At 49.3% G+C, this 115,343-nt stretch carries 68 protein-coding genes and 7 pseudogenes (1 of these 75 cut by a window edge); 41 read left to right on the top strand and 34 right to left on the bottom strand.

What is annotated here, in order from left to right; genetic code table 11:
- The first annotated feature begins 66 nt into the window (after window positions 1-66).
- Together ACFOLF_RS37150 and ACFOLF_RS37145 are read left to right on the top strand one after the other, a co-directional pair.
- Entirely contained in the window at window positions 67-399 is a 333-nt protein-coding gene (locus ACFOLF_RS37150; RefSeq protein WP_379113689.1) for a DUF899 family protein, read from the top strand.
- 227 nt (window positions 400-626) lie between these two features.
- Window positions 627-1,070, top strand: coding sequence for a M24 family metallopeptidase (locus ACFOLF_RS37145; RefSeq protein ID WP_379113693.1), 444 nt, complete (start codon window positions 627-629; stop codon window positions 1,068-1,070).
- A gap of 119 nt (window positions 1,071-1,189) precedes the next feature.
- On the opposite strand, the gene ACFOLF_RS37140 is transcribed toward ACFOLF_RS37145, so the two are convergent.
- Window positions 1,190-2,272, bottom strand: a complete 1,083-nt coding sequence (locus ACFOLF_RS37140; RefSeq protein ID WP_210046708.1) for an oxidoreductase — start codon at window positions 2,270-2,272, stop codon at window positions 1,190-1,192.
- A 179-nt stretch (window positions 2,273-2,451) separates the two neighbouring features.
- On the opposite strand from ACFOLF_RS37140, the gene ACFOLF_RS37135 reads away from it, so the two are divergent.
- The 4 genes from ACFOLF_RS37135 to ACFOLF_RS37120 all read left to right on the top strand — a co-directional run bounded on the left by ACFOLF_RS37135 (window position 2,452) and on the right by ACFOLF_RS37120 (window position 21,009).
- Window positions 2,452-3,039 carry an extracellular solute-binding protein gene (locus ACFOLF_RS37135; RefSeq protein WP_210046709.1) on the top strand — a complete coding sequence of 196 codons (588 nt, stop codon included), beginning with the start codon at window positions 2,452-2,454 and terminating at the stop codon, window positions 3,037-3,039.
- Between the two features lie 617 nt (window positions 3,040-3,656).
- Window positions 3,657-12,965, top strand: coding sequence for an Ig-like domain-containing protein (locus tag ACFOLF_RS37130; RefSeq protein WP_210046710.1), 9,309 nt, complete (start codon window positions 3,657-3,659; stop codon window positions 12,963-12,965).
- Between the two features lie 474 nt (window positions 12,966-13,439).
- Window positions 13,440-13,616, top strand: coding sequence for a hypothetical protein (locus ACFOLF_RS37125; protein WP_210046711.1), 177 nt, complete (start codon window positions 13,440-13,442; stop codon window positions 13,614-13,616).
- A 202-nt stretch (window positions 13,617-13,818) separates the two neighbouring features.
- On the top strand, window positions 13,819-21,009 hold the full coding sequence (locus ACFOLF_RS37120) for an S-layer homology domain-containing protein (protein ID WP_210046712.1): 7,191 nt from the start codon (window positions 13,819-13,821) through the stop codon (window positions 21,007-21,009).
- 440 nt (window positions 21,010-21,449) lie between these two features.
- Here the strand turns inward: ACFOLF_RS37120 and ACFOLF_RS37115 are convergent, their stop codons facing one another.
- A complete protein-coding gene (locus tag ACFOLF_RS37115; RefSeq protein WP_210046713.1) occupies window positions 21,450-22,526 on the bottom strand; it encodes a hypothetical protein in 1,077 nt (358 codons plus the stop codon).
- A 1,398-nt stretch (window positions 22,527-23,924) separates the two neighbouring features.
- Between ACFOLF_RS37115 and ACFOLF_RS37110 the strand changes: the two genes are divergently transcribed.
- Window positions 23,925-24,389 carry a glycerophosphodiester phosphodiesterase gene (locus tag ACFOLF_RS37110; RefSeq protein ID WP_379113686.1) on the top strand — a complete coding sequence of 155 codons (465 nt, stop codon included), beginning with the start codon at window positions 23,925-23,927 and terminating at the stop codon, window positions 24,387-24,389.
- 662 nt (window positions 24,390-25,051) lie between these two features.
- Complete coding sequence (locus tag ACFOLF_RS37105) at window positions 25,052-25,942, top strand: aldo/keto reductase (protein WP_210046737.1); 891 nt, start codon at window positions 25,052-25,054, stop codon at window positions 25,940-25,942.
- A 561-nt stretch (window positions 25,943-26,503) separates the two neighbouring features.
- On the opposite strand, the gene ACFOLF_RS37100 is transcribed toward ACFOLF_RS37105, so the two are convergent.
- The 3 genes from ACFOLF_RS37100 to ACFOLF_RS37090 all read right to left on the bottom strand — a co-directional run bounded on the left by ACFOLF_RS37100 (window position 26,504) and on the right by ACFOLF_RS37090 (window position 29,116).
- Window positions 26,504-26,752 carry a hypothetical protein gene (locus tag ACFOLF_RS37100; protein WP_210046714.1) on the bottom strand — a complete coding sequence of 83 codons (249 nt, stop codon included), beginning with the start codon at window positions 26,750-26,752 and terminating at the stop codon, window positions 26,504-26,506.
- A 1,346-nt stretch (window positions 26,753-28,098) separates the two neighbouring features.
- Window positions 28,099-28,911: a sugar phosphate nucleotidyltransferase gene (locus ACFOLF_RS37095; RefSeq protein ID WP_210046715.1), complete on the bottom strand. Its 813-nt coding sequence runs from the start codon at window positions 28,909-28,911 to the stop codon at window positions 28,099-28,101.
- 1 nt (window position 28,912) lies between these two features.
- Window positions 28,913-29,116: an NTP transferase domain-containing protein gene (locus tag ACFOLF_RS37090; RefSeq protein WP_210046716.1), complete on the bottom strand. Its 204-nt coding sequence runs from the start codon at window positions 29,114-29,116 to the stop codon at window positions 28,913-28,915.
- Between the two features lie 495 nt (window positions 29,117-29,611).
- Between ACFOLF_RS37090 and ACFOLF_RS37085 the strand changes: the two genes are divergently transcribed.
- Entirely contained in the window at window positions 29,612-30,058 is a 447-nt protein-coding gene (locus ACFOLF_RS37085; RefSeq protein ID WP_210046717.1) for a hypothetical protein, read from the top strand.
- Between the two features lie 590 nt (window positions 30,059-30,648).
- On the opposite strand, the gene ACFOLF_RS37080 is transcribed toward ACFOLF_RS37085, so the two are convergent.
- On the bottom strand, window positions 30,649-31,779 hold the full coding sequence (locus ACFOLF_RS37080) for an asparaginase (protein ID WP_210046718.1): 1,131 nt from the start codon (window positions 31,777-31,779) through the stop codon (window positions 30,649-30,651).
- Window positions 31,780-32,651: 872 nt separating this feature from the next.
- Here ACFOLF_RS37080 and ACFOLF_RS37075 point away from each other — a divergent pair.
- From ACFOLF_RS37075 to ACFOLF_RS37055, 5 genes are all read left to right on the top strand, one after another.
- A complete protein-coding gene (locus tag ACFOLF_RS37075; RefSeq protein ID WP_210046738.1) occupies window positions 32,652-33,860 on the top strand; it encodes a branched-chain amino acid ABC transporter substrate-binding protein in 1,209 nt (402 codons plus the stop codon).
- Between the two features lie 90 nt (window positions 33,861-33,950).
- Window positions 33,951-34,937 carry a branched-chain amino acid ABC transporter permease gene (locus ACFOLF_RS37070; protein WP_210046719.1) on the top strand — a complete coding sequence of 329 codons (987 nt, stop codon included), beginning with the start codon at window positions 33,951-33,953 and terminating at the stop codon, window positions 34,935-34,937.
- Window positions 34,938-34,984: 47 nt separating this feature from the next.
- Window positions 34,985-36,259 (top strand): branched-chain amino acid ABC transporter permease, encoded by a 1,275-nt coding sequence (locus ACFOLF_RS37065; RefSeq protein WP_379113691.1) that lies wholly within the window; start codon window positions 34,985-34,987, stop codon window positions 36,257-36,259.
- Window positions 36,256-37,041 carry an ABC transporter ATP-binding protein gene (locus ACFOLF_RS37060; protein ID WP_210046721.1) on the top strand — a complete coding sequence of 262 codons (786 nt, stop codon included), beginning with the start codon at window positions 36,256-36,258 and terminating at the stop codon, window positions 37,039-37,041. Before ACFOLF_RS37065 ends, ACFOLF_RS37060 begins: the two co-directional genes overlap by 4 nt.
- A complete protein-coding gene (locus ACFOLF_RS37055; protein WP_210046722.1) occupies window positions 37,038-37,742 on the top strand; it encodes an ABC transporter ATP-binding protein in 705 nt (234 codons plus the stop codon). Before ACFOLF_RS37060 ends, ACFOLF_RS37055 begins: the two co-directional genes overlap by 4 nt.
- Window positions 37,743-37,914: 172 nt before the next feature.
- On the opposite strand, the pseudogene ACFOLF_RS38010 reads toward ACFOLF_RS37055, so the two are convergent.
- The 6 genes and pseudogenes from ACFOLF_RS38010 to ACFOLF_RS37030 all read right to left on the bottom strand — a co-directional run.
- Window positions 37,915-38,055, bottom strand: a pseudogene (locus ACFOLF_RS38010) (IS30 family transposase); the annotation flags it as partial.
- Between the two features lie 773 nt (window positions 38,056-38,828).
- Entirely contained in the window at window positions 38,829-39,104 is a 276-nt protein-coding gene (locus ACFOLF_RS37050) for an IS3 family transposase (protein ID WP_379113684.1), read from the bottom strand.
- 47 nt (window positions 39,105-39,151) lie between these two features.
- Entirely contained in the window at window positions 39,152-39,439 is a 288-nt protein-coding gene (locus ACFOLF_RS37045) for a transposase (protein WP_379113682.1), read from the bottom strand.
- Between the two features lie 413 nt (window positions 39,440-39,852).
- On the bottom strand, window positions 39,853-40,683 hold the full coding sequence (locus tag ACFOLF_RS37040; RefSeq protein WP_210046723.1) for an RnfABCDGE type electron transport complex subunit D: 831 nt from the start codon (window positions 40,681-40,683) through the stop codon (window positions 39,853-39,855).
- Entirely contained in the window at window positions 40,684-41,583 is a 900-nt protein-coding gene (locus tag ACFOLF_RS37035; RefSeq protein WP_379113679.1) for an FAD:protein FMN transferase, read from the bottom strand. It lies immediately after the preceding gene.
- Window positions 41,576-42,016, bottom strand: coding sequence for an FMN-binding protein (locus ACFOLF_RS37030; protein WP_210046724.1), 441 nt, complete (start codon window positions 42,014-42,016; stop codon window positions 41,576-41,578). The genes ACFOLF_RS37035 and ACFOLF_RS37030 overlap by 8 nt, the downstream gene beginning before the upstream one ends.
- 137 nt (window positions 42,017-42,153) lie before the next feature.
- Here ACFOLF_RS37030 and ACFOLF_RS37025 point away from each other — a divergent pair, with 137 nt between their 5' ends.
- The 3 genes and pseudogenes from ACFOLF_RS37025 to ACFOLF_RS37015 all read left to right on the top strand — a co-directional run.
- The gene (locus ACFOLF_RS37025; RefSeq protein ID WP_210046725.1) at window positions 42,154-42,840 is read left to right on the top strand and encodes a response regulator transcription factor; all 687 of its coding nucleotides are present in this window, start codon (window positions 42,154-42,156) and stop codon (window positions 42,838-42,840) included.
- Window positions 42,830-44,113 (top strand): sensor histidine kinase, encoded by a 1,284-nt coding sequence (locus tag ACFOLF_RS37020; protein ID WP_210046726.1) that lies wholly within the window; start codon window positions 42,830-42,832, stop codon window positions 44,111-44,113. The genes ACFOLF_RS37025 and ACFOLF_RS37020 overlap by 11 nt, the downstream gene beginning before the upstream one ends.
- A 13-nt stretch (window positions 44,114-44,126) precedes the next feature.
- Window positions 44,127-44,236, top strand: a pseudogene (locus ACFOLF_RS37015) (ABC transporter ATP-binding protein); the annotation flags it as partial.
- A gap of 223 nt (window positions 44,237-44,459) precedes the next feature.
- On the opposite strand, the gene mprF reads toward ACFOLF_RS37015, so the two are convergent.
- Window positions 44,460-47,117: a bifunctional lysylphosphatidylglycerol flippase/synthetase MprF gene (mprF, locus tag ACFOLF_RS37010; protein WP_210046727.1), complete on the bottom strand. Its 2,658-nt coding sequence runs from the start codon at window positions 47,115-47,117 to the stop codon at window positions 44,460-44,462.
- Between the two features lie 235 nt (window positions 47,118-47,352).
- Here mprF and ACFOLF_RS37005 point away from each other — a divergent pair, with 235 nt between their 5' ends.
- The 7 genes and pseudogenes from ACFOLF_RS37005 to ACFOLF_RS36975 all read left to right on the top strand — a co-directional run.
- Window positions 47,353-50,463, top strand: coding sequence for an efflux RND transporter permease subunit (locus ACFOLF_RS37005; protein ID WP_210046728.1), 3,111 nt, complete (start codon window positions 47,353-47,355; stop codon window positions 50,461-50,463).
- Window positions 50,464-50,512: 49 nt separating this feature from the next.
- Complete coding sequence (locus ACFOLF_RS37000) at window positions 50,513-51,808, top strand: bifunctional DedA family/phosphatase PAP2 family protein (RefSeq protein WP_210046729.1); 1,296 nt, start codon at window positions 50,513-50,515, stop codon at window positions 51,806-51,808.
- 18 nt (window positions 51,809-51,826) lie between these two features.
- A complete protein-coding gene (locus ACFOLF_RS36995; RefSeq protein ID WP_379113677.1) occupies window positions 51,827-52,267 on the top strand; it encodes a divergent PAP2 family protein in 441 nt (146 codons plus the stop codon).
- 63 nt (window positions 52,268-52,330) lie between these two features.
- On the top strand, window positions 52,331-52,858 hold the full coding sequence (locus ACFOLF_RS36990) for an RNA polymerase sigma factor (RefSeq protein ID WP_379113675.1): 528 nt from the start codon (window positions 52,331-52,333) through the stop codon (window positions 52,856-52,858).
- Window positions 52,859-52,861: 3 nt separating this feature from the next.
- Window positions 52,862-53,347, top strand: a complete 486-nt coding sequence (locus ACFOLF_RS36985) for an anti-sigma factor family protein (RefSeq protein ID WP_210046731.1) — start codon at window positions 52,862-52,864, stop codon at window positions 53,345-53,347.
- A 53-nt stretch (window positions 53,348-53,400) separates the two neighbouring features.
- Window positions 53,401-54,204, top strand: a complete 804-nt coding sequence (locus ACFOLF_RS36980) for a hypothetical protein (RefSeq protein WP_210046732.1) — start codon at window positions 53,401-53,403, stop codon at window positions 54,202-54,204.
- A gap of 1 nt (window position 54,205) precedes the next feature.
- Window positions 54,206-54,310: pseudogene (locus tag ACFOLF_RS36975) on the top strand (four-helix bundle copper-binding protein); the annotation flags it as partial.
- A gap of 372 nt (window positions 54,311-54,682) precedes the next feature.
- On the opposite strand, the gene ACFOLF_RS36970 reads toward ACFOLF_RS36975, so the two are convergent.
- The gene (locus tag ACFOLF_RS36970; protein ID WP_210046733.1) at window positions 54,683-55,183 is read right to left on the bottom strand and encodes a hypothetical protein; all 501 of its coding nucleotides are present in this window, start codon (window positions 55,181-55,183) and stop codon (window positions 54,683-54,685) included.
- A 763-nt stretch (window positions 55,184-55,946) separates the two neighbouring features.
- Between ACFOLF_RS36970 and ACFOLF_RS36965 the strand changes: the two genes are divergently transcribed.
- The 10 genes and pseudogenes from ACFOLF_RS36965 to ACFOLF_RS36920 all read left to right on the top strand — a co-directional run bounded on the left by ACFOLF_RS36965 (window position 55,947) and on the right by ACFOLF_RS36920 (window position 66,888).
- Window positions 55,947-56,114, top strand: coding sequence for a hypothetical protein (locus tag ACFOLF_RS36965; RefSeq protein ID WP_210046734.1), 168 nt, complete (start codon window positions 55,947-55,949; stop codon window positions 56,112-56,114).
- Window positions 56,115-56,616: 502 nt separating this feature from the next.
- A complete protein-coding gene (locus ACFOLF_RS36960; RefSeq protein WP_210046735.1) occupies window positions 56,617-56,769 on the top strand; it encodes a hypothetical protein in 153 nt (50 codons plus the stop codon).
- Between the two features lie 350 nt (window positions 56,770-57,119).
- Window positions 57,120-58,240 (top strand): IS3 family transposase gene (locus ACFOLF_RS36955; protein WP_210047218.1). Its coding sequence is split into 2 segments (ribosomal slippage): window positions 57,120-57,369 and window positions 57,369-58,240, totalling 1,122 coding nucleotides; the frame shifts between segments, so codons are not numbered across the junction.
- Between the two features lie 49 nt (window positions 58,241-58,289).
- Window positions 58,290-59,171 (top strand): reverse transcriptase domain-containing protein, encoded by an 882-nt coding sequence (locus tag ACFOLF_RS36950; protein WP_379219781.1) that lies wholly within the window; start codon window positions 58,290-58,292, stop codon window positions 59,169-59,171.
- A 400-nt stretch (window positions 59,172-59,571) separates the two neighbouring features.
- Window positions 59,572-60,722, top strand: a protein-coding gene (locus ACFOLF_RS36945) for an IS3 family transposase (protein ID WP_379114518.1) whose coding sequence is annotated in 2 segments (ribosomal slippage) — window positions 59,572-59,824 and window positions 59,824-60,722 — 1,152 coding nt in all. Because the reading frame shifts where the segments join, the coding sequence is not laid out codon by codon here.
- Window positions 60,723-60,788: 66 nt separating this feature from the next.
- A complete protein-coding gene (locus ACFOLF_RS36940) occupies window positions 60,789-62,447 on the top strand; it encodes a multicopper oxidase family protein (protein WP_210040030.1) in 1,659 nt (552 codons plus the stop codon).
- 140 nt (window positions 62,448-62,587) lie between these two features.
- A pseudogene (locus ACFOLF_RS36935) lies at window positions 62,588-63,070 on the top strand (GNAT family N-acetyltransferase).
- A 193-nt stretch (window positions 63,071-63,263) separates the two neighbouring features.
- Entirely contained in the window at window positions 63,264-65,585 is a 2,322-nt protein-coding gene (locus ACFOLF_RS36930; protein WP_379113155.1) for a xanthine dehydrogenase family protein molybdopterin-binding subunit, read from the top strand.
- Window positions 65,582-66,421 (top strand): FAD binding domain-containing protein, encoded by an 840-nt coding sequence (locus tag ACFOLF_RS36925; RefSeq protein WP_210040031.1) that lies wholly within the window; start codon window positions 65,582-65,584, stop codon window positions 66,419-66,421. Before ACFOLF_RS36930 ends, ACFOLF_RS36925 begins: the two co-directional genes overlap by 4 nt.
- Window positions 66,418-66,888, top strand: coding sequence for a (2Fe-2S)-binding protein (locus ACFOLF_RS36920; RefSeq protein WP_379113157.1), 471 nt, complete (start codon window positions 66,418-66,420; stop codon window positions 66,886-66,888). The genes ACFOLF_RS36925 and ACFOLF_RS36920 overlap by 4 nt, the downstream gene beginning before the upstream one ends.
- 279 nt (window positions 66,889-67,167) lie before the next feature.
- On the opposite strand, the gene ACFOLF_RS36915 is transcribed toward ACFOLF_RS36920, so the two are convergent.
- Window positions 67,168-67,311 (bottom strand): hypothetical protein, encoded by a 144-nt coding sequence (locus tag ACFOLF_RS36915; RefSeq protein ID WP_210040032.1) that lies wholly within the window; start codon window positions 67,309-67,311, stop codon window positions 67,168-67,170.
- 354 nt (window positions 67,312-67,665) lie between these two features.
- Here ACFOLF_RS36915 and ACFOLF_RS36910 point away from each other — a divergent pair, with 354 nt between their 5' ends.
- The 3 genes and pseudogenes from ACFOLF_RS36910 to ACFOLF_RS36900 all read left to right on the top strand — a co-directional run.
- Complete coding sequence (locus ACFOLF_RS36910) at window positions 67,666-67,863, top strand: hypothetical protein (protein WP_210040033.1); 198 nt, start codon at window positions 67,666-67,668, stop codon at window positions 67,861-67,863.
- A 15-nt stretch (window positions 67,864-67,878) separates the two neighbouring features.
- Window positions 67,879-68,400 (top strand): annotated as a pseudogene (locus tag ACFOLF_RS36905) (VOC family protein); the annotation flags it as partial.
- Window positions 68,399-68,494: pseudogene (locus tag ACFOLF_RS36900) on the top strand (sugar ABC transporter permease); the annotation flags it as partial. The pseudogenes ACFOLF_RS36905 and ACFOLF_RS36900, both read left to right, overlap by 2 nt.
- A gap of 424 nt (window positions 68,495-68,918) precedes the next feature.
- On the opposite strand, the gene ACFOLF_RS36895 reads toward ACFOLF_RS36900, so the two are convergent.
- On the bottom strand, window positions 68,919-70,457 hold the full coding sequence (locus ACFOLF_RS36895; RefSeq protein WP_379113257.1) for a malate:quinone oxidoreductase: 1,539 nt from the start codon (window positions 70,455-70,457) through the stop codon (window positions 68,919-68,921).
- A gap of 391 nt (window positions 70,458-70,848) precedes the next feature.
- Window positions 70,849-71,328 (bottom strand): SRPBCC family protein, encoded by a 480-nt coding sequence (locus ACFOLF_RS36890; RefSeq protein ID WP_210040035.1) that lies wholly within the window; start codon window positions 71,326-71,328, stop codon window positions 70,849-70,851.
- 217 nt (window positions 71,329-71,545) lie between these two features.
- Here ACFOLF_RS36890 and ACFOLF_RS36885 point away from each other — a divergent pair.
- Window positions 71,546-71,858: pseudogene (locus ACFOLF_RS36885) on the top strand (winged helix-turn-helix transcriptional regulator).
- Between the two features lie 82 nt (window positions 71,859-71,940).
- Here ACFOLF_RS36885 and ACFOLF_RS36880 read toward each other — a convergent pair.
- The 4 genes from ACFOLF_RS36880 to ACFOLF_RS36865 all read right to left on the bottom strand — a co-directional run bounded on the left by ACFOLF_RS36880 (window position 71,941) and on the right by ACFOLF_RS36865 (window position 76,587).
- Window positions 71,941-72,525, bottom strand: a complete 585-nt coding sequence (locus ACFOLF_RS36880; protein ID WP_210040036.1) for an NAD(P)H-dependent oxidoreductase — start codon at window positions 72,523-72,525, stop codon at window positions 71,941-71,943.
- 147 nt (window positions 72,526-72,672) lie between these two features.
- Window positions 72,673-74,499, bottom strand: coding sequence for an APC family permease (locus tag ACFOLF_RS36875; protein ID WP_210040037.1), 1,827 nt, complete (start codon window positions 74,497-74,499; stop codon window positions 72,673-72,675).
- Between the two features lie 53 nt (window positions 74,500-74,552).
- On the bottom strand, window positions 74,553-76,040 hold the full coding sequence (locus tag ACFOLF_RS36870) for a phospholipase D-like domain-containing protein (protein ID WP_210040038.1): 1,488 nt from the start codon (window positions 76,038-76,040) through the stop codon (window positions 74,553-74,555).
- Between the two features lie 199 nt (window positions 76,041-76,239).
- Window positions 76,240-76,587, bottom strand: a complete 348-nt coding sequence (locus tag ACFOLF_RS36865) for a winged helix-turn-helix transcriptional regulator (protein WP_210040039.1) — start codon at window positions 76,585-76,587, stop codon at window positions 76,240-76,242.
- A gap of 253 nt (window positions 76,588-76,840) precedes the next feature.
- Here ACFOLF_RS36865 and ACFOLF_RS36860 point away from each other — a divergent pair, with 253 nt between their 5' ends.
- The gene (locus ACFOLF_RS36860) at window positions 76,841-78,259 is read left to right on the top strand and encodes an MFS transporter (protein WP_379113159.1); all 1,419 of its coding nucleotides are present in this window, start codon (window positions 76,841-76,843) and stop codon (window positions 78,257-78,259) included.
- Window positions 78,260-78,319: 60 nt separating this feature from the next.
- Here the strand turns inward: ACFOLF_RS36860 and ACFOLF_RS36855 are convergent, their stop codons facing one another.
- The 9 genes from ACFOLF_RS36855 to ACFOLF_RS36815 all read right to left on the bottom strand — a co-directional run bounded on the left by ACFOLF_RS36855 (window position 78,320) and on the right by ACFOLF_RS36815 (window position 111,091).
- Window positions 78,320-79,138 (bottom strand): NAD(P)-dependent oxidoreductase, encoded by an 819-nt coding sequence (locus ACFOLF_RS36855; protein WP_210040040.1) that lies wholly within the window; start codon window positions 79,136-79,138, stop codon window positions 78,320-78,322.
- 69 nt (window positions 79,139-79,207) lie between these two features.
- A complete protein-coding gene (locus ACFOLF_RS36850; protein WP_210040041.1) occupies window positions 79,208-79,597 on the bottom strand; it encodes a MerR family transcriptional regulator in 390 nt (129 codons plus the stop codon).
- Between the two features lie 89 nt (window positions 79,598-79,686).
- Window positions 79,687-80,166 carry a GNAT family N-acetyltransferase gene (locus ACFOLF_RS36845; RefSeq protein ID WP_210040042.1) on the bottom strand — a complete coding sequence of 160 codons (480 nt, stop codon included), beginning with the start codon at window positions 80,164-80,166 and terminating at the stop codon, window positions 79,687-79,689.
- A gap of 89 nt (window positions 80,167-80,255) precedes the next feature.
- Complete coding sequence (locus tag ACFOLF_RS36840) at window positions 80,256-92,540, bottom strand: amino acid adenylation domain-containing protein (protein WP_210040043.1); 12,285 nt, start codon at window positions 92,538-92,540, stop codon at window positions 80,256-80,258.
- 14 nt (window positions 92,541-92,554) lie between these two features.
- Window positions 92,555-95,713 carry a cyclic peptide export ABC transporter gene (locus tag ACFOLF_RS36835; RefSeq protein WP_379113161.1) on the bottom strand — a complete coding sequence of 1,053 codons (3,159 nt, stop codon included), beginning with the start codon at window positions 95,711-95,713 and terminating at the stop codon, window positions 92,555-92,557.
- 36 nt (window positions 95,714-95,749) lie between these two features.
- Entirely contained in the window at window positions 95,750-100,285 is a 4,536-nt protein-coding gene (locus ACFOLF_RS36830; RefSeq protein ID WP_379113163.1) for an amino acid adenylation domain-containing protein, read from the bottom strand.
- Between the two features lie 9 nt (window positions 100,286-100,294).
- Window positions 100,295-104,545, bottom strand: coding sequence for a type I polyketide synthase (locus ACFOLF_RS36825; protein WP_210040045.1), 4,251 nt, complete (start codon window positions 104,543-104,545; stop codon window positions 100,295-100,297).
- On the bottom strand, window positions 104,542-110,340 hold the full coding sequence (locus ACFOLF_RS36820; RefSeq protein WP_210040046.1) for a non-ribosomal peptide synthetase: 5,799 nt from the start codon (window positions 110,338-110,340) through the stop codon (window positions 104,542-104,544). Before ACFOLF_RS36820 ends, ACFOLF_RS36825 begins: the two co-directional genes overlap by 4 nt.
- A gap of 49 nt (window positions 110,341-110,389) precedes the next feature.
- A complete protein-coding gene (locus tag ACFOLF_RS36815; RefSeq protein ID WP_210040047.1) occupies window positions 110,390-111,091 on the bottom strand; it encodes a thioesterase II family protein in 702 nt (233 codons plus the stop codon).
- Window positions 111,092-111,580: 489 nt separating this feature from the next.
- Here ACFOLF_RS36815 and ACFOLF_RS36810 point away from each other — a divergent pair, with 489 nt between their 5' ends.
- Together ACFOLF_RS36810 and ACFOLF_RS36805 are read left to right on the top strand one after the other, a co-directional pair.
- Window positions 111,581-112,591 (top strand): fatty acid desaturase family protein, encoded by a 1,011-nt coding sequence (locus tag ACFOLF_RS36810; protein WP_210040048.1) that lies wholly within the window; start codon window positions 111,581-111,583, stop codon window positions 112,589-112,591.
- On the top strand, window positions 112,591-113,586 hold the full coding sequence (locus tag ACFOLF_RS36805; RefSeq protein WP_379219768.1) for a DUF6597 domain-containing transcriptional factor: 996 nt from the start codon (window positions 112,591-112,593) through the stop codon (window positions 113,584-113,586). The genes ACFOLF_RS36810 and ACFOLF_RS36805 overlap by 1 nt, the downstream gene beginning before the upstream one ends.
- 21 nt (window positions 113,587-113,607) lie before the next feature.
- Here the strand turns inward: ACFOLF_RS36805 and ACFOLF_RS36800 are convergent, their stop codons facing one another.
- The 4 genes from ACFOLF_RS36800 to ACFOLF_RS36785 form a co-directional block, all read right to left on the bottom strand.
- Window positions 113,608-113,997, bottom strand: a complete 390-nt coding sequence (locus ACFOLF_RS36800; RefSeq protein WP_210040050.1) for a VOC family protein — start codon at window positions 113,995-113,997, stop codon at window positions 113,608-113,610.
- Window positions 113,998-114,238: 241 nt separating this feature from the next.
- Window positions 114,239-114,826, bottom strand: coding sequence for an NAD(P)H-dependent oxidoreductase (locus ACFOLF_RS36795; protein WP_210040051.1), 588 nt, complete (start codon window positions 114,824-114,826; stop codon window positions 114,239-114,241).
- A gap of 15 nt (window positions 114,827-114,841) precedes the next feature.
- Window positions 114,842-114,970, bottom strand: coding sequence for a hypothetical protein (locus tag ACFOLF_RS36790; RefSeq protein ID WP_379113165.1), 129 nt, complete (start codon window positions 114,968-114,970; stop codon window positions 114,842-114,844).
- Between the two features lie 143 nt (window positions 114,971-115,113).
- On the bottom strand, window positions 115,114-115,343 hold the 3' portion of the coding sequence (locus ACFOLF_RS36785) for an acyltransferase family protein (protein ID WP_210040052.1). 895 nt of this gene lie beyond the right edge of the window; 230 of the gene's 1,125 nt are visible here — the last part of the coding sequence; its start codon lies off the right edge, out of view — the gene reads right to left on this strand; the stop codon is at window positions 115,114-115,116.

Below are 115,343 nucleotides of genomic sequence, written 5' to 3'. Positions count from 1 at the left end.
ATGTAAGGATAATGCTCGTTAAGTGGTCTTGACTCAAAAATTTGGGTGTTTAAGCGTCGCGACTTCATGGGCTGGACGGTTCCCTGGTACTCAGTGCCCCATGACGCTGTGGACCGGTTGATCGCAGACCGGCACTTCGGCATCTTGGTCAGTTATCTCCGGGACGGTGACAGGGTCTACGAGACCTACTGGACCACCGGCCGCGGCAACGAACTGATGGCACCGTCGTACGGACTGCTGGATCTGACTGTCTACGGCCGGCAGGAATTCTGGGAGGAATCGCCCGAGGGCTGGCCGCAGCGTTGGGACTCCAAAGGTGGGCAGTTTCGGCTGGACGGCCGCCCGACCGCCCAATGGTCCCGCCTGGCAGCCGGACGCTCCGACGATCTCGGCACCTAGGCCACCTGTAACCCTATATTTGTGAAACGAAGGGTTATCCGTCAGATCGTACAATTTAAAATGCTTGGGTCGATTATAAAAAATCACCCAAGCATTTTTTTGAATTAGTCCATGACTATCATTATAAAATTGGACATTTGAAATTATTGAACTAGACTGACACAAAGAGTCCAATTGTACGTTGAATCCAAATACGGTGATCCCATCAAACAGGATCACAAAACGATATTGATGGTCTGAAGGAAATTGGCAAAATCGTTGCATTGACGATTAGTGAAATGAAACGTCACGCACGTGTAGGAATTACGACAAAGGAACTGGATGATATCGGAGGGCAGTTTTTGAAAAGGCATGGGGCTGTGCCGGCACCTAAGACAACTTACAATTTCCTTGGCAACACATGTATTAGTATTAACCACGAAGTTGCCCACGGAATACCGGGAAATCAAATCATTCAACCGGGCGATTTAATAAACATCGATGTTTCTGCAGAATTGGGGGGCTATTATGCGGATTCGGGACATTCTTTTCCGATAGCTCCATATGAGCCATCATTAATGCGTCTTTGTCAGTACATATACAATACAAAAACACCGGCAGTCTGGACATTAAATTTCAGTCCACACGGCTGCCGGTGTTTTTCCCGATCAAGAAAAAGATGTAATGTATAAAAATATACATTTACATGAATTAGCCTAAACTCCAGATTTTTCGTTATCGAGCTTCCGGGCGTGCGCGCGGCGAGGCGGACCGTTTAGCGAACGGTGGCGCCGACGGCCCAACTCCGATTTTATACGACTTCATCATCCCGCAGCGTCGCGATAGGGTGAAGGAATCGATGATCGAAACGGTTCAACCCGGTTCCCTCCTTCACTTTATTCACCCAATCCGAATTCACCAATGCGCTTGTGCCGATCGCGACAAAGTCAGACTGATTCGCCGCCAATAGCTGTTCCGCTGTTACAGGCTCACCTAGCTTGCCGTTCGCGATGACGGGCAAGCCGCCGTACTTTTTGGCGAGTTCTGTAAGTGTGGGGCTGTCGTCTGTGAATGCAGGCGCAAATGCTTTGTATTCAGTTGTATGAGTATAGGTTGGAGAAGCATTGCTCAGTCTCTGGAAAATGATTTTGGCATCTTCGATACCGTTCGCCCACTTATGGTGGATATCATTCACTTTGCCTTGCGAGATACGAACGCCAACCGTGTATTCGGGGCCAACAACGTCGCGGATTGCTCCCAATACTTCCAAGACAATTCGGATTCGTTTCTCTGTAGTACCACCGTAATCATCGGTTCTGAGATTCGTGTAATCGGTAATGAATTGATCGAGTAAATAGCCGTTGGCAGCATGCACTTCAACCCCATCGAATCCTGCCTGCTTGGCGCGCAGAGCGGCTTGGGCGAAATTATCGATCACATTCCGGATCTCCGTAATCGTCATCGCTCTCGGGATTGTAAATTCCCCGCTGCCTCCGTGATCTTCTAACATCGTGCCGATCGGCTTAATAGCTGAAGGTGCTATCGGTGTAAATCCATCGTGCTGAACAAGCGCCCCCGCATGCATAAGCTGCGCGATTATTCGTTTCCCTTCGCGATGTACCGCCTGTATGACCGGCCTCCATGACTCGGCCTGCTCTTTATTTGCAATACCTGGTTGGTTCATATAACTTTGACTGTTCAATAAGTCCGGATAAATGCCTTCCGTAATGATAAGACCGAACCCACCCTTCGCGAATCTTGCATAATAACGCGCCATCCGGTCGTTCGCCAGACCATTTGACTCTGCGCTCGTACGTGTCATCGGCGAAAGGACAACCCGATTGGGCAGTGATAGGGATCCTAACTGAAAAGCGGAAAACAGATTGGTGTTCATTTCAATATCCTCCTCAAATGTACGAGGGCAGCAAAGTAATTGCTGCCGGAAAGTATTGTTTTCATGAATGATTGTAATCTGGCTTTTTCATGCTGTAAAATGATTGCTATTGATATATGTATCAAAAAAAATGATGCCGAACCTAAGGAGTTTTCTGGAAAGAGCTGAATGCCGCCGCGATGAACGGAAGCGCGAACTGGCATTACGATGAAGTGACGAAGGCGGTCCAGTCCGGGCAGGCGCCGATCGGTCTGACGATCTCCGGGCAGGCCGGCCCGTTGGAGGATACGGCGAATTCGTCCGTAGCCGGCAAAATCGGTTATGCGCCGCTGCCTTACAGAAAGCAGTCGTACGGCACGCTGTCGGTCTGGAACGGGTGCGTGGCAGCGGACAGTAAGCATCCGAAGGAAGCCTACAAGTTGGCCGCCTGGCTGACCAGCAGAGAGACGGAAAAGGCGATGAGCTTGAAGGACGGGCAAATGCCCGGCCGGCAGTCGCTGTTCAGCGATCCAGAACTGACAGCGAAATATCCGTTTTTCCCCGCCGTTGGGGAGGCGATGAAGCAGGCGGACACACAGCCGTTTAGCGCGGACGCGACAAAACTGATGGACCAACTCGCCACCGTGCTATCGGAGGTCGCCCTGGGCAATACGGATCCGAAAGCTGCGCTCGAGGAAAATTTTCGATATTTTCGAGTACATCTAAATTATATATACTTTTTAGAAAGATCTTTATTTTCAGCAAATACTCGTAATACTTTAGCATGAGTATTTCTTACTTTCCCTCATCAAGAGTATAATGGGAAGCTGAAATCTGTAACAAATCGTGAAATTTATTTAAAAATTTATAGCTTCCTTTTGATTTTATATGTTCGAGAACAATATCTCACCAAAGGCCGCGAAAATCGCGGCTTTTTTGCGTTATGGGATAAAGTTCTTGTAAAATTTGAATGACAAGAGCTTTATCCCATTCCCGATTTTGACAAGAACTTGAACTCAATTTTAAAGGATTGGCGTCCTCGTTGCGCTAAGCTGAGAGCCCCGCATCAAAAAAAGATGAGCATGAAAGTCAGCTCGGCTTCTAAACAATCTGAGCCACGGAAGCGCGGCTTTTTCTTTTCGCCGACCCCTCAATGACAACTGCTGCAAGCAGCAATAGCAGGAAAAAAGGTCTGCGCTGTTCGACCTAAAATTGTTCAAAAATCGGATGGTAAGTCCGATAACTTAATAGTAGAGACTCGTATGAATCCATTGCAAGAAGGAACTGCATAAGCTCGGAAGCAAAGCGATGAATAGTACTGTCCAGTGTTGAACGGTAAGAATCAGTTTCGCTTCAGGTCAATGCCAAAGCGCATTCACCACCCAACCAAGAAAGGAAGATTGAATTGAAAGAAAGACCAAAGCATTCAATTGTACGAAGGTTTTGGAAAATCGGGCATTATGGAGCGATCTGCTTTGCGCTTTTATTCGGACTGACGTTCGCATCCGGCGTCCGGCAGGCGCATGCGGCCGAAGTTACAGTAACCGACATGATTTCCCTTTTCGACCAAATGAACAACAATGAAGACGGCAGTACGATCGTACTGGGAGCCGATATCGACAATGGACTGGACGGTTGGCCGATTTCTGTATTTCCAGAGGAAAGTGTAACGATTGACCTCGCTGGACATAAGCTTACACTCCAAACGACAGCTGAATCCATGGCTCCCGCATTAGCGATTTCTGCAGGAGCATCACTCACGGTGATAGACTCCAGTCCGGACAAGACTGGCGAATTGATCGCGGATTCTTCAGCGGTTCCCGGTGCAGCGGGGATCGGATGGTGCCGGGACTGTTATTGGGAAGGTGCAGGCACCATAACGATCGCGGGTGGGACCGTCAAGGCTACCGGTGGAGTCTACGGGGCTGGGATAGGCGGCGGCACAAACGTTATCATCAACGGCGGGACCGTCATTGCCACGGGCGGCCTTTTCGCCGCAGGCATCGGCGGAAATATGGATAATTCAGGCGGAATCGTGACAATCAATGGCGGAAATGTCACAGCAATTGGCGGTGAAGGCGGCCAAGATCCCCTGCACCCCGACGATTTTTTCTATTACGGAGGCGGTGCAGGTATCGGAGGCGGCGCAGATACTCAACTTTTTGATGTGAATAACGGAGGTACGTTGACCATCAACGGCGGCATAATTACCGCAACAGGCGGATCCGGCGCCGCGGGTATCGGGGGTGGTGAATTCGGAAACGGCGGAATGATCCTCATCACCGACGGGGACGTGACCGCCAAGGGTGGATACGGCGGCGCAGGCATTGGAGGAGGAACCGGGTTTGGGGATAACTCCGCATTCGGCTCGGGCGGAAATGTAACCATCAAAGGTGGTACAGTGAAAGCTACGGGCGGCGTCAGCGCCGCGGGCATCGGCGGCGGAGGCGGCAGAGGCGGCTTGGGCGGAACGGTAACCATCGACGGCGGAACTATAACCGCCAATGGCGGCGAAGGTGAATACAGCGCAGGAGGCGCGGGCATTGGTGGCGGAGCAGAAAATGACGGTGGTAACATCACAATCAACAACGGAACGGTCGCCGCGACGGGGGGAGCAGGATATTCCGGCCAGTATCCGCCTCCATACGGAGGAGGAGCGGGAATCGGCGGCGGCGGCGGCGAAGGGGATCCCCAAACCCAATGGTTTCCCGGAGGCGGTGGGGGAACGGTCACGATCAACGAGGGCAACGTGACCGCCACCGGCGGCGATGATGGTATTTCCGGCAACGGCAACGACGGAGGAGCCGGCATCGGCGGAGGCAGCTATAACGGCTCGGGCGCTCAGGTCACGATCAATGGCGGAACTGTCACTCCGAAAGGCGGCGACGGGGGCTGGGCGTTCGGCGCCGGCGGCAATACAGGTTCAGACGCCTTCGGCAGCTTGACCAACGGCGGCACAATCGTGCTTCCGGACGGAAGCGTGCTATTGATTCCGCCGGGCGTAACCGTTACAAATGACGGCACGATTACGAGCGAAGGCACAATCCAGAACAATGGCGCGATCGCGGGCCAGGGCTCTATCCAGAACAATGGAGTGATCGCCGGCACAGGCATCATTGAAAACGGCGACGGAGTCTCGGGTCTCGTATCCGTACTGAGCTTTGATCTGAACGGCGGCGGTGGCGCTGCGCCGGATGATATTCGTGTATTCGCTTCATCGCTGGCGGAAGCCGGCATCACATTGCCGACTCCCGTCCGCCCGGGCTATACGTTTAGCGGATGGTATACGGACGCTTCCAGCGGGACCCGGATTTCGGGAACGGATACGATTGATGCGGATAGGATATTGTACGCCCATTGGAATGAAAAGCCGAGTGTGATTATCGGGATGTCCGATACGGCGCTTAAAAGCGGCGAAACCGCGACGCTGACCTTTACCTTTTCCGAAAGACCAACAGGTTTTGCGGCGAATGATATAACGGCGCCTACAGGCAGCCTCGGTCCCTTGTCCTCGATCATCGACAACGGCGACGGCACATTCGGCTATACGATCCTATATACGCCGAACGCCGGGATTGAGGACGATACCAATGTCGTCACTGTCGGGACCGGCTGGACGGACGAAGAAGGGGCTGGCCCCGAAACGCAAGCCGTTTCCGGGAACTATGCGATCGATACGAAGACGCCTGCGGCGCCTGGGTTGATGCTTGCGGCCGATACGGGCGTTTCCAGCAGCGACGGCATTACGGGCACCGGCACGGTGAACGTCACCGGTATGGAGACCGGCGCTGGCTGGGAATACAGCACGAACGGTGGGGGGAGCTGGCATTCGGGTACCGGGACAAGCTTTGTCCTCACTGAGGGCAATTATGCGTACGGCGATGTTAAGGTGCGTCAGGCCGACGCGGCGGGGAATATCGGCGCTGCCGGATCGCTGTCGGGCACGGTAAAGGTGGATGCCACGGCGCCGACTGCGCCCTGGCTTGCGCTTGCCGCAGATACCGGTTCTTCGGACAGCGACGGCGTCACGAGCACTGGTGAAATAAACGTGACCGGGTTAGAAACAGGCGCTGCATGGGAGTACAGCACGGACGCCGGTCAGAACTGGCATTCCGGCACCGGGACAAACGTTGTCCTAGCTGAGGGCGATTATGCGTCCCGCGCTGTACAGGTGCGCCAGACCGATGCGGCGGGGAATGTCAGCACGGTCGGAACATTGTCAGGCGCGGTTAAGGTCGACGTTTTTGCGCCTGTGGCGCCGGGGCTTGCGCTCGCCGCGGATACCGGTTCATCGACCAGCGACGGCGTGACGAACAACGGTGCGGTGAATGTGACCGGCTTGGAAACCGGAGCTGCATGGGAATATAGCACAGATAGCGGTCAAAACTGGTACGCCGGCGCTGCGACAAGCTTTGTCCTTGCGGAAGGCAATTATGCGCCTAGGGACGTGAGCGTTCGGCAAACGGATACGGCGGGGAATAGCGGAGCGGTTGGAACATTGTCGAGTACGGTGAAGATCGATGCTTCTGCACCGACAGCGCCTGGGTTGGCCCTTGACGCGGATACTGGCAACTCGGCCAGCGATGGCGTCACGAACAACGGCACGGTGAACGTGACCGGTTTGGAAAACGACGCTGCATGGGAATACAGTACGAACGCCGGGCAAAACTGGCATTCCGGCACCGGGGCAAGCTTCGTCCTGGCGGAGGGTGACTATGCGTCCGGCGATGTGCGTGCACGCCAGACCGACGCGGCGGGAAATGTCGGCGCCGCTGGATCGTTGTCGGGCACGGTTAAGGCCGATGACTCGGCACCTTCGTCGCCGGACTTGGCGCTGGCGGTGGATACCGGCTCGTCGGCCAGCGACGGCGTCACAAGCAACGGTGCGGTAAGCGTGACTGGCCTAGAAACCGGCGCCGCCTGGGAGTACAGCACGGACAACGGTCAAAACTGGCACACCGGCACAGGAACAAGCTTGATTCTGGCGGAAGGAAATTACGCCGCTGGCGATATCCGGGTTCGACAAACGGATGCGGCAGGCAATACCGGACCGGACGGAACAGCGCCTGACGATATAACAATTGACCGGACAACGCCCGAAGTGACGATCACGCTGTCGGTCGCGGCAATCAAGGCCGGCGGGAACGCGGTTGTCACCTTCACCTTCTCGGAAAACCCGATCGGCTTTGCTGCTGATGATATAACGGCGCTCAACGGCGAGCTAAGCGCGCTGCCCTCGTTGACCGACAACGGAAATGGCACGTTCAGCTATACCACGACCTTTACGCCCGACAACGATGTGGAAGACGACACCAACCGGCTGATGGTCGGGACCGGCTGGGGCGATACGGCCGGCAATGCGCCGTCAAACATCGCCGAATCTGAAATCTATGCTATCGACACCTTGGCACCGGCGGCGCCAAGGTTATCGCTTGCCGCCGATACTGGCGTTTTGGGAAGCGATGGCATCACGAATAACGGAACAGTGACCGTCACCGGCGTAGAGGTCGGCGCCGCCTGGGAATACAGCTCGGATGGCGGCCACGACTGGGAAAGCGGCACCGGAGCCGGATTCATTCTACCGGAGGACGTTTATACCGCCGGCGGCGTCCGCGTCCGTCAAACCGATGCGGCGGGCAATACCGGACCGGAAGGACAACTGACTGCGGTTACGGTGGATCAAACGACCCCGATCATGACAATTTCGTTATCCGATCCTGCGCTCAACATTGGTGAAACCGCGATTGTCACGTTCGCCTTCACCGAGAAGCCGAGCGGCTTTGCAGAGGACGATGCGACGGTGGAGAACGGTGTGCTGGGCGCACTGTCCGATGTTATCGATAACGGAGCCGGCACGTTCATTATGACAACCGTATTTACGCCGGACAGCGGGACTGAAGCCGTCTCCAACGTCATTTCCGTCGGGACCGGCTGGAGCGACGCAGCGGGCAACGCGCCGGCTTCCGATTCCGATTCCGGTAGCTTCGTCATCGATACGATGGCGCCAGCCATGCCCGTTCTGACGCTTGTGGCCGACAGCGGCGCCTCCGGCGACGGTATTACGAACGACGGGACGATTAGCATCGCCGGCTTGGAAGCCGGGGCTAGCTGGACGTACAGCATCGATGGTGGCGAAAATTGGAGCACTGGAAGCGGAACGTCTTTCCTGCTTCCGGAGGAAAGCTACGAGGCCGGGCGTATTCGCGCGCGGCAAACAGATGCGCCTGGCAACGACAGCCCGGACGGCTCGCTCCCGGACGCAATAACCGTAGACGTCAGTGTTCCGGCGGCCCCCGAGCTAGCGCTCGCAACCGATAGCGGTGCCAACGGAGATGGCATCACGAATGACGGGACGATCGAGGTTGCCGGATTGGAGCCCGATGCCGGCTGGGCGTACAGCTCGGACAGCGGCCAGAGCTGGAACACCGGGAGCGGAACATCGTTCCAGCTTCCGGAGGGCAACTACATGGCGGACGTTATTCAGCTCCTACAAACCGACCGAGCGGGCAGTACCGGTCCTGCCGGGAGTTTGACAATTGAGGTGATGGTGGACCAAACGGCGCCTTCGGCAACCATTGCGCTATCCGACTCGGCTTTCAAAAGAGGCGAGAGCGCAACCGTAACGTTCACCTTTTCCGAAATGCCTATCGGCTTTGCAGCGGACGACGTGACCTCACCGAACGCTACGCTGGGTGCGCTATCCTCCATGATCGGCAATGGAGACGGCACGTTCAGCTACACCGCGACGGTTACGCCGGACGACAGCGTCAACGCTGAAGTGAATGCGATTGCCGCCGGCACCGGCTGGAGCGACACGGCGGGCAATGCGCCGGCAGCTGTGAGCAGTTCTGGGAATTACACGGTAGATACTTTGAAGCCGTCGGTGCTTGGCTTGGCGCTCGCGATCGATAGCGGCGCGGCGGGGGATGGTATCACGAGCGACGGGACAGTCATCGTGACCGGTCTGGAAACGGACTCCATCTGGACGTACAGCACGGATGGCGGCGAAACCTGGAATGCCGGAGCCGGCGACAGCTTCGAGCTTCCCGAAGGCAGCTACGAAGCCGGCGATGTGCAAGCCCGACAGACCGATGCGGCAGGCAACACAGGTCCGGAAGGCGTTTTGCCTGGTTATGCAGAGGTGGATGCCACCGCGCCTGTAGCGCCCGTCTTGGCGATAGCGAATGACAGCGGCGAGCAGGGGGACGGCATCACGAACGATGGGACAGTCGTCGTCACAGGCATGGAAGCGGGAGAAGGCTGGGCACACAGCACGGACGGCGGACTGAGCTGGAATATCGGAACCGGAGCAAGCTTTGCGCTCCCGGAGGGCAGCTATGGCGACGATGATGTCCGCGTCCGGCAAACGGACACGGCGGGGAATACCGGCCCGATCGGCTACCTGCGCGACTCATGGACGGTCGATGTCACGCCGCCGACAGTGACCGTCGAGCTGTCAGATCCGACGTTGAATGCCTACGAGACCGCAACCGTCACGTTCACCTTTTCCGAGAATCCGATTGATTTTGCGGCGGATGACGTGACTGCGCCAAACGGCGCGCTCGGAACGTTGTCCTCCGTCGTCAACAATGGGGACGGGACTTACAGCGTAAGTGTCATTTTTACGCCGGATGACGGCATCGAAGCCTCGGGTGGCGTCCTTTCCGTCGGGACCGGTTGGAGCGACGTGGCGGGGAACGCGCCGGAAGCTGGAGCTTACTCGGAAAGCTACGCCGTTGATACGGCTGTGCCGGAAACGCCCGGCTTGGCGCTCGCAGCCGATACCGGCGTCCCCGGCGACGGATTAACCAAGGATGGCACGATGGACATTTCGAACGTGGAAAGCGGAGCCGGCTGGGCGTACAGCCTCGACGGCGGCCAAACCTGGACACCCGGATCGGGGAGCGGCTTCGTGCTTCCGGAAGGCAGTTACGAGCCCGGACAGGTTCGGGTCCGCCAGACGGATGCAACAGGAAATATCGGCTCGGCTGAAGCTTGGTCGGAAGCCGTCACAGTGGATAGGACGCCACCGGCATCTCCCGGCCTGGCGCTTGCCATAGACAGCGGAGGCAAGGTCGGCGACGGCGTCACCAACGACGGAACGGTGAACGTTTCCGGCCTCGAATCGGCCAACGAATGGATCTACAGCACGAACGGTGGCCAGACCTGGCAGGAGGGAACGGATTCCCGTTTCATTCTCGTGGAGGGCAGCTACGCGAATGGCGCTGTCCAGGCTAGTCAAACCGATCTTGCCGGGAATACAGGCCCTGTCCGATTGCTCGGCGCAACGATCGTGGACCGGACCGCACCAGACATTGTATTCAGTCCAGACCGCGGCTCGATGTCAGTCCAGAGTGCGGAAACGGCAGTAACGGTCACAAACGGCACCGGCGATCTGGATGCCCTGCAATTTTTGTGGACACCGACAGCCGACGATCCGGATGGAGCGGCGGCAGGGTGGTCCGATTTCGGGAGCGGAGATACGCTTACGCACGGCGGGGACGGGAACTGGTATTTGCATGTGCATGCCGTAGACCTGGCTGGCAATGCGACAGACCTTGCATCGGGCTGTTTCGTTTTGGACAACACGATACCGGTTATTACGCTGAACGGCGACAATCCGTTCTATGTCCCGGTCGGCCAGCTTTACGCAGAGCCCGGCGCCGCTGCGGCTGATAATCTCGATGGTCAGCTTTTGCCTTCGACGATCGCCGTCACCGGAATTGTCGATACCAATACGATGGGCCCCTATGAGCTACAGTACGCCGCAAGCGACACGGCGGGCAATACGGCCACGGTAACGCGAAGTGTATACGTTTATGACGGCGAATCACCGATCATCCGTTTGAACGGGCCGAATCCACTCGTTATCGCGGCAGGCGGCTCGTTCACAGATCCCGGTGCAACGGCCTTCGATGCGCAGGAGGGCGATCTGACGTCTGCGATTACCGTGACGGGCAGTGTTTATGCGAACGAGGTCGGGATGTATCCGCTGATATACGAGGTGACGGACAGCGCGCAAAACGCGGCTCCGACCGTCACACGGGCGGTATACGTCAACGCTCCGCCGGCCATTGGGCTGCTCGGCCCTTCGGCGATCACGATTACGGTGGGCGACACCTTCACCGACCCTGGAGCGACGGCGGCGGACAGCTATTATGGCGATTTGACCGGTCATATCACCGTCGCCGGCAGAGTGCTTGCCGACCTGCCGGGCAGCTACACGCTTCGCTACAACGTGCAAAATCCGATCGGCCAAGTGGCAACGGAGGTGATCCGTACCATAACGGTCGTAAGCGCGGAGAATCCCGACTCGTCGGATGATCCCGGCGGATCAGGCAATCCGGGTGGACCAGATGATCCGGGCGGACCCGGCGATCCGGACGGCCCCGACAATCCGGGCGGACCTAGCTATCCGAGTGATCCGGGCGGGCCAAGCGGCCCGGGGGTTCCAGGAGGCCCATCTGGCCCGGGCAGACCGGCCGTATCGGACGATCCGAACACTGACGTTTCGGCGACGGCGAGCATCCGACTCGGTGGTGTACTCACCGAGGTGCGCATGACGACGGAAACGGACGCCGACGGAAAACCTGTCACGCGGCTTTATCTGACGCCGGAACAGATCGCCCTGTTATTCGACGACGGACAAACGGAAGCGGACATTGCGGTCGAGGGGCTCGGCCCGGTGGTTAAGGTCAGCATGCCGGCGGAACCGTTGCTGAGCGAGCTGCGCGACCATTCAGACGCGCGGCTGCGTGTTGTCGTAAACGGGAACGGCCTTCTCGTTCCGTTAAGCGCCGTCGGAAAGCTGCACGTAGAGGCGACGCTGACCGCGACGATCGTGCAAGCTGCCGATGCGGCGAGCGACGCCTTGAACAAAACGATAGCCAGTCAGGGAGCGACACCGCTGTTGCGGCATCCGGTCTCCTTCGCGCTGGATGCCGACGGAAAAGCCGTCGACGGCTGGGATGGCGCTTACCGCGAACGGACGATTTCGTTATCCGCGGTGGCCGATCCCAACCACACGACGGCCGTCTGGATCGACGCGCAAGGCGGCTTGCATTTTGTCCCTGCCATGTTCGGACAGGATAGTTCGGTCGCTACAATCGAAGCGCGGCAGGACGGGCTTTATACGATCGTAGAGTCAGACGAAAGCTTCGCGGACGTACAGACGCATTGGGCAAAGAACGACGTCGAGCTGCTGGCGAACAAGCGGATCGTGCAGGGAGAGCCGGATGGCGAGTTCGTTCCGGACGCCCTGATCTCCAGGGCGGAGTTCGCCGCGCTGCTCGTGCGCGCGTTGGGGCTGCCGGAGCCGGACGAAGCGGGAACGGCGTTCACCGACGTGCAGGCGGCGGATTGGCATGCCGGCGTCGTCGGCGCGGCACGGGAGGCGGGCTTGATCAGCGGTTTTGAGGACGGCTCGTTCCGTCCGGACGCCGAAATTACTCGAGAGCAGATGGCCGCGATGATCGCTAGGGCACTTGCCTTCGCCGGAAAGACGCCGCCGGCCGATGCAGCTTCACTGGAGTCATTTTCGGATGGCGCGGATGTGGCGGACTTGGCCGCGGACGCGACGTCGCAGCTGATCAGAACGGGTATCGTGCAAGGGATGACCGCTACGACGTTCGTGCCGCAAGCCGACGCCACGCGGGCTCAGGGCGTTGTTATGCTGAAACGGATGCTGCAATTTCTGCAGTTTATCGACGCTTAGTACGTTACCATCCCATGGAGCATGCGAGGGCGGACGCTGGCAATTTGCCGGCGTCCGCTTTGCTTTTGCCCGCAAGCGAGATAGATATTATTATATTAATTAAGTGAGCAAATTTACATAAATAGCGCAGTCTGTACATCACGGCTTCGGTGAGTGCCATCGCAGAATTGCGCACCCCTTCGTTGGAAAACTAATCTGGAAGACCCGCAACTCTTCGGTTAGAGTCGCTCCTGGCAGACGCCTGATGCCCCCAAGCATTAGGCGTCATTTCTGTTTTTCCTTCCCCTTTGTATACATTCAATCCCCTGCGGATTTATTGAATTTTGTAGAGAAACAAAAAAAGCTGAATAGGATTAAAAATCGTCAGCGGGAAATGGGTATGATTTATTGATAACGATTAATCAGCTTGCACCAGTACCTAACACGCTTTAACCGATCAATTAAAGAAAGCCAATAAACTTAGGAGGAATAAAAATGAATAAAGCTATTAAAGAAAATATTAAGAAGTTTAACGAAGCAAAAGAAGAACTCGCAAAGCAGGGTATTGAAATTATTGACAATGATTTGAGAACTAAAAAGAATCGATTAGTAAAAGATGGAGGATTCGTAGATTATTTAGATTTAAAGAATAACACATTAGAACTAAAATGAAACATAAGCCCATTAAATGGAGAATGGTTCCAAAGATTTATGATTACAGAGTATTAGAGTTAAAACTAAAAGATGGGCGAATTAAAGACAATTATTTCACACTCTCTTAACTAAAAATTAACGGACGTTTCACGGCTTTTACTATATTGTTTTAATTGTATTTAAGCACCCGGATTAATCTAAATTCTAAGGAGGAACAAACATGCTTCCCATTCTGAAAAAACATTCGTGGGCAATGCGGGGCAAACAGCTTTTCAGCCTGCTCCTTGTCATCGCGCTGCTCCTCGGCGCACTGCCTTTGACCGCGAGGCCCGCAGCTGCGGCGGGTGTAGAAAACGAGTCCTCTCAAAAAGACGGCCAAACTGTATTTACCACATCGAGCAGCAGTAGCAATGGGGTGGCTGAACCGGCCACAAGCCACGGCGTTTATCAAATTTCTTTTATTGATGACTTGCTTTGGGCGGCGGGGAATCCCGACAAGAATTATGTGCTGACAAATGACATTGACCTTTCCGTGCAAACCGACTGGATACCCATCGGCACGGCAGACGCCCCGTTTTCGGGAAGCTTCAACGGCGCGGGCCATACCCTCACCCTCAATATCAACCAGACAAGACCTCAAAACGGTATTTACCTTGTGGGTCTGTTCGGTTATGTGTCGGGTACCGTTGTGAATCTGACGGTCGGTGGTACGATCAACGCCACCATTTACAGCGGTTATGTCGGCAGCGTTGCCGCGAATATTGCAGGGGGCAGAATTATCAACTGCACGAGCAACGTGGACATCACCGTGCAAGGCGCGACAGGAATTGTTCATGCAGGTGGGATCGCGGGTTCTATCCTTAACAAAGGAAACCCTGGCGGTACCATCGCAAACTGCACGAATAACGGAACAATCAACGTAACATCGCCCACGAAAGCTGCCAATCCTGGTGGGGATCTGGGCACCGGCACAAATGGTTCTGTCGGCGGCATATTGGGCTTAGTTACAACCTTTGCAAAAGGCGTTGTCACAACTTCCGTGAATAACGGCGATATAACTGTGACGAACGGCAGTAATAATGTCGGCGGAATCGTGGGCATGACTTCTTCCAGCAACGCTGCAACCAACGCCGATATCACCTATAGCGCCAACAAGGGAAATGTGACCATTTACAACATTGCGGGCGAACGCGCGGCCGGTATCATCGGCTATATTAAAAGCGGACGTATCGATTATAGCTACAATACCGGCAACGTCATTGCTTATGCCGATGGTGGAAGCACCGTGAAGAACGGAGGTAACGGATACTACTTTGGTATTCTTGGCTATGCCAACACAAGCAATCTGGAGATTATATACTCTTACAACGCCTCTCCCAATCCGCTGGCAGCTGAAATCGGCTACGCTAAAAACGCTTCGAACCTGACTTTTCAAAACTTTTATATGGCAGGCAGGTCAGAATATGGTGCCTCGGATCCGGCTGGTACGCCTGGCACCACATTCAACTCTGCTGCCGATCTGTTGACAAAAATCACTGTCACAGAGGACGGTGCCAATGCGTACACCTCCAACCCCGAGGGAGGATATCCTCTTCTGTATTTTGAGAAGGCACGCACTCTTGCAGACCAGGATTACGATGGCATCATAGAAAAAGAATCGATAGGCAATGATCTCAACACGATTTATTACTTCGTTCAAACAGACGGATCGGTCGATACGCAGGGGCTGACTGTGAATGCCGCCCTTACAAAAGATTCCACCACCATTATCGAAAATGCCGCGCTTGCCGCGCTTCCTTCCGGCGACAGCGTGAGAGTCGGCGATATCACTTATGTCGCCGCTGACGGCTCCACGCTTTATAGCGTTGCTATGAACAGCATCCCCGACAATTTATGGACTGAAGCGACCATTACGGCCCAAAAAGACGGTCAGACCGTTTTTACCAAGACGATAACCAACAGCAATGCGCCGACGATGCCCGGAGGCCTGCCCAATTATCCGGATGGTACCCTTAGCAAAACTTATAACAGCGGCCCCGGATTGGCCAACGATCAGTATTCCGTAACAAATGAAGACTCGGAAATGGTTGTAGTCAGTGAGACAAGTGCGGAAACCTTTAATGCATACGTTCAGAGTCTTCTTTCAAACGGCTTTGAACCGATCGCCCATACGGAGATCGACGGCAACATCTATGATTCACTGAAACAAGGAAGCCAATATTTCTATTTATATTACACGGCCAATTCTCATCAGGCCCGCATTATTCAAGACAATTCCACTAATACACTTTTATCCGATTTGGATTCTGCAACAATAGGGAGCGGCAGCACCGAATTCTATCTATACAGCATTGATTATGCCAATGGCATAGGCCCGATCGATCCATCAAAACATTGTGATTGCGGTGCCCTGATGATCGTCAAATTGGCGGACAACAGCCTGTTTGTCATTGACGGCGGACATCAGAATCAGAGCAGCGAAGCTGCGCAGTACGGCCTCATGAAGTTCATGTACAAGATTACAGGACAGCCATACGGTTCAAAAATCAACATCAGAGCCTGGTTCTTCTCCCACGCGCACGGCGATCATGTATATATGGCGCACGCCTTCGTTGACGCCTATCATGACAATCTGAATGTGGAAAGCGTATTGTTCAATACACCGTCTTTCCAGACCATGAGAAGCGGCTATGACGCCGGTACATTTTTGATGAAGCAAAGCTTCAGCACAAACTTTCCCAACGCCAAGTATGTGAAGCTGCACACTGGTCAGCATTTTAGTCTCCAGGGAGTCGGGTTTGATGTGCTGCATACCCACGAGGATGCCGTGAACAGCAGCGGCGTCACCACCATTACTGATTTTAACGATACCAGCACGGTATTTAAGCTCACGATGGACGGCAAAACCTTTTTAATGCTGGGAGATGTCAATACCCTAGTTCAGAACGATATGCTGCAAATGTACAGCGCCGATACCTTGCGCAGCGACATCGTGCAGGTAGCTCATCACGGTTATAATAATCTTGCATCCCTGTACGATGTAGTCGATGCATCTCTGGCAATCGTCCCCAATTCCGAGGTAGGCGCGAAAGATAATAATCCGGTTGTATATAGCGGATACGCTAAACCCGGTGTGGCAGTGTTGTTTGCAGACCCGGATACCTACAAACTGATCGTGAAAGACGGCAATGTCGAATTTACAGCCATCCCTAGCTACCGCGAGGATATGGACCTTTACAGTGTAACGAATGTTACCCTGAACATCGGCTCTGACCAGACGCAGCGGAACGTGGTTTGGTACAGCGACGCCCCGACCGCAGGAAAGGTGCAGCTCGCGCTGAGATCCGAACTGACGGGCGGTGAATTCCCGACAGAGCATCAGGAGTTCGCTGCGGTGGCTTCCGACACCAATGTGACCGGGTTCAAGACCAACAAAACGACCATCACGGGCCTTGCCGCCAACACGGAGTATGTCTACCGCGTCGGCACTGACGACGGCTGGTCGCCGATTTACAGCTTTAAGACGCAGAGCTTTACCGGCGATTTCAGTTTCCTGTTCGCGGGTGATCCCCAGATCGGAAGCAGCGGCAACGTCGCAAACGACACGGCCGGCTGGACCAACACGCTCAACAAATCGGCCGCCGCTTTCCCGCAGTCCAGTTTCTTAATCACCGCGGGCGATCAGGTGGAAACCGCGGATACCGAAACGCAGTATAATGGATTGCTTAGCCCCAATGTACTCAAATCCCTGGCGTTGGCCGTCGACGTCGGTAACCACGATGTAGCCAGCAACGCTTTCTCCCAGCACTTCAACATGCCGAATGTTTCCTCCCTGGGAGGGGTCTCCAGCGCCGGCAGCGGCAGTGGAGACTACTGGTATATCTACAATAACACCCTGTTCATGTCGATTAATTCCAACAATCTCAGTGCGGCAGAACATTCGCAATTCCTGCAGGAGACGTTGGATGCGCACGGCCAGGATGTGAAATGGAAGGTGGTCACGTTCCACCATTCGATTTACAGTGTCGCAAACCATGCGCTGAACGACGATATTTTGCAGCGGCGTGAAGATATGGCCCCTGTTTTCTCGAAATTTGGAATTGATGTCGTATTCATGGGCCACGATCATGTGTATACACGCAGCTACATGATGAACGGCACAACCCCGGTCATCCCGGAAGGCAGCGTACCTTCGAGCGTGACGAATCCGGAAGCCGGACAGGTACTCTACATCACCGCAAACTCTTCGAGCGGCAGCAAGCATTACGCCATTCAGAATGCGAGTTTTCCATATGCCGCGGTGAAGAATCAGGAGAATACGGCTAATATTACGAAGGTCGACATCACCGGCACTTCTTTCACGGTGAGCACCTACCGCGTTTCCGATATGAGCGTAGTGGATACCTTCACAATCAACCGCGATACGCTCCAGTTCCAGGAAGCGCCCACAGGTTTATCGGGCATGGCTCCGACGACGAACGCGAATGCAGACGGCAAGATCACGGGCGTCTCGGTCGGAATGGAGTACAAGCTTTCGTCGGCTGACGTGTATACGCCTGTTACCGGCAGCGAGATCACAGACCTTATCCCCGGCACGTATCAGGTACGCTATGCCGCCAAAGAAGGCTATCATGAGAGTCAGCCGGTCGACGTGACGGTACCCGCTTATCTTGTAGAAATCGGAACGGCCAGCGAATTGACTGCATTCTCGGAAGGGTTCGGCACACCGGATTATCCGATTGACGGAAACTACGAGTTATCGGCCGATATTGATATGCAGGGCGTGACTTTTTCGGCGATCGGCGGAGGCGGCTCACCAACGCCGTTCTTAGGCACATTTAATGGACAAGGCTATGTCATACGCAACCTGGGAATTACGAGCAGCGACGATAACACCGGGTTATTTGCCTACCTGGGCACAGGCGGAAGAATTGTAAATGTGGCTTTGGTGAATGCGGATATTAGCGGCGGCCATAATACCGGCGCCATTGCAGGAACTTCCACCGGTACGGTGGAGAACAGCTATGTGGATGGGAAAGTAAGCGGCGACAGCTATACGGGCGGGATTGTAGGCTTGCTCCATGCGGGCGTCTTGCAAAATTCCTCCGTAACCGCAGATGTGTACGGAACGAGAATCGGCGGCTTGATTGGGGGTACCGGTTGGAACAATTCCGGTTCGCCTCTTACAACGAAGGATGCGACAACGGGCAGCGTCATTCGTAATAACTTTGTGGCGGGTTCGGTCACAGGACCGGACGGAGGCGAGTATTTTGGCGCTGTCGTCGGTGACATGGGCGGTTCGTCAGGCAGCCTGCTCCAAACCTTCCGTGGCAATACGGTCACGAATACGGTATATGGGGACGGCCTTGGCAAATTGGCAGGGTACTGGTCCAGCGACAGTCCGATCATGGACGCGGATCAAATCAACTACTATGACGGCGCCAAGCTAAGCACGAGCGGATTGCCTTCGGAAATCGTCTCTGTGTTTGCGGAAAAGGCAGCAGCCGACTTCACGCAGCAAGAAACGTTTGAGGATCTGGGGTGGGACTTTGAAATTCATTGGGAGTGGGATGCGGCGAACAATGTACCCGTACCCAGAATGATCGATATCGGCGAAGATGGAGATAACCTCGTAACGATTAATGCATCGGCAGGTTCGGGTGGAACCATCTCTCCCAGCGGATATGTTTTGGTCGAGCACGGACAAAGTCAGACATTTACTTTCACGCCTAACGAAAATTTTGAAGTGGACACGGTAGAGATTGACGGCGTGGAGAACGCCGAAGCTGCCGAGGCGGGCGAGTATACGTTTGAAAATGTGGACGGCGAACACACGATCGACGTTACCTTCAAGATTATCGATGGGATTGTCTCCGATCTGACGGTAGACGGAGGCGCCATTACGGTAGACGGAGATGCGGTGGACAGTCCCGCGCAAGTCAAGGAAGACGCGCAAGTTACGGTAACGGCCGACGTTCCGGACGGGCAGCGATTTGTCAAATGGACGGCGGACGGTCTCGCGAATGACAGCTATACCGAGAATCCGTTCACGTTCACAATGCCGGCGAACCCAGTTTCGCTGAGGGCCGAGTATGAAGACATGCCGGTATTTAACGTCGATTTGACCGATCTTACGGTGGACGGCAACACAGTAAGCGGATTTAGCGCCGACAAGACGAGCTACACGGTGAATGTGCCGTACAGCAAAACATCCGTGACAGTTGCGGCAACTGCGGCCGACGAGACCGCCGATGTTGTGATTGAGGGTGGCAACGATCTGGCCGTAAGTGACAATACCGTAACGGTTACTGTGACGGCAGAGGATGGGGAGACGAAGAAGGTGTACTCGATTATCGTCAACCGCGCTGCCGAATCGGACGATGACGATGGCAACGGCAGTGGAAGCGGAGGATGGGGCGGAGGATCGGCAACACCATCTGGAATTACGTTGCCTGCCGACGTCGGCGGCACGGCCCGGTTTGAGAATAACGCCGTTACGATCACGGTTCCCCCCGGAGCATCGGAGAAGCAATTGACGATTACGGTTCAGAGAGTGTTGAATACTTCGCAGCTCGTAACCGATGATGACGTGCTTCTTAGCCCGGTATATGAAATTTTGAAAAACTTCACGGAAAATTTCTCGAACCCGGTCACGATTACCTTAACGTTCGATCCGGATTTGGTCGGCACGAACCAAACCGCCTCTATTTTCTACTACGATGAGGAAGAGATGGAGTGGGTGGAGATCGGAGGAGAGACGAGCGGCGAGCGGATTACGGCGGAAGTCGATCACTTTACGAAGTTCGCGGTATTCGCAGTAGATAAAAAAGGTGATGATATTCCCGATAGCGAGCCTGAGGCAACCGCGGAAGTGACGTTTAGTGACATTGCGGGCCACTGGGCGGAAGCAGGCATTAAGCAGGCGGCTGCGAATGGAATCATCGACGGCTATACCGACGGTACATTCAAGCCGAACGGCGAAGTTACGCGCGCCGAGTTCGCGGTCATGATGGCTCGCATGCTGAATCTGCAAGGGGGCGGAGCCACCTTGGCGTTCACCGATACGGGTACAATCGGCGCATGGGCGAGACAAGGCATCGCACAGGCGGTGCAGGCCGGATTCGTGAAAGGCTACGAGGACGGCAGCTTCCGACCGAACGCGCAAATCAGCCGTACCGAGATGGCGATGATGATTGCGAATGCGCTTGGCATCGCCAATAACACTAACGCGGAAACCCCATTTGCGGATGACGCCGAGATTCCGGCATGGGCCAAAGCGGCAGTCGCGGCGGCTGTGGAGAACGGCCTCATTCAAGGCGTCGGAGACAACAAATTCGCACCGGACAAGACGGCAACAAGAGCCGAGGCGACGGTCATCCTGATTAGAGCGCTCGCGTTCGTCAATAAGTAAAGATTCTTCTGTTCACAATAATAGCCAAGCCCCCGGCTCTAGAGCCGGGGGCTTGGCTATTTGTGGTGCGCCTGGCATGGGCAGCGCCGCAGGAATTATCGCACTCTCCGCCGACAGCAGAGAACATGTGAACGAATTGGCAGACAAGACGTTGGCCGCGGGAGGCAAGCAAGTCCAAGGAAGCGCAGGATCACGGGTTCAAGTAGGTTAGAAGCTTCGAAGACTTGGAATTTCCCTGGGAAAAGGCATCGACGACTTGATCGACCGTGGCCGCCCGAATCGGGCGATCTCTACCAGTTTGCGATGCCGGGCATTTCGGCGAAACAATCCGAGCCGTGAGGGGAAAGCTGGCTGCGGTTAAGGACAATCGCCTTTACCGCGTATTAACCTTTCATGACTGCTCGTTCTTGAAAATTGCAAACTCGGTCATGGCTAAGTCCCTAGAAATTCGAATTCGTGAAATAAATCGTTTGCGGTCCCGCTGCGCCGCCCGTCAGGCTAAAATTCGACGCGATCGTCTTTCCATGCTTGTTCACCCTGAAATCGGCGATATTCCAAGCCTTCGTATAGTTCACGTACGGCGATTGCAGGATGAGACCCGCCCATTCGACGACGTAATGCCCGGAGCCGCCCGAAGGATTGTCATAGACGGAAATTCGTTTCTTCGAGCCGCTCTCGTTATTAATCACGACGGACAGATTGTACGTGACGCCGTAGTTGCCGTTGTTTACGACGTCTTTCCCGTCGACGGCGCTATATCCGGTCTCGTATTCCCCGGGCATGGCGTCGCTGAACGGTCCCGATGCGGCGGAGGATATCCGAATGAGAGAGTTGCCGGCAGACGTATTGTAAGTCAGCATACCGGTCCGATCGAAATGCGGGAATGTCCCGCGGACATGCACGTCTCCCGGAAGGATCGACTCCTCCTCGGGATGGTCCGGCTTATTGACGTAGCCTAGGGTCGTGACGGTGACGGCGGCGTCGTCCTTCCCTCTCTTGGTAACGGCACGCATCTGAACGATGCCGCTTACCGTGTACGTCGGCGGTGCTTCGGCCTCGAGATAATAGGTTTCGCCAGGCTGCAGCGTAGCCGCCGGCTTGCGGTCGGAACGGGAATCCAGAAAGCCTGTCAGAGCGGTCTGCCCGGCAATGTCGGGATAATAGTCGACGCCGATACCTTGTGCTTCCGTATACAATTGAACCGTATCGTCCGTCGGATTGGTAACGGCCACCGCTACGTTCAGAGGCGCTCCCGTCATGTTGGCGTGATGCCAGAATATGCGGAACTGCCCGCTGACCTGATCGCGGTAATACGCCCCCTCCGTCTTCGGGGACTCGGGAGAATCGCTTAATATTAGCGGTCCACCGGTTGGCGTAAGTACGGGCTTCTCCATCGGCGCACCCGGCTTCAATGTTTCGATTGGAACGAGCTCGCCTTGCGCGAAAGCGTTTGCAGACGATAGCAGCAGACTGCTTGTCACCCCTAGTATCAACAGCCATTTCTTCCTCTTGTTCACTAAAATCCCTCCCGGCAATTTTGGATTCCCTCACGGCTCCGATTGCTCAGCCGAACATCGGAAGATCTTGCTTCTGTGTTATGAGTCCCTCCTAACTTATCGAAAGTTTCATAGAGAACGGCTTTGTCTTCGCGCAACTTCGCTGGCAATCGCTCTCTACTCTATTAAATTCATCTTATAACACATCATCATTGGAGTAAACTTCCAAATCAGATCAACAAAGGACTCTTGTTTACAAGGCCATTGCGAGCATTTGGAAGCGCCAGTTCTTTGACAAGGTTATTAACCGGTCCGATATACGGGGGCTTTTTCCCGATACTATTGGATTTTGGCCTAGGTTGCGGGCTATGCGATCATCTCACATCACTCCTATTTGCTCGACTTTTTGAACCCCAGTCTAGAATCGATTTGAAGCGCCTTAGCGAGAAACAACCCATGGAATTTCCATTACTCCTATGTAAGCAAAACCAGCTATCGTAACATCATGATCGTGTTCTTCTTCATTTTTGTGACGGGGATCGCTCTACTGGGGACTTTGTCTTCGGAGACGACCGGCTTTACGATCACGCTCTATATGATCATCGTTGGAGTAGGTATAGGGGCTTCATTCTCGGTGTTGGAAATGGCGGCGATTCATCATTTTGATGCACGACAACGCGGTTCGGCGATATCGATGATGGCTTTTCTACGGCAATTGATCATGACTATCTTATTCAGGCAATACTTTTATTCGAGGTAGGTTGTTATGCTAAAGGGCACGTTAGTTGAAACGTCGCTCTAGTTGCGATTACGATAACCGGATTCCCTTGTAGAAGAAAAGGGTCCTTTTTTTCATGCAACGAATTGTTTAGCGCTCTTTATTCCGTTTCGTAAGGTGACCCTTAGGTAGCTTCTTCTCCGACGATCTCTGGAAATACACTGGTCATCGGAGCTTTTGACGGTAACCCTTACGGTTTCACGGGTATCCGCTCAGAACCGTGACGAGCCTCGTTTTACTAATGAGCAGGGCCTTCGGATTCCGGCCATCATGCCCGGAGACGAACTCATTGCTTTTTTTAGAATGTTCTAGGATCGATGCGTTATGTTTATATGGGCGGATAAATGGTCAAAAGAGAAAGTCATCCTGGTTAGAACGGCAAAGTTGCAGCTGCTCCTTATGAAATTTACGAAGATACTGTTCATTAATTGATCCCGATCATAACGACGATTAAGTACCCTACCTTTACATGATACAAGAAGTAAGTCGAAAGTAACTATGTTAAATTACTGCCATAATAAATTATGGAAATAGAGGAAAAATGTGTTTTACAATAACTTAACCTGGGCTTTATCGTTAATTCACAGACAAGCACTATCGTTGTATGTAGAATGTGATTTTTATACGAAGGAGTTGGGAAAATGAAAAAACATTGGTTGAATAAGTCCATTATTCCATTGGTTCTAGTTGTCAGTGTAGGTTTCAGCGTTACCGCTCGAGCAGAAGCTGTTACCCCCGTCGGCAAGCAAGAACGGCAGACCCCAATCGTGCTGCAACCGGTCAATTCTGGCAGCGTAAACATGGGCGAGCCGGTACGCGATGTGGCGAATCTCTTCCCGTATCCGGACGCGGAACTTACGCTCATCAATCACCGTGGCTTGTCTCCGAACATGCCGGAAAACACCCTGGTAGCCTTTCGTAATTCGGTGGCCATGGGTGTTGACGTCATCGAGATTGATCTGCGCCCCACGAAGGACGGCGAGATTGTGATTCTTCACGATGACACAGTGGACCGCAGCACCAACGGCACCGGTGCAGTCAAGGACCTGACGCTGAAGTTTTCATATTTGATGCGGATCATCTGCCAAGATCTTAATGACACCTAGCGGTGTGCTACTGCGGTGTATGTTTTGAGTGTTTACGCCACTTTAGTATGAAGTACCACGGGAGCATAAACACCAAAACCGGAGCACGAACAACAAGAAACGAACCGGTTTAGCAGCTGGTTCGTTTCTTTGCTGTGCTGAAATGATGTCATAGAAGGCAGGGTAGCTTCCTATTTGAAACCTGAAAATGCGTCTCAGATCAGGCTTTTATCGGAGGCGACGCTACCTAGGGGCGGAATCGTGGAACGCTATTTTAAAGAAACGGAAGTGTCAGCTTGAATTTTTGCTTGAGGGTCTGTGGTAATTCCACTGAGAAACAAGCTTTTCTTTTTTAAGCTTTCGGAGGAATAGGCAGAAAATTTGCATGAATGAACTATTTTTTAAATTCTAAAAATCACATAATCAATTTGTGGAATGGCATTAATATTGGAGGCAATCTTTATGGGCAATCAGATTATTGCTAGCATCAAATAGTCGGACGTACAAAAATTATCGGACGTGCATATCAGTTAAATAAGAGGGGAGGATTTCACATGAAATATAAAGCACTCGGCAATACCGGAATTTTCGGTTCCCAGCTCGCATTGGGAACGATGACCTTTAGCAGTGGGCAGGGAATCTATAAAACCATCGGCGAGGTTGGTTAGTCAGAGGCTGATACTCTGGTAAAGGCCAGCATCGACGCAGGCGTCAATTTCTTCGACACAGCCGATGCTTATGCCGATGACGAAAGTGAAAAAACGCTTGGTCAATTTTTCCGGAACCTAGGTATCGCACGTAAGGATTTTGTGCTGGCTACGAAGGTTTTCAGCCGGGTAGGTGCTGGTCCCAATGACGTAGGTGCTTCGCGAGGACATATCATGGATGCAGTGGATGCCAGCTTGAAGCGGCTTCAGACCGACTATATCGATCTTTATCAAATACATGGCAATGACACGGTAACTCCGTTGGAGGAGACCTTGAGGGCGCTTGATGATCTCGTGACCCAAGGCAAGGTTCGCTACATCGGAGTTTCCAATTGGCAGGCGTGGAAAATCGCAAAAGCGCTGGGTATATCCGAACTTAAGAACGCCGCTCGTATTGAAACGCTGCAAGCTTATTATTCCCTTGCCGGTCGGGACTTGGAACGCGAATTGGGATCTTTAATGGAGGCTGAAAAGATGGGGTTGCTCGTCTGGAGCCCTCTCGCCGGAGGTCTTCTATCGGGCCGTTTCAGCCGTCATAATCAGAAACCGGAAGGTTCACGGCGGTCGGAATTCGATTTTCCTATCGTCGATAAGGAACGGGCGTGGAACATTCTAGATGTCATGGGGCCAATTGCCGATGCGGATAGCTGCAGCCCTGCACGCATTGCTCACGCATGGTGGTTATCAAAGCCGGTGGTGACGTCCATAATCGTCGGCGCCAAGCGCCTCAGTCAACTCGAGGACAATCTGGCGGCTGTAAAATTGGAGCTCACCGACGAAGAAATTCGACGTCTCGATGAGGTCAGTACCTTGCCTCCGGAGTATCCGGGATGGATGCTTGAATACCAAGGTAAATCCCGGCTGTAACCCGCCCGGAGAGAGCAATACATGGACGTGACATAAGGGAGCAAGGCAGTCCTGCAAGTTGCTATATCTCAAATTCGCTAATGCGGCAACTGCTGGCACATTTTCTTTACAACTTAATCCGTAGCGCTGTACGAAGAATGCTCCGCCGGACCGGTGATAACCGCTTATGTATTGATCGTTATATTGTAAGGCTAACTTTATTAAACAAAAAATCCGCAAAAGCAATCCGCGAAAGCGGACTTTTTTGTTTTATTGTAAGAAAGGTAAGGGGGAATAAGGATGATCAGCTTGAAGCCTAGTGCTTTTAACGGGAACCGTCTTTGGCCACAGTTGCTTTAAAAAGGGTTCAATTTCAGACTTCTTGAATCTTTTGCCCGACCATGGCAGCGCTGGTTCACTGGGTACATACCAATGAATATCATCGGCCAAATAGATCAGTGACAGCAAGGTCACGTGCACCGACTTCGGCAAAAAAATGTTCTACGATTTCACGAGTTGTTTTCATATTGATCCTCCTCGTATAATATGGCGTTTTACTAATTGATAAGGTGAGTATGATTATTACATCTCAATTCCTTTTGGTTTTGTCAATTGGCTTCCCCATTCGCCAACTGGCTCTAACCAGCTTAAAGGTCTGTCAAGGATGAATTCAGAAGCGGCTTTAATTAGTTCATCGCGGTACTCTCTAGTTTCAATAACGGTTTCGAAATACTCTCTTGAGCAGTTCCATACTTCATAAAAAATGACATCATCGGGTTCATCAGGATCTTCATGCACAATCGTGCTTACAAAGGTTGGCTCTTGGGACATTCTATCGCATAATGTCCCCACTACTTTGAGAAATTCATTCTTTGTCCCCAGGTTTCAATTTAAATCGAGCGAGTAAAAGCGTTTGTTCTGTATTTGACATGTGATGTAATCTCCTTTTATTTATATTTTAACAGCTGCAGAGTTATCGTCACTGCCATACATCGAATTGTGTAAAGGGAAATAATTACATAATTGGTGCACTTCCAATAGTCTCAACGGACTTCTCCGTTAACATCATGTCAGGTCAGTCTTTGCGATGTCCCACAAGATAAGAATTGTCGCTAGTATGCGCAGTTTTTTCAACTAATCACTTTTTTTCTTAGCGTTCGTTTTCCGCGTTTTGTTGACGGTACCCGAGGTGACCCCTATATGATAATAAAGAGCGGCTGAACGGAAACAGGATAAGGAATGCAATCAGGTTTGCCGAAAATGTAAAAAACACATCCCAAGACTTCATATGTAAAATACCCAATGAAACCAATATTAAAGAATCAAGCCCAGATATCAGGAACGGTCATGTTTACGGTAGATACGAAACTACGACGGAACCATTAGGCATAGAGCCAGTTATTGAATCTCTTCTTTTAAAGTAAATGAATTCGGTTGGTGATTAAACTCCCTCTGTACAATTAAGTTATCTCACAAATGCTCTCTTATTCGAACGTTTAATTTGGCCAATATGTTAGGATGGATTGTCCTTGCGAGTGGATCCTACTTTTTCCGCACATTATCCGTCGACTCAACAATCGGGTTGTTTTTTAGCACTTTGATTTTCCATCATATGTGATAAATGCATAGAGGCTCAACGTACTTAAATTCAACTCATCTTACCACATCTAGCTCTTTAGCTTACTTTAGCCATTAAATTTGTAATATTTGCGGAGAAGTCTTAAAGCAACACAAAGAATATGGTTTGGACTCTTTGTGTTGCTTCTTATTTATGTGTATTACTGACTATGAGAGTGATCGGATCACCGGTCACTGAACAACGGACTTCACAACGGGGGCAATACTCCGCACAGCCGCAGGAAACTCCTTCCCGTAACCGGGCAACTCGCCTGACCAATACCTGTTTTGCATTGTGCATGGAATCCGGCGGCGAAACCGTAATCTAATATCTGTTTCTCATAGCTGTGAATGGCGGGTATGAGAGACTTCAAAGGATTATTCAGTGCCTCCTCGGACTTTAAGCGCCGATTGAAGATGGCGGTGATCCCATCCTGTAGCATCTGGCATCGCTGTACAAGAGCTCGTCTTTCATATGAAATAGAAGACCGGCTGCTGGATTAAGTGTCGGTTTTTCATTTCCTCGCTTTCCTCCTTTAAACAGCTCGAATCATGGGTATTCAGTTTGCTTCCGACAGCCATCTTTTCAACAGCGGTTCCTCGGATTTGGGACAAACGAGCAATCCATTTTCGTTCGACACGATGATGAGATCGTTGACGCCGATAATCACCGCTTGCTTGCTGTCGACGTATATGATGTTTCGGGCCGCTTCCCTTAGCGTCGCGGTGCCTTGTATGATGTTGCCGCGATCGTCCCCCTCAAGATGTCGGCGCAGCGCAGCCCAAGAGCCGATATCGTCCCAACCGCAGTTCACTGGTATGCAATAGATCGTTTTCGCCCGCTCCATCACGGCATAATCAATGGAAAGCCGGGGCATGCCGGCATAAGCGGCGTCAGCGTCGAGCGGGTGTAGCTTAAGACTGTTCCAGATGTCAGGTTCATAAGCTTCAATGCAATGTGCGATCGTTGCCGGACGGCAAACGATGATGCCGCTGTTCCAGTAAACGTCCGGCTCGTTGATCAGCTGCTGCGCGTGCTCCTCGGAGGGCTTCTCCAGAAATCGGGTTACGCGGCGGAATCCTCTTGGAGTGGATTCATCTTCGGCAGTTGGGGACACAAGCAAATACCCAAAGCCCGTCTCGGGTCTGCTCGGCACGATACCGAGAGTCACGATCGTCTCGGGCAGTAAAGCGATCTTTTCAGCAGCAGCGAATGCGGCTAAATAAGCCTTCTTATCTGCTACATATTGATCGGAAGGCACGAAAGCGACCGGTTCATCATCTCCCATCTGAAGGAAACGGAATGCGGCTAGTGCGATGCATGCGGCGGTATCCTTCTGCTGCGGCTCGAAGATCAGCTGAGTTGGCGACAATTCAGGCAACTGCTCTTCCAACAGCGACAAATAACGCCGTGGCGACATACAGCCGGGAAACGGGGACGAATTTCAGGAAGCGGCTAACCGTCTCTTGAATCAAAGTTTGCCCCGTGTGAAAGGGCAGAAATTGTTTGGGTAAATCTTCTGTGCTGCGCGGCCCAAAACGCATTCCTTTGCCACCCGCCATAATGACAATTTTCAATGAACGTACACCTCCGAATAACAAATAACCGACCATATTCTTGCCATTGTATGCGTTCCCCGAACTATTCCGGAACGGCTGATATACATGCTGTCTAACGCAGGCGGTCGGAAGGGATGTTATTTGGTATTAATGCTGAGAACTCGGGCATTGGAAAACTATAAACCAGCTCGAAAAATGATTCTCCAAAAAACATTATCGATTAATGGAACCGGCAGTATTTATTTTGAAAACTTTCGGAGATTGGCGCCTCCCAAGGATTCAATACACTCAAACGTTCACCGTTAATGGCTGAGCTCGCTTGGCCCGCTTTTCGAAAACGTTCTGATCATATAGACTCCAAAGATACATGGGTCTTCAAATTGACAGAGACCGTCCGTTCTTTAAAGCGAAATTTCTTCTTCCCCAACGGATAAGGTAAAATGGAAGTTTACTCCGCCTGTCCGGTTGGCGACGCCGAAACGGCTGCCATGCAGCAGCAAAATGCTGCTCACAATGGCCAGACCTACCGAAGGTGCGATCCAGACCGGTAAAGGGATGGGGAGATTATTTGGGTTTGCTGCTAAGGGGATGGGTAAAACTGGAGCATATAATCCTAATTTCTCAGGAACGATTGGTCAAGGATTAGGAAAACTTGAGGGGATGGAGATAAACGTATCACAAAAAGGGCTTGATAATGTTAAAACCCATATCTCTACATTTAATTCATACATTCCAAATCAAGCAATGATACAACATACAACGATTAGAAAATGCTTTACAGAGTGGCAAACCTCTGCCAGGAGCAGATGCAAGTTTTTATATATGCATGAAGTTTCTGAGTTTACTAAAATGGGAAAAGGCATGAGTTATGATACTGCTCATGCATCTGCAATAGAGAAATATAATGTTTCACATTTTAAGTATACCAGGTCTCTTAGTAAACCCGCGAGTTCAGAATAGAAGGGCTTACTTCGCAGCATCCATTAACTCGAAAGCAATTAGTTTAGCCTTTTCAAAGGTCTTAATCTTTTTACCTTGATCTTCCCAAATTTGTTTGCGAGCAAAATAGATGCAAACGCTCCGCCAGCCATCCTTTATATTTGAGTGTATAATTCCCTTTTGAATTCTTGGACCATTCTTTATTCTTAAAATTTTTCCTGCGATTATGCTTATTGCACTCACCCTAACCCTACTGGGAGGAACCCGTCGGCGCGCGAAACAAGTATCAAACAAATGACTATTCTGAAATTTTATTTGATAGGTAATTTAACATATTCATGAGATAGATAAATTACTGATAATAACATAAACCCGAATACCTTTTTGTATTTTTGGTCATTCCAAGGGCATAACCATTTCACGAAGAAAAGACTTGAAAGCAGTAACCTGTAATAACGAAATTAATATGCGACTCTTAAAGGTAAGAAAATCTAATATGTGGAGCCGATAGCCTAATGGAAAACGAGCGGCTACAGTGTAGCCACTCGTTATATGAACGCTTGGACATACCAAAATTAATGAAATTGAATCTGCTTTGGGAGAGCTCTCGATTATTTTCGATAGCTGGACATGTTGAACTCAGGCACACCGATCGACGTGAACCAATTTCTAACCTGCTCCGGATCCTCCGTGAAGCTGAGGCTTAGTTGAAGAAGGATCCGCGCTTTCTGTGGCAGCAAATCAGCAGCTCCGATAATACCGGGAGACTTGGTATCATATACAGCTCCAGATCCGGTACGCGTGGCGCTTACGAAAACGACACCTTTCTCTACTGCAGCCTTGCGCGCGTCCTGTTGCGAGGTGAATATATTTCCCGCACCGCTGCCTGCGGTCACGATTCCATCAACACCCGCATCTGCCAGCGCTTTAATAGGCAGGCCGTCCGCTTCTGTGTAGCTGTACACAATTTCAACTTTCGCCAGGTCCGATGCTTTGATTTTCGTCAAATCAAACGGCGTTTTCCATGAATCTTTACCGCAAGCCATTACACGGGCCGGAGCATGGACGCTGCGAATTCTGTTTTCATCCACTGTACCTAGCGCACCGTATCTTCCGCCATCAAACGTATCCAGGCGCAGCGCATCCGTTTTCGTAACTTCGCGTGCCGAAAAGAATTCATCGTTCATTAGCAGTACAGTGCCATAGCAGGTTGTTTCTCCACTGGCGGCTAAACGGATAGCATTGTATAGATTGGCTTCTCCATCGAATGAGAACGTGTTGGATTGGCGCATCGAGCCTGTAATCACGACGGGCTTGTTGCTTTGAACGGTCAAATCAGCAAAATAAGCCACTTCTTCCATGGTATTAGTTCCGGCAGTCACGACGACGGCATCTACATTCTTGTCGGCCAATACCTTGTCGATACTCGTACTCAAGTTATATAAATACTCATTTCTCGTGGAGTTTTCATACAGCTCTTGTACCTGTACATTAGCAATCGCCGAGATCTCCGGTTGAAGCCGATTCAGAATGTCGGTAATGGACACACCGTCCGGACCGTAAGATTGAAACAGATCGCGTCCCAATGCCGTAGAAGTAATAGTTCCTCCCATACCGAGAATGACGACATTTGGAATATCTTTCTCAGCTGCCGCTGCTTTCAGGGAGCCCAATGACAATGGGATACTTGCGGCAATTAAGAGGGCTAGAGCAAATACAAGCAATAGACTTTTACGTTCCATAGATTTTATTTCCTCCTAAGTTATTTATTTCAAAATAAGTGTAAGGTTATGTAACGTGAAAGTAAAGAAAAAGATTTTAAATATGTTGTCGAAATAAGTCTTTGTGTAATACTGCCTCCGTTTGGCTGGTCACAAGACCGTTTTCACCTTCTTTTCAAGAATTTGGATGTCTCCGCTCGCTATCTTCAAGATTGGAAAAAATATAATAGTTAATATTTTATTCAAAAATGATATGTACATGTCATATATAATGACGAAATACACCTTTATTTGTTAAATATATTGACACTCCAAGATGGCTGGATTAATATGAAGGAAAGATTCTTGACCTTTGTATAGTGGCTTTTACGTTATGTGTGATGTCGAAGGAATAAAGAGATACAATCATTAATTCTTAATTCACAACTTCATGCATAAGAAAGAATAGATAAATGACAGTTAAATCACATTTATTCTATTCTTTTTTTGTCCACTACATATTTAATTCATGGAATTAGAAAATTTATAAGAACATTCATCGAACGTCTGGTAGTACAAAGGACATCGTACATTTGTTTGTCCATGGCATCATTCTCCGGGCCAGACGTAAGAATATCTCACATATTCATAACGCAACTAAATAAGATCGCTATCTCAGCAGCGTCACCAATTCTTTGATTCAGTCGCATGGTTGGAGAAAAAACCATTTTTGGACTTTCTTATACATTTCAATGTGTCTGCCTAAATGTTTTACCGTTACGTCGTAAGTCTGCCAATTTGCATCACACCAGTTGAAGAATCGCAGCAAGCTAGTAATTTAATCTCATTTTATACTTACACAATGATCTTAAACATACATACAACCTATTTTATGGGAGGTAGTGGAGTTGAAGATGAGAAAAAAGGCTTTGATCTGGGTATCAACGGTTGTATTACTGATTATGACGGGGTGCAGCGGCAATAACGGAGGGGGGAACAGCGAGTCTGCTAGCCCAAGCGCCGGAAGCGGCGGTGCGAAGCCCGTCATTAAGATCGCGACGCAATCGCCGCTATCGGGTGGAAGCTCGGTACAGGGGGAAGCGATCAAGCTTGGGGCGCAAATGTCACTCGAGGACCATAAAAAGGAATTCGAGGATCTCGGGTTCGAGCTGCAGCTCGTGCCCTATGATGATCAGGGGGATGCGAAGAAGGGAGTAGCGAATGCCGAGAATGTCGGAGCGGATCAAGAGATTTTGGCCGTTGTCGGGCATATGAACTCCGGCGTTGCGATTCCTTCCTCGGTCGTCTACGAGAAATACAACGTTGCTATGGTTTCGCCATCCAATACGGCAACGGAAGTAACGGACCGCAATTTGAAGGCGGTTAACCGCATCGTAGCACGCGATGATTTCCAAGGCCCTGCAGCGGCCGAATATGCGGTGAAGACGGTAGAGGCCAAGAACATTTTTGTCATCCAGGACAAGACTGCCTATGGGCAAGGGCTTGCCGAAGCATTCCGGGATAAGGCCGAGGAGCTCGGTGCTACAATCGCCGGTTATGAGGGGATAACGGTAGGAGAGAAGGATTTCAACGGGGTGCTCAACATCGCGCTCAGCAAGAAGCCGGATTTTATCTTCTTCGGCGGTCTGTATGCGGAAGGTGGACTTATTATTAAGCAAGCGCGCGATAAAGGCATTACGGCACCGATTATGGGTGGTGACGCGTGGGATTCCGCAGGTCTCGTCGATATCGCAGGTGATAAAGTGAAGGATGCTCTGTACAGCTCCATCGCAACTGATATTACAAAGACGGAGGACGGCAAGGCTTGGGCGGACCAGTACAACATGAAGTTCGGCAAGGCTCCGGACGGCTACTCCGCCTATGCGTATGACTGCATGTCTGTCATTCTGAGCGCCATTAAGAAGGAGATTGAAGCGGGCGGCGGTAAGCTTCCAACACGCGATAAAGTAAGGGATGCTGTACGCTCGACGAAAGACTTTCAGGGGGTTGCTACGAAGGTGACGTTCGACAGTAAAGGCGATAATGATTACGCGAAGGTATTCATCTACAAGTTCGAGAGCGCTTCCTACCCCGGCTCAATGATCTCTGAAGTAAGCAAGTAAGACATGTCCAGTGAAGAGGTGTAGGCATCCTGCATTACCTGCCTCTTCACTATTTCACTATCCTAATGGTGGATAATTGAGGAGGCCCCGATGCTAGAAAATATACTGCAGACGCTTCCACAAGTGCTCATCGACGGCATAGCGCTCGGCACCATCTATGCGGTTGTCGCGCTGGGGTACACCCTTGTATACGGCATTCTTGAATTCATTAATTTCGCGCATGGTGAGATCTTCATGGTAGGCGCTTTCGTTGGAACGGCTTGCTTATTTGCTATGAATACGACCGGTTGGCTTGGCGGCATGCCGCGATGGAGCGCTTACGTCCTTATTCTAGTCGCAGCCATGCTGTTCACGGGAATTCTCGGGGTTGTGATCGAACGTATTGCTTATCGCCCGCTGCGGCGAGCACCCAAGCTTATCTCGCTCATCTCTGCGATCGGCGTCTCCTTCGTGCTGCAGGATGCGGTTAGGTTCGTCGCCGAGCTAAGGACGGGAAGCTACATTGTGAGCGGTGACACGCTGTATGACCGTAATGTCGTAATTAACACGTCCTCCCTTGCACCTTTGTTCGGCGATGCATCGTTGAAGACCCATACGTTTATCATTATCGCAGTGGCCATATTGCTCATGGTCGCGCTGGATCTGTTCGTGAATCGTACGAAATGGGGTATCGCCATGCGTGCCGTAGCACAGGACCGCGAGACGGCTTCGCTCATGTCGATCAATGTGAACAAAGTCATTATCCTAACCTTCTTCATCGGTTCCGCCCTGGGTGGCGCCACGGGGGTTCTGTTCGCGCAGCAGTACGGCACGATTGATCCGTTCATTGGGTACATACTTGGACTCAAAGCATTCACAGCAGCCGTCCTTGGCGGTATCGGCAACATTCGCGGCGCCATGTTCGGCGGTCTGGCCATCGGGCTGCTGGAGATGTTCGCTTCCTCCAACCTGGGGCTATTGACCGGCGGCAGCTTCGGTTCGGAATACAAGGATGTATTTGCCTTCCTTATTCTCATCCTTGTACTGATATTCAAGCCAGAGGGCTTATTCGGCAAAGCCGTCAAAGAGAAAGTGTAGGTGTGGATATGAACACGATACAACGATTGTTCACCCAAAGCCGACTGATGCAGGCGTCAGCGCTGTCCCTATTCGTTATAGCCACAGGGCTAACGGTCTATCTGCTCGACAAGTCTGTTCTGGCCTATCTGCTGCTTCTCTCTTCCTTGCTGGCACTTTATTACACCTCGTTTAGCGATAGGATCAAGTGGATTGTAGGCGGCGTGCTGCTGCTGCTCGTCATTCCGATAGCTGTATCCGGCGGCCCTTCCCATCAATCCTATATGGAGGTTGCGACACAGAGCGGTATATATATCGCTATGGCACTTGGGCTTAACATTGTCGTCGGCTTCGCTGGCCTACTCGATATGGGCTTTGTCGCATTCTTCGCAATCGGCGCTTATACGTACGGCATTTTCTCGACAGAGCAAGCGAACAATTTTATCCCTGGTCATCTGTTCCCGCTCTCTGGTGCCTCATTCTGGCTGTTTATTCTAATCGGAGGCTTCATGGCAGCGCTATTCGGCGTTCTGCTCGGTTTGCCCGTACTTCGGGTGAAGGGTGATTACCTGGCTATCGTAACGCTGGGCTTCGGGGAGATCATCCGCATTATCTTTAATAACCTAGAGAAGCCAGTCAACATCACGAACGGAGCCATGGGTATCTCTTCGATAAAGCCTCCTCAGTTATTCGGCCTCGAATTTACGCATCCGAACCAATATTATTTTATCGTCATGATCCTGCTTATCCTTGTAATTGTTACGGTCAAACGGATTGAGAATTCTCGCATCGGGCGCTCGTGGAAAGCTATTCGGGAGAATGAAATCGCTGCGCAGGCAATGGGTATTCCACTGTTCCGAACAAAGCTGCTCGCATTCGCAGTAGGTGCCTTCTTCTCCGGCATGATGGGCGTTCTATTCGCAGCCAAGCAGACATTCATCGATCCTTCGAGCTTCACTCTGCTGGAATCGACGACGATACTGGTTATGGTTGTGCTTGGCGGCATGGGCAGTGTTCCTGGCGTCATCCTTGGGGCGGCGCTCGTTACAATCCTCAATCTGCAGGTGCTCACGGAATTCACGAATTGGCTCAATCAATTGACACTCCAAGGGGTTCTTCAGGTGCCTAATGCGCTGTCCCCGTCCAAAATGCAGCGGTTCATCTTCGGCGCCATTCTCATTCTCATCACCATCTTCAGGCCGAATGGGCTTATTTCCTCCAGAATCCGGCGGGTCGATGAACAGCAGCTCAAACGGATGGAGCACTCGAATTCAGGAGCAGCTGCGATCACAAAAGCGACCGCCGTGGATACGACAAGGCGAAGCGGAGGGATGATGCCATGACGGTGCTGCGCGTTAGAAATTTGGTGAAGCGGTTCGGGGGATTAACTGCTGTTGGCAGGGTTGATTATGATTTTGAGCAGGGGACGATCTCCGCGGTGATCGGACCGAACGGAGCGGGCAAGACGACTCTTTTTAATATGATAACCGGCATTTATGCGCCTGATAAGGGTGTTATTGAGCTGGAAGGCCGATCTATTGTCGGATTGAAGCCGCACCGGATAACGGCGAGAGGTATGGCCCGTACGTTTCAAAACATCCGCTTGTTCGGGGGCATGTCGGTGATCGAGAATGTCATGGTAGGCATGCACGGACATCTGCGGTCTGGGCTGCTCGGCATTCTGCTGCAGCTCCCCCGCGTCCGGGGAGAGGAACGTCGAGCGGAGATCGAGGCCTATCAACTGTTGGAATATGTGGGGCTGGAGCGCCAGCTTAATGATCGGGCCTCTAACCTGCCATATGGGGCGCAGCGCAGGCTTGAGATCGCACGAGCTCTGGCAACTAGACCGAAGGTGCTCCTGCTGGATGAGCCGGCTGCAGGCATGAACCCCCGCGAAACAGCGGAACTAATTGATCTTATCCGGCGCATTCGACTGGAGCGCGGGCTGTCGGTCATTCTTATTGAACATGACATGAAACTGGTCATGGAGCTGGCGGAGCATATTCTCGTACTGGATCATGGCGAGCAGATTGCTGAAGGCAACCCGGCGGATATCCGGAAAAATCCAAAGGTCATTGAAGCGTATTTGGGCAAGAGCGCAATCGAACAGGGGGTGCTCTCATGAGCTTACTGGAACTGCGGAATGTACAGGCTTATTATGGCACTATACTTGCCTTGAAAGGCATCACACTCGATGTTGACCAAGGGGAGATCGTTACGCTCATCGGCAGCAACGGGGCGGGCAAATCAACTACGCTAAAGTCGATTTGCGGGCAAGTGAAGACAATGGGGGAGATTCAATACAGCGGAAAGGAGATTGCGATGCAGTCCCCCCATCTGACTGCATTGGACGGCATTGCACACGTCCCGGAAGGTAGACGGATATTCCCCCGTCTCACAGTGAAGGAAAATTTGGAGATGGGCGGATTTTCCGTCAAAAGCAAAAAAATGGTGAAGGAGCGAATGGAGGAGGCGTTCACTTATTTTCCCCGGTTGAAGGAAAGGGTGAACCAGGCGGGAGGCACGATGAGTGGCGGTGAGCAGCAGATGCTGGCCATTGCCCGGGCATTGATGATGAAGCCGCGGCTGCTGCTGCTCGACGAGCCCTCCATGGGTCTCGCGCCCGTCATCGTCACTCAAATATTCGATATTATTCAAGAGCTGAATAATAGAGGTATGACGATTCTGCTCGTTGAGCAGAATGCCTATCAGGCGCTGCATATCGCGCATCGGGGCTACGTCTTACAAACAGGTGAGATTGTGAGGGAAGGCAGCGCGACCGAGCTGCTGGCAGACGCTCAAATTAAAGAAGCCTATCTCGCATGAAAATGGCGCGTCTGCCGATTGTTAACGGGCTGCTGGCTTCTGTATTCTTCTCGACAGCTTTCGTTTTGAATGGGCGATGGATCTCTCGGCCGGGATGTGGAGCGCGTCCTTGCGATTTCTGTTAATGCTTCCGCTGATTTGTGCTGCTCGTTTGGATGCGTCAACCGGATGGTCGCAGGCGACCATTACCGTTTTTCATTCGAGCCCAGATGCCAAGAGGAATAGGAATCTGCGAAGTAGACCTTAACGCCATGAATGTGTTCTCTAGGGCGGCATGGCAAGCAAACTCTTTTCCACGATCCGTTGTGGCGGTTCACTGACAATATTATTGACTTTTCGAATACTGTAAATTCTATTCTTATAATGTGTAGACGAGACGGTTTCAGTAGAACAGTAATTGTATTATTGAGTGACCTGATAAGCAAAGTCCTCCTTGCAGGAATCCACTTTGTTTTTTTGCCACCGCCGCTGTGTGGTGCCCTATTCCCGTTTAGAAGAATAAGCCGCTGTCATACGGAGAAGGAAGTATTCAAGACTCTGACAGTTGATGTACATTGTCAAGTCCACATCCGGCGGGTTGGGATGAAGGCAAGCTGAATTTCAGAAAAACTAAGCAGACCTTCAACAACAACGAATTAATAGGTCAGTGGCGTCCCAACCACTTAGAATTATTTTGTGGAGCTCTGGCCGGGTATGCTGAGAGTTGAGCAGGCCCAGGTCCCATTAAAATTATTAGTCCAAAATTACTGATCGGAGAGTGTCTTTCATCATATTGGCGAGAAGGTTTGAAGCACTGCCGAACGTGACCCGAAAATTCGGGTGAGTGCACCCTCCAGGATGTCCCCAACTTCGGAGAGTCGACCGTGTAATAGACCTCCTCAATTTAACGGATACCTCGGTAAAGATCACTCCATTGCAGGTGACTTTTTTTGTACCCTCAGTTGATGACTAAAAAGACGAATTGGGAATGGTTGATACTGAGTGGGATTGGACCGCTGTCAATAGATTGGACACAAAGAATCGAGAGAATTACGCAACAGATTTGAACATACGCTCGTACTGATTCGGCGTGTAGTACCCGATCGATTAATGGATCCGTTTACCATTGTAAAAGCACGAAATGTATTCGAAAATGCGAGCTTTCGCTTCTTTGCGCGTCTTAAATTTCTCCAGATAAACGAGTTCTTTCTTCAGCACGCTATGAACTTCCCAGATTTTTCGACTGCCATAGAGACGTCTAGAGTCGTAGAAGGCCCGGCGGATTTGTTTCTTTAAACGCTCGTGACGCTTGCAGCGCCTGCTTTCTTTCCGACGGATCCATTCGTAGTAGCCGCTTCGGGAAACCTTGAGTACGGTGCACATCTTTGCGACGCGGAGCTTGAAGAGGTGATCATGGGTGAACGAATAGTTCAGCGCCGGTCTTTGACAAAGTCGTGCATAGCCTTTTTTAGAATTTCATTTTCCTCTTCTAATTCACGAATCCGTTTCTGCAGTTCGCGTGCTGCCTTGTCGTCTGGCTTCAACTGTCCACTTGCTGGAAAAGCATTACCGCCGGCTTGTTTAAATTCAGTCATCCAGCGGTACAACGTGTTCTCGTGCAAGCCCATCTCTCGGGCCACTTGCGCCACCGATTTACCTTCTTCTTGAACAAGTCTTACGGTTAGGATCTTAAATTCTTTGTCATATTTTTTCGCCATGTAAGACACCTCAATTAAGAATGCATTTATTTTCGCACTCTCGGTTCTCTATGTCTAATGTTTAGTCTAAGTCCAGTCAAGGTAAGGATTTTTTGCACGTTTAATTGCCCCACATATTTCTTCATTTTCAATTCGGCTCCACTAACATATTATCTGTTATCCATGCATTACGATCAAATGCTAAGAATACGTTAGCATTTAAGAGCAAAACGTTTCTCCATAGAGGGAGGATAGTGGAATTTGGAAGGTGTGGGTGGAATTCTCCCTCTCCGTGCGCCGACAGCGCATAGAAATAGTATCCTGTGAGCAGTGCAGCTATCACAACCGCTATAATAGCGGGAATCCAAACACTCTTACTGTTACTCATAAAAGACTCCTTTGTAAGTGGATTTTCAATCCGAAATAGAAGTGAATTAAATGGACAGTTTATTGGCCTTTTCAATACGGGAATGACCTTTCTTGGAAACATTCAAAGATAATCGTGCTCGTAACCATTGATAGAGATTTCCAATGAGCAGCCCTATAAACAAATACATCAACCCTCCGAAGAGTCCGTAATCAACGACTCCCGCTGCCGCGGCGAGAATGCCAAAAATCATTTGATCCTTAACTTTGGCCGGCGAGGTAGGCGGGTCCGTGAGCATGAAGAAACCAAAGAAAAGCGCAGCGTTTATAAAGGGCGGCCGAAGCGCATCCGAAGCGTCTGCTGCATCCCAATAGCCCATAAGGAACAATAATAAAAAGAAAGTGCCAAAAAACGTAAACACTTGAGGATATTTCTTTACACGGTTCGTTACGGCGTATCCCCCAATTAAGAGGAAAGCAACGGTCCAAGAAGGAAGGTCCCCGAATGCCCCCCACCAGCTTTGGCCTGTATGGAAGAGAAGGATGGATACAAGCAATCCAAATGCCGCCGGATTAAAGATCGGTTTTTTCCTGTGCACAATAAAATGTTTGGATAAAATGGCTATAACTGCAGCTGCCCCAACAATCAACCAAGAGGTATTTGTACTCAAGATCAGGGAAATGATAAGCCCTGTAATAACAGCGCCGTCAGGCCTGATTCGCTTTCTTTTTTCAATAAGGCAGCAAATGATGTCCACAGCCAAAGAAGTACTGACGGCCAGGATGCCGTTAATAATGCCCATCATGTCTTGCGATCCAATGGAGGCGATGATAAGATAAGCCGCCATGGCAATGATGACATAGCCCTTTGGCGATTTGATCCATTGTTTTGCTGTCATTTATATCCCTCCAACTCTGTCGATTTTTAAACCTGGCGTGATCAAAATCCCTTTCAGACCCGCTTGTTCGATCAGCATTTTCCCGCTGTCTGCACCCAGCAACAACGATGCGGTTGAAACAGCGTCCGCCAGCATAGCGAAAGGGGCGATGGTGCTGCAGCTGACCCAATCATTTGGCGACTGTCTGGTTTTGGGGTGGATTAAGTGATGTGTGCCGTTTTTTTTTGTGCTCTTACGCTCGTAACTTCCAGAGGTGCAGACCGCCTCATTGGATATGTCCAATATGTGTATGACTTGTTCTTTTTGCTCGGGATGCTGAATGCCTATCTCCCAGGGATTTCCTTGTTCATTCACGCCGCCTGCAAACAGATCACCGCCAGCATTGACCACAAACCCTTCAAATTCTTTCAACTCATTTGCAGCCAAGTCGATGGCAAAGCCTTTGGCCACGGCTCCTAAATCAATCACCAGCGGCTTCCGCAGATATAAGGTGCTTTCTTGTTCATTCAGTACAATATCCTGGTACGTAACGGAATCGGCAGAAAGACTTTCAATGGATTGCCCCGTTAAATAATGACGATTGAATCCATGCTCTTCCATCATTTTTCCTACGGTAGGATCAAATACTCCATCCGTCCATTTGGCTATTTCCATAGCAAATTTGAGGGGTTGAAATATTAACGGGCTGACCGGGACTGGAGTATCAATTAGCCTGCAGGCCTTCATTAATTCACTGTCAGGGCTAAACCGGCTGCAAGCTAGTTCAACTTTTTGAAAGGCCTGAAAAGCTTGAATAATTTTTGCTTCCGCCTCTTCCTTTAACATCCATTTCCCAGTAACGACCTGAATATCTACAACGGTATCCATAAATAATTTTGTTTTTTTCATTTTTTTAACCATTACGCGTTTGAGCCTGGGAGAGAGCATCTTGTATGGCATCTTGGAAAGCTTGAGTGCTATACGTCGCACCAGACACATTGTCCACTTGTGCACTTTGTTTTTGCAGCACTTCTTCAGGTAATCCCACTACGTCACTTTCTGAATAATGCATGGCAAAATGACTGATTTCAACATCCGTTATTTTATCGTTCTTCATAGTTACCGCCACTTGAATCGATCCGCGTCGATTCTCTCCCATACCCGTATAGATCCCATCCTTATAAACACTGTAGGTTTGGCTGCTATTTGTTTGACCATCATTTGATTGAACCTGAACGTATTGTGATGGCTGCAGCATGGATGCCTGTGTTTCCGTAGTCAGATAGCCGGCCGCATAAACCGCTGCAACTGCAGTTGAACATAGGACCACCCACTTTTTGTTCATTTTGGCCATTTAAACTCCTCCAATCCGGCTGTACGCTATACCTTTCTTGATAACTCACTATACTGGGGCAAGATTTAAATTTTCTTAAAAACAGGCTTTCTGATAAAATGGGTTCAAATTCAGTTCCAGTGAAGGGTGGACACGGCATGCGTGTACTCGTTGTGGAAGATGATACGTCTCTGCTCAAGGTAATCCGCGACGTTTTCGAAAGCGAGTCTTTCCTGACAGACGGGGCAGCGACAGGGGACGAAGGTTATTATTTGGCTCAACAGGCCATCCATGATTTGATTATTCTCGATATCATGCTGCCAGGGATGGGCGGTGTTGAAATCGTAACCTTATTAAGATCTCAGTCTATGCTGGCCCCTATCATCCTGTTGACAGCTAAGGACGCTGTGGAGGATCGCGTTGCCGGATTGGATGCAGGAGCGGACGATTATCTGACGAAGCCATTTGCCGTCTCGGAATTATTGGCCAGATCAAGAGCTGTTCTGAGAAGGCGGGGCACGATCGGTCAGGGAGGGGAGCTCACCTGTGGTCCCATCCGGTTAGTTCCTGCGGCAAGGGATGCTTTTAACGGAGAAACGCCATTGAATTTGACGGCAACAGAATATCAATTGCTGGAATTTTTCCTGTGCAATAAGGATCAGATTTTAACCCGTGAACAGATATTCGACAGGGTATGGGGTTTCGATTCGGTAACCGCCACATCGGCGATCGATGTATATGTGCATCATCTGCGCAAAAAACTCGCAGTCCATGGAGCAGGCGCATTTCTCCGGACAGTGCGGGGAGTCGGATACTTATTAAAAGGAGAACCCCATGTTCAATAACATTCGCAGAAGGCTGGTCATTCTGAATGCCGTGGTTTTTCTGCTGGTTCTCACCATACTCAGCTCCTTGTTGTACGTACACATGCGATACCGGTTATTCCATGACACAGACGAAATTTTGAAGCTGGCAGAGACCCGGATCCAATCTTCTCACAATTTATCGGAATTGCTTCGATCCGGTCATCCGGAACCCGAGCAGGATGAGAGGACGATATATCTATTCTGGAATGCCCATGGGCAGCTGATCGGACAGCTGCCTACACAAGCATTCTCACCTGACATCACGAATGAACTTAGAGAATCTGCCGATTCAACAATGCTTCGTACGGTGTCGGTTGGCAAGCAGCGTTACCGGGTACTGGTAACTCCCAATAACCATGCGGACTCGGGTTCGATTATCACGGTTGGGATTGTCAGGAGTCTGGAGGATGCAATGAGTACGCTTCGCTCCTTAATGTGGGATATTGCCGCGGCCATCATCGCAGGTATGGTGATTTCCATACTCGCAGGGTTATTTCTGGCGGGGCGTGCGCTGATCCCCATACGTAATGCCTGGGAAAGGCAGCAAAGATTTGTAGCAGATGCCTCACATGAACTGCGGACACCAACGGCGGTGATCCACGCGCAAACCGAACTGCTTCTCCGTCACCCCACACATTCCATTGAACAGGAGAGTCCCCATATCGCTGTTGTTTTAAAAGAAAGCAAGAGGATGAACAGGCTGCTGGACGACCTGTTGACACTAGCTCGGTCCGATTCCAATCAGCTGCAAATTCAAACGTCCGATATCGCATTGGATGCCTTGTTAAAGGAATTATCGGAGCAATTCAAGTTATTGGCAAGAACGAAAGGGGTCAACATCGTAACGGAGCTTAACGTCCCCTTGTCCCTATGGGGAGATGAAGGAAGAATACGTCAACTACTTGTCATTCTGCTGGACAATGCACTCAAGTATACGCCCTCATCAGGACGAATTGAAGTAGTTGGCCGTTATCAAGGCCATTCAGTATATATCAGCGTATCAGACAACGGCTGCGGAATAGCAGAGGATGAATTGCCGTATGTTTTTGACAGATTTTATCGCGGAGATAAAGTCAGATCCCGTGCGGAAGGGGGAACAGGACTTGGTTTATCCATCGCCGAGTGGATTGTAGACGTGCATGGCGGGACGATCCGCATTGATTCGAAAGTAAATATGGGAACCCAAGTTGAACTGCTCTTCCCCAGAAAAAGGCGGGGACAGACAGAGACAAGCAAAAACGAAAGCCCATAATCAATGCTACGAGGCTTCAAAACCCGAGGATATGCGGCAGGCGATCAGTCTGACCGGGCAATTTGCCGCCGTGGACGAAATTATATCGGACGGGAAAATCTTATCATGATTCCCAAGCTACGATAAATCAAAAATCCGCCGGATTCTTTTTTAAGATACATTGCCTAACTGCTCCCCTTTATGTCAAACGAGAAGCAATGGGACGAGAACATATGGACAGTCTAATTGCGATGCTGGTTGTACAATTAATGTGATGGTACCCAGTTTAACAAGGATATTTTAGCTTTATGAGTTTGAACTCCAAATTATATGAGCATATTTCAGAAGGTTTTATTCTACAAAAGGTTTAAGTAACACGCCCTTTTTTCCGCCGGCGCGCAATTAGCCTAACGAGTTCCACCAGCAGAATCGGTAGCGAAACCGATCGCGGGTAAGCAAGATATCGAGGTTCCCAATCCGGGAAGAATTTTTCTTTGTATTTCCGAAGACCCTTAAATCCATACCAATAACCACCATGCTTAAAGACAATATGGGCAAGCTTTTCTTCACGGATGGCCGCCTGGGCTTCACCTACGCTGGAAAGTGGAGCCATACCCAAATTAAAGGATTGGTATCCTTCTGCTTTGGCCCACTCTAACAGACAGACGAATAATTGATCCATCGTTCCGTTTGGCGTTTTCGGAAGATGTCGCATGAGATCGACAGAAATACTGCTGTTATCGTCATAGCTTGGCGCCAAGGAGGCAAACGCGATGATCTCGTCTTCCGGATCGATCAGCAATGCGATAGGAGATAACTGCATATAGGTTTCCTCGAACCAACCGAGCGAAAAGCCCTTTTCTTTTTTGCCATGCAGCCATTTTTGCGAAATAGGCCGAAGCTTACCAAGTAGTTCAATGTCATGGGGAGGCTTTGACACTTCAAAGCGGAACCCTTCGCGTTCAAACCTGTTTTTCACCGTTCGTAAGTTTGTGTTTCGTTTTCCGCTGAGGGTAAAGGCTTCTAAAGAAATCAATGCTTCTTCCCCTAATTTGAAAAATCGATATCCATTTTCATGATAAATCGGAAGATAATCCGGAGAAACCTGATAGAACACAACCGATAAATCGTATAAATCCGCAAACCGCTGACATTCCTGGATGGCTTCACTAATGGATTCTTTTTCCCCGATGGGATCCCCCAGGACGACGAGTTTATTTCTGATGATGGAATAAGGAAGCAATACGCGTTCATTGCTCGCCCAGAAGAAGTTTTTGTCACCGGTAAATAAGAGGTGAGTCAATAAATTGCCTTGGTTGTGTTCCAGAAACAACCGCAGTTTATGTTGTTCTTGTTCAGAGGACTGATTGTTAACGAATCGGTTCGGTCTAAGCAACAGAATGAGTGAAATCAATAACCATGTGGTCACAATCCCAGTGATCGCGACCAGTCCCGTCTGCTTCGGATTAATGAACCAAGATACATGGGTGTCCGAAGTCGAAGATCTTGGAAAAGCAGGGTGAATTCCCGTTGCAATGAGATCGTAGACATAGGCGAGCACAAGCGTTAATAACCCCCACAAAGCTGCCTTTTCTCGACTGAAATTTGCGGCTATTCTGTAAAACCGATCCCGCGATATCCAAAGTAACAAAGCCACAATGAGCAGGAAAATGGCTTCTTCAATATCAAAAGCCTTTGTGAATGTAAATAGAGCACCAGCGCACAGAAGGAAAAGCGTTAATTGATAAGCGCGTTTAACTCGATGGGAAATCCCCCAGGAAAGTACGATCAGCAAGAGGCCGATTACGACGCTTAACTGATGAGACAATCTCATAAGTGGAGCGGACAACAGCTCCTCTGTAAGATGAAGCCGATACAAAAGGCCGGGCATAGCTGCAGATAGCAACAAAACGAATCCACTTGCAAATACCAGTTTGCCAAGAGACCATACGCCAAGTTCTCCCACCAATCTGAACTGATTTGGAAAGTGCCATACTCTTTGCCAGCTGTTCAAGCCGTTCTCGAAATCCTCGTCATCTGGATCAATCGTTCTATCACGATCCATTGCAAAATCGGATGCGGCTAGAATAAGAGCGATCATCCAGGGAAGCAGGTAGTACATCAAACGGAAGAGTACAAGGACGGCAGCCGTCTTGTCAGGGGGATAGCCAAGCTGTTGAAGCCCAAGTAAAGCCGTCAGGTCGAAGCCGCCGATGCCGCCCGGAGCCAGGGTGATCAGACCAGTAATCACGGATACCGTATAGATACCTAGCGCCTCTGTAAGAGAAAGACCGGGAAGAAGACAGGAGCCAATAAGCCAAAAGCAGATTCCAGCACAGACCCACTCCAATAAGGAAGCGCAGACAGAAGCCGCGATTGTTGCTGCATTCATCCGGGGCAAATTTCGATTCAAAAACTTTGCGTAAAACGATGTTCGTTGCAGCAAAACATATCCTGGCAAATACAAAGCACTTGCCCACACGGCATAAAGGGTCCAAGGATGTATGCGAATGACGGATTGCAGGGGCAAAATACCGAAAATGCCGGCCCATGAGAGTACGGAAAGGCCGGTGATCGTAATGGTGGAGAGGAAAGCGATCGAAGCCGTAATTGTCTGCTTCGGGATGTTCCGTTTTCGGTACAGAAAAGTCCGAAAAGCGGCTCCGGCAATTCCCGAAAAACCAATCACAGCATTGGATGTATTTGCAATCCAAGCATAGCGGAATGTATCCCACAAGCTGATGGGAATATGGAAATGACGCCGAAGAACAAAATCGTATGTACTGATCGAAGCTATTGCGATCAGTGAAACCCCGATTAGGAAGAGTACGGTCGCCGGATTCATATGGTGAAGAATGTGAAGGGTTCCCACCCAATTAATCCTTTGGAACTCGTTCTTGCCCTCCCAGTAAAGAAACACGATCACAGCTGCTGGTATCATGATGTGCAGCAGCTTATGACGGTAAAGAACGGAGAATAGCTTGGCTATCTTTGTTCGTTGAAGATCTTCCCGGAGACTTTTCATCGGAACTCCCTTTATGGATATAAATTGAATTTGTGTTCCATGTATACCCACGGTATTATTCCCATAAAAAGTTGAAACAGTCTATCCCGATCAGTTTTTTTAAACATCCACGTTTGTAATAATGAGCAGCAAGGAGACTCAAATTAACAATTTAGAAATATTATTTTATTTAAAATGAACAATCCTGCTCAATACGAAGTCTTTCCCTATATAGACAGGAGAGGAGACTTCAAAAATGAAACGAATGATCGAATCGGTTATGCAACGAGCGACCATTATTTTAGTTTGTGTTGTGCTTATTTTGGGATGGGGGGCAGTCTCGGCCATTCAAATGCAAAGGGACTACCTTCCCGGCATCAATAACACTACTTTAATGGTGTCGTTACGTGCGTCGTCCTACCAAGCGGATCAAATGAAGACAGACATTACAGCGCCTCTAGAGGATGCAATCCGCAAGACCAATGGAATAACTAATCTGGAGACAACCTCCTACGATGGCGGGGTATTGATGAATCTCTACTACCCCATGGACTACGATATGAACAAAGCAGAAATCGCCATTAAACAGGCGCTGAACGATGCGGTTTTACCAGATGGGGTTAACAAACCTGCAGTAACCCGATTAACGTCAAGCACATTTCCCATCTTGAGTTACAGTTTAACAGCCAATAACAACAAAATAGACGATCTAACGCTGCAATCCACCTTGCAAACGGACATCGTCAACCAGTTGAAATCCGTGCCCGGTGTCTCTGATGTCCAGACCGTCGGCGGAGCAAACCGAGGTTACGTCGTTGTCCTGCGCATGAAGGATCTCGTGGCAAATAACCTGACGCTGGACGATTTCAATAAATCCATCACGGTGGATATACCTAGCCTGCAAGGAACCATTGCCAATGTTAAAGCTTCGTTCCCCATCCGAGTAGAAGGTTGGGATCTCACGGAGCAGCAGTTGAACAATCTTTCGATCACGAACAAAGATGGTAAAAGCATACCTTTATCGGCCATTGCCTCGGTTTCTCAATCACTGACCGATGTGAAAACAGTATCAAGGACAAATGGCAAAGCAAGCGTGATGATCAATGTGATCAAGACGCCTACAGCAACCATCACGGATGTTGCGCAACATGTGAAGGAACGCGTGTCCGACATGACGGTCGTTAAAAACGCAGATGTAGCGATGGCACTTCAAACTGACCGCGCACAAGATCTGAACGGTTCCTTATTAGGACTTGTTCGTGAAGGGTTATTGGGCTGTGTGTTCTCCATGCTTTGCGTCCTGTTCTTTTTCAGAAATGTGCGGTCTACGCTCTTAATTGCCGTCACGCTTCCGATTTCCTTGTTGGCGACGACAGCGATTTTAAAATCAATGGGCGTCTCGCTGAATATCTTGACCGTCTCCGGACTTATCGTAGCAATGGGTCGTATCGTCGACGATGCGATCGTTATTTTGGATAACATGTACCGACGGGTTCAGGAAAACAAGGGTAAGCCAATATTGAACGTGTTGTCTTCTTCGGTGGTAGAGATGCTGCCTGCCATTTTCGCTTCCACTGCAACCACAATAGCCGTGTATGTACCGATTGCATTAGTCGGCGGTATCATTGGTGCGTCGTATTCCGGTTTTGCTTGGTCAGTCGTCATTGCGTTAGTGGTATCATTCCTTGTCGCAATGCTCGTGATACCTGCATTCGCATTTATGGGGTGGAGAGAACCTAAGGCTAAAGCGGTAACGCTTGAACCTTTCATGAAGCCGCTGCTTCAATCTGCATTAAAGCACAAGAAAACCGTGATCAGCATCTCGCTTATCCTGTTTGTAGCCGCTGGGTTATTCGCCTCTCAGCTTTCTTTCAGCCTGCTGCCAAGCACGGCAAGCGGTCAGGTTGCTGTTAAAGTGGAACTTCCGAAAGGGACCCCGTTGTCTGAAGTGGACAAGGAAGTTAAGAATGTGGAGGACGTTCTGCATACCAATGCCCAAATTGCTTCCTATTCGGCTACTTTTGGTTCTACTTTCACGCCAACGGCAGATGACGTATTCGACCAAGGTGGAGGTTTCATTCAACAGCCGAACGTAGCCAATCTTTCCATCCAATTGAAAAACAAAAAGAATGTCAATGCTGTCATTCCGGCATTGCAGGCCGATTTAAATCAAGTGGCACATAACGCTGCGATTACGGTAACGAATCAAAATATCGCAGGCGATGATTCGACGATCAAAATCATGTTAACCGGTGCGGATCAAACAACGTTAGAAAACACGGCTCAACAAGTTCGCATGAATCTGGCTGCCATTCAAGGTCTTAGCGTGACCGGGAAAACAGATCTTACCAACGGGATTCCCAAGTATGCGATCACGATTGATAAAGAAAAGGTCTTGAAGGCTGGCATCAAGCCGGACGATATCAATAAACTCTTGGCGCGGTACACCTCAAAAGCGAAAGACTTTGACATTTCAACGTCCTCAGGGACAGGCCCGATTCCTGTCGACGTGTATATCGATTCCGTGAAAACAGCGGTAGTGAACGATAGCTCTGTGTCCGTTTATACACCTGAACAAGTGCTGGCCTCTATGGCAGCCGAAACCATTACCGGCAGCAACGGCCAGGCCTATCGTCTGGACCAATTCGCATCGATACAAAAAAGCGATGCCGTTTCTTCCATTCAAGAGCGCGACGGTCAACCTTTCTCCGTCGTAGAAGTCCAAATCACGTCCAGCGACTTAAGCAAAGTATCAAAAGAAGTCGATCAGTCCTTGAAAGACATGCAGCTTCCGAACGGAATCCATTTTTCGCTAGGCGGTATTACGGAGCAAGTTACCCAGATGATCATTGAAATTACGATCGCAGTCGTGATATCCATCCTGCTGGTATTGCTCATCACCAGCTTTGTCTTCAAAGGTTGGAAAGCACCATTGGCCGTATTATTAAGCATTCCGCTTGCCTTGTCGGGTATCGTACTTGCTTTGTACGCGATCCATGGTCAATGGAATCTCGCTGCATTTATCGGTGTGTTGATGCTTACAGGTATCGTGGTTACCAACGGGATCGTCCTTATTGATAAAATCGAACGAAATCGAAAAGAAGGCATGGGACTTAGAGAAGCCGTCATGCATGGAAGTCTCTCCAGGGTTCGTCCGATTTTCATGACAGCGGGTACGACCGTTCTTACCTTGATTCCGCTTGCCTTATCCCATAGTGCGGATACCGTCATTTCGCAAGTGCTTGGTATTGTGGTGATTGGCGGCATGATCACATCCACGCTGAACAGCTTTGTCGTGATTCCGATTATTTACGAGTGGATGCAGGGCAAGGCTGTTCGAAACTCTGATTTATCTATTAACGGATAAGGATGAATGGATTATTTTCGGTAAAACTAAAGGGAGAGGAGGGTTTTCAATGGGCGATTGGACAACATGGCTTGAACAGTATGGATACGGACTGATTGGTTTGGCAGTATTCCTTGAAATACTCGCTTTGCCTCTTCCTGGCGACATGATGTTAAGTTATACCGGATTATTCGTTTATGAAGGGAAAATGAATTGGATACTCAGTATTCTCTCAGCGGGAGCTGGCGCGGCAGCCAGCGTCTCGCTTTCCTACTGGATCGGTTATCGTCTGGGTAAACCGTTCCTCATTAAATATGGGCATCGCATACACTTGGGCGAGAAACAAATGGCGCGAATTACCTTGTGGTTTGAGAAATATGGCGACAAGTTATTGTTCATCGCTTATTTCATACCTGGAGTAAAGCATTTTACCGGTTATTTCTGCGGGATAACCCGAATGCCATTCAGACGATATGCCCTCTATGCTTATACAGGAGCGATCTTCTGGGTCAGTTTATTCATCTCGCTTGGCAAAGTGTTAGGGCCAAAATGGGAAGCTTATCATTCCACGGTAAACCAATATATGATTATCTTTGGAATTGCCTCTGCCTTGTTGACGCTTGTGATCTATCTCTATCGGAAGCATAAACGACAGATTCTTGCTTCACTCATGGATTTACTAATCAAAGGAGTCCGTCAATTTAACTCGCTCGGCAAAGTCAAGTTCCTGGTATTTGCCTCGTTTGTTGTGTTTGTTATGCTCATCTCCTTGATGCTGGGATTAATACAGGATTTCCTGGCACATGAATTCAATCAATTCGACGAGGTTGCCTCTTACGTGGTCCTTTCCATATTTGGACCCGGGTGGCATGGGCTCATGAACGGTTTTACCCAATTGGGCTCCATCTACCTTTACGGGCCGCTTCTCATTCTTACGGCAGTCTGGATTGCGCTGCACGCCCGTCAAAAGCTGCTTGAACTCTCATTCCTGCTTTGGGTGGTCATCGGCGGGGAGGTACTGGATGAAGGACTGCGGATGCTCTTCCATCGCCCGGGACCCGTGGAAGCCGGTACTCGATTGTTTAATACATTCCCCAGCGAAGAAACATTGACAACGATGATCGTATGCGGCTTTTCCGCCTTTTTGCTGCTTCGGCATTACAGTAAGAAGCTAATCCGTATCTTCGTTACGGTATCTGTCCTTTTAGTATGCCTGCTCGTAGGCATAAGCCGTATTTATTTCCATGTACAATATCCGAGTGATGTTGTCGCAGGATATGTATTCGGAGGGGTATGGGTCAGTCTGAATGTTATTCTGCTTGAGGTTCTTAGAAAGCTTCAAACCAGCGAAGCTGCTCCAGCCTAAATGAGGAGGAAACCGCCGTTGTTGTACAACTATCCGTTAGTCGCTGCGCTTATGTCCATTATCCTGGCACAGGTGATCAAGGTTCCCATATCGTTAATTACGAAGCGGACTTGGAACATGAAACTAGGATTTAGCACCGGTGGTATGCCGAGTTCGCATTCTGCAGCCGTCTGTTCGCTGGCTGCGGCAGTTGGAATCGATGAAGGGTTTTCGTCAGCTTTATTCGCGATAGCCGTTATTGTCAGTGCGATTACCATGTTTGATGCTGCAGGCATTCGAAGACATGCCGGTATTCATGCAACATTTATTAATCGCTTAATGAGCGCAACTTCCGACAGAGGAAGGTGGGATTCCTCAAAAGCATTAAAGGAATTGCTCGGTCATCGGCCAATCGAGGTTGTTGTCGGTGCGATATTTGGTATTTTTATCAGCATCGTGTTAGATTTCACGATTTACTAATATAGCACAATTAAAACTGTGACATGATGAGATAGCTTCCGTTTCAGTAGGAGTTGAACACGAGTGGTGGACGAGGAACTTTACCAGATCATTCATCGGGCCAAGCGTGGCGACAGGGAAGCCTTTGCTGATCTTGTCAAACGTTATAAAGGTCATGTCTATCGGTTTGCCGTGGGTATGCTGAGGGATCGAATGGATGCAGAAGACGTCTCTCAGGAGACATTCGTCAAAGCCTTTTATTCCTTATCCAGCTTGGACAACGAATATGCCTTTTCATCGTGGATCATTCGAATTGTATCCAATCTTTGCAAGGATCGGTTGAAAAAACGGGGAAATGAGCAGAGGTTTAGGGATGAGCCAGATGAATCCGTAATCGATCGAAGATCAACCGATCCGTCTGAAACGTGGTCCTTAGAAGATGCCTTGAGCAGGCTTTCCGTGGATCATCGCGAAGTTTTACTGCTACATGACGTGCAAGGATACCGTTACGAGGAAATCGCAGATATGGTTGAAGTACCGCTTGGGACCGTGAAGTCCCGTCTATTCGCGGCTCGAATGGCGCTGCGCAAAGAATTAGGAAAGGTGGACTGAAGGATGACCGACCATCCAAAGGCTCAACTGTCTGCTTATCTGGATGATGAATTAAATGATGAAGAAAGACAGCAGGTGGAAACCCATCTTGCGACCTGTGAATCCTGTCAGGTGCTTCTGGAAGATCTGCTGTCCATACAAGGTGACGTGGTGAAAACATTTCAACTGATTCAAGAACCGGCCGACCTGGAAATTCGGGTTCTCCAGTCAATCGGAATAGAAAAGATGCCCGCGGCTGCCGGGAAGGGGTGGTTATACGTTCCTCTCGTGGCGTTGTTGGCATTCGGTGCAATCTGGTTCGCCACTGGCCCCATTTTCGTAAAGCTGATAGTGGGATTCATAAAATTCATGATGGTAATGGTTTATCTGGCCTCGCATTTCATTTCCAGCGTGCCTGTTTTATCTGGTCTTACGGTTGTCCTCTCACTAATCGTCCTCACGGCATCGGTATACTCGCTCAGGAGGCTGTTTCAAACCACAACTGATTGAAAGGGATGAAAGCATTGAGGAAAATATTCTTAGCGATAAGCTGTTTTACCATCTTGATGCTCCTCATCCCAGGCTTCGCTTCTGCGGGGAGTATTTTCGAGCACCAGAACACGAATGTGCCTGCAGGGCAGACCGTCAACGATGTGTATGTCATCGGAGGCGATGCTGAGGTGTTTGGCAAAGTCACCGGTGCAGTCGTTGTCATTAATGGCAGCCTTCATCTTGGCAATACGGCCCATATAAAAGGGGTTGTCGTCGTGATAGGAGGTCAAGTAATACAAGATCCCGGGGCAGTGGTAATGGACGATGTCTATGATATTTCGCTGGATAATGCCACACAAAACAGTCTCCTGATCGGGGGCGGGCTCGTGCTCGGTTTATGGGTGCTGCAGCTCGCAGGAAGCCTGCTTATGGTTCTCATACCAGTACTGATCAGAATTATTGGAAGACAAAAAATAGGCACCTTCATTGATCGATACCAAGGAAATGCGATGGGACGGCTTCTTTATACCGGTTTTCTCAGTGGGCTGATTATCACGGCGGTTAGCGCTCTACTGCTTATCACTATTATTGGCATACCGATTTTAATCCTTGTTCTGCTTGCTCTAATTGGGGCAGTAGCTGTGGGATTCACCGTGCTGAGTTACCGGATTGGAGAGATGGTTCATGTGCAAGCACAAAGGTCCGAATGGATAAACGTATTAATTGGCGCAGCCATCATTACCGCATTTGTAAATATACCTTTTGTGGGGTGGATTGTCCTGCTCCTGGTTACGCTGATCTCGTTTGGAATTTTTACAACATGGATCGCGGGAAAACGTAAAAAGAATTACAGCCCGGCAATAAAAGGGGAGTAATAAGGCTTGTGGGAATGAGTGTAAAAAGCATGATCATGTATACTTCCAACACTGTGCTGATGCTTGCTTCTCCTGTGCGATGGCTTACAGGACCATGGCCAGCTAATTGTAAAAGTTATGAAAGCAGCCTATCTCCCAAAATTCGGAGGATAAGCAAGCCTTTGGCCGTTCAACTATCCGATTTATCGGCCAACTCGAATACAAAAACAAATGCTCTTTCAAACCAAAGACCGAGCGTTTTGGACGACCAAGTGGTTTAATTATAAAAACGGTGATTTCGCTAACGGATGACGAAATTTAATTAAAATACAACACGAGGCTACGCAGGATTGAGCAGTAACTCGCTCAACGGAGAACATTAATTTAACTATCAAAACAAAGAAGGAGCTGCCGAGCTCCCTTTGCTTCTTCACAAAATCAGAGATTTGACCCCCAGTTGACGCTGGATGACTCACTTCCGCTCGACGAATTGTCCAGGTTAATTGGCGCCAACGACCTTGAAGTCTACGCTGACGAAGACGTGGTGCGGCCAGCTGACGCCCATGATGTGGACGTTATACTCTCCGTCGCTCATCTTCGCAACACGGTTGACGACGCCCCCCGGATAGGCGTACAGCACAGCTTCCGTCACTTTATCCGCCTCTGTTCCGCTAACGATCGTTCCCGATCCCTCACTATAGTTTGCCGGGATCTGACCGACAGACTTTGTCGTAGTCGCTTGATCTTGACCTTGACCTTGGGCATTACCTTGACCTTGTTTTTTCACGAAGGGGATCACCTCTGAGGCAGTCGCAGATTGTCCGCCAGGTGGTGTCAAGATAACCTGAGATGCCTCAATGGTAGGTCCGTTAGCTGTTCCCAGTGCGAGGACGAAGTCGCCCTTTGCAATGGCATTCGCCGATGTTGAACTCGTTCCCTTCATGTACGTCGTAGAGGACGTTTCGTTGACGGTCACCTGCAGACCCGTTGATGTCGTCATTGTGAAGCCAGACGTGGACACACTGTCGACCGTGCCAGATGCTCCACCTTGAGCCGGGGCAGACCGAGCGTTTGGCGCCTGGCCGTTTCCTCCGCCAGATCCGTCCTGTGACTTCATAGGAGCGCCATTATTCTGTGTTTGTTGTTGTGTTTGTTGAGAACTTGATGAATTAGAAGCTGGTGTATTCGTATTCGGAGAAGAGCATGCTACTAAAGAGGCAAGACATATTCCCATTGCAATTACTGCAAAAATCTTTTTCATAATGATCACTCCTACTCAATTTAAATGTTGTTGTGTCTTTCAATAGCTTTAATATACACGTACTAACTGAAGATACGTTGAATGTTGCCTGAAACTTAACTGAAAAGAATGAGCATGGATGAAAGTATGATCGAGAGAAGATCCCCGTTGGCTCGTAATGTATAGGGTAACCGTCTTAAGCTAATCGTTCCGCTAACGGATCACGTTAGTTCAATAAAGACAGCGGCCGTCCAGGGCTTTTACTTTTCAAGTCCTGGTCCGCCGCTGTTTCATATTTATGGCAAGTCTAATCACTACATTTAATTAAAGCATTGGGTTCACACCTCTTGATCCATAAAGAATTAAGTCTACTCCAAACCGTTCAATAATTAGGAGAGTGGGTCAAAAACAAAAATATTCATCGCCAGAATCAAATATTTTTTCCAAATACCTTTCATACATATTGATGTTTAAGTAGTAACAAACTATATCTGTAATAAAAAATTCAAATAGGAAACATTGAATGGGCGGACTTAAAGATAAAGTGAATGGTATGGCAATAATTTATAAAAATGAAAAAGGTGACAGTGGGGATTATGATGATTTAAAGGGCTATGCATTGCAAAGCGGAAATTTAACGCTCTACAGGAATGCTGCGCGCCTAGCTAAGCTAGGCATAACTAACTGGTGAAAGTCCAGTCGGAGTAGGGACCAAGCCGCTCCGTAGCTAGCAGACAGCCGTCGGCGAAATCGGACGGTTGAAGCTCTGTGAAAAGCCACGAGTAAGAAAGTGGTGAAGCAAATCCAAAGGCCGTAACGTACCAAAGTGAATCCTACCGCATCGTTAGTAGTAACCCGAATGGGACAAGAGAGAGCCGAGCCGCGAGCATTTCGGTGAAGGCCATGGAACGTGCGAAGAACTTGGAAACGCAGCACGGAAGAACTCTCCGGTGTATGGGGATCGGCATGTGGAGACAGTTATGTCTGGAACTAGGGAGACCCTCATCCGCACGGCGGCAAGGCGCCGTAATGAGCGAACCTATAAGCCCAAAAGGTGAAGTGGTTAGCTGCGGAAAGGGAGTCGGAGGGGGCCATAATACCAATGAACCGGCGGACAACATAACCCCGGGGAGGGAAGGGCGTCAATAGACAATACCCCACTTCTTTCATGGGAACCGAGGAGGTAAGAACGAGTGAATGCCAGCGAAATGGCTAACTACACCAAAGTGAAAGTTCAAGAACTCCAGCGGACCCTCTACCTTGCGGCTAAGGAAAACCCCAAGAGAAGGTTTCATGCACTGTATGACAAATTGTATCGCGAAGATTGTATGCGCGAGGCATGGTGACGAGTCAAAGCCAATAAGGGAAGCGCCGGGATCGACGGGATCAGTCTCGACCATATCGTGAAGGATTACGGCGAGGAGCGATTGTTACAGGGAACAATCGACCTGCTGAAAAGTGGAACCTATCGGCCACAGCCGGTACGACGCCATGAGATTCCAAAACCTGACGGGAAAATGCGGCCACTAGGTATCCCGACCGTACAGGACCGACTGGTCCAAACGGCGACGAAGATTGTGGTTGAAAGCATCTTCGAGGCGGATTTTCGGGAATGTGGATCGTCTACACTTAGTTGGACAGAAAAAATAAGGGCTTGTAGAATGAACCTATCATTATGAAGGAGCGGATCTCTACAATGCCAAAACAAGAACGACGTACCTTTACTCCAGCATTCAAAAAACAACTGGTGGAGCTCTATAAAAATGGGAAGTCCAGAGCGGCGATTGTGGAGGAATATGACCTCACAGCCTCTGCTTTAGACCGCTGGATCAAACAAGATGAGACAAGCGGTTCCTTCAAGGAGAAGGACAATCGCTCGTCAGACGAGAACGAATTGATCGCTTTACGAAAAGAGAACCAGCGTCTGAAAATGGAAGTGGATATTTTAAAGCAAGCAGCGCTGATCATGGGACGAAAGTAGCTATCATCCGGAATAACCGTGATAAATACTCGGTATCAGCAATGTGCGACGTCCTGCAAATTGCAAGAAGTACGTATTACTACGACGCGAAAGAACAATTGAACGAAGACGATATAACCGAAGCGATTGTAGAGATATTCCACAATAACCGAAAAGCTTACGGTACACGAAAGATTAAGGTTAAGCTCCAGGAACGCGGAATCGTCGTTTCCAGACGTAGAATTGGAAGGATTATGAAAGAGCAAGGGCTAGTCTCGACCTACACAGTGGCTCAATATAAGCCCCATAAAACCACTCCTAATGAAGCAACAACAGAGAATGTTTTGGGCCGCGAATTCGAGCAGGAGGAAGCAAAGCGCTTCGTTGTCAGTGATCTGACTTATGTGAAGGTTCAGAACAGGTGGCATTACATCTGTGTGCTGCTCGACTTGTTCAATCGAGAGATCATTGGCCACAGTGCAGGTCCGAATAAAGACGCTGCTCTGATTTCCCGCGCCTTTGCGAGCGTCCAGGGTGATTTGCGTTATATTCAATGGTTTCATACGGACCGTGGCAGCGAGTTTAAAAATCAAAAGATAGACGAGCTTCTAGGTACCTTTGAAATCGGCCGATCTCTAAGTGCGAAAGGCTGTCCATACGACAATGCTGTAGCCGAAGCCACCTACAAAATCATGAAAACAGAGTTCGTAAACCAGATGAACTTCCAGAGCCTTCGTCACTTGGAACTGGAATTAAACGATTATGTTAATTGGTTCAACAAGCATCGCATTCATGGAACATTAGGCTATATGACGCCTATTCAGTATCGCCAAGAAGCCCTTAAAAAGGTTGTCTGATTTACTGTTGACAATCCAATGTTCCTTCGGATTCCGTCCGAAACGAAGTATGCACGGTGCACTGCAGCGGATACGGAAAACAGTTAATGAGGGAAGCATCTATTGGGTGGTGGATGTAGACATCACGGGATACTTTGACAATATTCCTCATGACAAACTCATGGCACTGGTTGAACAGCGAATTAGTGACCGCCGCATCCTTAAATTAATCCGGAAATGGCTAGAAGCCGGGTACATAAAAGACAATCAGTTCCATGTAACGGAAATCGGCAGTCCGCAAGGGGGAGTCATCTCTCCTCTACTGGCAAACATTTACCTGAACTACTTGGATACGATATGGGAAAGAAAGTTCTCTCACTTGGGCACCCTTGTCCGCTTTGCCGACGATCTCGTCCTATTATGCAATCGGAAGGAGCAATCGCTTGAAGCCATAGATGTGCTGAAGGCGGTGTTTGCGAAACTAGAACTAACGATGAACACGAAGAAATCCAAACTTGTTAACCTCTGGATAGATAAGAAGGGATTCGACTTCTTAGGCTACCACCATCGACGCCTGCCTATACTACGTAAAGGCGGAAGGGTCGCCCACATCCTGCGTAGTTTCCCGTCGAAGAAAGCAAGGGAGAAGATGCGGACGCAGGTGAAAGAAGTAACGGCTCGTCGGAACCGGTTAATGTGGTCACTGAACGATATGGTTAAAGTGCTCAACCCCAAAATACAAGGGTGGAGGAACTACGATACCGCAATTGATCCAGGGGTCTCAAACGGATTTTTGCGCAAAATCGATTGGTATATTCACAAACGACTCGCTCTATTCTGGAACAAGAAACACAAGAGACGTAAGTCTTGGCACATGGACTTCAACAGAACTCTTTCGCTTTCGGGTCTGAAGTCCGTTGCTTCTTGGACGAGTACGTACTGCACAAGGTGAAGAACGTCGGAAAGCCGTATGCGGGAAAACCGCACGTACGGTTTGATGAGGAGGGGCTGGTATCTCCAGTCCTTTACTCTACAACTGGGAGCTTGCCAGACGCAGCTCCCCTTTTTCGTTTGTTGGATTGACGGGCAATATAGTTTAATAATATCCATGTAACTTTTATTACAATAACATATAACAAAGGTGATATGATGGGCGTGAAAGGCTCCTTTCCTTCATATACATGCATGGAGAGGAGAAGGTGATATGGTACAACTTTTAGATCCTAAAAGGATTCCAAAATACATAAATCAACTCGGCCATACTCTGGCATATATGCCTACTATGAAGTTAGACTGAGTAGTAGACACAGATTATACTAGATTCAAATAGATGAGCGGAGGACACTGTGTCTATGAAACAGATCAAGTATGATGAAGCGTACAAGAAGCAAACAGTTAAATATATAAAGGAGAGTGGGAAGTCGGTAGCAGAGATCGGTCGCGAGTTGAAGATTAATGCAAATACATTATATGGCTGGGAGAAAAGGTATGGCAGTGAGCCGGAAATCGTTGCTGTACAAGCCCTAGTCCCAGAAGATCAGAGAATAAAAGAGATGCAAAAATACATTCGTGATCTTCAAGAGGAGAACGAAATCTTAAAAAAGGCGATGCACTTCTTTGCGAAAGACCGTCGGTAAGATATACGTTCATCCACGAACACCGCTCCGAGTACCGATTGGAGAAGATGTGCTGCATAATGAAAGTCTCTCGTAGCGGCTATTACAAATGGCTAGGGCGCCCTGAGAGTGAACGTAAGCGTCAGCACAAGGAATGGACGGAACAAATCAAGGAAGTATACGATGAGAATAGGCAACTTTATGGAAGCCCGAAAATCACCGAACGGTTGCATCAACAGGGTGTCAAAATCTCTCGTCGTACCGTTACTCGTATCATGAAGGAGAATGGAATACGGTCCAAGACCGTAAAGAAATACAAAGCGACAACCAATTCTAAGCACTCCCTACCGGTTCAAGAAAATGTAATGAACCAAGAGTTTACTGCAAGTAAACCGAATGAGAAGTGGGTTACAGATATTACATATATCCCCACTGATGAGGGTTGGCTTTATTTGGCGAGCGTACTCGATCTATACTCACGTAAGATTGTCGGCTGGCACATGAGTGAACGGATGACGAAAGAGCTTGTACTACAGGCATTGAGACAGGCCCACGGTCGTCAACAGCCAAGTACAGGATTGTTGCACCACTCGGATCGCGGAAGTCAGTACGCATCCCATGATTACCAGAAGCAACTCAACACATATGAAATGACCGGTAGCATGAGTCGCAAGGGAAACTGTTACGATAACGCCTGCATCGAGTCATTTCACAGCGTTCTAAAGAAAGAACTGATTTATCTCAATAAATACCAAACGCGCGAAGAAGCGAAAAAGAGTATCTTTGAATACATCGAAGTTTTTTACAACAACCAACGTATCCATTCTACGATAGGGTATAACACGCCTTCTGACTACGAACGTATGTACCCCGGTCAGGCAGCGTAAGAAAAAAATCTGTGTCTACTATCTTGACAGAGGTCCACTATTCTTAGACAGTCTACAACTGGTCAAGTGATCGGACATTCATACAACATTAATGCTAGTGAGTTCCAGCAGCAAATCTTACCATCTGGATACGGTACAACGAAAGTATTTGGTTACGGTGGTATGATACAAGACCCACAGACAGGAAGAGCCGCTTATTATAGAAGTGCTCCAGGTTCCACATTTGAGGCCATTCGAGGAATTCCGGTACATGTTCAATGGATAAACAACATTACGGGACCCCATTTTCTCCCGATTGATCCGACACTTGATTGGGCAAATCCAAATTCCATGTCAGTTCCTCTACCACCATTTCCAACATTTCCACCAGGATTCCCCCTGGCGCAGAAAACGGTACCGATTGTCCCTCATTTGCACGGCGGAGAGAATCCTTCTTATTATGACGGTTATCCTGATGCTTGGTGGACCGCAGATGGAAAGACTGGCCCGGCATTCACAACGAATAGATACACCTTCCCGAATTTACAACACCCTACAGCCCTTTGGTATCATGATCATACAATGGGAATGACTCGTTTGAACAATTACGCGGGACTTTCGGGGTTATATGTGCTCCGTGAGCTAAATGACCCTATTGCCCCATTCCTTCCCAGCAGAGAAAATGAGATACCACTAATCATTCAAGACCGCTCCTTTCATACGGATGTTTCTCTTTTCTATGATCCTGCTGGAGCTAACCCCAGTATTCATCCTTACGTGCCACCGGAGTTTTTTGGAAATACGATAATAGTAAATGGAAAGGTGTGGCCGAACCTTAATGTCAAGCCTCAACAATACCGTTTTCGTGTTCTAAATGGTTCAAATTCACGTTTTTATTATTTACAGCTTTCCAATCAACAGAAGTTTACTCAGATCGGCAGCGACGGAGGGTATTTGCCTCAACCTGCACAACTTTCATCACTAATGATTGCACCTGCAGAACGTGCAGATATCCTTATCGATTTCTCATCTTTAGCTCCTGGCACGACCGTAATATTAAGGAATGATGCTAGCGCCCCGTTCCCTGATGGAACAGCGGCAGATCCGGAAACCGTTGGTCAAATTATGCAATTTACAGTCATAAATGATACTGTATTACCACCCAAGAAATTGCCCCCTGTTCTGAACAACATTCCGCAATTAAAGCCAGTAATAACGAGAACGTTGATTTTATTCGAACAAGAGGGTCCTAATGGTCCCCTAAAAGTTACGTTAGATGGCCAACTGTGGAGAAATCCTGTTTCTGAGCTTCCTCGGGCTGGAACCACTGAAGATTGGCAAATTGCAAACCTAACTCCTGACACGCATCCCATCCATCTTCACCTCATTCAGTTTCTGCTCGTTAGCCGTCAGAAATTCCGATCGGAAGATTATCTAAAAGACTGGCAGACACTAAATCAAACGACAGCGCCAGGAACTCCGCCTTATTTTGCTAAGCCCAAGGCACCGCAGATAGAACCGTATTTGAAAGGTCAGCCCATTGCTCCTCCATCGAGTGAGAAGGGTTGGAAGGATACTATACAAATGAATCCTGGAGAAGTAACTACGATAAGAATTCGCTTTACGTCCCAAGATGGCAGTCCCTTTCCGTTCGACCCTAGCCTTGGGCCTGGATATGTATGGCATTGTCATATGCTTGAACATGAAGATAATGAAATGATGAGACCGTTAAAGATATTGCCTTAGATCTTTAAGCTAAGGGATCACGATAGCACAATGCCGAGTGCTGCCGCGCGGCAGCACTTCGCTTTAACGGGCAGTAGAATTGTAACAAGGATTTATTATTCGAGTAATGATTATTTCTTGAAAATGAAAGGTATGGGAGTGTGTCGAACAATCAAAAAATTGAGTATCCTTCAGTAGAAACCGAAAGACTGAATCTGAGAATTCTGACTCTAGAAGACGCGGAAGAAGTGTTCAAACATTTCTCAGATGAGGATATTACACAGTTTATGGATATCGAACCATGTAAGGATATACAGGAAACTGAAGAAATCATTAGATTTCATATAGAGAATTCGGGCTGCCGATGGGGGCTATATGACAAAATGAATGATGATGTCATCGGCACATGTGGATTCTACTATTTAAGAAGAACAAACGATGATTTTATCGCAGAGATCGGGTTTGATTTATTCAAGCCTTACTAGGGCAAGGGATTGATGAGTGAGGTTTTAAAAGAAATCAACGAGTTTGGAATTACCAAAATGGGATTAACTATAATTGATGTAACTGTGGAACCTGGGAATGAAAGATCCATTAAATTAATGAAGAAATCAGGATTTGAAAGAGCAATGGAACTAAGATAGATTGCGCCTCGCCGGCCTCATAGCTGGCAAGGTTTTTTTGTGCTGTCAAGATTTGATAACAGGTAAGCTCGGTGAGAATAGGACAATCTTTTTCGCTATATGCTATATGATGTAGGAACGCTCTCTGCTCGGGAATCATTTATATATATATAACAGTGTACATGTCGTAACCAAAGAGGGGAGTTTATACCGATTGGAGATCATTGGAAAGGCTATACCGAGAATTGAATCAAAAGATAAAGTGACCGGATTCGCCATGTATACGAACGATACGCAATCCCCCCGTCTTCTGCATGGCTGGCTGGTGACCAGTCCCTATGCGCATGCCCGAATTTTGTCTATCGATATCTCAAAAGCTTTGGATGTAAGCGGTGTGCAATCGGTAGTCATAGGAGATGATTATCCCATCCTCACCGGGAGCGTTCTTGCTGACCGTCCGCCTCTTGCAGTCAAAAAAGTGCGCTATTACGGCGAGCCGATCGCCGTAGTGGTGGCGGTTACGGAACAGATTGCTAAGCAGGCGGCAGAGCTCATTCGAGCCAATTTTGAGCAGCTTCCAGTGGTCCAATCCCCCAGCAGCGCTTTGCTGCCGGATGCGCCATTGATTCACAAGGACTTGGGGAGCTACCAGAAGTCAGGGGATGTATATCCTGTTGCCCATACCAACATCAGCAACCATGTAAAAATCCGCAAAGGCGATATGCAGACAGGCTGGTCAGCCAGTGAAGTGAAGATTGAAGGTACGTACGCCTTTAACACGGCGGATCATTGCGCGATGGAACCGCGTTGTTCCATCGTTGAAGCGATGCCAAGCGGACGGATAGAGATTCAAACGTCAACACAGGATCCGTATAATATAAAACGTTTGTTTAATCGTTTCTTCAAGGTCGAACAGTCCAATGTTGTCGTGCATGTGCCATTAGTCGGAGGCGCGTTTGGGGGGAAAGGCTCCGTTCAGTTGGAGTACATCGCTTATCTGGCATCGAAAGCATGCGGCGGCCGACCGGTCAAGCTCAATAATACCCGGGAGTTGGATATGGTCAGTTCACCCTCGCATATTGGCCTGGAAGCAAACGTGAAGCTTGGGGCGACTAGGGATGGAAAGCTGACAGCAGCGGAAATTACTTTGTTGTTTAATACCGGCGGGTACACCGGTGAAGGGGCAGCGGTGACTCAATCCGCTGCTGTGGATTGTACAGGACCGTATCGGATCGAAAACGTGCACTGTGACGCATTATGCGTCTATACGAATCACCCCTATGCCACCGCATTCCGGGGGTATGGCCATTTGGAATCCCATTTTGCTACCGAACGCGCCATGGATCTACTTGCGAAGAAGCTGCACATGGATCCTATGGAACTGCGGCTGCATAACGCTATAAAGCCAGGTGATACATCACCAACGCAAGCACCGCTGAACAACAGCAATGTAGGCGATCTAACTCAATGCATCGTTAAATTAAAGGATCTCATTAAATGGAATGAAGGTCAACGAATTATCATGGGCCTCAATAAAATAAGGGCCAAAGGAATGGCTTGTATCTGGAAAACCTCCGTTGGCTCCATTAATACCGGCTCTGGAGCGATGATCACCTGCAATCACGACGGCTCCTTGAACCTTAGCGTAGGCTCTATTGAGATTGGTCAAGGAAACCGCACCGTAATGGCGCAGATTCTCGCCGATCGGATGAAAATGCCAGTCCACCAGATCCATGTCAAAATGGATGTCGATACGCAAATTACTCCCGAGCATTGGAGAACAGCAGCAAGCATCAGCACGATGATGGTCGGCCGCGCCGTACTGGATGCGGCGGATGATGTGATCGCCCAGTTGAGACAAAATGCATCTCTTGTGCTTAAACGACCTCCGGAGGATTTTGAAGTCGGTCACGGAAAGGTCTATGTCAAAGACTTTCCGAGTATAAGTTTGGAGATCCGAGACCTCTCCAGCGGATACACATATCCAAACGGCAGCGCAATTGGTGAGCCGATCATCGGGCGAGGACGGCACAGGACTCATAATGTGACCAGACTCAATCCTGAAACGGGTAAAGGCATCCCTGGTCAGCAATGGACGATCGGCGCACAGGCGGTTGAAGTCGAGTTCGATACCCGCGAATACACCTATCGAGTGATCAAAGCAGCTTCCGTTTTTGATGCCGGGAAAGTAATTAACGAAGGTACGGCGCGAGGACAAGTGATAGGCGGCATGAATATGGGGCTCAGCTATGCCACTCGTGAAGGATTTTTGTTCAACCATGCGGGCGTCGTGCTCAATCCGCAGCTGCGCTCGTACAAATTGACCCGTTTCGGGGAAACGCCGGACTATTTGGTCGAATTTGTGGAAACGCCCTTCCTAGAGGGTCCCTATGGCGCACGCGGTATAGGAGAGCACGGTACGATTGGGATGCCGGCGGCTCTGGCTAACGCTTTGTCCGTCGCAGCTGATGTCGAGCTAAATCAGCTGCCTCTAACACCAGAGCTCATCTGGCGTTATAAGGGGGGATACCGGTGATCTCTTTTGATTTTGAATATTATAAGCCCACTACTATCCAAGAGGCTGTACGTTTATTTCAACAGGCGGATTCGAGAGGCAGCCAGCCGCTTTACTATTCTGGGGGTACGGAGATTATCTCCATGGCGCGTTTGAACCAGCTTCGTACAGGAACTGTCATCGACATTAAAGGGATTCCTGAATGCAATGTTATACACATGAATCAGGAGCAGCTTGTCATTGGATCGGCAGTTTCGCTCAATACTTTGACGGAGGCGGGCCTGTTCCCGTTGCTTGACGAGACAAATCGTCATGTGGCCGACTATACCAACCGGAACAAAATTACCATCGGTGGCAATCTCTGCGGCAAAATGATGTACCGGGAATCGCTGCTGCCTTTCCTTCTGGTGAATAGCCAGGTAGTTCTGGCAGGTGCAGGTGGTACTCGTAATGTTCCGATTCACCGGATCTTGAACGGCGAACCGCGTTTGCAAAAAGGGGAGCTGCTGGTGCAGATTTTAAGCGACAAGCAGTATCTCAATATGCCTTTTGTTACCGTGAAGAAGACCAAGCAGGAAAGAATCGATTATCCGCTTGTCCGCATTTCTGCTTTAAAAACTAAGGAAGGGATTCGAGTGGCATTTAGCGGCGTAAGTACCGTACCATTCTGTTCGCTAAAGATTGAGGAAGTGCTCAACGATGTCTCGCGCCCATTGGAAGAACGTGTCGATAACGCTATTCGCATATGGCCTGTACCGATCCTGGATGACATCCTGGGCTCTGCTGCTTACAGGAAATTTGTGCTGCGCAACACGTTAATGGATACGATGGCAGCGTTGGAACGGAGGGGTGTATGAACACACGCGGTACCTTTAAATGTGAACTGGAGATGCTAGTCAATGGAAGGCGGCAAAATGTCACGATCCGCTCGGCGGATACTTTATTGCGTGTGCTGCGTGAGCATCTGGGGCTTACGGGGGCCAAAGCAGGTTGTGAAAACGGCGATTGCGGCGCATGCACGGTCATCGTGAATGGGCTGCCGATCAAATCTTGTTTGATGCTGGCGGTGGAGACTCAGGGAAGCAGCATCGCGACGATCGAGGGCTTGCAAAATGCTCCAATTCAACAGGCATTTATTGATAAATTTGCTTTCCAATGCGGATTTTGTACTCCAGGATTTATTATGGTCTGTCACGCCCTGGTCAACACTCAGCCGAATGCGGACGAAGATTTGATTAAGGAGTGGCTGCAATCCAATATCTGCCGCTGCACGGGTTATGAGGAAATTCGGGAGGCTGTCAGGTCTGTGATGACCCTGGAATGAATGCAAGATTAGAGGACAAGAAGGTTCGTTCCCAAACGCGCGTAATCTGCTCATGTGGTTTCTTTTTGTCTGGAATGTTAGCTTTCTAATCAGAAACTGGGTACGTTAGCGTGGAGTGATGAGCTGCGGCAAGGTGCTTCTTTTTTCTATTGATGAAACGGGCAAGGAACTCGCACAACGCTGCTACACAACATAAAAGGCTGCCAGCATAAATTGGAAGCCGCCGTTTAAATATACATAAAAAGGTAAGGAGGCCATGCCGCAGCATGGTCTCCTTTTTCAGTTCGCTTGATTCAGATAGCCATTACGTCGGGCATTCGAAATAATCTTCATAAGGGTTTGCAGGTCGTCATTGGCGATATAGCGGTCGTGATTTAAATTAATCTGTTTCTGGAGCTGTTCAATCTCCTTTTGCTGCCCCAAGCTTTTCAGCAGCTTCCTCAAAGGCTTTTAGTTGAGTGCTTCCGTTTCGACATTCCGTGGTGAACCATGATCGTTGGAGTCAGACTAACGGTTGGGTTCGAGACACCATAGCTTAACGACATTCCTCAGCAGCCGTAAGAATAGTATAAAGCTAGATGTTGAAATTTTCATGATTTTGTGGTGCCGCGTGAGCGCGGCATGGTTGGCTAACGAAGTATATAACTTAATAAAATTCAAGCAAGATTGGCAGCCTTTTCTCAACTACTGGCAGGATAGTTGAATTAACCTCAACAAAAGGATAACCCGTGCACACAACATATTATTTACTGTACTAGAATGTGAGGAGGGCTTGGCGTGAGATTGCTGATTCTGGTGGTGGGCATAGTCTTACTAACTCTGCTGTGGTCGAACCTCGATCGCTCGGATATTAAAAAGCCCTTCGCTCAACGGGCAGGATACTTCCATAAAAGAGAGGAGATACATTCAGCAATCTATAAGAAATTAAAACAGTATGAAAATGGTAAAATAAATAAAAAATTATCAGAAGATTAGGTAGGAGGAATAACTATGACAAAAACAAATCAAAACATCGTTCCGCATTTATGGTATGACAAGGAGGCGAATGAAGCAGCAGAGTTTTATGCATCCATATTCCCGGACTCAAAAATTACGAATATAACAACACTCCACGACACACCATCAGGCGACTCCGATGTAGTCTCTTTTGAGTTGTGGGGGCAGAAGTTCATGGCAATCAGCGCAGGGCCTTTTTTCAATCCATCGGTGTCTTTTATAGTTAATTTTGACCCATCGCTAGAAAAAAACGCGAGAGAAAAAATAAATGAGGTTTGGAACAAATTGTCAGAAGGTGGCACAGCGTTAATGGCGCTTGATAAGTATCCGTTCAGTGAGAGGTATGGCTGGATTCAAGATAAGTATGGTTTGTCGTGGCAGTTAATCCTTACAAATCCAGATGGTGAAGAGCGGCCTACAATAGTGCCATCGCTAATGTTTGTCGGTGATAAATGCGGCAAAGCGGAAGAGGCGATTAATTTTTATTTATCCGTATTTAAGAACTCAAAGCAGGGCTACGCTGGCGGGCATTAGCATTAACCCCGCATTGTACGAAGCGGCCGAAATCGACGGCGCCGGCAGGTGGAAACAAACGATTTACGTTACGCTTTCCATCCATGCTTGTCGCAAACCCGAATTCCTTCCATATATAAGTATTTGCTGTCTGAAAGTACGCCCTAAAAGGGAAGTTTTGTGTCGTTTAACAACATACAGTGATACCAATGCATTGGTTGATATATAGACATATGTATAAAATACGAATTTTGTGTAAAAGTATGAGTGAATCAACGGTTCGTTAGACTGATTCCAATGATTCCATTTGACCTCTGCATTAAACAAAAACAATTTTCGTTTTTGATCTCTGCACTTTGTTTTTAATCTCTGCGCATCATTAATAACAAATTCAAAAAAAGAATCTTCAATCTATAAAAGATCAAAGATTCTAAAGTGTTTCATTGTTTATTTTTTCAATATTAATTTTCATTTTCATTATTATCATTACTGATGCTTAAACTTTTTCATTTTTCACTTAGTTAACTATAAACTAGCTCTTTTTTGCTTAAACCAAGCGATTCTGCCGTTGAAATATGAATTTCGTGCAGAAGCTCCGGGTTTTCCATTAGTGACACGCCATAAGAAGGAATCATTTCTTTAATTTTCGATTCCCACTCTTTCATATGCTGCGGGAAGCATTTTTTGACTACCTCAAGCATAACGTGAACTGCAGTTGAAGCGCCTGGAGAAGCACCCAGCAATGCTGCAATCGAGCCATCAGCTGCGCTAATTACTTCCGTACCGAATTGGAGTGTTCCTTTGCCGCCAGCTTCTGTATCTTTGATAACTTGCACTCGTTGGCCCGCTACTACCAAATCCCAATCCTGGCTTTTGGCGTTCGGGATAAACTCTCGCAGCTCTTCCATGCGCTTTTCCTTCGATAACATGACTTGCCCGATCAGATATTTTGTCAAGGACATGTTTTTTGCGCCTGCCGACAACATCGTTACGAGATTATCCGGTTTTACGGAAGTTACCAAATCAAACATTGAACCGGTTTTCAAAAACTTTGGTGAGAAGCCGGCAAATGGTCCGAATAGCAGCGATTTTTTATTGTCGATAAATCGTGTGTCAAGATGCGGAACGGACATTGGAGGAGCGCCAACCTTAGCTTTGCCGTATACCTTTGCATGATGCTGCGCAACAACATCCGAATTATTACATACCATAAATATTCCGCTTACCGGGAATCCGCCAATATGTTTTCCTTCAGGAATACCGGATTTTTGCAATAAATGCAGGCTTCCTCCCCCGCCTCCGATAAAGACGAATTTCGCAGTATGTCGTTCGACGATACCGCCGTCATTTCGTACTTTCAATTTCCACGAGCCATCACTGGTACGTTTAATATTATCAACGCTATGTTTGTATTTGACATCGACATTTTTACTCTTTAAGTGGTCAAACAAAATGCGGGTTAAGGCACCGAAGTTGACATCAGTGCCAGAGTCGATCTTTGTTGCCGCTATAGAATCATTCGCTGGACGATTTTGTATAATAAGAGGAATCCATTCCATCAGTTTTACAGGATCATCGGAAAATTCCATCCCTTGAAACAGAGGATTATGCGACATCGCTTCAAATCGTTTCTTTAAAAACGTTACATCTTGCTCCCCTTGTACCATACTCATATGAGGCAAAGGCATGATAAAATCCTGCGGATTACGTATCAGCCTGCTGTTTACGAGATAGGACCAAAACTGCATGGACAGCTGAAACTGTTCATTGATTTGGATAGCTTTGCTGATATCTATTGATCCGTCCGGTTTTTCGACCGTGTAGTTAAGCTCGCACAGTGCCGCATGCCCTGTTCCTGCATTATTCCATTCGTTAGAGCTTTCTTCTCCTGCATTTTCGAGCTTCTCAAAAACTGTAATTTCCCATTCCGGCACTAATTCTTTCAGAAGTGTCCCTAAAGTTGCGCTCATGATTCCGGCACCAATCAAGATGACGTCTGTTTTCGTTTCTCCGTTGCTCATTTTTACACACCTTTTCTGTTTCAATAATAACCATGTCATCATGTATTACAATTATTTATAGATTAAAATATATACTATTATTTAATAATTATAAGCTATTTAAAAGCTGATGAAAAGTGAGAAGTCCGTGAACCGCCACCCTCTAATTTTCGAAATCATTTGTTTGCAGCCTCTCCCCTTCTAATAAAAAATAATAGACAAGCGAATAATAATCCCATTCCTGCGCGGTATATACTTAATACATTTCAATAAAGGCCAAAAAAACGGACCAAGTGCCGGGAAACACTTACTCCGTTCTAAAACAACAATATATTCATCTGCAATCCAGCTTGACACGGATTCATGAGCTCCCTCATATTTCGGAATTGACTGGGTTCCCGTTTCCCCAATCGTAATGCCGTCCACGCCTATTATTATGGATGCTGGACTTTTATTCAGTGAAGGCAGCGAGATTTTCCAGTGAGGATTTCATGCCTGCATCGTGATCTTCCTGTCGTATTCCTTCGGGGACGTTCTCGCAAACGATGGTGACTTCGGTGCCTTCGGGGACAGCTCTCAAGGTCCATGTCATCGTCATGGTACCCGCGAACATCGGATCTTCCGACACAAATTCGACCAGCTGCACGATCTGCTCGTCCGGGACCAGCTTCAGAAATCTCCCCTGGACGACGTCAGAGTCCTCCGAGGTCTTGCCTGTTGTTGTGTGGTCTGTTCCAATATAGGTGAGGGACATCCGGTAGGATCCGCCCTCCCTGGCATCGAACTCGTAAATGCGGCCTTTCATGCCTTTCGGCGGAAGCCACCTTACCAGGTTCTCCGGCTCCACGAATGCCTTGTAGATCATTCGCGGCGAGGCCTTGATAACTTTCGAAGCGGAGTCAGTTCTCCTCTTGTTGGACGCATTCATCATGACGCAATCCTCCTCGTAGCTGTCTCATCATTTCTTAACTTTATCATGGTGCGATTAAAACGGGTAGTTGATTATTCCAGCTATTGACCGCAATGATTGCAGTTATTCGTATTCATTTATATAGCGCTCATACTTTACATCCGATTGCAAAATGATCTATTGTAAAGTAAGAATGCCCATTTATATCCATATACTTCACCTGAAGGAGAGTGCAACTGTGCGCGAAACCTGTGTTCCGACTGGCGTCGAACCAAAAGCCACTGGCTTTGGATATACGTTGTCCTTAATAGGCGGTAAGGCATAATGAGCTGAAGCGAAGCATCGGTACTATTTCCTTTAAAACGCTAAGCATGATGTTAAAGGAGCTGGAGGCGGATGGCCTGATCATACGCGAGGAATTTCCCCAAGTACCTCCAAAAGTTGAATATTCATTATCTGAACGTGGTCTCTCTCTAATCCCCTTGTTGCATATGATCTGCGATTGGGGCGAGAAAAACAGTGTCTCGGCTCTGGATGCTGTGCGGCAGTAGGCATAGCTATTTGTTTAAATCAAAAGAAGTATCTCCTAAACAAGGAAATACTTCTTTTCTTAAGCTTTAATAAAGCTGTCTATCACAGATTGTCGACAAAATCCAGATAATCTTGTGCGCTTTTTTCCAAATCGCTTACAGACGGCTCATTTTCTGTGCCGGGCTCATTTTCTGTGCCGGGCTCATTTTCTGTGCCGGGCTCATTTTCTGTACCATAATACGCAAAGAATGAACGATAATCAGCATTGCAGTAGAGGAAGGTAATCTCAAAAGGAGATAATAATTGTTCAAGCGTATAGCGATATCTCCCCTCTTCACTATAATCTCCTTTCATAATTCCGGCCGACACGGCTAAGGCAGCTTTGCGATTCTTTAATTTATCGCCACCATTTGAACCATAAGCCCAACCATATGCAAAAACATCGTCAAGCCATTTTTTTAGGAGAGGCGGACAATTAAACCAATATACAGGGAACTGTAAAACCAGATTGCGGTGCGATTCAATTAATTGCTGTTCCTTCTCCGCATCAATGTTTCCGTCCGGGTAAACCTTATGCAATTCATGTACGGTATACTTTTCCGGATATTTCTGGAGTTCTTCTGCCCATCGTTTATTTATGACGGATGTTTCAATGCTTGGATGTGTAAGGATAACAAGAGTTTTCAAAAATTTTGTCCTCCTTTCGTAATGATTGATTTCTTTGAGTATAAAGTGCGCACTGCAAATATGTAAGTATGCACCTTTAGTTCAGGTACTTTCCTGAAGGTGAGTGTCAAACTATTCCATGATATTTTCAGTTATTCTGACAGCAGCCTATTCCCTTAAGTGAAAGGGCACGGTAGTAATAATGACGTTTCTCCGGTACAGCAAGTGGGCGCGAATCAGCAAGCTGGATTGGTTATGCAAGATGTTATGCCATCCTTTTTTGGGAATGAATTGCGGAATAATGACGGTGACCTGGTAATTCGATTCACTCGCTTTGCGTTGAACGGTATCAATAAATTTGCTCAGTGGGTTTATGATGCTTCGATAAGGCGAAAGCAAGGTGACCAGTCTCACATCAGGCTGCCATTTTCTCCATTTTTCTTCAAAAACGGCTTCATCCTCCCGCTCAAAATGGACGTAAACGGCAATAATCTGAAAAGGTGACAGCGATTTGGCATAGTTTAATGAATTCTCAACCACATGGGTAATGCCGGCCACAGGAAGAATCATTACATTCCCCTCAATAGGCAAAGCGGCCTCGCAGGTGGTGATGCCTAATTGATTGCCGACCGCCGTGTAATGGTTCTTGATCCGATGAAAGAGAAAAATGATCAACGGCAAGAAAATCAATACGGACCAAACCTGCGAGAACTTGGTTAAGAAGAACATCATGCAGACGATAAAGCTTATTAACGCCCCCAGTGTATTTATAATAAGCTTGGAAACCCACCCATTGGGCTTTTCGCGGATCCATTTTACCACCATACCTGTCTGGGAAAGGGAAAACGGGATAAACACACCGACAGCGTAAAGCGGGATGAGATGCTCCGTCTTTCCTTTAAACGCTATGATTAGAATGATCGAAAAAACGCCAAGATTGATAATCCCGTTGGAATACCCCAACCGGTCTCCGCGGATCGTGAACATTCTTGGAATAAATCTATCCTTGGCAAGATTAACCGCAAGCAGCGGAAAAGCGGAATACCCGGTGTTGGCGGCAAGGATCAGTATCAGGGCCGTAGTTCCTTGAATGAAGAAATACATAAAGTTCCGTCCAAAGGTCTGCTCCGCAATTTGGGAGACCACCGTTACGTCCGCTCTGGGAACAATTCCATAATAATAAGCCAGGCATACGATACCCGAAAACAACAAAGCCAATAAAGAACCCATGGCCAGCAGCGTCTTGGCCGCGTTATTGGGAGCCGGCGCCTTGAAGTTCGGGATGGCGTTTGAGATCGCTTCAACGCCTGTTAAAGCCGAGCTGCCTGAAGCAAATGCTCTTAGTAGCAGAAATAAACTGATTCCAGCTACCGGGGTGCCGATTGGTGTATGTAATTCAGACGGAATATCCCCCGTTACGATGTTGTAAATGCCAACGCCGATTAGAATGAATAACGCGAAAACAAATAAATAAACCGGATAGGCTAAAATAGATGCCGACTCGGTTACGCCTCTTAAATTCAAGGTTGTAATGAACAGGACAAATACGATGGCAATGGCGACATTATAAGGATGTAAGCCGGGAAAAGCAGATGTAATGGCATCCGTGCCTGCTGACACACTTACAGCAACCGTCAGAATATAGTCCACCAATAAGGAGCCTCCAGCGATCAGCCCCGGGTATATGCCCAGATTTTCCTTTGAAACCACATAAGCTCCGCCGCCATGAGGATACGCAAAGATGATTTGCCGGTAGGACAGGATAAGAGCCGTCAACAGAATCAGAACACCAATCGCAATCGGAATGGAGTACCAAATGGCTGCAGCACTTACTGTAATCAACACAACCAGTATCTGCTCTGGCCCATATGCGACTGAAGATAAGGCATCCGAAGAAAGGATGGCTAACGCTTTCGTCTTATTCAGTTTTTGTTCCCCTAATGCAGTCGATTTCAGCGGTCGTCCAATTAAGAATCTTTTTAGGGTAGAAAGCATTCGGATTCACCACCAAAAATTATTTCAGTCCTTAAATTGCTATCCGGATCGTTTTATAATAAAGGCGCAAACAGTCGCGCTGCTTGATCGAAAAAGCGTTGTTGATAGGTGCGCTCATTCAATTCGTCCATACGCAAAGGAACGGAATCATTAAGATCGCGTTCAAATTGTACAGTGAGTTCAAGCGCTGTGCGGGTGCTGTAGAGCAGTTCAATAACCTCGAAATTCAGACGAAAACTTGAGACATCGTAATTCGCTGAGCCGATCCCTGCCATTTCCTCATCGATGATCATCACCTTCGCATGGACCGTACCCTTCTCATACATATAAATTTGCACCCCGGCTTCCAGCAGCTCTCCATAGTAGGTACGGCCTGCATACCCTATGATTTTGGGGGTCACGCGGCGAGGAACCAGCAATCTTACGCGTACACCCCGCGCCACGGCTGTCTTTAAAGCCATAATGATATCTGCTTCAGGCACAAAGTAAGGCGTGGTTATGTCAATGGTCCGGGCCGCTTGGGTCAGGCAAACGAAGTAAGCCTGCCGGATGACCTGTGTTGGCAGTCCAGGATTGCTTTCCAACGTCTGTATGTAAGCATGGTGCAGCACGTCTGTGTCCGGTATGGGATCAAGATCCGCCCCCAGCTCACTACCCCATTCTTCCGATAAAAAAGAAAATCTGGCTGAAGCAGCAACGGGATGCGATCGATGCCTTTTATCCCGAGCGGACTTCTGAGGTGATTTACTTTTCATTTTTTCCGGCGAAGCGATATTCCAATGGACATCAAACAGAGTCTGCAGATCGTTAACAGCCTTTCCTTTTATTCGCAAATGGGTATCACGCCAAAACCCCACGTCAGGCTTTAATCCGGTATACTCATACCCGACATTGATACTGCCTGTAAAGCCCTCTTTGCCATCGATCACGACGATCTTGCAATGATCCCGGTGAGTCAAAGTGGGCAACCAGGGAAAACGTGCGGGAAATATCGTCCGGCATTCAATTCCGGCTTCCATCATCCGATTGACCTGGCTTTGCGGAAATTGCCTGCTCCCCCAGCCGTCCCTGACAAACCGGATCTGCACGCCGGATTTGGCCCTTTCGATCAGTGCGTCCGTAATGGGTTTGCCTGCCTGGTCATTCCGGTATATAAAATATTCCAGATCAATGGCGCTTTGCGCTTTCTGTATGGATTCGACAAGCTTCTCATACGTTTCAATACCGTTCGTAAGGATTTGGACACGTCCTTCCCTGAGTCCATGCACGGTTAACTGCCTAACAGATTGCGCAATGATCGAGGATGTGCGGCCGAACAATTCAGGCAGCGAATCCGGTTCATTACGGGAAGAAGTGAGTCTTTCGCGTTCGCGGCGGATACGCACCGGATTTGCGATGACAAGATACACAACGAAACCGATAACAGGAAGAATGAGACCTATTGCCAGCCAGTTCAATGCCTTTGCGGGTTTGCGGACCTCCCGGATGGCTACGATTAACATACACACAACGTTCAATATGTAGAGCCCTACAATCCACATTAAGATTACACCCCATCGTTATATCATTATCAAAAATTATGGTGTTCAAATGGTGACGAATATATCCACTTACCTGGACGTGAACGCAAAAAGGCCGCCGAACACAAGTTTTCATGTGTTTGACGGTCTTTGCATTTCAGATATCATTAATGTCGTTAATAAAATTTAATTAATGTTATTAATCAAAATATTAATGTCATTAAGCATCCTTTGAAGACAATGTTTTTCTATTCAGATATTGTTCTCCCCATTCGCACATTTGATCAATGATCGATTTTAGCGTTTCTCCTACTTCACTTAATTCATAAACAACTTTAGGAGGAACCTGGTTGTATACCGTCCTGATGATGATTTCATCCTCCTCCAGCTCCCGGAGCTGTTGGGTCAGCATCTTTTGAGTAATATCCGGCATCAGTTTTTTTAGCTCGCTGGTTCTTTTAGATCCATAAGTCAAATGACAGAGAATCAACGTTTTCCACTTGCCCCCGATGACTTCCAGAGTGGCTTCCACAGGCAAGTTATAATAATCCTTTTTAAGTGATTTCATGGTTTCAGCTTCCCCCCTGACTTGAGTATGACTCCATCCTTAGCATAGGTACTTTTTGGTACCTATAGTACTTATAAGTGCTAATGATACAAAAAAGTGCGTACTTTATGATTGTTATTGTATGATTTATAATTTCCTCATGTCAAGCCAATCATTGACAGGAATGGGGGAACAAACGTGTAGACGACTGTGTTTGGAAGCAGACACTTAGCCGTGAATAGGGTTATTCTCAGGCTGAAGGGAGAGGTTTCAAGTGAAGACAGATAGAACACTAAACTGCAAATTATCCTGGGGGCTTCTGTTCGTGCTGTGCGGAGCCATCTTCCTCGAAGGAATCGACGTGTCGATGATGGGTGTAGCGCTGCCGTCGATCCGGGCTGAACTCGGCATGTCAACCAGTGCACTGAGTTGGGTAATAAGCGCCTATGTGCTTGGTTATGGAGGTTTCATGCTGCTAGGGGGCAGAGCTGCGGACTTGCTTGGCCGCAGACGGATGTTCCTCATCTGGCTCTTCGTTTTCCTTGTTTTTTCGGGTCTTGGCGGATTCGCCACTGAAGGCTGGATTCTCATTCTCGCCCGCTTCGTAACAGGGGTGGCTGCCGCTTTCATGACGCCTGCAGGGTTATCCATTATCACAACGAGCATCCCTGAGGGACCGAAGCGCAACAAGGCTCTCCTGGTCTATGCAGGAACTGCAGCAGCCGGCTTCTCGCTTGGCCTTGTCACAGGCGGCTTGTTAACCACGATTAATTGGCGTTGGGTATTTTTTGCCCCGGTTATACTGGCATTCATCATTCTCCTGGCCGCGATCCGCCTCATCCCAAAATCTGACCGGCCAGCCCGCTCGTCTCACGGTTTTGATCTTGGAGGAGCGATATGCATAACGGGTACGATGCTCCTGCTTGTTCTGGCAGTCGTTCAGGCACCCGACGTGGGCTGGGGCTGGACGGCCGGCATGCTGGCAGGCGGCCTCATCTTCCTGTTTCTCTTTGTAATGATCGAACGGCATTCGGCTTCACCGCTGATGCGCCTTGGCATCCTCCGCTCGGCATCGCTTGTGCGGGCTAATCTCGGCGCGATGCTGTTCGCCGGCTCGTTCTTCGCTTTCCAGTTCATTGCGGTCTTATATCTTCAGGAACTTCGCGGTTGGTCTTCATTCGAGACCGGTCTGGCTCTCTTGGCCGTTGGTGTCGACGCTGTACTGGCGCCAACGCTCACACCATGGCTCGTTAGACGCTTCGGCAACGTCCGGGTTATTTTCGGAGGCTTCTGTCTTGCTGCCATATCGTACTTCTTGTTCCTTGGAATTGACCTCGATTGGAGCTATGCAGCCATGTTCCCAACGATGATTCTTACCGGGACCGCTTTTGCTCTTACGTATGGCCCGCTCACGATTGCGGCTACAGACGGCATCGCAGAAGAAGAACAAGGGCTGGCCAGCGGTCTCCTCAGTACTTCATTCCAATTTGGCGCGGCCCTTGGTTTGTCGTTAGTCACCGCTGTCAACATCGCCGCTACCAGAGATGGATCTTCACAAGCCATGCTGGATGGATTTCGAACAGCACTGATCGTCCCGGTTGCCGCAGCCGTCATCGGCGTTATCATTATTTCTTTTGGTCTCCACAAGCAAAGCATTCATCATGAGAATCAAGCAGTAAACGATCAAATATAAATTCTATCCTTCGTATGACAAAAGGCAGCCGACCCGCAGGTCAGCTGCCTCTTGTCACGCTCATTCTTCGCCGCTGCTTAAGAGATCGTACAACAGACTTGATACGGGCGTCGGTGATTCCACCTGCTCTGCTGTCTTTTTGAAGATCCCTACATCCTTAAGCGGAATCCTGCTTTGACTGAAAGCAGCATCCTTTTTTTCGGCAATCATCCTGCCATAGTTCTTATAGATTGGAGCGGCGAATAATGTTTGTGTCAGCATGTCGGCCACTGCTTTTGGATCGCCCCCATTTTTTTCAACCATCGAAAGTGCTTCTCTCAGAGTCTGAACCGCCGAAACGATCATAAAGTTCCCTACAAGCTTGACCTGCGTTGCGGCTCCGACCACTTCGCCAAAATCAAAGATATTCTGTCCCCCCATCGCCTCCAGGAGCGGGCGGACTCGTTCTTGGGCATTCTGTGGACCTGCAACAGGAATCAAGAGCTGCCGGGCGACAGCAGCTTCGGCTACTCCAAATATGGGGGCTTCGATCAAGACACTGCCATGTTGGGCATGGATGGCCGCAAGCTTTCTCGACGTTTCAGGAGATACCGTGCTCATCGAAATATGGATGCCGCCTTGTCCCAGTTTCTCTAAAAAGCCTTCGCTCATGACGATGCTTTCCACAGCCGCATCATCCCACACAAGGGTCGCGACAATTCCCCCAGTCGTCACCGCGTCAACAGGTCGTGTGGCTAGCCGCGCACCCTGAGCAATGAGTGATTCCGCTTTACTCGCAGTGCGGTTGTACACGGCGATCGAATACCCGGCACGGAGCAGATTGGCTGCTATGGGGAGTCCCAAATTGCCAAGACCGATAAACCCTATTGTTTCATTCATATTGTTGATCCTCCTCAATAAATTAGATGTTCAAACATGACGTTAACGTTATGTTTAGGCCAAAAAAAATCAGTGGTCTTCCCTTTCCTCAAACCAATTCTCGAAGCGTTCGATATTGGCCTGCAATTCAGCGCGAAATTGCTGCAGCGCCCCGATCTTCTGGTCCGATTCAGCGAGATGCTGACGGAGGATGCCGAGGACCTTCTGTTTAGGCTGTACACCGCTGGGGTCAAGGAAATAGAGGTCTATAACGTCCCGTATTTCTTCCAGACTGAGTCCAAGCCTCTTTAACTGGTCAATTTTCCGCAGACGGGCAAGCGTCTCCTCTGTATAATAGTGCTGCCCATTGCCTTCACGCTCGCCTGACGGGATTAGTCCGATGCTCTCGTAATATCGGACGGTGCGCTGCGTTACCCCTGCCCGTTCCGTCAAATCGCCTATGCGCATGCGGTGACTCATCGTTCACTTCCTCTCTGATAAAACATGACGTTAACGTCATGTTGAAAGAATATCATCTTAGAGGCGCGTTGTAAAGGGCGTCTGAATCATCATAGGTGCGTAATCGTTTTAACAAGTAGCACCCTATCCTGATTGGCCCCATCATAATCTGCGTGTACTGAAACTCCGGCTTCTTCCTTATTACCGGCCTCGATTTCAAATCCCATCCTGGTATGAAATGCGATCGAGCCCTTGTTTACAGGAGACGTTATGCACCGGACAATGCTTCGGCCATTTTGTTTCGCTGCATGAAAAAATTCGTCGTATAATTGCTTTCCAACATGATGTTTTCTGTATTCAGGATGAACGCCCGCAAAGTGAATATAGGCTTCATTTGGATGGGTTTGCGAGAGGAATCCTATCAGAAAACCTATCATTTCATCTTCCTTTTCCGCAATGAAGCTGGTGCTTGAAAAATGGTCAAAGAATAATTTCGGCAGCTTGCCGGAAATTTGCCTGCCTCCCCACCAATCATTGATCAGAGGTGAAATCAAGTAATAGTCTGAACCTTTCACTAAACGAATTTTCATGCCAATCTCCCCTTTAGTCCTGAAGCTTCATGAAACATAAAGAGGAGCTTCCCGAAGCAAGCTCCTCCAAATGATAATACCATCTGCGACTAGAAATGAAAGGTTATATTTTCAATGTCTGCGTTATCCACGACTATACCTTCAATCTCGATCGCGTTTATACTGATTTCGGGATCGCGGCTTATGATATTTAATAGGGTTAAATAGTCCTTTGCCATTTTCTCCACCGTTTCTCTTACAAACAGCTTGCTGGCATACTCGAATTCAAAAAAGATTCGGTCTTCACCGGTTTCCGCAAATAACGACAGATCAAACTTGGAGCTGCTCTTCCTGTAATTTACGGGAGTCAACGCGATGTTCCCGATCCTATGCTCCTTGCCCGGACTATCCTGAATCGCCAGCATGGTGCTGAATATCGGATTTCGTCCCGGATCCCTCTTGATCTTTAATTTGTCCAGGAGCATATCAAACTGATAATCCTGATGTTCATAGGCTTCAAGCAGGTTTTCCTTCACCTCCGCAAGCAGCGCGGCAAAGGAGCGGTCTCCTCTTGGACGACTTCTTATGGCAAGCGTATTGACGAACATGCCGATGATATTTTGCAGATCCGAATGCGTCCGGCCCAGCACCGGCGATCCCACGATAATATCCTGCTGCGAGGCATACCTGGACAATAACGTGCTGTAAGCTGCCAGCAATACCATATAAAGCGTTGTGCCGGTTTCCAGACATAGCGTGCTCAACTGTTCCTTCAATGCATTCCCTGTTTCAAAAATGATGCTTTCGCCTTCAAAGCTTTGCATAGCCGGTCTGGGGAAATCCGTAGGCAAATTCAGAACGGGAAGATCTCCGGAAAGCATATCCGACCAATATTCCTCCTGCCGTCTTGCCGCCTCCGTCCCCAAAAACCGATTCTGCCACGCCGCATAATCCTTATACTGCAAGCGGATCTCCGGAAGCGGTTCGCCTTGATATAACTTCGCGAACTCCTGCACCAGAATGCCGACGGAATACCCGTCCGAAATGATATGATGCATGTCGGTTAACAGCAAATGCCGATCCTGGCTCAAACGGATAACCCCGACTCTGAGCAGAGGTGGCTTGCTTAAATCAAAAGGCCGGATGAATGCGTCGATGTTATGCATCAGCTCGTCGCTCCATCCATCCGCAAGATCGGAACTCCAATCTTCCCCAGGTTCCGTATAGCGGATGTCCACCTCCGAGTGTATGTGTATCCGCTGCACGGGTTCGCCGTCCACGATATCAAACGAAGTCCTGAACGCTTCATGCCTCTTCACGATTTCACTAAACGCTTTCTCCAATTTCACCGGATCGATTTCGCCTTCCAACAGCGTTGCCCTCGGCATATTGTAGCTTGTACCAATTCCTTCGATCTGATGGAGCGCGTAAAATCTCCTTTGAGCGGATGAAAGCTCGTAATAATCACCGGTCTTTATCGGCTCCAGCGACGAATGGATGTTTACCGGCGCCATTCTCATATATTCTCTCATCCCTCTGATTGTCGGGGATCTGAAGATCTCCCGGAGCGGAATGTCCACATGGAACGCTTTATGAATTTCAGCCGCGAGCAGCATCGCACTAAGCGAGTGACCGCCCAGTTCGAAGAACGAATCCTGCACGCCGACCTTGTCCTGTGCGAGGATCGCTCCCCAGATTTCAGCCATTTTGCGTTCAACCGGATCCGCCGGCATTTCGTACCCGACCGTCATGACGGCCGCATCGGATGGTTCGGGAAGAGCCTTGAAATCGATTTTGCCGTTCGGCGTCAACGGAATCTGCTTCAACTTCATCATACGTTGCGGAACCATATAGTAGGGAAGCCTGTTTGATGCATATTGTCTTAATTCCAATGAGTCTGCGCCTTCTTTCAGCACAAGATAGGCGTACAGACTATGGTTGAAATTCTCGTCCCTTCGGGCGGTCACGACTGCATCAATCACCGAATCATGCCGGCGCAATATCGAGGCCACTTCCTCCGGTTCCACCCGGAACCCGCGTATTTTCAACTGGCTGTCCGTTCTTCCCAGAAATTCGATCTCTCCGTCAGCCGTGAGTCTGCCCAAGTCTCCGGTTTTGTACAATCTGACGGTCCCGCTGCCAAATGAAGCCTCTACGAATTTTTCGGCATTCTGTTCATATAGATTCAAATAGCCTTCGGTTAATCCCTCCCCGGAAATACAGATTTCGCCGGCAACCCCAATGGGAACAAGCTTCAGCCGCGAATCCAGCAGGAGCACGCTAATATTGTCGACCGGCCTTCCGATGACGCTTTTCTTCTCGTAGGAATCGAGATAGTCGAAACGGACCGTATGGATTATGGCTCCGATGGTCGCCTCCGTAGGCCCGTAATGATTGATGACCCTCGCGCCAGGATACAAGTGGTGAAACCTGCCGATATCGGCAGCCTTGATCTCTTCTCCCCCAAGCACGACCAATCTCAATTCCTCAAGTGTCCGCTTCTCCCTGATTGACGGACTACCGATTGACGGACTGTTGATCATAAGGCCAAACAACGAAGGTGTGAGCTTGATATAACTGATTCTATAAGCTGTCAAATACGCCAGCAGCTTCTCGGGAACGACATACATATCCTTTGAAGCCAGATGCAGCTCACATCCGTTAAGAAGCGAAGAATATAAGCTTGTATACCCCAAATCAAAGGCGAAGGACGATAGCAGCATCGTTCTGTCGCCAGGCTCCAGCGCCGCTGTTCGGGTGAACCACGAGCTGTAGTTGACCAGGCTTCGGTGTTTGACGGGAACACCCTTCGGAATCCCGGTCGTGCCGGATGTATAAATGATATATACCGGATCATTGGATGTGCCATAATCCGCAGGATTCGCAGCATCGCCGGGGACTAATCGTTCATAATCAAGCGGCATGACTTCGCCCGGATAATCGACAGCCGCCGATAAATGCGGTTGAACGAGAAGCGCAATAGCCCCGCTGTCCTCAAGCATATAACGGATGCGTTCCCCCGGAAATTCGGAATCTATGGGAAGATAAGCCGCGCCGCTCTTGACGACGCCCCATATTCCGATAATCATTTCGAGCGAAGGCTCCGCCAGTATTCCGATCACTGTCTCCGGTCTTGCTCCCATCCCGATCAAGCGCTTGGCCAATTGATTCGCTTTCTCGTTCAATTCCTTATACGTCATTGATCTTGGGCCGGATACAACCACAGTACGGTGAGGATGCTTCTGTGCCTGTTCCTCGAAAAGCTGCTTGATCGTTTTTTGATCCGGGAACGGCATCCTCGTCCTGTTGAAATCGCTCAGCAGCATCTTCTTCTCTTCTGCGGATAGGAGATCGATTTCTCCGAGAGGAACTGTCCTGTCTTCCGCAATGATTTCAAGAATCCTGACCAGATGTCCGGCCATCCTGACGATCGTTTCCTGATTGAACAGACTGGTGCTGTATTCCAAAACAAAGCGGAGGCCGCCTTCGCGCTCGGTTACTTTCAGCTCCAGATCGAATTTGGCCGTGTGACTATTATATTCGAATGGAATAACTTCAAAATCGTCCACCTGCGCCTTGGCCATATCCACATTCTCAAACGCAAACATCACATCGAACAAAGGATGACGGCTCAGATCCCTTGCCGGCTGAAGCTTCTCAACCAGCATTTCGAACGGGTACTCCTGATTTTCGAGCGCCTCGAGCGAACGCTCCGCCACTTCCTTCACGAAGGCCTCCAACGTTTTGCCGGGATCAGGGAAATTACGCAGCGCAAGCGTATTGACGAACATCCCGACGATATTTTCCAACTCGGCATGCCGCCTCCCCGCCACGGGACTACCCACTACGATATCTTCCTGCCCGGTGTACTTAAGCAATAGAACATTATAGGCCGCCAGCAGCACGGCATACAGCGTAACGCCTTGCCCGCGGGCGATTCGATTCAATTCCAAGGTCAAGGAATGGTCCAACTCAAATTCAAGCTGACCACCCTCGAATATCCGCGTGCCCGGTCTGGGCCGATCGGTGGGCAAATCCAGCAGCGGAATTTCTGATGAGAATGTGCGGAGCCAATAGTCCTCCTGCTTTTTCATTCTATCGGAAACCAGCCATTGATTTTGCCATTCGGAAAAGTCTTTATACTGGATTCTTGGCTCCGGCAGGGTTTCCCCTTCGTACAAGCGGACAAACTCCCGGATCAGAATGGCGATTGACTGTCCATCCGATATCATATGATGCATATCATACATAAGCAGACATTTGGAGGCTGACACTTCGACAATCGCGGCTCGAAATAATGGCGCCTGCTCCAGCTCAAACGGTTGCACAAATTGTTCAAGCAGTCGTTCCAGCCCGCTTTCATCGGCGTGCAGATGCCGGATCTCCAATTCCGCATGCCCATGCACGATTTGGTAGATTCGTCCCTCTTCTTCTATGAAGGAGGTTCGCAGCATTTCATGCCGCTCTACCAGCACTCTGAACGCCTGTTCCAGCCGCGGCACATCGATCCGGCCACTCAGCAGCACTGCTCCCGGAATATTATAATTGGTGCTTGCACCAGCCAGACGGCTTACGATAAACAGCCTTCTCTGGGCAGCCGACACCTCATATCGCGCCTTCTCCGCTGCCGGCTCGATCGACAGATACGCTTTCTTGTCCATCGTTTCTTCGATCAGCACTGAAAGCTGTTTGATTGTAGGAGCTTCGAATACGTGGACCAGTGGAAGCTCCACTTCAAATTCACGGTGGATTTCGGAAATCAGCGTAATCGCCTTTAGGGATTGGCCGCCGATCTCGAAAAAATGATGATTGATCCCCACAGTGCCGGTTCCCAATATTTTTTCCCAAATGGATACAAGCCTGGTCTGGATATTATTGGCCGGAGCTTCATATTCCGCCATGGAGTTCATCACGATTTCCATACCTGCGAGCGCCTTGCGGTCGATTTTTCCGTTTGGATTCAGCGGAAGCCGATCCATCGGAATGAAATACGCGGGGATCATATACGCCGGGAGCAAATGGTTCAGAAATTCTCTTATGCCCGACGGCTCGTTCGTCATCGGATCGGAAGCCACATAGAACGCGGCAAGATCATGCTCTGTCGTATCTCGCGATCTCACAACGACTGCGGCATCTTTTACGAGGCTGCAGCGGTTCAATATACTTTCGATCTCGCCGATGTCGATGCGATGGCCGCGGATTTTGGTTTGCTCATCCTTCCGCCCCAGCACCTCGATATTACCGTCGCCAAGCCGCCTGCCCAGATCTCCCGTAAGGTAAAGACGGTCGCCGTAACCGTCGAAGAACGGGTCTTTTATAAACTTTTCATTCGTGAGCTCCGGGTTATTCAAGTACCCCCGGGCCAGCGGAATGCCGCCGATACCTATTTCGCCTTTAACTCCCACGGGAAGCAGCCGCATGTCTTCGTCAACAATGTAAATGCGCCGATTTGCCAGAGGCTTGCCGACGGGAATGCATGTCAAATCCGCACTCTTGCTGCCCTCTCCGGAAACGGGGTACAGCGTGCTGGTCATCGCTGTCTCCGCAGGTCCGTAGGCATTGAGAAGAAGAATATTAGTGAGCGGGAGTTTCTCCCAAAGTGCGACCTTCTCCGGAAGCATCCGTTCCCCGCCGACGATGACAAGCCTGAGCCCGCCGCCCGGAACCGTGTCAGGCTCAATATGCCACTGCTGTACAACTTCGTTCCAGTAGGAGGTCGGGAGATTCGTAACCGTAAGCCCATACTCCTTGCATTTTTGCGAAAACTGCCGCGGTGTCCACATCCTGTTGTCCCGCAGCACCAGAGCGGCGCCCGCTGCCAATGTCGTTAGAACCTGTTCAAGCGAAATATCAAAACCGATTGAAGAAAACTGGAGGACACGGTCCTCCGGAGTGAGCCGGTAACGGCCGATCAAATCTAAAGAATGGCTTACAACCGCTTCATGCGGCATCATGACGCCCTTAGGCCTTCCGGTTGAGCCGGAAGTATAGATGACATAGGCCAGATTTCCGGGACCCACCCCGGAAGCCGGCTTATCTGCCGGTTCCTGCAGCAAAACGTCCCATTCCCTGTCCAGGCATACGGTACGCCCCTCAGGGTTGCGGACCTTCGCTTCAAGGCTTGATTCGGTAAGCAGGACAGGCACCCGGGCATCTTCCAGCATCAAGTCGACCCTCTCGCCCGGATAATCGGCATCAATGGGAAGAAAGGCGCCTCCCGCCTTCAAAATACCCATGATTCCCACGACCAGGTTGATAGATCTTTCCACGAATAACCCTACCGGCACTTCCGGCCCGATACCCCATTTGATAAGCTTATGAGCCAGCCGGTTCGAGAGGATGTCCAGCTCGCCGTATGTCAGCCGCTCATCCCCGCATATAACCGCCGTATGGCCGGGACGCAGCTTCACCTGGGCTTCGAATAATTCATTAAAGCTTTGATCTTTGGGAACATTCATGTAGGCATCGCTGCCGTCTGTAATCTGCCTCAGCTCGTCACCGGATAACATTGAAATCTCGCCAGTCGTGCGGCCTTCGCCTTCAAGTAACCCCTGGATTATATTGATCAAATGCCCGAGCATCCGGTGTGCCGTGTCGTCTGCCAGATAACGATAATCAAATAAGAGATTGAAATGCAGCTCAGGCTGCAAATTGCAATAAACAGTCAGAGGATAATCCATCTGCTCCTCTACCCTCATGGATTGCACCTTCAAGGAGCCCAGACCGTCCTTCAGCGTTGTGTCGAAGGGATAATTTTCGATGATGACGATGCTTTCATACAAATCATATAAGGCTGAATTCCTCGGCACTTCGCTCCAGCTGCGAATATCGGACAGTGGCGTGTATTCGAATTGACGCATTTCAACGCTGCTCCGCTGTATGTCCTGGAGCCAGGGGATCGTTTCGTAACCTGCATCCGCAAACACTCGAAAAGGCAGTGTATTCATGAAGCAGCCGATGATGGAAGCCGAACCGGCCAGTTCAGTCGGACGTCCCGACGAAGTGGCGCCAAATACAATATCTTTCTCCCCGGAATAGCGGTTTAATAGAATCGCCCAAGCTCCCTGTATGATCGTATTTAATGTGAGCCGGTGCTTCCTGGAAAAGTTCCGCAGAGCTTCCTGCATAGCCGGCTGTACCTCATACACGGCTTTGCCGAATGCCGGCGTCTGTTCTGCTGCGATCTTGGCAGCTGCGGGAAAAAGGCCGGCAAAATGTATAGGCGTTTTAAATCCCTTTAACGTCCGCTTCCAATAGTGCTCGGCCTGCTCCAAATTTTGTGCGCGGTACCATTCGATATATTCCTTGAATGGCAGCGCGTCTTTCATTGCGGGTTTATGACCGGAGGAATAAGCCTCATACAACGTTCCGATCTCGCTCAGGAGAATGCCGATGCACCATCCGTCAAGCTGAAGATGATGATGCGTCCATATCACCTCATAGGCCGACTTCTCCCATTGCACCACCAGAATTCTCATAAGCGGCGGCTTGGAAAGATCGAATCCTCTTCTGCGGTCTTCTTCGATAAGCCGTTCCATTCTGGTACGTCTCCCGGATTCCGGAACGCCCGTCCAATCCAGGACTTCAAATGGAATATTGATGTCATGGTGGATAATCTGTACGGGCTCCTCCAATCCCTCCCAATGGTAGGAAGCCCTCAGGCTTTCATGCCGGTTCAGCACCGTTTGCCATACCTTCTCAAAGGCCCCGATATTCAATCCGGTATGAATCGAGTATATGGTTTGCTCCACTGTCACGGATGAACCCGGAGAATACACATGGTGAAAGATCATGCTTTGCTGCACGGGCGAGAGCGTATAAATGTCTTCCACATTCCGGTACTGCCCGGCCCATTCATCCAGCTTGTTTTGTTCAACCGGCGCAAGAGGAAAATCGGACGGCGTAAATTGACGCGTTTGCTCCGCCTTGCAGATCAAGATGATGCTCCTCAGATGGCGAACAAAATCCTCCGCCAGCTGCCGGATGGTCTCCGGCAGATGAATACGGGTGCCGTACTTCCAGTCGATGGTCAGCGCACCGCCTGCAATCATCGCGTCGATATCAATCAGATGGCTCCGGATTCCCTTCAAAGCCCTGGCACTTCCCGTATTTACGTCAGCCAACTTAAATAATCCGCTCTTCTTCAATACCTGGTCGAATTGTCCCAAATAGTTGAAGCTGATTTGCGCTCTCGGCTTGGATGCGATCGTCTCGCGGATGCCGTCCTCCGCCAGATAATACAAAATTTCATACCCGATTCCCCCGCCTGGGATGCTCCGGTACCGTTCCTTCACCTGCTTGATCAGACTGCCACTCATTTCGCCGGATTCCGCATCTCCGGCTGTATCTCCCAGGACGATCGGATATACCGAGGTGAACCAGCCGACGGTCCGGGAAACATCATGCTCCTCCAGCAGCTTCTCTCTGCCATGGCCTTCCAGATCGATAAGCGCCGCTCCGGACCAGTCCCTTAACGTGCAGGAAAGCGCGGCAAGCAGAATATCGTCTATTCGAGTCCGGAACGGTCCGTGAATATCATGCAGCAGGCTGTCCGTTTCTTCCTTCGTCAGAGTAACGGATATCGTATCGGCGGCCTCCTCCGTATTGAGTCCATGGTCCAGATCGGCCGGTATCGGGTTTACGGAAGAGGGGATACTGTTTTGCCAATAAGACTGTTCACCCTTAATTTTGTCCGATTTCGCATATTCGCGTATATACGCCGACCACTTCTTAAAGGAGAGACTGCCCGGGAGCAGCTTCACAGACTCACCCTTTTCGAGCTGTTCGCAGCCATCCTGCAGGTCCTGGGTTATCACCCGCCACGAGTAACCATCCACAACAAGATGATGTGCGGTAATAAACAGTTTCCCGCTGTCTTCTTTCCCAAACTGGAAATATGCCGCTCTGATCAACGGCCCTTCCGTAATGTTCAAGCTGCGCTGTAGCAGGGAACAGGTCCCCTTCATTTTTTCTTCGCGCTGCCATGGTGAAATACCGGACATATCAAATACTTGAAACGATCCTTCGCCGCGCGCGTCCGAATAAGTCTGAATCCACTCTCCGCCGCGTTTAATAAACCGAAGCCGGAAGCTGTCGTGAGCGCGCACCAGGTTTTGGAAGCTCTGCTTCAACCATTCAGGATTCATACCGGGGCGGGTTTCAAGCAAAACCGCTTGATTCCAATGATGTACATTTTCCAAATTCTGCTCAAAAAACCACATCTGAATAGGCGTAAGCGGAACTTCTCCCGTCTCTGGCGCTTCTGCCGCCTTGTCTGCCCTGACCTCCAGTTGCTCAGCCTCGTTTGCGAGCTCGGCGATCGTCTGGTGCTGAAAGATTTGGCTTACTGTGATCGGAATCCCCGCTTGCATCGCTTTCCCGGCAATCTGGATGCTCAGAATGGAATCCCCGCCCAATTCGAAAAAATTATCGTTAATGCCAACTGCACCCTTATCGATTCCGAGCACGGTAGTCCATATGTCTGCGAGCACTTCCTCTGTTTGGCTGCGGGGAGCCGCAAATTCATTTCCGGTAATCGCTGCGGGAGCAGGCAAAGCCCTCCGGTCAATTTTCCCTATGGATGTCAGCGGCAATTTTTCCAGCCTGACAAAGCTGGAAGGCACCATATAATCCGGCAATTCCGCCGACAGGAATTCCCTCAGATGCCTGGTCTCCAATGGGATATTTGCGACTATATAAGCGCAAATCGTTTTTTTACTCTCATGATTGTCCAGATCGATCACGACGGCATCCCGAATTTGATCATGCTGCAGCAACCGGTTCTGAATTTCACCAAGCTCAATCCGGTGGCCTCTGATCTTCACCTGGTGGTCCGCTCTTCCGATCAATTCCACTTCCCCGTCAGGAAGCCATCGTCCCATATCGCCTGTTCGGTACATTCTTTCATCCGGCATGAACGGATCGTTCATGAATTTCTCGGCCGTAAGCTCGGGCATGTTCAAATACCCTCTGGCCACTCCGGCTCCGGCGATATACAGCTCGCCGGCAATGCCGATCGGGGCAAGATTACGGTCACGGTCAAGAATATAGCATCGCGCATTGGCAATCGGTTTGCCAAGCGTTACTTTGCCTGCCGAGCATAACGAAGATAAGGCGTCTACTGTCGTTTCCGTTGGCCCGTAGTTGTTATACAGCACATAGCCATTCCCGACCAGCTCGTCCTTTAACGAATCGTCAAGCCTTTCTCCGCCTGATATGATGATGCGCAAACTGTTTAATTTCCGCTTGCTGCTCATTAATTGTTTCAATAACGTCGGGATCAGGTTAATGATATGGATTTGATGCCTGTCCACATAATCGCCAAACTGCTCGCGGTCCAGAATTACGTTTTGCCCTGCGATATGCATTGTTGCTCCATGAAGCAGGGTTCCGAAAAATTCTTGTATGCTGGGGTCGAATATATAATTCGTCATTTGCAGGACATTTGTAGTGCTATCTATCCCGTACGTTCCGGCAAACCACTGTATATGGCTGACGACGCTTTTGTTCTCCACCATGACGCCCTTTGGCTTCCCTGTCGTTCCGGACGTATAGAATACGGCGAACAGTCCATCCGGGTCGGGATCTCGAACCGGGCTGAATGTCTGCCCCGAATATAACCGGTGATCGTCCAGCAGCATAATGCGTTCGGCCGGAAAATCCGCTGCCAAGCGGCCGCTTTTATCGAGCGGCTCTTGATGGGCAAGCAGCAGCCTGGCGCCGCTATCCTGCAGCATATACCTCTTCCGCGATTCGGGAAATGCCGGATCCACCGGCAGGTACGCGGCTCCCGCTTTAAGAATGGCGATGATGCCGGCAATCATTTCGATTGACCGTTCTGCCATGATGGCGACGATTTCCCCGGCCTTCACGCCTCTGCCGGTCAACTCGTGCGCGATGCTGTTCGACATCGCATCCAGCTCTTGATACGTGACCGTTCTCCCGTCGCACACGACAGCGGTATGGTCCGGCGTTCTTACCGCCTGCCGTTCGAACAAGCGGCTGACCGCCGCATGATCCGGGAACGCTGTCCGGGTATTGTTGAAATCGTACAGGATTCGCTTTTTCTCTTCGGCGGAGATGATTTCAATTTGGTCCACCCTTTTCCCGGGTGTCCGGATCACAGCCTTCATAATTGCGGCAAAATGCTCCGCCAGCCTGATGACCGAAGATGAGCCGAGCACCTGTTCATTGCAGCTGAAGCAAACCTCAATACCATCATCAATGGTCACGCTTATCGTTAAATCATAATTCGTCATTTCAAACGCGGAGTAAGAGCTGAAGGCAATTTCGCCTTGTTTGCTCGTGACGGTCCGGTCCAAAGGATAATTTTCAAAAACGACGATCGTATCGAACAGCTCTGCCTGGCCATCCAATCCGCTGTATCGTTTGATATCCGCGAGAGGGGTGTGCTCATGCTCATCCCTGCTCTGTAATGACCCGTGCACCTTTCTTATCAGATCTATGGCCGACTCATCCGGAGTGCGGGTTACCCGGAGCGGGATCGTATTGATGAACAGCCCGACAATCTCCTCAATGCCCTGAAACCATGCGGATCTTCCGGATACGGTCGTGCCGAACACAATATCGTCTTCATTCACATTTTTTTGCAGTACGATTCCCCAGACGCCGTAGATCAGAGAGGCCAGCGTCACTTCATTTTGCCTTGCGAACCGCTCCAGTTCGTCTTTTGAAAATCGGATACGGTGATGAACGTCTCTCCGTTCTTCGGGGCGCTTGATGATTTCGGATGTCAGCCTTGTTTGCGAGTCAAACCCTTCAAATACACCCTGCCAAAACCGCTTTTGCTGCTCTTTATCCTGATTTTGAATGATTTTAACAAAATCCTTATACCTTTTCTTGTTCGGGCGTACGACGTTCTCCGAGCGGCTAAACCCCCGGTATGCTTCCATAAATTGTTTTAACAAGAGTCCGCTGCTCCAGCCGTCAAATAAAATATGATGGCTGCTTATGATCATTTCATGCTTCTCTTCCTCCAGCCGGCATAACGCAATCCTGAACGGGACCTTCCGGAGATCAAACTTCTTCTCCCTGTCCTTTGTTTTGATGTCATTGAGCTGCAAGCGCTTGTCGTCCTCTTCGCGATCCTGGAGGCTGTGGAGCTCAAGCTGCAAGGGATGCTGTTTCAAAATGATTTGTACAGGGGCTTTGACGTTTTCCCAACGAAACAGTGTACGCAGCATTTCATTGGTTTGGATGACGCTCTCCCATGCTTCCGCAAAATGCGCCTCATTCACCTTACCCGAAATTTCCAGACACAGCTGCTCGAAATACTCGTCGCTCAGGGGATCTTTTAAGTAATGAAACAAGATTCCTTCCTGCATCGGGGTTAATCCAACGATGTCTTCGACATGCTGTCGATCCAGCTTCGCCATAACGTAAGCTCCTCCTATCTCGCTTGTGCAGCAGAACCTGCAAGAGTATGGTTCATTTGTTGTTCTTCTACGATTTCTCCTCTTTCCATCTTGATCAGCTTGTCTGCCATATGAAAATAACGGTCGTCGTGGGTAATGGCAATGACGCACTTCCCTTTGGATTTGAACTGCGGCAATAATTCCGTATAGAAGAATTGTCTGAACTCCGGATCCTGGTCGGCCGCCCACTCGTCAAACAGGCAGATCGGCTTGTCCTCCAGATAGTTGATCAATAGTGCCAGTCGCTTTCTTTGACCTGTCGAAAGCTTCGTCGTACTGAACTCCCCGTCTTGAATTTGCAGCTTCTCGTCGATGCGCAGCAGTTTCAAATAGGTATCGATCTCGTCCTCTTTGGACGCGCAATCGATGCCGTATATTTTGGTGAACAGGTAGTAGTCGCTGAAGATGGCAGAGTAGAGTTCGCCCAGCTCCTCCTGGCCGATGACTTGGTTGTTGACGAATATTTCACCCTTCTCGCACGCGTACAATCCAGTAATCAGTTTCGCAAGCGTTGATTTGCCGCTTCCGTTCCCTCCCGTAATAAAAACGATCTCGCCGGAATGAAATTTGCAGTCGATCGGTCCGACCCGAAAGGACTCGCCATTCTCGCCGCGGTATTCGTATTCCACGTCCTTCAGTTCAATTTGCAAGCCTCCGGATTGCACAACCTCTCCTTCTGTCCTCTCCTTGCCGGCTTCAATCTCCGTCAAATGCGCGATAAACGCTTTGATCCGCTTCCAGCTGATCCGCAGCTGTACGGCATGCGGAATTGCATTAAGAATGCTGTTGACAGGCCCTGTCATGTAGAGGAATACGAACACATAGTTTCGCAGAGAATGGCTCTGCACCTGCTCGAACAGAATGGGAAACAAGAACGTGACCGCCCCGATCACGAGCGTGAACAACAATTCGCCGATTATAAAGACATTGGCGAACTTCAGCCCGCCCCGGATCCGCTTGTCCTTGTAATCGCCGATGCTTTCCTGCATATCCGCTCTGAAATGCTCCCGTTTTGCCGATCCCAGCCTGAGTTCCTTATAGCCTCCGGTAAGATCGTTGATATATCGGAAGAAGGTATTCTGAATGTTTCTCGTTTGCTCCCACAGCTTATTGGCCGACCTTCCTGCCACATAATATAAGCCTGCCGCAACGAGCATGACGGCAATGGAAATCAGCAGTCCGTAGACATTCAGAATTCCCAGATAGACCAGGCAGCACAGCAGCGTTATCGAATCCGTCAGTCCGGTAATGAGAGTAGCCGCGTGGTTGCTGATGGCTTCCGTATCATTATTTAACGTGGTTTGAATCTTTTCGCTCTCGAGCCGCTCGATTTTCTCATAGGGGGTATTCAAAATTTTGTCCAGCAGCTCGATCCTTTTATCAGCGATCAAATTATTCGTAAGCGTGATGAGCCTGGTCCGGACGAACTTCTGTCCCATCACGTAAATGACAATACCCAGTGCAAAATATAAAAACAGTCCGCTTCCGGATTGCCCCGTCCGGTTTAACGCTTCATTGACGATAAAGATGATCATCGCATTGCCGAAGCCGCTTGCGATGCTCAACAGGATGAGGGGGAAAAAATTCCTGTCCCTGCGTTCCGGAAAAACGGATACCAGCGTCAGGTATACGCAGAAAAGGATGATGGCGGACATGACCGCGCCAATCGCAACAATCAGACTCGCAGGCGCCCACACCTTGACGAAATCCCAGGAAAGCCCGGAAAATAATACGTCGGGAATTTGATATAGACAATACCCCGATACCAGGATAAATGCGAGCGATGCCAGCGGAATCCCTATACGCCTGGCTGCATGCTTCTCCAGCCTTCTTTTTTTCTTGTAAATCCGGGCTGCGGACAGAACAATAAAATACAGTGTAACAACTATCAGCGGGAGCATCAGCAGGATGACGAAAAAAGCAAAGACGTCGAGGCTTTTATACATATCCTGCGCGTTGTCCGCCGGTTTCTTTCCTTGAAGGATGTCCATGATGCCTTGACCCATGACGCTTGTATAAGACGAGTTCAAGTTAGCCAGTACGGCAACGCCCAGACCCTCATGGGGACGAAATACGAGGAAGGAGGAAAAGTTCGGATTGCTTCCGTCATGGGAGATTTCACCTTCCCCGCTCTGATATACCTCCCATCCCCCCGCATAGGACGAACCGTCCGAAGAGGGCGCAACGGAGCGGTTCGGCTCATGCGTTCTTAGAACCGTGTCCTGGTCGGCCTGTTCCAGCGCGGATGTGCCCATCTGGATCCTCAGCCACTTTTCCATATCCTCCGCATTGGAGATGAAATATCCGGCCGGTGTATTGCCGCGGTACATCGGAGCATCATACTGGACAGGTCTCAAGAATCCCAGCTTGTAGCCCTCTGCCATGCCTTGCTGGGCGGCCTCCTGCCTGAACAGATACGTATGATCGAGCCCAAAAGGCTTCAGGATATGGCTGTCCGCATATTGCTCAAACGATTGGTTCGTCACTTCCTGAATGATCAGGCCCAAAATATCGTAATTGATCGTCGCGTATTCAAATTGTTCTCCCGGGTAGGACGCTAGAGGGTGATTCAGCAGCGTTCTCACCGTTTGTTCAAGCGCATCTTCATCGTCCGTCACGGGAATGTCCTTGATCGTCTCGAACGGGATTCCGCTGCTGTGGTGCAGCAGCTGTTCCAACGTGATATCGACCGCACCGTTGATGAGCTGCCCATCGTGCTCGCCCTTATACTTCATTTGGAACCAGGGCAAATATGTGCTGACCGGCTCATTCAAATCGATGACGCCTTCTCCGGCAAGCTGATAGACAGCCAGAGCCGTAAAGGCCTTGCTGTTTGATCCGATTTCGAACAAGGTTTGTTCGGTTACGGACTGCTTCGTCTCCCGATTGGAATAGCCGAAACTTTTTTTATAAACAGGTTGATCGTCCTTGACGACGACGACCGACAAGCCGGGAATTTTCCCCTCTTTCTGTTGCTTCTGAATCCATGAGTCCAGCTGGCGTTCATAGCCGTCCGGCAATTCCGCTGCCGCGCTTTCATTCGCCGCGGCAGCGGCGGCGGGTCCGGCTATGGTTGGAACCAGCAGGAATACGACAAGGATCATCCATATGGATCTTGTTTGCATTTTCGGCATGGTCCTCTCCACTTCGAGAATCGGTTCGGCATGATTTCAATCGTTAAAAAGATGTTCGAGCTCGTCGCTCGAGAGGTCTGTCGTTTCAAAATCGGCAGGCGTAAATTCGCTGTGGTCCCTGCCGCTGCAATGATCGATGACCTCTCTCAACCGATCCATATAGGAGCGGGCAAATCGCTCTGCCGTCTCCGGTCTAAACTTGTTGCGGCTGTAGGTTATCGAAAGTTTCAGCCTGTTATTCACCATATAAGCGACGATATCCAGCAGACAAGACATTTCATTGCGGCCGCTGCAGTCTCTGCCGGCAGGCTCCTCCGCATATTCGAATATTCCGCTCGTAAATGAAGCGTTAAAATCGCCCAGATAATTAAACCGCACATTTTTCCCCGGATCGCCGTCCAATTCGCCGGTTACATATTTCAAGACACCATGACAAAGTCCATTGTTCGGGATCCCCCGCAATTGATCCTTCAGCAGCTTGATTTGCGATGACAGACCGGTATACGGGACTGCCAGTCTGACCGGATATAAGCTCGTAAACCAGCCTACCGTTCTTGATATGTCGATATGGTCCGCGATCTCCTCGCGCCCATGTCTCTCGATTTCTACCAACACGTCGCCGGTTTTCGTATAATCCCTCATCACCAGCGCCAACGCGATGAGCATCAATTCATCGCCTTTTGTCCTGTAGGCGTCGTTCGCCTTGAACAGCAGCCGCTTTGTTTCATCTTCCGCCAACCGGTATTCTACCGTTGCGCAGCATTCCATAGCATCCGCACCCAGGTCAAAATCGCTCCACGTTTCCGTGCCGGTTCCAACAACCTGCTCATTCCAGAAAGGCAGGCTTCTTCTCGCAGGACCCCGGCCAAACTGCTCCAATTGGGCGGCCCAGTCCTGTACCGAACATGTTTTTGGCGGGAGTGCGGCAATCTTGTTATGCAGCAATTGTTCGTACACATGGCTCATATCCTCGAAGATAATTCTCCAGGATATCCCGTCGACGGCCAAATGATGAGCGGTCATGAGCAGCCTGGTATCCTGACCGCCAAGATGAAAAATGCAAGCCTTGATCAAAACTCCATTTTCAATGTCAAAGCTTGCTTTCAACTTCTCCCCGATCCCCGAGATTTGAGCAGGCTGTTCGGAAACCGGATATCCCGACAAATCGACAATCCTGATTTCGCATTGTCCCAAGAGAAGGGAATCGTTATAGCTCAGCTCCCCCGTCCGGGCAATATAGTTGATTCTGAAGGCATCGTGATGGCGGATGATCATATTCAGCGCCGTTTCCAGTTTATCGGGATACAGCTCGCCTTTTAATTGGAGCAGCACCGATTGTGTGTAATGGTTCATGTCCGGCAAACGCTGCGAGAAAAGCCAAGATGTCGAAGGAAGCGGCTTAATCACGCCTACGCAAGGGCTGTCTTCTCCGGCCGCCCCTCCCCCAATGGTTTCCACATATAATGCCATATCTGAGATTACCGGGTGAACCAATATATCCTTTACTTTGATTCTGTACCCCCCGCTCCCCAGCCTCGAGGCGATCTGGATCGCTTTGATGGAATCCCCGCCCAAATAATAGAAATTATCCTTCAGGCTCGGATCTTCTGCATTCAGAACATGTCCGACGGTATCGACCAGCAACCGTTCCATTCCATTTGCTGCTTCGCGGGCGGCCGGTTCGTTCCCTGCTGGTGCAGGCTCGGGTAAAGCAGCTTTATCGACCTTCCCGTTAATCGTCAAAGGGATGGCGTCCAGTGCCACAAAATAAGCGGGAATCATATATTCCGGCAAATATTCTTTCAAGAAATTCGCCAGCCCCGGTGCGGGAATCTCTTCTTGCCCGGTGTAATAAACGCAGAGATACCGGCCGCCGTTCCGGTCCTCGCGGTCCATGGCAACGGCTTCTTTTACGCCTGGATGATGGGTCATACAATGCTCGATCTCGCCCGGCTCGATACGGTGCCCGCGTATTTTCACTTGACTGTCCGTTCTTCCCGCGTATTCGATCCTGCCTCCGTCCTTAAATCTGGCCAAGTCGCCCGTTTTATACATCCGCTTTCCCTGAACGAAAGGATTATTGATAAATCTCTCTTTCGTCAGCTCCGGCCTGTTCAGGTAACCCCGTGCAACTCCGTCTCCGGAGATGTACAGCTCTCCGGTTTCACCGTCCGGCACCGGATTGAGCTCCGGATCCAATATATATATTTTCATATTTTGGGCCGGGATGCCGATTGGAACCGAGATTCCTTGATCCTTCCCGGCATCGAACCGGTGGATCATACATCCTACGACCGTCTCCGTCGGACCGTATTCGTTGTAGATCGTGACATGACTGCCGAAACGGTCCAGAATGCTGCTTGCGAGGCTTGTCTTTAAATCTTCGCCTCCGACGATAAAGGTTCGGATCGAACCCGTCCCGGAAACGGTATCCTTTAATAGGGAGAGATGGGAGGGTGTCAGTTTTACAATGGTTGCTACAGCTTCCCGGACTATTTTATAGAGCACATACTCATTGTCATCGGCGGGATAAATGGCAATCTGGCCGCCGCCGATGAGCGGCGTGAATATCGAGGTGACCGTCAGATCGAAAGTCAAGGAAGAATAGAGTGCGAACACGTCAGTCTCACCGGAATCCGCATACACCCGCTTTGCCCAACAGACATAATTCACCAGTCCGCGATGCTCAATCATGGCGCCTTTCGGCAATCCGGTAGAACCTGATGTGTATATGATATAGACCAGGTCGGACGGCCCGCTAAGGTCCCCAAGATCGGAGTCCTCCCCTGTATACAGGCTTGCCGAATTCAGCTGAATGACTTCTCCTTCGAAACGGGACAGGTTCGATGAATGAAACATTTCGTTATTTGTCAATAGGATGGAAGTCCCCGAATCCTGCAGCATATAATGAATCCTGTCAGGCGGCAAGCCGGGATCGACGGGCAAATAAGCGCCTCCCGCTTTAAGAATCCCGAGAATCCCGATGATCGTTTCCATCGAATGTTTCGTTGACAGCCCGACGATGACTCCTCTTTTTACGCCTTTTCCCAGAAGAAATCTTGCCAATTGATTCGATTTTTCATGTAATCCCCGATAAGTTAAGGTTTGATTATTCAGACGGAGCGCGATCCGATCCGGCGTCCTTGCCGCCTGTTCCGCGAACAGCCGGTGAATCGTCTTCTCTTTCGGATAATCGAATTCGGTAGCGTTGAATTCGTATATCCGTCTATTCCAATCCTCTTCAGCTACAAGGTTGAACCCGCTCAGCTTCCGGTCGGGAAACTGAACGACTTGATCGGCCAGATGGAGCAGACTATTGTATGTCTGCTGGATCCTTTCTTCCGTATAATCCTGCAGCTTATAGTCCATATCCAGCTGGAGCTCCCCCGAGCCGGACCATTCCCGGATAATCAGCTGGAACGAATAGAGCTGCTCCCCGCTGTAAAATTCTTCATTTTCGATTGGAATGCCATTAAGGTCGTTCATCAGTCGGGTGTTATAATAATTGACAGAGGAATGGAATAAAGGGCCGTAGCCCTTCTTGTTCAATTCCAAATCCTGCACCAGGAGATCGAACGGATACCTCTGGTGATAATAGCATTGCGTCAACTCGCGGTTCATGTCCCCGATTAATTGACTTGCCGGCACTTCCGCATCCATACGAAAGCGAAACGGCATCGTGCTCGTAAACATCCCCACCATGCTCTTCTCTTGTTTACCCGCCCGATTCAGCAGCGGCAGTCCGACAACGAGATCATCCCGTCTGGACAGCTTATGAAGATAGATGAGATACAAGGCCACGAAGAAGGTATACAGCGAAATATTATGATCGGCGGCGAATTGTTTGATACGTTCGGTTTGCCCGCTTCGCAGCGAAAATGTTTTGCGGTTTCCTGCGCCGCATTCCAAACCGGCATTTCCTGCCGGCTCCGGCAGCGCCGAGAATTTGTCGTTCCAGAATTTCCTGTTTTTCAGCAGCCGCGCGCTCGCCAAATACGTTTGCTCCTGTTCGATGTAAGAGAGATAGGAATTTCCGGTTCGGCTGGTTGCCTCCTCTCCTTTTAAGAGCTTTAAGTAAGCGCCGCAAATCTGTTCGGTCAGAAGATTCATCGACCACCCGTCCGCAACCATATGATGCGCCTTAACGAAATAACCGTTGTCGCGATCTCCCAATTTCAATAAAGCGAAATAAAACAAGGCGTTGTCGTAGATCGGCATATGCGCCGACGCTTCCTGACGAACCCAGGCGGTAAATGGTGCTTCCGGATTCGGGTGTGCACTGAAATCGAAATAGTCGATAGGAAAACTTGAATCATCGCTTATATATTGCCGGACATCACCCTCCGACTCCGTAAGACGAAGCCGGATGCCCTCATTCGTTTTTACAAACGAGCGGATCGCTTCCTCCAGTAAAGCGAAATCCGCCGTTCCTTTTATTCTTACTGTGCCGCCGATATTATGCATCGATTGGCCAGGGTTGATATTTTCCATGTACCATATTCTTTTTTGAGGATGTGTAAGATTAAAATCTTCCGTACGATGCAAGATGTCTTTGCTTATCAACTGCCGCACCTCCGAATCCTACAGGAATTTCACCTGCCGGCAGTAATCTACCATACGGCCGGCAAGCTGCTCGTTCATCTCTTTCCATACAAAACCCGTTCTTTCTAACAGCGCGGCCGTCTTGTCGCTCCTGACATGGAATAGAGTGTGATCGGCCGGACTGTCAAGCTCTCCCCATTCATCTCCGATGCTGTGCAGCTGGATGTTATAGATAGGGGATGAATGCCCGCGGACCTGATTTTCATCATAGACGTAGTCCAGAAACCGTTCGATTGACGCCTGTTCCACGCCGAGCGCCAAACCTGGCATCGTCAGCAGCTCCGACATGCTGACAGGGCTCGGATTGTAAATATGATGGGTCTCATTCTTCAGCTCCATTCGGTCGAACAAGCTCACAATTGCCCGGCTTACGTCATCCACGCATGAAAAATCCGTATCCCTCTCCATTTCCGGAATCAATCCGATCGTGACATAGGATTGGATTAAGGAATATAAAGCGTTTTGTGCGATGTTTTCCTGGAACTTGCCGGAACGGGAGTCGAATACGATGTTGCCGACACGGAAAATAGTAACGTCGACTCCTTTTTGTCTTGCTTCCATCAATCGTTTCTCTGCTATGAGCTTCGTTTTCGAGTATGGACTGGTCATGGCTTGTCCGACATCGCAATCGAATTCGGTAAACAGGATGTCCTTCTGATGTTCAACCCTGCCGGAAGCGACGGCCATCGTCGAGATATGGTTAAAATCCTTGATCCGTCCCGTGAGCGCAAACTCGATTAAATTATCCGTAGCGACAATGTTGGCCTCATAAGATTCGTCGTATTTGCCGTAATGGCTGACATTGGCCGCGGAATGAATTATGCATGGAACGAGTCCGCAGAGATCCCGGTACCCTCTGTCATCCATTCCCAGATTCTTCTTCGTTAAATCACCGTTATATACGAAAATTCTCCGGTTCCATTCCTCATAAAAGTCCGGACCGAAATAAAAGCGGAGCTTTTCTTTGATCCGGTTCACGGCTTCCTCCCGGCTCCCGCTTCTTATGATAAGATGCACATTGCTGCTCGAATGCCTTAATAATTCATAGAGCAAATAGATTCCCAGGTATCCCGTGCTTCCCGTCAACAAAATATCTTTGTATTCCACCCTGCGGGTAAGGCTCGTTGCGTTATATCCCCTGCTTCTCTCCTCGTATAGAAGGCGTTTTGCTTCCCATTCATTGTCCGCATCCGCGGGCGAAAGATATCTATCTCTCCGCGCCAGCAAGTAGCGCTTCAATTCGTCCTTCGGCAGGAAAGAGTCTTCTGTCTTGAAGCCGATATGCCGTGCCAGATCGGACGCCCGCGGATATTCAAACAGTTGACGGATGGATATCCGAAGGTCCTTCTGCAGTCTGGATACAACGTTGACTGCAGAGAGCGAGCTGCCTCCCAGCTCGAAGAAATCGTCATAAAGGGTTATATTCTTTACTCCCGTAACTTCCTTATAGGCTTCAATAATGAGATGTTCCTTATCTGTCATTGGCGTCCCGTCTTTTGCTGCCAGCTGCCCGTTACTGCCCCGGGCCGCATCCCCGCCGACCCGGCCTGTCGTACCCCGATTGTCGGCTCCGCTTCCGGCTTGGCCGGCACGAATGCTGTAATACTGGCGATCAAACGCATACGTGGGCAGCGGAACGCGGAATCTTCTCTCTCCTGCGTAATAGCTCTGCCAATCGATGTGCGCGCCATGAATATGCAGCCTACCGATTCCGCGAAGCAAGAATTCGTCGTCCGGCACATTTTCATTGGAAGACTTTACCATGTTCACGATCACATTCCGTGCTGCCGCTTCTTCGTCAAGTTGCTGTCTGACGAATGCGCTTAATGTCTTGCCTGGCCCTACCTCGACAAAGATACTGTCCGCATCCGCCAATAATTGCCCCACACCCTCGGAAAACCGGACGGTGCCGCGCAAATGCTTCACCCAGTACCGGGGGTCCGCCGCTTCCTGGGCAGTTATCCACTTTCCCGTGACATTTGAAATATAAGGAATCTGCGGCTCGCCAAAGACGGCTTCCCTGGCTTTCTCTTCAAAGGCGCTTAGAACCGGGTCCATCATTGATGAATGAAAGGCATGGGAAGTCTGCAGCCTCTTATGACGGAGACCCTCCCGGTCCAGTTCTGCCTCCAGATCATTCAATTCTTCATATGAACCCGAAACGACACACTGTGACGGACCGTTTAAAACAGCAATGGACAGACCGGGGCCAAGCAGCGGCAGCAGCCTGTCTGACGTCGCCATCACGCTCAACATGCCGCCCGCCGGCAGCCGCTGCATAAGGTCGGCGCGTGCCGAAACCAGTGCCAGGGCATGTTCGAGCGACAGCACTCCGGATAAACAAGCGGCCACATATTCGCCCAGACTATGTCCGATCATGCCGTCCGGGCGGATCCCCCAATTCATCAGCATCCTGGCCAGCGCATATTCAAAAATAAAAATTGCAGGTTGAGTATAGGATGTTTGATGAATCCTCTCGTTAGTTCCCTCCCAGATATGTGCCGGATACAAGATTTCCTTCATATCATATCCCCTTAACCTGGCCAGGATATGACAGCATTGGTCTACCTCTTCGCGAAATCCTTGTTCTTCTCTATACAGCTCCAATCCCATATTGATATATTGGGAGCCTTGTCCCGGGAACATGAAGATGACCGGCTTGACGGAGCCGGACACCTTCGCCGTCTGTACTTTGGCAGAATGCGCTGAAGACAGCTCCCGCTTGGCCTCGGCTGCATCCGCCGCCGCCAGCACCCTGCGGTGCTTCATCTGTTTTCTGCCGACCAGAAGCGTATAGGCCGCATCGGCCAAATCAATGTCTTCGTTCTGGTCCAAATAATCGGCCAGCCTGCGGGTCTGTTCATCAAGGGACTTCATGGTTTGCGCGGAGAGCGACAGAAGCTGGACCCTTCTGCCGCGGTCCGGGCTGCCTCTGTCCGGAGCTTCCTCGAGCACCAGATGAGCATTGGTTCCGCCGATTCCGAATGAACTTACCCCGGCTCTTAATGGAAAATCCGAATGCTTCCACTCAGCCGGACGGGTGTTGACATAGAACGGGCTTCGTTCAAAATCGATTTTGTCGTTCGGCTTCGCGAAATTAATGCTCGGCGGAATCAGCCGGTGCTTCAGGGAAAGCGCTGTCTTGATGAAACCGGCCACGCCCGCAGCATTATCGAGATGCCCGATATTCGCTTTAACTGATCCGATGCCGCAGTAGCCCCGCTTGCCGGTATTAAATGCCAGCTTCAGCCCTTCGATTTCAATCGGATCGCCGAGTACGGTCCCGGTCCCGTGCGCCTCCACATAGGTGATGCTTTCCGGTTCGACTTCCGCCATGAGCAGAGCGGACCTGATCGCATCGGCCTGTCCCTCTATGCTAGGCGCGGTAAAGCTGACTTTATCGCGGCCGTCATTGTTAACCGCCGACCCCTTTACGACCGCGTAAATATAATCTCCGCTCTCAATGGCATCCTGCAGCCTTTTCAGGACCACCATGCCCGCTCCGCTGCCATTCACCGTTCCTTTGGCATTGGCGTCGAACGGTCTGCAGTGCCCGTCGGGTGACAGAATCATGCCCTCCTGATACCAATAGCCTCTTTTCTCCGGCAGTGTGATGGATACGCCTCCGGCCAGAGCGATATCGCATTCGCCGCCCAGAAGACCCTGACAGGCCAGATGAATGGCAACCAATGAAGATGAACATGCCGTTTGAACCGTATAGCTTGGGCCCTTCAAATTCAGCTGATGCGATAATCTCGTGCTGAAAAATTGCGATCCGTTCAATAAGTTAGCCTCTCTCATAAAGTCGGGCGCTTGTTGAAACACATCGTTCATCCAATATAAGTTTGTTGACCCTCCGATATAGACGCCCGTTAATCCGTTCCCATGCTCCCCGCAGCAGCCGGCTTGCTCAAGCGCTTCCCAAGCACATTCATGCAGCACTTTAAGCTGGGGGTCCATCACTTCCGCTTCCCGGGGGGAGTAGTGGAACAAGTAGGTGTCAAACCATTCCGAATCACGGATCACGCCCCCGGCTTTGACATAGCCGGGACTACGGAGCGTCTCCGGGTCGACGCCCGCTTCCTGCAGCTCCTCATTCGTGAAGAAAGAGATCGCTTCCGTTCCGTTCTTGATCGTATCCCAGAAGCTGCGGATATCGTTTCCGCCCGGAACCCGGCATGCCATTCCGACAACCGCGATCTCAAGCCCGTTTGTCGTATGGTTGTTCATAATTTCCCACCCTCTTTTTTTCTCTGCATTCTTTGCTTTAACCGGTTCTTCGATTCCTCCCTGACTTGATCCCGATCCGGGCCGCTTCCTTCCCGCACGCCTTCGTCTGCTGTCGTCCCCAAGCGCCTTGCTAATGCATGGATAGAGGAATAACGAAACAGTTCAACTACCGGCAGGTCGACGTTCAGCCGTTCCTTCAGGAGGACATGCGCCTCGATAATATTCAGGGAATTTCCGCCAAGCTCGAAGAAATGGTCGTGGACTCCAACCCGGTCCGTTCCGAGCACCTGCTTCCATATCTCCGCTATCGCCTGCTCAAGACCGCTTGAAGGCTCCGCATAAGCGGTTCCCGAAAGCATATAGGTTTCATCTTCTCTTTCCTGCAGTGCCTTGATATCGATTTTACCGCTGGTCGTTGCAGGCAGCTGCGCAAGCTGCACGAATCGCTCGGGAATCATATACCCGGACAAATGCAATCCCAGGTATTCCCTTAATTCCGTTGTGGTTACAGCGTCTTCCGCGACCACATACGCGCACAGGTAGGCTTCGCCGGACGGATTCATTTTTGCCGCGACAACCGCATCATTAACGCTGCCATGATTCAGGAGATGATGGTTGATTTCGCCCGGCTCAATCCGGATTCCCTTGATTTTGACCTGATGGTCAAGTCTTCCCATATATTCGATGCCGCCGTCCGGAAGCCATCTGACCAAATCTCCCGTCTTGTACATGCTCGCGCCATCCAGGAACGGGTCGGGGACAAACCGTTCGCGGGTCAGGTCCGGTCTGTTCAAATACCCTCTTCCCACTCCAGCACCGGAGATGTACAGCTCTCCCGCCACCCCCAGCGGCACCGGGCGAAGATCGCGGTCCAGAATATACGTTCTGTAATTATCCAAAGGCCGGCCGATCGGCAGGCTCGCACCTGCCTCGCTGCCGTCGCAGATATGGTAAGTCGTATAGATTGTTGCTTCGGTCGGCCCGTACAGATTCACGATCTGATCGGCATGGACGGCGCTTCGCACTTCGTCATACAGATTTCTGCTGAACACTTCACCCGCCAGCATGACGTAACGGAACCGGTGATTAACGATATCGCGTCTGTTGTTCAGAAGAACTTTCATATGGGCGGGTACGGCGCACAGAACGTTAATTTGATGCTTCGCCATGTAGCTCCAGAGACGTCCGGGCTCAGCAGCCGTTTCTTCGCCGGGGATATACAGCTGTCCGCCGGAAAGAAGCGGCAGCAGCATCTGCTGCACCGACACATCGAAGGTGAACTTGGCCAGAAACAGATGACGGCATTCACGGTCGAACTTCAGCCGGCCGGTGAATCCCGCAAGCTGATTCGTCATGTTCCGGTGCTCGATCATGACGCCCTTCGGCTTCCCTGTCGTGCCGGATGTATAGATCACATAAGCCAGATCGCCGGGAAGATTGACGTTCTCCGGGCAGGATGCTTCAACCTGGCTTAAAGATTCATCATCCAGCGCGATCTGATCAAGCTTCAAAAACTCCTGAAGAGGGCGCTGCGTCACGATCAATGAACAGCGGCTGTCCTCCAGCATATAGCGGATCCTGTTCACCGGGAAACCGGGATCAATCGGCAGATAAGCGCCCCCGGACTTCAGTACCCCCAGTACGCTTATGACCATTTCGGCAGATGGCTCCGCAATGATTCCGATAATATCGTTTCGTTTCACTCCCTTGTTTCTCAGAACGCGGGCAAGCCGGTTAGCCTGCTCATCCAGCTCGGCATATGTCAGCTGCCTGTCCTTATACACGATAGCCGTCTCCGTTGGAGTGTCCCGCACCTGCCGCCCGATTAATTCATGTACCGTCTTTTCGTACGGGAATTCAGTCTGCGTATTGTTGAAGCCTTCAAGCAGGAGCCGCTCATCCTGGTCGGACAGGATGCGGATATCCTGCAATCGGACATCGCGGTTTTGAGCGATTTCCTCAAGCAAACGGATGAAATGGCCGGCCATCCTTGCGATTGTTTCTTCCGCAAACAGATCCGTGCGGTATTTAAATCTGAAATCAAGGGTGCTCCTCTTCTCAAGGGCCCGAATGGAAAGATCGATCTGGGCCGAACGCTCCTCAACCGGATATTCCCGGAAGGACAATCCGGCAGTATCCATGGCCGCGCGATCATCGCTTTCCTGCGCAAAAATCACATCGTATAAAGGATTTCTTCCCGTGTTCCTTGGAACTCCCAGTTTATCCACCAGTACTTCAAAGGGATATTGTTCATTCTCGAAGGCCTTCAGCGTATTCTCCTTGACTTCGCCCAGAAGAGCGTTGAACGTCTTTCCCCCGCATGGAAAGTTTCTCATGACAACCGTGTTAACGAACATGCCAACAATCCGTTCCAGACCCGGATGGGACCTCCCTGCCGTCGGAGAGCCGATTACAACGTCCTCTTGCCCGGTGTATTTGAACAACAGCGCGTTAACGGCGGACAACAGCAGCATATATAAGGTTGCCCCGCTCTCTGCGGCCACCGCTCTTAAGCTCGCGGTCAATTCTGCGTTAGCGAGGACGCTTACGCTGCCGCCCTCGAACCGTATGACAGGCTGCCGCGGATAATCTGTATTCAGTTGAAGCTCGGGAACACCATCCTTGAACAGATTCAGCCAATACGCCTCTTGCCTTCTCCTGTCATCGGCCGCATTCTGCTCAGCCTGCCATACCGAATAGTCTTTGTATTGCAGCTCGAGCTCGCTCTGACTCATCCCTGAGTACAGCTCGGAGAATTCCTGCATCAAGATATCCATCGACGCGCCGTCGAAGACAATGTGATGGATATCGGTCAGCAGCAGGTGCCTGTTGTCTCCAACCTTCATGAGCTTGACTCTGAATAGCGGCTCCTTTTCCAGATCGAAGGGCTTCACAAAATCATTGACTGCACGCTGAAGCCAAATTTCTTCCGCTTCTTCGAATTCCAACGTGAAGGTAATGTCGGGTCGGATCGTCTGCACAAGCTCGCCGTCCTTGAATATGAAGGAGGTCCGCAGCGATTCATGCCGGCGGATAAGACGTCCGAGCGTATCCTCCAGCTTCCGCCGGTCGAGACCGCCCTCGATCATATTCACAGAGGTCATATTATAGGCGAGCGAACTCCGATCCAGCTGCCACAAGATGAACAGACGCTTCTGCTGCGAAGGAACGGGATAAGTCCCGGTTGTTTCCACAGGCCGAATGGCCGGATATTGCCGCCCTTGCAAGCTCTCCGCGTATTTGGCGAACGCTCTTATGTTGGGATGGCGGAACAAGCCGCTTATTTGCAAGCTGGTTTCCAGCTCCCTGTTGATCTTCAGCACGATGGCAGCGGCTTTTAGCGAATGGCCTCCCAGTTCAAAGAAATCATCATGGATGCCAACTCTCGCCACACCCAGAACCTCTTCCCATATGCCTGCAAACAATCGTTCCATATTGCTTTCCGGTGCGGCATAAGGCGAGCTTGCGGCTGTATCCGGATCCGGTGCGGGCAGGGCTTTCCGATCGATTTTCCCATTGTTGTTGAGAGGCATTTTGTCGAGCTGCGTGAAATATGCGGGTATCATGAAATCGGGGAGCTTCTGGGCAACATAGCTTCTTAATTCTGCAACCGGCAGCTTCTGGCGGGAAACGAAATAGGCGCATAGCACATCCATGCCTGCAGAATCTTTCATAGACACTGCTATGGCCTCTTCCACGCCGGGATGCTGCAGCAGGCAATGCTCGACTTCGCCAAGCTCGACACGGAAGCCTCTGATCTTGGTCTGAAAGTCTTTGCGGCCGAGAAATTCAAGTGTTCCGTCCTGCATCCATCTTGCGAGGTCTCCGGTTTTATAAATCTTTTTACCCGGATAGAACGGACATTCCACGAATTTCTCGTTCGTCAGATTCGGCGCGTTATAATAGCCGAGCGACAGACCGTCTCCGCTGATGCACAACTCGCCGGCAACACCAATCGGCTGCAGGTTCGTATCCTCATCCACGATGTATATTTCGGTATTGGGCAGCGGTTTGCCGAGCGGAACAATTTCCAATTGCTCCATATTCAGGCGGTTAAACTTGAAGGAGGCCGCGATATCCGTACACTCGGTAGGACCATAGGTATTGATGACATCGGAGCGGCATTCGGGTGATTGGAGCCATGGCTTCAGCTTCTTCAGATTAATAGGCTCGCCGCCCACGATCACATGCTTCAAAGGGCTTAATTTGCGGTATTCGTTGTTCTCGTTGTAATCGATCAAAGGGTATAGGGCACTCGGCGAACAATTGATAACCGTAATCCGTTCACGGGCGATCACATCCGACATCTCGTTATAGTCATACATCCCTGCGGTGAACAGGTGCAGCCGCCCGCCCACCAATAAAGGAGCGAACAAATTTTTATGCGCCGTATCGAAGCTGAGCGGTGCGATCAGCATCAGGTCGTCAGCATCGCTCAGCTTCAGTTCGCGTATATACCAATTCAGCAAATTAACGAATGAACGCCGTTTCACCATTACCCCTTTGGGCACGCCTGTGGTTCCCGACGTGAACAGAACGTACATCATGCCCTCCGGGTCATACGTCAATCCCGGATTATCCATAGCCTCCGGCACGCTGCTCGCCAAGGCGCTCCCGATATCGACGATTTTCATCTCCGGATCAGAAATATTTACTTCAAGATTGCCGTTTACCAGAATGATGCCGGCCTGCGAATTGTTCAGCAGAGACCTGATTCGTTCCTTCGGCAAGCTCGGGTCAATCGGCAAATACGCTCCCCCGGTCTTTAAAATCCCCATCATCCCTACGGGCATCTCAAGCGATCTTTCCACCATGATCCCGACAACGCTGCCTTCCCCGATCCCATGTCCAATCAATAGATAGGCGATTTGATTCGCTTTGGCGTTGAGTTCCCTGTAGGTCAGCTTTCGATTCTGATAAACGACTGCTGTTTGATGCGGGGTTCTCTCCACCTGCTCTTCAAACCAGTCAACTACGGTTTTGTCCTTTGGATAAGGGGCAGCCGTTTCGTTAAACTCGTATAATAGACGGCTCCTCTCTTCATCCGGAATACCAATCCCGGACAATAGGATGTCAGGGTTATCCAGAACGGTTCTGAAGAAGTGATTGAAATGATTCGCAATACCGCGAATGGTCTCCTGCGTAATGCCGCCTGTCTTAAACGATACACGGCAATGAATGTGCTCTCCCGCCAAGTTGAACTGAAACGTCGTATCGGCGGCCGACTGACCGGCGGAAGCATTATTTTGGATATTTTCCAGTAAGACGACCGTTCGCGGTTTCGGCAGATCTCCGGCAGGCGTTTCCAGATGCAGAAGCTTTGCCAGCTTGGAGTAGGAAACTTTCTGGTGCTTGCCCGCATCCGAGATGGTTTGTTTTACCTCGAACAGAAGATCCTTGAACGTCATGCGGCTATCCATCACATTTCGTATAATCAAATGGTTACCCTGAAAAGCCGGTCCGGACTTTGTCCTGAACACCGGAATCCCGACAACAACATCTTTATTTCCCGAATGTATGGATAGCAAATATTGAATTCCGCACAGCAAAATGATGAAAACACCGTATTCCGACCCCTTGCTCACGGCCGTAATTCTCCGGGAAATTTCATCTGAAAGTTTAAACGTATAGATTTCTGTATTCTGAATTTCCGCACGCACCATCTTGTGATCAACCGCAAAACTGCTCATGCTCAAATCGGGTGACAATTTGCCGAGCCAATAGATTTCTTCTTCCGTTAATCGATCGGTATCGTTATTATGTCTGCTGTCTGCGGGAATGTTTGGGGTATGCATTATAAACCTCCTGATCAGTACAAAAGTTGTATTGATTGTTGGCTTGCACTCAATGCTCCGCTAAGGTTTCGTTAATCAGATGCAGGATATCGAAATCGTTATCGTTAATGAAAAAATGTCCTCCGGGATAGCCTTGAAGGCCAAACTGCTCCTTCGTAAAATCCTTCCAATGTATCATATCCTCATAAACGATATCGTCCCCTTTCCCGTATAATGCGGTTATATTGGCGTTTAGCCTGGCATTGTCCGGCATAAACGCATATTCTTCGATCAGCCTGAAGTCGGATCTCAATATCGGCAGAAAAATTTCCATTAGCTGTCGATTGTGAAGAACCTCTTTGGGCGTGCCGTTTAATTCATCCAATTTTTTCTTGAATTCTTCCTCGGGCAGCTGGTGAAGATGATGGCTTCGTATCCTGTTTGGCGCTCTGACGCCGGAAACAAATACATGCTTGGGAGGATGAACCCCTTCTCCCTCCAGCTTTCTGCAGAGCTCATAAGCGATTAGTCCGCCCATACTATGTCCAAAAAAGGAATACTTCGTTCCGCTGATATATTTTTTTACATATTCAAACAGATCGCATAAGGCATCATCCATGTTTTTATAGCAAGTGTCCCGAAATCTTGTGCCTCTGCCGGCGTAGGGGATTGGCAGCAGCTCAATACCGGGAAGCAAATGCTTGCGCCACGGATAGTAGATAGATTCAGACCCGCCCGCATAGGGGAAACAAAATAGAAGCATGTTATTCATGAGTGAATCCTTCCGGCAATATTTCTCTGTGGAACTATTAAATTTCAAATATTCTGAATCTTTTAAATGCGATTTTCCATATGAATTCGTTTCCAACTGATAGAATTTCGGGTTCGCTTTTCATTACACAGCGTGGGCATATTGATTTTCGAAAATCATTTTATCATCCGCCCATTCAATTTTCAAATATGCACATTATTCCCTTTATTTCCTCCAAAACGTTAAATATCAGGGTCAATGTTCCCTATAATATATCAAATATGTTGAAAAATAGGGATTAATCATGATAATTGACCTATTTCAATTCCAATAACTGATGTAATACAATTTATAATATACTAGTAATAATTGAAAGTGCAACATATTTTACTTATTCATGCCAATTATTACTGCTTGTTTTTTCTCCTATAACCTCTCTGTTTTACAAACACTTACAAGACTTTTCGTAACGTTTTTGCAAGACTCAAGTTATTAAGGAGGGCAACAATAATGAGCGACGCAGCAAGCCGTTTGGAAGAAACAGAGCATCATGAATTGGAAAAATATCGTTTTTCGCCCGAAATACGCAGCCATATACGCGAGCTGCAGCAACAAAATAATTGGTACAATTACTTCGCCATAGGACTGGACTGGCTGATCATCTCGGCGGTTATCGCCCTATTTTATTTAAAACCGACGATTTGGATGTATCTCATCAGCATCACAATCATAGGAAGCCGTATGCGTGGTCTGGATATTATGATGCATGAATCCAGTCACAATATGCTGTTTAAAAACCACAAATTAAACAAATGGATCGCATGCTTATTTGCAGCTTATCCCATCATGATTTCCTATCGAGCCTACATTAAGGGTCATATGACCCATCACAAATACTTGTGGAGCGATATTGACCCCGATAAAATCCGGTATAAATTGGTTGGGTTGGATAATCCTCCGAAGAGCAGAATGGAATTTTTTCTCCGTCATTGTCTGAGACCCTTGACCTTGGTTCATGTTCCCCGCTATTTAAGCGGCATGATCAAAGTAACGATGTATTCCAAAGAGGAAACGCGTTTCGACAACATTGTGCGGGCTGTATATTGGGCATTGATCATATTCTGCTCCATCTTTTTCGGATTTTGGCTGGAGCTTATACTTTTTTGGGTCATTCCTTTTATGACGACGCTGCAAATACTGAAATATTGGGCTGAGATGGCCGAACACGCTGGCCTGGAAAACGATAAGGAAATGTTTGCGACAAGGAACTCCTTTGGAAATTGGTTTGAACGGGCGCTTCTTCATCCTCACCGCAATTCATATCATTTGGTTCATCATCTTTTCCCTGCCATACCCCATTACAATATCAAAAAGGCGCATCTTGTTCTGATGGAAGATTCCGAATACCAGAAGGCACATCATTGCACCGGTTTTTTCCTGTCGCTTGCCCCGGGCTTTTCTTCTGTTATTGACGATATTCAAGGCCGCATTCCGTTTTGGAATAAATTAAAAGGCAGATAATGGGGAAGCGTAACCCACCATGCTCTATTTGGATTCTTATTCCTTCCAATTCGTACAACAAGGCTGCCGGGTTTCGCGGGCAGCCTTGTTGTACGACAGCAGAGGTTTTCAATTCAATCAAGGTACCTGGCTGCGGCTATGCTATAGTATTTGTAATGCTGCACCCAAACTGCTCGATACTGGAGAGATCTCTGATGGAATTGAAACCCGGAAAACCCGTTGGACTATTACACCTAAATAAGGAAAATCCCAAATTTTCAGCCTCCCGGTACTCCCCCTCCACCGATCTCATTCCTTTCATTGAGCATTACTGGATTGTCCGCTGGAATCTTCGGGGGCAGGAACCGCATCTTCAAGAAACCCTGCCTCATCCTTCCGTTCATCTGGTGTTTGAAAAAGACAATTCGCGAATTGTGGGCGTTTTTAAAGGGAGATTTTCAGTGCTTCTCCAAGAGCAAGGAGCGGTCTTCGGCGTCAAATTCCTGCCTGGAGCTTATTATCCCTTTCTGAACAATTCCGTTTCAACCCTGACGGACCGCATGGTGCCTTTCCGGGAAATCTATGGAATGAGCAGCCAGGCGCTGGAGCAGCGGCTTTTTTCCCAGGAGACCGCAGAGCAGATGATTCCTCTTGCAGAATCATTTATTCGGGAACGGCTCCCTGAACGGGACCTCAATGTCGATCTCATTAATACCGTCGTTCAAACGATCATCTCCGATAGAAGCATCATCAAAGTGGATGATATTGTGCGCCGCTTTCCTGTTAGCAAAAGGCAGTTTCAGCTCTTATTCCGTCAGTATGTGGGGGTCAGCCCCAAATGGATCATTCAACGCTACCGGCTTCACGAAGCGGTCGAGAAAATGGACGATGGCAAGATTCCCGACTGGTCAAGGCTTGCTTTGGAGCTCGGCTACTACGATCAGGCTCATTTCATTCATGATTTCAAATCTATCGTAGGAACATCCCCGGAAATCTACACGAAAAAGGTTAAATGAACCAAAGCCGGACTAAGGCTGTTAAAGCGGGTGTTTATAGAGTTCGATCACATTGCCTTCCGGATCGCGCAAATGGGCAACCCTTGCATTCCATGCCTGCCGGTCATGAGGTTCATTAAGGAGCTCCACCCCTTTTTCTTTCAAACGGGCGCACACCTCGTCCACATCATCCACGGCAAATGCGAGTAAAAATTTCGACTGTGATTCTGTGCCGGTTGGAAGATGGTTTTCATCGAGCACTTCAACGATATTTTGACGGGAAAAAATTTCGATTTTGGTTTCGCCGGTATTAAACGATGCGAACTGCATCTCCTCTGCGGAAAAACCCATTGGAATCTCCATCACGTCTTTGTAAAAGGCTACATTTTCGTGAAAATCGTTTACCAGCAGTCTGACTTGGGATAATTTCATTGTTCCACTACCTTTCTGTATATATTGCGGCTAACCCGGGAGTAAATAGGTTTCCTATGCCCAATTTAACAAAATCAAGGAACACGGTATTGTAAAAACGCGATAAAAATATTGTAAGGGAGCAGAGTAAGGGAACATGATGGGGATGCAGGCTTGCTTATAGACTATGATCAGCCGTATATACAAAGAAGAAATGAGTGCGGGTAGGCGAAGCAGAAACTAAAGTGTTCCGTACACTGAATTATTTTGGAAATAAGGAATGAATCGTATCTTCAACTTCCTGTAACAACCCTTTATATGCCTCCCCATCGAGGTTTCCTATGCTGCCAAAAAATAAATGTCCCACAGGTTCAATACCAACGAAGTCCAAGATGCCAATATCAGACGTAATTTTCAATCCGGCGGTCATCCCAATCGTATCGTAAATTTCCAGGGGAGTAGCATGTGTGTTGATAATAAATCCCTTCTTGCCTGTCAGCATCTTAACGATACCTTGTTCACCAACACTATAGGCAAAGCCGTAAGAGAACACGCGGTCAACATAACCTTTAAGGATCGCGGGAAGTCCCGTCCACCAAATAGGATAAATAAATGTAATAACTTCCGCTTGCGTGATAAATTCTTGTTCCGTTTTAATATCCTGCGGTGTTTGCCCGGCTCTCATCGCAATTGAATCTTCTGATTTTAGCACAGGCTGGAAATGGAGTGCATACAGATCACGCACAATAACCTCATGGCCGTTTTTTATTAATGCAGCGGCTGCGGTTTCCAATATCGCGTGGTTAAAGCTTTCAGTTTTGGGATGGGCAAAGACAATAAGATGCTTCATTTTAAGGTCTCCTTGTCATTTTGAAATGTTTTCGACGAGAAAGTCTACGATTTTGCCGCAGGTCAAGTTGGCGATGGCGCCAGTAATGGCGCTGCCCGATCCGACACTATAAGGACTGCCGCATTCGCTGCTTCTTTGAGTCATGGCATGTTCATTCCTCCTTTGATTCGAAAGCTTGCTGCTGGGAACGTAAAGGAGGCCATTCTGATTCAATTATATCGTATGGCGTATGAAGCCGTTTCTTATCGATTGCTATTATTACTAAAAAATCAAACAACTGCATGATCTCAAACCACCCTTTTGATGCCGGGGATCCTGCGGATGAGCGATGCTGCCGTGTAGGAGAGAACGACGGCGGCACAGCCGACCAATACAAATTTTACGATCGGATGCCAATCCAAGGAACGAATTGCAAAGGACACATAGGTCACAAACAGCGCATGAATGATATAGACGAGAAAAGCGTTGGAGGAAAGCCATCCGGTAGACATAGCTGCCGCGCTGTTCCATCGTTTGC

Origin of the sequence: Paenibacillus sepulcri (genome assembly GCF_042647105.1) — a bacterium.
In the GTDB taxonomy this organism is placed as follows: Bacteria; Bacillota; Bacilli; order Paenibacillales; family Paenibacillaceae; genus Paenibacillus_Z; species Paenibacillus_Z sepulcri.
This window is presented reverse-complemented; position numbering and strand designations above follow the sequence as displayed.

Excerpts from the sequence above, each read along its gene's own strand:
- ACFOLF_RS37150 (WP_379113689.1), top strand. The coding sequence starts at position 67 with ATGGGCTGGACGGTTCCCTGGTACTCAGTGCCCCATGACGCTGTGGAC.
- ACFOLF_RS37140 (WP_210046708.1), bottom strand. The coding sequence starts at position 2,272 with ATGAACACCAATCTGTTTTCCGCTTTTCAGTTAGGATCCCTATCACTG.
- ACFOLF_RS37135 (WP_210046709.1), top strand. The coding sequence starts at position 2,452 with ATGAACGGAAGCGCGAACTGGCATTACGATGAAGTGACGAAGGCGGTC.
- ACFOLF_RS37125 (WP_210046711.1), top strand. The coding sequence starts at position 13,440 with ATGAATAAAGCTATTAAAGAAAATATTAAGAAGTTTAACGAAGCAAAA.
- ACFOLF_RS37120 (WP_210046712.1), top strand. The coding sequence starts at position 13,819 with ATGCTTCCCATTCTGAAAAAACATTCGTGGGCAATGCGGGGCAAACAG.
- ACFOLF_RS37110 (WP_379113686.1), top strand. The coding sequence starts at position 23,925 with ATGAAAAAACATTGGTTGAATAAGTCCATTATTCCATTGGTTCTAGTT.
- ACFOLF_RS37100 (WP_210046714.1), bottom strand. The coding sequence starts at position 26,752 with ATGTCCCAAGAGCCAACCTTTGTAAGCACGATTGTGCATGAAGATCCT.
- ACFOLF_RS37085 (WP_210046717.1), top strand. The coding sequence starts at position 29,612 with ATGGCCAGACCTACCGAAGGTGCGATCCAGACCGGTAAAGGGATGGGG.
- ACFOLF_RS37080 (WP_210046718.1), bottom strand. The coding sequence starts at position 31,779 with ATGGAACGTAAAAGTCTATTGCTTGTATTTGCTCTAGCCCTCTTAATT.
- ACFOLF_RS37075 (WP_210046738.1), top strand. The coding sequence starts at position 32,652 with ATGAGAAAAAAGGCTTTGATCTGGGTATCAACGGTTGTATTACTGATT.
- ACFOLF_RS37070 (WP_210046719.1), top strand. The coding sequence starts at position 33,951 with ATGCTAGAAAATATACTGCAGACGCTTCCACAAGTGCTCATCGACGGC.
- ACFOLF_RS37065 (WP_379113691.1), top strand. The coding sequence starts at position 34,985 with ATGCAGGCGTCAGCGCTGTCCCTATTCGTTATAGCCACAGGGCTAACG.
- ACFOLF_RS37060 (WP_210046721.1), top strand. The coding sequence starts at position 36,256 with ATGACGGTGCTGCGCGTTAGAAATTTGGTGAAGCGGTTCGGGGGATTA.
- ACFOLF_RS37055 (WP_210046722.1), top strand. The coding sequence starts at position 37,038 with ATGAGCTTACTGGAACTGCGGAATGTACAGGCTTATTATGGCACTATA.
- ACFOLF_RS37050 (WP_379113684.1), bottom strand. The coding sequence starts at position 39,104 with ATGTGCACCGTACTCAAGGTTTCCCGAAGCGGCTACTACGAATGGATC.
- ACFOLF_RS37045 (WP_379113682.1), bottom strand. The coding sequence starts at position 39,439 with ATGGCGAAAAAATATGACAAAGAATTTAAGATCCTAACCGTAAGACTT.
- ACFOLF_RS37040 (WP_210046723.1), bottom strand. The coding sequence starts at position 40,683 with ATGACAGCAAAACAATGGATCAAATCGCCAAAGGGCTATGTCATCATT.
- ACFOLF_RS37035 (WP_379113679.1), bottom strand. The coding sequence starts at position 41,583 with ATGGTTAAAAAAATGAAAAAAACAAAATTATTTATGGATACCGTTGTA.
- ACFOLF_RS37030 (WP_210046724.1), bottom strand. The coding sequence starts at position 42,016 with ATGGCCAAAATGAACAAAAAGTGGGTGGTCCTATGTTCAACTGCAGTT.
- ACFOLF_RS37025 (WP_210046725.1), top strand. The coding sequence starts at position 42,154 with ATGCGTGTACTCGTTGTGGAAGATGATACGTCTCTGCTCAAGGTAATC.
- ACFOLF_RS37020 (WP_210046726.1), top strand. The coding sequence starts at position 42,830 with ATGTTCAATAACATTCGCAGAAGGCTGGTCATTCTGAATGCCGTGGTT.
- mprF (WP_210046727.1), bottom strand. The coding sequence starts at position 47,117 with ATGAAAAGTCTCCGGGAAGATCTTCAACGAACAAAGATAGCCAAGCTA.
- ACFOLF_RS37005 (WP_210046728.1), top strand. The coding sequence starts at position 47,353 with ATGAAACGAATGATCGAATCGGTTATGCAACGAGCGACCATTATTTTA.
- ACFOLF_RS37000 (WP_210046729.1), top strand. The coding sequence starts at position 50,513 with ATGGGCGATTGGACAACATGGCTTGAACAGTATGGATACGGACTGATT.
- ACFOLF_RS36985 (WP_210046731.1), top strand. The coding sequence starts at position 52,862 with ATGACCGACCATCCAAAGGCTCAACTGTCTGCTTATCTGGATGATGAA.
- ACFOLF_RS36970 (WP_210046733.1), bottom strand. The coding sequence starts at position 55,183 with ATGACGACATCAACGGGTCTGCAGGTGACCGTCAACGAAACGTCCTCT.
- ACFOLF_RS36965 (WP_210046734.1), top strand. The coding sequence starts at position 55,947 with ATGGGCGGACTTAAAGATAAAGTGAATGGTATGGCAATAATTTATAAA.
- ACFOLF_RS36950 (WP_379219781.1), top strand. The coding sequence starts at position 58,290 with ATGCACGGTGCACTGCAGCGGATACGGAAAACAGTTAATGAGGGAAGC.
- ACFOLF_RS36920 (WP_379113157.1), top strand. The coding sequence starts at position 66,418 with ATGAACACACGCGGTACCTTTAAATGTGAACTGGAGATGCTAGTCAAT.
- ACFOLF_RS36895 (WP_379113257.1), bottom strand. The coding sequence starts at position 70,457 with ATGACATGGTTATTATTGAAACAGAAAAGGTGTGTAAAAATGAGCAAC.
- ACFOLF_RS36890 (WP_210040035.1), bottom strand. The coding sequence starts at position 71,328 with ATGATGAATGCGTCCAACAAGAGGAGAACTGACTCCGCTTCGAAAGTT.
- ACFOLF_RS36875 (WP_210040037.1), bottom strand. The coding sequence starts at position 74,499 with ATGCTTTCTACCCTAAAAAGATTCTTAATTGGACGACCGCTGAAATCG.
- ACFOLF_RS36870 (WP_210040038.1), bottom strand. The coding sequence starts at position 76,040 with ATGTGGATTGTAGGGCTCTACATATTGAACGTTGTGTGTATGTTAATC.
- ACFOLF_RS36865 (WP_210040039.1), bottom strand. The coding sequence starts at position 76,587 with ATGAAATCACTTAAAAAGGATTATTATAACTTGCCTGTGGAAGCCACT.
- ACFOLF_RS36855 (WP_210040040.1), bottom strand. The coding sequence starts at position 79,138 with ATGAATGAAACAATAGGGTTTATCGGTCTTGGCAATTTGGGACTCCCC.
- ACFOLF_RS36850 (WP_210040041.1), bottom strand. The coding sequence starts at position 79,597 with ATGAGTCACCGCATGCGCATAGGCGATTTGACGGAACGGGCAGGGGTA.
- ACFOLF_RS36845 (WP_210040042.1), bottom strand. The coding sequence starts at position 80,166 with ATGAAAATTCGTTTAGTGAAAGGTTCAGACTATTACTTGATTTCACCT.
- ACFOLF_RS36840 (WP_210040043.1), bottom strand. The coding sequence starts at position 92,540 with ATGGCGAAGCTGGATCGACAGCATGTCGAAGACATCGTTGGATTAACC.
- ACFOLF_RS36835 (WP_379113161.1), bottom strand. The coding sequence starts at position 95,713 with ATGCCGAAAATGCAAACAAGATCCATATGGATGATCCTTGTCGTATTC.
- ACFOLF_RS36825 (WP_210040045.1), bottom strand. The coding sequence starts at position 104,545 with ATGAACAACCATACGACAAACGGGCTTGAGATCGCGGTTGTCGGAATG.
- ACFOLF_RS36820 (WP_210040046.1), bottom strand. The coding sequence starts at position 110,340 with ATGCATACCCCAAACATTCCCGCAGACAGCAGACATAATAACGATACC.
- ACFOLF_RS36815 (WP_210040047.1), bottom strand. The coding sequence starts at position 111,091 with ATGAATAACATGCTTCTATTTTGTTTCCCCTATGCGGGCGGGTCTGAA.
- ACFOLF_RS36810 (WP_210040048.1), top strand. The coding sequence starts at position 111,581 with ATGAGCGACGCAGCAAGCCGTTTGGAAGAAACAGAGCATCATGAATTG.
- ACFOLF_RS36805 (WP_379219768.1), top strand. The coding sequence starts at position 112,591 with ATGGGGAAGCGTAACCCACCATGCTCTATTTGGATTCTTATTCCTTCC.
- ACFOLF_RS36800 (WP_210040050.1), bottom strand. The coding sequence starts at position 113,997 with ATGAAATTATCCCAAGTCAGACTGCTGGTAAACGATTTTCACGAAAAT.
- ACFOLF_RS36795 (WP_210040051.1), bottom strand. The coding sequence starts at position 114,826 with ATGAAGCATCTTATTGTCTTTGCCCATCCCAAAACTGAAAGCTTTAAC.
- ACFOLF_RS36790 (WP_379113165.1), bottom strand. The coding sequence starts at position 114,970 with ATGACTCAAAGAAGCAGCGAATGCGGCAGTCCTTATAGTGTCGGATCG.